Source organism: Roseateles agri (assembly GCF_034043675.1).
In the GTDB taxonomy this organism is placed as follows: domain Bacteria; phylum Pseudomonadota; class Gammaproteobacteria; order Burkholderiales; family Burkholderiaceae_C; genus KK5.
Map to the genome: position 1 here is coordinate 1 of NZ_JAXCLA010000011.1, position 111,080 is coordinate 111,080.

The window sequence follows — 111,080 nt, forward strand, 5'->3', positions numbered from 1 at the left end:
TCTTTCGAACACCTCAAAAAGCCGTTCGATCAAACTAGAAACGCCGGTTAGCCATACCACTGCCAACCAAATCCCTACTCCCTTCACCGCACCCGCCGAGGCGGTTTGTGTGTAGCGAAGCCCTCTATTGTAGCACAGGTTTTTTGGGACGAGCAAGTCCTCAGCAGAAATTACTGCAACTTGCTCTCGGTGCGGTACGCAGCAAAGGCGAATTCGGCGCTGCGTTGGGGATCATCGCTGTCGAGCACATCCGCCAGATAGCTGGACAGGCGGCCCGCATCGGCCCGCAGGATGCGCTGTTTGACGGAGGGGATCTGCGAGGGGTGCATCGAGAAGCTCCGCAGCCCCATCGCCAGCAACAGAAAAGTAAAGGCCGAATCGCCGGCCATTTCGCCGCAGACGCTGACCGACTTGCCCGCCGCCCGCGCGTGAGCGATCGAGCTTGCCAGCAGCTGCAGCACGGCCGGGTGCCACGGATCGTAGAGATGGGCGACAGACTCATCTGCGCGGTCGATCGCCAGCGTGTACTGGATCAGGTCGTTCGTGCCGATCGACACGAAGTCCACGTGACGCAGGAGTAGCGGCAGCATCACCGCGGCAGCCGGGATCTCGATCATGACGCCGAGGTCCACCTTCGTGAACGCATGGCCCGCGTCGGTCAGCTGCTGTTGCACCTTCTTGATCGTCTCGAGGATCTGCCGGATCTCGCTCAGGTGCGCCACCATCGGGATCAGCAGGCGCACTTTGCCGAAGGCGCTGGCGCGGTAGATGGCACGCAGCTGTTGCCGGAACATGCTGGGCTCGGCCAAGCTCCAGCGGATCGCGCGCAGCCCCATCGCCGGATTGAGCACGTGCTCGTGGCGCAGTTCGTGCGCGCTCATGCGGTCGAGCGGCTTGTCGGCACCGACGTCGACGGTACGGATCGTCACCGGCATGCCGCGCATCGCCTCGACCGCGGCCTTATAGGCGACGAACTGCTCCTCTTCGCTCGGCAGTTCGCCATCGCGATTCATGAACAGGAACTCGCTGCGGAACAGCCCGACACCGGTGGCGCCGGCTTCCACGGCCGCCGGCGCGTCGGCCGGCATCTCGATGTTGGCGTGCAGTTCGATGTGCTCGCCGTCCAGCGTCAGCGCCGGCTTGTGACGCAGCCGCGCCAGCTTGGCGCGCTCCAGCTCACTCTGACGCTGGCGGAAGCGGTACTCCTCGAGCACGATCGGTGAGGGATCGACGATCACGGCCCCCGCATCGCCATCGATGATCACCCAGTCATCCTGTCGGATCAGCCGCGAAGCTTCACGCGTGCCGACCACCGCAGGAATATCCATGCTGCGCGCGACGATCGCCGTATGCGAGGTCTTGCCGCCGATGTCCGTGATGAAGCCGTGGAAGATGCTGCGCTTGAACTGCATCATGTCCGCTGGCGCGATGTCGGCCGCCACCAGCAGCAAGGGATCCTCCCCGGCGAAATCACGCTGCACGACGCTGGCGGCATCGACCGGGTTGCGCCCCTGCTCGCGGGCCAAGGCGCCGAGGATGCGTTCAACCACCTGCTCCAGATCGGCCTTGCGCTCGCGCAGATAGTCGTCCTCCATCTCGTCGAACTGTCGGGCCAGCACTTCGAGTTGGGCAGACAAGGCCCATTCCGCGTTGTAGTGCCGCTCGATGATCCACTGCTTCGTCGCGCCCGTGAGCGCGTCGTCATGCAGCAGCATCAGATGGACGTCGAGCAGGGCCGCCAGTTCGTGCGGCGCATCGCTGGGCAGATCGGCCTTCAGCGTTTCCAGCTCCCGCACGACCTCGTCGCGAGCACTCACCGCGCGGGCGATCTCCGCCTCGATCCGGTCCTCGGCGATGAAGTAATGGGCGACGTCAACGCGGCTGGAATTGACGAGCACGGCACGGCCGATGGCCACGCCCCGTGATACCGGAATGCCGAAGACCTGGAAGCTCATGCGCCGACTTTAGCAGCGCGTTCCCGGGCCTTGCGCCCGGGCGGTTTCTTCTTTACTGGCCTTCGCCAAACTTGTCATTCACCAGCGCCGTGATCGCATCCTGCGCGGCTTGCTCATCGGCGCCATCGGTCTCCAGTTCCACCTGCGAGCCGATGCCCGCCGCCAGCATCATCACGCCCATGATGCTCTTCGCATTCACGCGCCGGTTGTTCCGGCTCATGAACACGTCGCACTTGAACGCGCCGGCCAATTTGGTCAGTTTCGCGGATGCACGGGCATGGAGGCCCAGCTTGTTGCTGATGGTGAGCGTGGACTTGATCATGAATGGATGAAGACGACTTACTCGGGTTTCGGGGAAGGAGCGGGAATATCAGCCACGACGACGCCAGCCCGCCCACCTTCGGCGGCCAGACCCACCAGCGCATCCAGCGGCTGGTCGCCGTAGCACAGCGAGCGCCACAGCATTGGCGCATTCAATCCGCTGACGAGGCGCCGCTGCCCTTGCGGATCCAGCAGCAGGCGCGCGCCGTTGTTCGGCGTGGCGCCGAACACGTCGGTCAGGATCAGCCACTCGGCGTGGGCGGACTGCGCCATCAGCGCACGGCCTTCGCGCTCGACATCCTCCGGCGACATCGCGGGCGTCACATCGAGCACGGCCAGTTGGGGCGAACAGTTCGGGAACGTGTGCTCAGCCACCGCCTTCATGGTGGAGGCAAGTGGTGCGTGGGCAATCAACAGCAATCCGGGCATGGCCGCATTATCACGGGCGCCCGGATTCGATGAATTTCAGCGAGCCGAAGAAGCTGTTCCAGGCTGCATCGTTGCCCGCGGCCCGCTGCCCCAGCATCACAGCCTGGTAAACACGCAGGCCATGGCTGAATACGGCCACTCGCGCCTGCTCCTTGGCGCCCGTCAACTGCTGGGTCAGAGCTTGCGAATTCGGCGTCATGCCCGGCACCTGCACCGCCTGTGTCGGCACTGCGATCGACGCGCCCAGCTTCTCAGCCAGCGATCGGCGCATCTGCCCCAGGGCGGGTTCCACCTGGGCCGGCTCCTGCAACTCTGCCCAGGACAGCGCAAAGCTCAGGTCCGCGGCCTTGCACTGGACCAGGCCCATCTGCGGCCGCTTCGCCTGTTCCGGCTTGCACGGAAACATGGCCTGGATTTCCGCGCCTTCGGGGCGCACCTCGCGCCAGTCGAGACTGGGCGAACAGGCGCCGAGGCCCAGAACGGAAACCAGCAGAACGCAGCATCGCTTCATCGTCATGGCGGCATTATCGAAGTCGAAGAGCCCGTCCGCGGGGGCTGCTCCACAATCGCCGCCATGCCGAACGACGATCAACTGCCGCCCTCCACCCCCCTGCCGCCGATGTCTCTCGCCGGCGTCCGCGTGCTCGATCTCTCCCGCGTGCTGGCCGGCCCCTGGTGCACCCAGACGCTGGCCGACCTGGGCGCCGACGTCGTCAAGGTCGAGCGCCCCGGCAACGGCGACGACACGCGCAGTTGGGGGCCGCCCTATCTGAAGGACGACCAGGGTGCCGACACGGCAGAAGCCGCCTACTACCTTGGCGCCAATCGCAACAAGCGCTCGATCGCAATCGACATCGCGAATCCCGCGGGCCAGGACCTGATCCGCCGCTTCGCTCGCGGCGCCGACGTGTTGGTCGAGAACTTCAAGGTCGGCGACCTGGCGCGCTACGGGCTCGACGCCGCGACCTTGATGGCCGAGAACCCCGGTCTCGTCGTCTGCTCCATCACCGGCTTCGGCCAGACCGGGCCCTACCGCGAACGCGCGGGCTACGACTACGCCGTGCAGGGCCTCGGCGGCCTGATGAGCGTCACCGGCGAGCGCGACGACCTGCCCGGCGGCGGCCCGCAGAAGGTCGGCGTCGCCGTGGCGGACCTGTTCACCGGCCTCTATTCGGCGGTCGCCATCCTCGCTGCCCTACGGCATCGCGACGCCACCGGCCAGGGCCAGCGCATCGACATGGCCCTGCTGGACACCCAGATCGCGATGCTCGCTAACTTAGGCGCCAACTACCTCTGCACCGGCCGCGCGCCCGGCCGCATGGGCAATGCGCACCAGAACATCGTGCCCTACCAGACCTTCGAGGCCAGCGACGGGTATCTGATCCTGGCGGTCGGCAACGACGGCCAGTTCGCGAAGTTCTGCGAAATCGCCGGCCGCCCCGATTGGGCGCAGGACCCGCGCTTCGCCCGCAACGCCGACCGCGTCCGCCACCGTGACTTGCTGGTGCCGCAGATCGCCGCCGTGCTGAAGACGCGCCCGCGCCAGGACTGGCTCGGCCAATTCGAGGCGGCGCACGTCCCCTGCGGTGCGATCAACGACCTGGCCGAGGCCTTCGCGGACCCGCAGGTTCAGTCGCGCGACATGACAGTGGCGATGCCTCATCCACTGACCGAGCAGTTGCGCCTAGTCGCCAGCCCGCTGAAGCTGTCCGTGACGCCCGTGGCCTACCGGCGAGCCCCGCCGCTGCTGGGCGAGCACACCCGAGAACTGCTGGCGGAGATCGGCTGCGACGCGCAGCAGATCGACACGCTGCTGCACGAGGGCGTCGTCGGCTGACACCGCCACGCCACGGGCATCGGCCCGGGTGGCGTGAAGAATCACACGCGCCGCCGCTCATCGAGCCGCGCGACGATGATTCCACCCGATCGCGGGATGGACGCTACACGGGCGAGCCGGAACCATGGCTTGCAACCGCGAAATCGCGCCGCAATCAATCCCCAATCCCGCACTTCTTGCAGCTCCTCCTCCCGCAATGTCCACCCCGTCCCCTGCTCCCAGCGCTGCCGCGGCGGCGAACGATGCCGCGCAGGGCTCCGGCCAACTGCAATGGGCGGACATCGTCCAGCAGCTCGGTGCGGAGATCGCCGGGCCGCTGAGCACCGCGCTGGAGCGCATCCACAGCCTGATCAACACCGGCCAGATCGACCGTCAGAGCCTTCGCGCGCTGCGTGAATCCGTCAGCCAGGCGCGCGAGGCCGGCATGGTCGGCCAGCAGCTGGCACGGCTCGCCTCCGGCCGGCTGCGGCTCTCACGTGAACGCTTGCACCTGACGCAACTGCTGCGCGGCGTGCTGGCGCACCGCAGCCGCGAGACGCAAGCCCGTGGCGTCCAGGTGCGCCAGATGCTGAAGCCCGTCGAAGTGATCGCCGACGGCGCGCTGATGTTCTCGCTGCTGAATGCGCTGATGGACTGGGCGCTGGCTGGCACCCATTCGTCGATCGACCTGCGGCTGGACCTGACGCCCTGGCCGGTCAAGGCGCGGCTGGTCTGCCGTTTCGCCAACCGGGCGCTGGACATGGCGGACGATCCGTACGCCGCCGATGCGTCGCAATCCGCCGGGCTGAACTCGCTGGCCTGGCGCCTGGTCGAGCAGACCGCGCTGACGATGGGCGTGCAGCCCGTCCGCGAAGACGAGCACGGCATCACCGTGCTGATCCTGGAGTTCGCCCACCCGGTCAGCGACGAGCCGGGCTTCTCCGATGCGCAACCCGATCTCGATGCGCTCGCGGGCGCGCCGAATACCCTTCCGCTCGAGACGCACCAGCACTCGGGCAATTCGAAGCCTTTGGCCGGCAGCCACCTGCTGATCGTGACCGGCAGCCGCGAGTTGCAGCAGCAGATCCTGGCTGCCGTGGCGCACATGGGGCTGATCATCGACCTCGTCACTTCGGCCGAGGAAGCCGCCACGTTCTGCCAGGATGGCCTGCCGCACGGCATCCTGTTCGACACCGCCCAGCGCGGCCCCGCGCTCGACACGCTGCGCGCCGGGGTGCTGCGCGAGGTGCCGAACTTCAGCTTCGTCGAGGTGCTGGACGGGGATCAGGCCATGCTGCCCTCCAGCGCCAGCGCCGACGGACTTGGGCGAATAGCGCGCAGAGATCTGGCGGAATTGTTGCCCTCGATGCTGCTGTTCGAGATGGCCCGAGGGATTTGAAGCCCGCGAGCAGGATGTGCGCTGCCGGACTAAACTTCCGGCTCATGAAACCGACGCGCCGCCTCCTCGTCCCCATCGCCATCGCCGCCCTGCTCGCCGGCGCGGCCGCCCTAGCCTACGACACGCTGGGCAAGCGCGAGATGGCGCCGCCGGTGAACTACGTGCTGCTGGACGGAGCGAAGGCCGCTTCTTCCCAATGGAAGGGCAAGGTGATGCTGGTGAACTTCTGGGCCACCAGCTGCGAGACCTGCATGCACGAGATGCCGCAGATCATCGCCACCCATGAGAAGTTCAAGGACCGCGGCTTCGACACGCTGGGCGTGGCGATGAGCTACGACCCGCCGGCCTTCGTTGCCAGCTACGCCCAGAGCCGCAAGCTACCCTTCGGCGTAGCGATCGACAACACCGGCGAGATCGCTCGCCAGTTCGGCCGCGTGCAGCTGACGCCGACGACGGTGCTGATCAACAAGCGCGGCGAGATCGTCAAGCGCTACGTCGGCGAGCCCGACTTCGCGGCCCTGCACGGCCTGGTCGAGAAGCTGCTCGCCGAAGGCTGATCGATCAAGCGACTGCTGGCACGCCCGCTGCGTGGGCCTGCTGGTCCGCGTGATAGCTGGAACGAACCATCGCACCGACGGCCGCGTGCGTGAAGCCCATCTTGTAGGCCTCGGCCTCGAACATCTTGAAGGTGTCCGGGTGCACGTAGCGACGCACCGGCAAATGGTGGCCTGACGGCGCCAGGTACTGGCCGATCGTCAGCATGTCGATGCCGTGCTCGCGCATGTCGCGCATCACCTGCAGGATTTCCTCGTCCGTCTCGCCGAGACCGACCATGATGCCGCTCTTCGTCGGCACGCCGGGCACGGCTTCCTTGAAGCGCTTCAGCAGGTTCAGGCTGAACTGGTAGTCGGAGCCCGGGCGGGCTTCCTTGTACAGGCGCGGCGCGGTCTCGAGGTTGTGGTTCATCACATCGGGCGGCGCGGCCTTCAGGATGTCCAGCGCGCGGTCCATGCGGCCGCGGAAGTCCGGCACCAGCACCTCGATCTGCGTCTGCGGGCTCAGCTCGCGGACCTTGCTGATGCATTCGGCGAAGTGGCCGGCGCCGCCGTCGCGCAGGTCGTCGCGATCGACGCTGGTGATGACCACGTACTTCAGCTTCAGCGCGGCGATCGTCTTGGCCAGGTTCAGCGGCTCGTCCACGTCCAGCGGATCCGGTCGGCCGTGGCCGACGTCGCAGAACGGGCAGCGGCGCGTGCACTTGTCGCCCATGATCATGAAGGTCGCCGTGCCCTTGCCGAAGCATTCGCCGATGTTCGGACAGGACGCTTCCTCGCAGACCGTGTGCAGCTTGTGCTCGCGCAGGATCTGCTTGATCTCGTAGAAGCGGGTGGAGGGCGAACCCGCCTTCACGCGGATCCAGTCCGGCTTCTTCAGCGTCTCGGCCGGCACGATCTTGATCGGGATGCGCGCCGTCTTGGCCTGCGATTTCTGCTTGGCGGTCGCGTCGTAGTCGGCCGCGTTCTTTGCTTCGTGCGTGATGTTCTCGGTTGCCATGCAGGCCTCGTTATCAGGCGCTCGTCAGGTGCGCCGCAAGACGCTCCCCGAGGCGCTGGGCCGCTGTGGGCCAGTCCGTAGAAACCCCGAGTGTAGCGAGGTCGACCGTTTCAAGCCCGGCGTAGCCGCAAGGGTTGATGCCGTGAAAGGGCGCCAGGTCCATGGCCACGTTCAGCGCCAGGCCATGGTAGGTGCAATGCCGGCTGACCTTGATGCCCAGCGCCGCCACCTTCCCGAGCCCGCGGAACGGATCGAGCGGATCGGCGGGGCCGGTCAGCGCCGCATGCGAGCCGGGCTCCTGCGGCCGCACGTAGATGCCCGGCGCGCCGGCAACGCGGTGGCCGGTGACGCCATAGCCGTCCAGCGTCTGGATCACGGCCGTTTCCAGGCGGTAGACGTATTCGCGCACGAAGCAGCCCAGGCGCTGCAGGTTCACCAGCGGATAGGCGACGACCTGGCCCGGCCCGTGATAGGTCACCTGGCCGCCGCGGTTCGTCTGTACGACGGGAATGCCGCCAGCGTCCAGCACGTGATCCGCCTTGCCGGCGATGCCTTGCGTGTAGGTGGGCGGATGCTCGCAGAGCCAGAGCTCGTCCGGCGCGTCGGCGCTGCGTTCGGCTGTGAAGGCCTGCATCGCCTGAACGGTGGCCGCGTAGTCCACACGACCCAGAGTTTTCACGATCATGCGCGAAATGTTAGCGTCCGCCTCATGCGATTGCCTTCACTGCTCCTGATCGCCCTGCTCGCCGCAGGCCCGGCCTATTCATCGCCCGACGCGCTCGCCGCCGCCCTGGCGAGCTACGAGGACGGCAACTACGCCGCCGCGGCCAAGGGCTTCCGCGCGCTGGCTGGCAAGCACGTGCCCGTCGGCGAATACAACCTCGCGATGATGCACATCCGCGGCGAGCTGCCGAAGCCGGACTTGCGCGAGGCCCAGCGCCTGCTGAAGCGTGCCGCGGCAAAGGGTTTCGTCAGCGCGGAGTGGGCGCTGGGGCAGTTCTATGAACAGGGCCTGGACGGCAAGCGCGACCTGGCGACCTCGTTCAGCTGGTACCTGCGCGCCGCCGAGCATGGCGACGTGACGGCGCAGGAGGCCGTCGCCACCAACTACTTCATGGGACGCGGTGTCGAGCACGACATGGCGAAGGCCGCGCACTGGTACCGGGAGGCCGCCAAGGGTGGTGACGTCGGTTCGCAGTACATCCTCGCATCGATGTACGAGACCGGCGAAGGCGTCACGCAGGACCTGCGCCTGGCCCGCTACTGGTACGACATCGCGGCGAAGAACGGCGACGATGCCGCGCCCTACAAGGTTCGGGAGCTGGACCAGCTCATCGGAACAAGCTCTTAGCTTAGAGAACGACCTTCACCATCGGGTGGGTCGTCAGCGTGCGGTACAGCTCGTCGAGCTGCTCGCGGCTGGTGGCGGTGACGGTGATCGTCAGGCCCAGGTACTTGCCGCCCTTGCTGGGGCGCTGCTCGATGGTCGAGGCGTCGAAGCCCGGATCGAACATCTGCGCCACGATCGTGATCGCTTCAACGAAGCCATCCGCCTGCTCGCCCATCACCTTGATCGGGAACTTGGATGGGTACTCGATCAGCGATTCTTCGGGCGGGATGTTTTTGTTGATATTCATGTCAGTTGGATCTTCTTGGCGCGCTGATAGGCCTCGTGCAGCCGCGCGTAGACCGGGCCGGGCTTGCCGTGCAGCGCGCCGTGACCCACGGGCTGCTTGTCCAGCGTCGTCACCGGCAGGAGCTCGCGGCCGGCGGAGCTGAGCATGATCTCGTCAGCAGCGAACAGCTCGGCTTCCGAGATCGGCCGCAAGTTGTAGCCGATGCCCACTTCCTCGCACAGCTCGCGCAGCAGCTCGACGCGGATGCCTTCCAGCACCTGCTCGCTCTTCGGCGGCCCGAGTAGCGCGCCTTCCTTGGCGATCCAGACGTTCGAGGACGAAGCCTCGGTGACGAAGCCGTCGCGCAGCATGATCGTCTCGGCGGCGCCCTGGTCGGCGGAGATCTGGCGCGCCAGCACATTGCCCAGCAGCGAGATGCTCTTGATGTCGCCGCGCTCCCAGCGGAAATCGCGCGCGGTGATGCAGGCGACGCCGTGGTGCCGCATCTCGGCCGGTACGCCGGCGAAAGGCGCCGCGTAGGCGAACAAGGTCGGCTCGATGTCCTGCGGCATCACGTGCGCACGCATCGCCACGCCGCGGGTCACCTGCAGGTAGACCAGTTGGTCCTCGGCCTGCACCTGCGCGATCAGGCGCCGTGCGATCTCCAGCCACTGCGCGCGCAGCAGCGGGCACGGGATGCGCAGCTTGGCGAGGCTGCGCTCCAGCCGGTCCATGTGCTCGTCGAAGCGGAACAGCCGGCCGCCGTAGACCGGCAGCACCTCGTAGCAGCCATCGCCGAAGATGAAGCCGCGGTCCATCGCCGACACCTTGGCCTCGGCCAGCGGCTGGTACGCGCCGTTCAGGTACGAGGGCAGATCGGGCAGGACGGCTGCGTTCATCGTCGTCATCGTGCGCGGCTCCTGTGAAGCGTTGTCGATTAGATCACTTGATCCAGAGGCGCAGGGCATCCCACGCGCGGCCGAACAGGCCGGCAAGTTCCACCGGTTCCTGCACCACCAGGGGCACCTCGGCAACCGGCGCGCCCGATGCGGTCGTGACCTTCAGCGTACCGACGCGTTGGCCCTTGGTCAGCGGAGCGACCAGCGGATCGGTGTGCTCCATCTGGGTTTGCAACTTGCCGCCCTCGCCGCGCGGCACCGCCACGTAGACCGGGCCGGCGGGGCCGAGCTTGGCCGTCTTCTCCGCGCCCTTCCAGACGGGCACCGTGCTGACCGCCTTGTCGCCCTCGAACAGGCGTACAGCGTCGAAGGCGGTGTAGCCCCAGTTCAGCAGCTTCTGGCTCTCGCTGGCGCGCGCTTCCTTCGAGGCCGTGCCCATCACCACGCTCAGCAGGCGACGCTTGCCGTTCGGGAAATCGCGCTGGGCGCTGGCGACGAGGCAATAGCCGGCGGCCTCGGTGTAGCCGGTCTTCATGCCGTCGACGCTGGGATCGCGGGTCAGCAGGACGTTGCGGTTGCCTTGCTTGATCTTGTTGAAGGTGAAGTCCTTCTGCGAGTAGTACGGGTAGTACTGCGGGAAGTCCTGGATGATGTGGGTGGCGATGACCGCGACGTCGCGTGCACTGCTCTTGTGGCTGGCGTCGGTGATGCCGGTCACATTGGTGAAATGCGTGTTCTTCAGGCCCCAGGCCTGAGACTGGCGGTTCATCATCTCGACAAACTGCTCGACCGATCCGCCCACCCCCTCGGCCAGCGCCACCGCCGCGTCGCCGCCAGACTGCACGATCAGTCCGCGCAGCAACTGGTCAACCGTCGGGGTCATCGTCATGTCGATGAACATCACCGACTCACCCGACCTGCCGCCCCTCGATTCCTCCCATGCGCGCCGGGAAACGGGCAGCGTCTGCTCCAGGGTCAGGCGCTTCTGCTTCAGCGCGTCGAAGACCACGTAGGCCGTCATCAGCTTGGTCAGCGAGGCGGGATCCTGCGGCGCATCGGCGTCGCGCTCGGCCAGCACCTTGTTGGCGGTGACGTCGAGCAGGATGTAGTTGCGGGCGGCCAGCTCGGGCGGCTGCGGAGCTTGCGCGGAAACGTTCAGGGCGGCCGTGGCAACCACGACCAGGGCGATCAATTGCTTCTTCATTCGGGAGGGGACTGCGGGAAAAAGGGTTAAGCGGGAGTCCAGTTGCGGACGACCAGGTTCTTGAGCAGCGGCAGCTGCCCGTGGAAGAAATGTCCGACGCCAGGCACGACGACGACCGGCAACGACTGCGGCCGCGCCCAGTCCAGCACCGCCTGCAGCGGCACGACGTCGTCGACCTCGCCGTGGATCACCAGCGTGTCCGGCGGCACCGGCGCGGTATCGAAGCGGCTCGCCGCGGGGCCGACCAGCACCATGCGCTCGGCTTTGGCATCGCCGGGAATGCGCAGCGCCGCCTGCGACGCGATGTAGCCGCCGAAAGAGAAGCCGGCCAGCACCAGCGCTTCACCCGGCTCGCGCACCGCCTGCAGCACGGCCAGCGCATCGTCGATCTCGCCGCGGCCTTCGTCCCAGCCGCCCTCGGACTTGCCGATGCCGCGGAAGTTGAAGCGCGCGGTCCGGTAGCCGAGTTGCAGGAAGGCGCGGGCCAGGGTCTGGACGACCTTGTTGTCCATCGTGCCGCCCTGGGTCGGGTTCGGGTGACAGATCAGCGCCAGGCCGCGCGGCGGCGTGCCCTCGGCTGGCTTGTCGAGGGCGCACTCGATCATCCCGGCAGGACCGGCGATCAAGCGCTTTTCGGTTTGTGCGTTCATTTATTTGCCGATGTTCGCGGGCAGGACGAGGCGCTCGACGACCTCGCCGTTCTTCAGGTGGCTCTCGACGATCTCGTCGATGTCGCTGTTGTCGACGAAGCTGTACCAGACCGCATCGGGGTACACCACCGCCACCGGCCCGCCGGCGCAGCGGTCCAGGCAGCCAGCCTTGTTGACGCGCACGCCGCCCGGCCCGGCCAGGCCCAGCTTCTTCACGCGGCTCTTGCAATGGTCGAAGCCAGCCTGCGCGCCATGCTGGGCACAGCTGTTCTCTCCGTTGTCGCGCTGGTTCAGGCAGAAGAAGATGTGGCGCTGGAAATAACTCATGGCTTCATTGTAGGCATGTGGGTAAACCCGAATTTCAGCTTCACAGCTCGCGCCGGCCGACGTAGCCGAGCAGCCAGGCCAGCGCCGCGAAGGGCCAGACCCAGCCGATCCATTGCGCCAGGCCGTACATGCTGACGAAGCGCCCCTGCTCCCAGGCCTGCAGGCTCTGAGTCATATAAGGGTCGGCCGGTGCCTCGCTGACCAGGGCAATCAGAGCGCTCAGGGAAACAAGTCCCAGCGCCGCGCACAGGCGGCGCGGCAACGCACAGAACAGCGCAGCGAGCGTGCCACCGACCGCGAGACCCGGCCAGGTCGCATCGGTCAGCCAGGCCCAGCCGTGCAGCGGACCGAAGTTCAGCACCGTCGACAGCCCCGAGGTCAGCACGCCCAGCAGACCCGCGCCGAGCACCAGCCAGAGCCGCCGCCAGCCCGGCCGCGCCACCGAGAGCGCCAGCAGCGACGGTGCCAGCAGGCCCAGCGCGGTGGCGATGGCCTCCAGGCCCGGTGGCAGCGCGCGGGCCAGGTCCTGCACGGCGTCGTCGTCCCACTGCAGCGCCCAGGGCGTGTCCTGCAGCGCATCGATCGCGAGGCTGCGCAGGTGCGGCAGCCACTGCCCCAGGCCCAAGGGCACCGGCGGCGGGAACAGCAGGCCCAACGGCCACAGCGCCAGCAACGCCAGCGCGCCGGCGCAGTGCGGCTGGAACCAGTACTCGCGCAGGTCCTGCCAGCGCTGCAGGCCGCCGAAGGCGTTCAGCAGCAGCCCCAGCAGCACGCCCAGCACCGCGCCAGCGCTGTTCAGCACAAAGTCTCCCAGCGAGGGGACGCGCCCCGGCAGGAAGTACTGCAGCGTTTCCATCGCGAAGGACAGCAGCGGCCACGGCACCAGTCCCCAGAACAGCGCGCGCCGCATGCCCAGGCCGCTGCGCAGCGCCGCCGCGAAGGCCAGCAGCCCCAGCGGCATGTAGCCGGCCAGGTTGGCCTGCACATCGAAGACCTGGAAGCGCTTGGGCCAGGGCACGCCGACCAGGCCCCAGACGTCCATGCCGGGCGGCCAGGTCCAGGGCCAGAACGGATAGAGGCTGGCGTAGACCGCCAGCGCCAGATAGGCCAGCAACAACCAGGTCGCCGAGCTCCTGCGTCTGGCGGTGTTGCTCATCCGGGCATCAGAAGGGCTTGACGACAACCAGCACCACGACCGCCGCGAATATCAGCACCGCCGCCTCGTTGTAGAAGCGGAACCAGCGCTCGCTGCGCTTGTTGGCCGCCTGCTCGAACTTGCGCAGCAGCGCGCGGCAGCCGTGGTGATAGCCGATGGCGACGATCACCAGCGCCAGCTTGGCATGCATCCAGCCATTGCCGGGCCCGCGCCCGATGCCGAAGTAGAGCCACAGCACCAGGCCGAGCAGCACGGCAACGACCATCAGCAGCGTGCTGAAACGGTACAGCCGGTGAGCCATCAGCAGCAGGCGCTCCCGCTCGGCATGGCTGTCCGCCGGCACCGAGGCCAGGTTGACGAAGATGCGGGGCAGGTAGAACAGGCCGGCGAACCAGCTCGCCACGAAGATGATGTGAAAGGCTTTGATCCAGAGCATTGCCCGATTATGGGCTGCACCGGAAGAAGGGCTGTTTCCGCTTGAACGAAGCGTTAGCACCATAAAAAAGCCCCGGCCATCGGCCGGGGCGGGAAAGCCTTATCGCTGTCATCACGCTAAGGCTCCTGCTCAGGGAGGAAAAGCAGGGAACAACGGCCTTGCGGCTATCATTCGAGAACCAGTTTAGCAGCGCTGTGCCTGGCCCGTAACTACGGGAAGATGCGTAATGACTTGTGGGATGCGCACCCGGATTTTCGGTCCCCCATGACAGAGCGTTATGGCCTGCGCCGAGTCCGGAGATCCCGTCTTGCCCCATCAGCCCGCCCCGTTTCCCGCCAGCCGTCCGCGCCGCCTGCGCCGCGACGCCTTCACCCGCAACCTCGTACGCGAGCACGCACTCAGCGCCCATGACCTGATCCTGCCGGTGTTCGTCCACGAGGGCCGCGACAAGATCGAGGCCGTGCCTTCGATGCCCGGCGTGTCGCGCCTGAGCCTGGACCGTCTGATCCCGGTCGCCGAGGAGTGCGTGGAGCTGGGCATCCCGGTGCTGGCGCTGTTCCCCGTCATCGATCCTTCGCTGAAGACACCGGACGGCCGCGAGGCGATGAACCCCGACGGCCTCGTGCCGCGAGTAGTCGCCGCGCTGAAGGAGAAAGTGCCGAGTCTGGGCATCCTGACCGACGTCGCGCTGGACCCCTACACCAGCCACGGCCAGGACGGCGTGCTCGACGAGCGCGGCTACATCATCAACGACCGCACGGTCGAGATCCTCGGCCAGCAGGCACTGGCACAGGCGCGGGCCGGCGTGGACATCGTGGCACCCAGCGACATGATGGACGGCCGCATCGGCGCGATCCGCGCGCAACTGGAGGCGTACGACCACATCCACACGCGCATCATGGCCTACAGCGCCAAGTACGCGAGCGCCTTCTACGGCCCGTTCCGCGATGCCGTCGGCTCCGCCGCCAACCTCGGCAAGGCCGACAAGAAGACCTATCAGATGGACCCCGGCAACAGCGACGAAGCGCTGCGCGAGGTGGGCCTGGACCTGGCCGAAGGCGCCGACATGGTGATGGTCAAGCCCGGCATGCCTTACCTGGACATCGTTCGCCGCGTGAAGGAAGAGTTCCGCGTGCCCACCTTCGCCTACCAGGTCAGCGGCGAGTACGCGATGCTGAAGGCGGCCGCCGCCAATGGCTGGCTGGACCATGATGCGGTGATGATGGAATCGCTGCTGGCCTTCAAGCGCGCCGGTGCTGACGGCGTCCTGACCTACTTCGCGCTGGAAGCCGCGCGCCTGCTGCGCCGCTGATGCGCGTCTTCCACGTCGCCGGCGACCGCTTCACCGAGCTGCAGGCGCTGCCGCATCCGCTGCCGGCCGAAGGCTTCCTCTGGGTCGGCTTCACGCGCAGCGAGTTCGAGGCCCAGGTCAGCACGCTGGTGCAGCCGGCGCTCCAGCGCTGGGAGCTGGGACCCCTCGTCGACCTGCACGTGTCCGACCTGATCAACAGCCAGTTGCCTTCGGACTTCGACTACACCTCCTGGTACGACCTGCTGGTGTTCCGCCGCCTGGTGGCCCTGCCCGGCGCGGCGGACGAGGAGCCCGTCTCGCTCGCCTCGGCCGAGAAGGTGCTCAAGGCGATCGACACCAGCCCGGTCGGCTTCGTCGTCTTCGACCGCCTGCTGCTGACCGTGCATCCAGAGGACTGCCTGGTGCGCGACTTCTTCGCCGAGCGCCTGGGCAAGATGACGGAGAAGAAGGACTTCCGCGGCGCGGCCCGCCTGCCGACCAGCCCTGCCGAACTGATGCTGCGCATGGTCAACCACATGGTGGACAGTTACCTGGACCTGCGCCGGCTGCTGACGCGCCAGCTCGGTGGCTTGCAGAAGCAGTTGCTGGAGCCCGAGGGCCGCTTCGACAACTGGCCGATGCTGCTCGACTCCCGCGACGCGCTGAGCCGGCTGGAGGACACCTGCGAAGACCAGCGCAGCGCCGTGCAGGAATGGATCGACGCGCTGGACGAATGGCCCGACAGCCCCGACCCTCACACGCAGCGCGAACGCGAGCTGCTGCGCGTTCGCGCCCGTGACCTGCTGGAACACATCGAGCGCGTGCTGACGCACGTGCGCCGGCTCGAATCCTCGGCCGAATCAGCGGTGCAGATGCACTTCTCGGCGCTGGGCCACCGCACCAACGCGATCATGCGCACCTTGACCGTGCTGACCGCCGTGTTCCTGCCGCTGAACCTGATCACCGGCATCTTCGGCATGAACTTCGACCGCCTGCCGCTGATCCACCGCGAGACCGGCTTCTGGGTGGCGCTGGCGCTGATGGCCGGCATCGGCATCGCGCTAACCGCGGTGTTCTGGCGCAAGCGCTACCTCAGCACGAGCAACTGATTCTTCAGTCGGCCCGCTGGTACGGATCGGCGAAACCGAGCGCCAGCATGATCTCGCTCTCGCGCGCTTCCATGAACTCGGCCTCGTCGTCTTCCTCGTGGTCGTAGCCCTGCGCGTGCAAGGTGCCGTGGACCAGCATGTGGGCGTAATGGTCGGCGATGCCGATCTTCTGCTCCTGCGCCTCGCGCTCGACCACCTCGGCGCAGATCACCAGATCGGCGACGACGACCGGCTCGTGGCTGTAGTCGAAGGTCAGCACGTTCGTCGCGTAGTCCTTGGCACGGAACTCGGCATTCAGGCGCCGACCCTCCTCGGCATCGACGATGCGCACGGTGATCTCGCCCGCCAGCTCCAGGGCCGAACGGATCCAGCGGATCACCTTGTGGCGCGGCAGCAGCGCCTTGTGGCGCGGGTCGGCGAATTGCAGCGACAGGCTCAGTTCGGGCTGGCTCATCACACGCGGCCTTCCTGCTTGTCGCGTTTCTCGTAGGCATCGACGATGCGGGCCACCAACGGATGGCGCACGACGTCCGCGCTGGTGAAGCGCGTCATCGCGATGCCCTTGACCTTGGCGAGCACGCGCTCGGCGTCCACGAGGCCGCTCATCTGGCCCTTGGGCAGGTCGATCTGGCTGGTGTCGCCGGTGACCACGCAGCGGCTGCCGAAGCCGATGCGGGTCAGGAACATCTTCATCTGCTCGGGCGTCGTGTTCTGCGCCTCGTCGAGGATCACGAAGGCGTGGTTCAAGGTGCGGCCGCGCATGAAGGCGAGTGGCGCGACCTCCAGCTGGCCCTTCTCGAAGGCCTTGGTCACGCGGTCGAATCCCATCAGGTCGTAGAGCGCGTCGTACAGCGGGCGCAGATAGGGGTCGACCTTCTGCGTCAGATCGCCGGGCAGAAAGCCCAGACGCTCGCCGGCCTCCACCGCCGGGCGGGTCAGGATGATGCGCTGCACGCCGGCCCGCTCCAGCGCGTCGACCGCGCAGGCCACTGCCAGGAAGGTCTTGCCGGTGCCGGCCGGGCCGAGGCCGAAGGTGATGTCGTGCGAGAGGATGTTCTTCAGGTAGTCGTGCTGACGCGGCGTTCGGCCCGCCAGGTCGGCGCGGCGGGTGCGCAGCACCACGGCGTCCGAGCCGGGGGCAGGAACGGGCGTGGCGTCGGCCTTGCGCTTGATGCTGGCGACGCTGAGTTCACCGGCGGCCTCGGTCAGCGCGAGCTGAAAGGTCTCGGGCGGGATCGCGCGGCGCGCGCGCTCGTACAGCGCATCGAGCAGCTGACGCGTGCGTTCGGCATTGGGCTTCGGACCCTCGATGCGGAACTGGTCGTCGCGCCGCGTCACCTTCACGCCCAGCGCCAGTTCGATCTGGCGCAGGTGCTCGTCGAGGCTGCCGCACAGATGCGCCAGGCGGGTGTTGTCGGCAGGGGCGAGAACGTGTCGAAGGATCACGAAGGGCTGCTTTCTCAAATATCGGGGAGCCGCGGAATGCTGCATTGTCGCCGGTGCATCCCCTAGCGTCAGTGAGCGGGCGCCTCCTGCACAATCGCGCCCCATGCAAAGACCGACGCTGCGCACCGCCCTGCTGCTTTCACTCCCGCTGCTGTTGCTGCCGCTGGCGTGCGCCGCGCAGGTCAGCGTCGTGCAGTCCTTCCCGGCCAAGCTCGCCTCGCTGTGGCTGGCGGGCGCGCCGGGCTGGCTGTCGGCGATGCTGATGATGATGGCCATCACGACCGGTGTGCTGGCGCTGCTGCACCGGCGTGAACGGCGCGTGTTCTTCCTCGGCGGCATGATGATCTGCTGGGTGCTGCTGCAAGCGGAGAACGGCTTCGAGCGGCCAGCGCTGCAACTGCTGACCCTGGGCGTGCTGGTGCTGTGCGGCGTGCAGTTCCTGCTGCGCACGGTGCTGTGGTCGCGCCTGTGGCTGGACATCGCGCTGATGGCGCAGTGCGTGCTCGCGCCGCTGAGCCTGCAGCTCGTGGCGCCCGAGTCGATGCAGCGACTCGTGACGACCTGGTACGCGCTGCTGACGGTGGAGTTGCTGGCGGCGTTCGCGCTGCACCTGAGCGAGCGCCGACGCTCGCTGCGAGCGGTGATGCCGATGGACCCGGTCGAGCTGATCGACTTCCGCCTGATGACCGCGCTGATGGGCTGCGTGGGACCGCTGCTGCTGCTGCGCCTGATCCTGTCGCTGGTGGCACCGCCCGACGTCATCATCGCCTGGCTGCCCTGGCTGGACCTGGTGCTGCCGCTCCTGATGCTGGGCCTGGGCCTGCATGTGGTCATCGTGTTCGCGCGTGCCGCGGCCGATGCCGACGCGCGCCACGCGATGCTGGAGCTGCGGATGCACGAGAAGGTAGCCGACGCCGAACGCAACTTCCACGCGATGGCCGAGTTGCGGCTGGAGCAGGTGACCGAGCGCGAGCGCAAGCGGATCGCCGCCGACCTGCACGACGACCTCGGCGCCAAGCTGCTGACGATCGTGCACACCAGCGAGTCGGACCGCATCTCCTCGCTGGCGCGCGAGGCGCTGGAGGAGATGCGGCTGTCGGTGCGCGGCCTCACCGGCAAGCCGGTGCAGCTGCTCGATGCGCTGGGCGACTGGCGGGCCGAGCTGGTCTCGCGGCTGGCGCAGGCGAACATCCAGGCCGAGTGGAAGTCGCCGCCGGAGGACATCGTCCACACCTTGCCCGCGCGCGCCTACGTGCAGACGACGCGGATCTTCCGCGAGGCCGTCAGCAACATCATCAAGCACAGCGGCGCCACGCATTGCACGATCGGCTGCCAGGTGCAGGACGGCGATTTCCTCGTCGTGATCCAGGACGACGGCCAGGGCATCCCCAGCGAGCTCGACGGCCGGCTCGACCGCGGTCACGGCATGGCCAGCATGAAGTCGCGCGCCAAGCAACTGCACGGGCAGTGCCTTGTCGAGTCCGGGCCGGGCTGGGGAACCGTGATTCGCCTCACGATTCCACTCTGAATAATGCGATGTCGCGCCACATGCATTGGCAATGACATCAATAAGCGCTAACTTCGAGTTACGACTCACAGGGACAGAAGTAAGGAACACCATGGACCACATCCTCTTGCTCGAAGACATCCCCGAGATCCGCGCCTGGCTGAAGGTGCTGGTCAAGCAGGTCTTCGCCAACGCCGAGATCACCGAGTGCTCGCGCGTGCAGGATGCGCTGGTGCAGGTGAACACGAAGCGCTTCACCTTGGCGCTGCTGGACCTCGGCCTGCCCGACGGCTCCGGCGTCGACGTGATCGCCGCGCTGCGCGAGAAGCAGCCGGAGGTGCAGTCCGTGATCGTCACGATCCATGACGACGACGAGCACCTGTTCCCGGCGCTGCAGGCCGGCGCCTTCGGCTATCTGCTGAAGGAGCAGTCGCGCGAACTGCTGGTCGAGCAGCTGCAACGGATGAGCCAGGGCGAGCCGCCGCTGTCGCCCTCGATCGCACGCAAGGTGATCGCCTATTTCACCTCCAAGGCCCGCCCGCCCGCCGTGCTGCTGCACGAGGTCTCGCTGACCGACCGGGAGACCGAGGTACTGCTGCGCGTCGCCAAGGGCTTCACGCTGCCGGAGATCGGCGTGCAACTGGGCCTGTCGCGCCACACGATCGCCGACTACGTGAAGCAGATCTATCGCAAGCTGAACGTGAGTTCGCGGGCCGAAGCGGCGCTCGAAGCGCAGCGCCTGGGTTTGTTCGGCCGGAACTGAGCACGCCGGGCCGGATAATCCGGCTCCATGATCGGAAGACTGACCGGCGTCATCGCGGAGAAATCGCCCCCGCTCGTGCTCATCGATGTGCAAGGCGTCGGCTACGAAGTCGACGTGCCGATGAGCACCTTCTACAACCTCCCGGCCCTGGGCGAGCGCGTCGCGCTGCTGACGCACCAGGTCTTCCGTGAAGACGCGCAGATCCTCTTCGGCTTCCTCTCGGGCGAAGAGCGCGCGACCTTCCGCCAGCTGATCAAGATCAGCGGGGTCGGTCCGAAGATGGCGCTGGGCCTGCTCTCGGGCCTCTCGGTGGCCGAGCTCACGCAAGCGGTCAGCAAGCAGGACACGGCACGGCTGACCAAGGTGCCCGGTATCGGCAAGAAGACGGCCGAGCGCCTGCTGCTGGAGCTCAAGGGCAAGCTCGGGCCGGATCTGTCGCTGCCCGTCGCCGTGGCCAACGACAGCCAGGCCGACATCCTGCAGGCGCTGATCGCGCTGGGCTACTCGGACAAGGATGCCGGCGCGGCGCTGAAGAAGCTGCCGACGGACATCGGCGTTAGCGAAGGCATCAAGCTGGCTCTGAAAGCGATGTCCTGATGAGCATCCAGACCGACGATTTTGACATTCCGGCGCCGCGCCGCGTGCTCGACGCGGCGCCGACGTCGCCCAACGAGGAGGCGATCGAGCGTGCCTTGCGGCCCAAGCTGCTGGACGAGTACGTCGGCCAGATGAAGGCCCGCGAGCAGCTTGAGATCTTCATCGGCGCCGCCCGCAAGCGCGAGGAGGCGATGGACCACGTGCTGCTGTTCGGCCCGCCGGGCCTGGGCAAGACGACGCTGTCGCACATCATCGCGGCGGAGTTGGGTGTCAACCTGCGCCAGACCTCCGGCCCGGTGCTGGAAAAGCCCAAGGACCTGGCCGCGATTCTGACCAATCTCGAGAAGAACGACGTGCTGTTCATCGACGAGATCCACCGCCTGTCGCCGGTCGTCGAGGAAATCCTCTACCCGGCGCTGGAGGACTACCAGATCGACATCATGATCGGTGAAGGCCCCGCCGCCCGCTCGATCAAGCTGGACCTGCAGCCGTTCACCTTGGTCGGCGCGACCACGCGCGCCGGCATGCTGACCAACCCGCTACGCGACCGCTTCGGCATCGTCGCGCGCCTGGAGTTCTACACGGCCGAGGAGTTGCAGCGCATCGTCACCCGCTCGGCCGCCCTGCTGAAGGCGCCGATCGACCCGGACGGCGCGCTGGAGGTGGCCCGCCGCTCGCGTGGCACGCCCCGCATCGCCAACCGACTGCTGCGCCGGGTGCGCGACTATGCCGACGTCAAGGGCGACGGCCGCATCACCAAGACGATCGCCGACAAGGCGCTGGCGATGCTGGACGTCGATCCACAAGGCTTCGACCTGATGGACCGCAAGCTGCTCGATGCCATCGTCCACCGCTTCGATGGCGGACCGGTCGGGTTGGACAACGTAGCCGCGGCGATCGGCGAGGAGCCGGGCACGATCGAGGACGTGATCGAGCCCTATCTGATCCAGCAGGGCTACCTGCAGCGCACGCCGCGCGGCCGGGTAGCAACGCTGGCGGCGTTCCGCCACCTGGGCGTGGCGCCGCCGAAGGTGCACGGGCAACTGTTCGATGAGTAGCGTCTGACAAATAAAAAAGCGACCCGAGGGTCGCTTTTAGGCCGGAGCCGATCAGAAGTTGTGGCGCACGCCGGCAGCCAGCGAGTTGAAGTCGCCAGCGTGGTTCGGCAGCTTCTGGTCGATGTCGGTGTAGAACACGTAGACCTTGGTGCGCTTGCTCAGGTTGTAGTTGTAAGCCAGGGTCCACTGCGAAGCACCGGCGTTGCGGAAGGTGCCGTCGCCGCCGGACTTGGTGCCGCCGACGTTCAAGTGGAACTCCGAAGCGCCCATCGTGTACATGCCCGACACGCGAGCGATGTTGCGGGTGCGGAAGCCGTCGACCTTTTCGGTCTGCAGGTAGCCGGTCACCAGGAAGGGGCCGAAACCGTAGTCGGCTTCGATGATGGCGTTGTCACGCTTCGGGCTGCCGAAGCCGGCGTCGGCCTGGGTGTAGCCAGCGCCGATGTGCAGCGTGCCGACCGTGTAGTTCGCGGCCAGGTCATAGGCGCGGGGACGGGTGCCTTCACCGGCCATGGCCGAGATGTAGGCCTGGAAGCCGCCCATGTCCGGCGTGATGTACGTGGCCTTGTTGGTCGTGTAGCCGAAGCCGATGGCCGAGAACAGCGCGTCCGACGAGGTGCCGGTGTCGTGGTTGTGGTTGCTGGTGCGGTCGACGGTGGCGAAGTACGAATCGGGGAAGCTGCTGCCCAGGCGGATCGTGCCGAGTTCGGCGCTGCTGATCCAGACCGTGGACTCACGGCTCCAGAAGGTCGTGCCGCCCGACGCTGCGCCGGTGTCGGAGTTCAGGCCGTGCTCCAGGTTGAAACCAGCCTTCAGGCCGCCACCCAGGTCTTCGACACCGCGGAAACCGAGGCGCGAGGCGTTGTTTTGCACGACGGCGATGCGGTCGCCGTTACCAGTCTTCTGGCTTTCGATCGAAGTGTTCAGGCGGCCCCACAGCGTGACAGAGCCTTGGGCGAAGGCAGCAGGAGCGGCGGAGGCAGCGGCCAATGCGGCCACGAGAGCGATCTTCTTCATCGTTTTCCTTAACAACTGAGGGGTTTGGTGCCGGCTGTCATCAACCGGTCTTGTGCGCAATGTGGGCCGGAGTATAGGAGTCCAAGGGTTGCCACCGATACCGAAGCGATGCGTCGGAGCAACAGTTTGGCAATACGGCCATGTCACCGTATTCAGGCCGTCTTCAGGCCCTCTCTCCTCTTCAGGCAGTAGCGAGCGCCTCCCGGCGCCCGGGCGTGCACAGCCACGCCACACCCACCAGCCCCAGCGCCGTCGCCGCCACCGACGCGAACTTCTGCCCGGGGGTCATCAGGTGCGCGTTCCACAGCAGCAGCGTGACCACACCCAGAAGCAGCACAAAGGCCATGAGAGCGGCAATCCGCCGACCCCGCGGCAGCGCCGGGTCATAGAGTTCGCGCGCCTGCGGATCGTAGGGCTCGACCTTCAGCCCCAGTCCCGGCTGCCAGTGCGCCGGCTCCCACCAGAGCCGGAGCTTGTCGCGCCAGCGCGGCGTGGCGCGCATCTTCGCGATCAGCCGCGCGTAGACCTGCCAGTTCGCGGCCAATGGGTTCCAGTTCTGCAGAGCGTCGCGGGTGCCGTAGACACAGGGCTCCTCGTCGAGTTCGTCCTGGAAACTGCCGAAGATACGGTCCCAGATGATCAGGATGCCGCCGTAGTTGCGGTCCAGGTAGGGATCGTTCACGGCATGGTGGACGCGGTGGTTGGACGGCGAGCAGAACCAGCGGTCGAACCAGCCGAGCCGCCCGATCTGCTGCGTGTGCACCCAGTACTGGTAGAGCAGATCGATCAGCGCGACCGTGCCGAACACCAGCGGCGGGAAGCCGATCAAGGCCATCGGCAGGTAGAAGATCCAGCCGACCAGCCAGCCGCTGCTGGTCTGGCGCAATGCGGTGGAGAGGTTGTAGTCCTCGCTCTGATGATGCACCGCGTGTGCGGCCCACAGCAGCGCGGTCGTGTGGCCGAGTCGGTGGTACCAGTAATACAGCAGGTCGTACAGCAGCAGGCCGCTGATCCAGACCCACACAGAAGACGCCGACAGGTTCGTCAGCGCGGCATGCTCGTAGACCCAGACGTAGATGCCGAAGGTGAAGACCTTGGTCAGCAGGCCCACCAACTGGCTCAGCATGCCCAGGCTGATGCTGCTGACGGCGTCATTGAAGCGATAGGTGTTGCGCCCGCGGCGCTTGCCGATCCACAACTCCAGTCCGATCAGCAGGAAGAACACCGGCGTGACCAGGACAATGATTTGGGCCTCTTGCACCGCTGCCTCCGAGAAACCTATCGATGACTATTCAGGTTAGCTCATCCAGGCTCAGGTTCGCTAAGTGAAAGTCATCATTCCAGCCGACCAGGGTCAGGCCCTCGGCCGAGTACAGCAACCGGTTGATCGTGGCATTGCCGAGCATCCAGCTGCGCGGCGCCTCCAACGGCAGCCGGGCGCCGGCGCGGTAGAGGCAGTCCATCACGCCGCCATGGGCTACGACGGCGATGGTCTGCCCCGGATGCGCGCCCGCCAGCCGTTCGACCACCGGCACGCAGCGCGCATAGAAATCCGGGATGCTCTCGCCGCCCTCGGGTGCGAAATCAAGATCGCGGCGGCGCCAGCGCTCGCTCTGCTCGGGCCAGCGCGCGGCGATCTCGTCGAACGAGAGCCCTTCGAAGGCACCGAACGCACGCTCGCGCAGCAACGGCTCCAGCGTCAGCGGCGCGCCGGTGGCGTCCGCCAGCGCCTGCGCGGTCTCGCGGGCGCGGCCCAGGTCGCTGGTGTAGATCATGTCGATCGACTCGCCGCTCAGCGCTTCACCCATGCGCCGCGCCTGCAAGCGGCCGGTTTCGTTGAGCGGAATGTCCAGGTGGCCCTGGATGCGGGAATCGCGATTCCAGGCGGTTTCACCATGGCGGATCGCCAGGATGCGGGTGCTCGAATCCAACATCCGTCAGGTGCCCCAGCTCACGTCTTCGCCGTCCTTTAGCGCATAGCGCATCAGTTCGACCAGCGGCCAGGCGCGCTGCTTCAAGGTCACACCCTCGCGGCGCGGTGCCGGCTCGCCGGCAGCCTTGGCTTCGGCCTGTTTCCGAGCAAACGCGGATTCATCGTCTGCCACCGCCTGCTCCAGCGCGGCGACCGCCTGCGGCAGCTGATCGGCAAGGAAGATGCCAGGCGCGGCAGGATCACGGCCGAGCAGGCGCAGCACCTGCTCGCCCGGCGGGCCCGTCATGATGACGTCGGCGCCGGCCTTGGACTTGAATTTGTAGATCATCGGAACAACCCCCGTCGAATGACAGGCTCTATTGTGCGACCTCGCTCCAGACGCGCTCCTCGAACGCCGCCGCATCCATCGGCCGCGCGAACAGATAACCCTGAAACTCATCGCATCCCGCCGCCCGCAGGAACTCGCGTTGCGCCTCGGTCTCCACGCCCTCGGCGATCACATTCAGGTTCAGCGCGCTGCCCATCTGCACGATCGCATTGACGATGCCGGCATCGCTGCCATCGTCCGGCAAGCCGCGCACGAAGCTGCGGTCGATCTTCAGCCGCTGGATCGGGAAGCGCTTCAGATAGGCCAGGCTCGAATAGCCGGTGCCGAAATCGTCGATCGACATGCCCACGCCCAGAGCGGCAAGCTGCTCCAGCCGGCGCAGCGCTTCATCCGCATCGCGCAGCAGGATCGATTCCGTCAGTTCCAGCTCCAGCAGCTCTGCGGGCAGCCGCGCCGCGCGCAGCGTCTGGTCGACCAGTTCGACGAAGCGCGCCTGTTGGAACTGCAGCGCCGACACATTGACCGCCACCGGCATGCGTCGCCCCGCGCGCCACCACTGCGCCGCCTGCTCGACGGCACGCTGCAGCACCCAGTCGCCCATCGCGACGATGAAGCCGCTCTCCTCCGCCACCGGGATGAATTGCACCGGCGGGATGTCACCGCGCAGCGGGTCGCGCCAGCGGATCAGCGCCTCAGCGCCGACCACTTGGCCGCTGCCCAGCGACACTTGCGGCTGGTAGCGCAGCGCGAACTGGCCGGCCGTCAGCGCCTGGCGCATGTCGTGGTCCAGCCGCATGCGCGCGAGCAGGTCCACATCACGCCGCGGCCGGTGGAAGCGGTAGGCACTGCGCCCGCTTTCCTTGACCCAGTGCATCGCCTGTCCGGCACTGGACAGCAGTTCGTCCGCCGTCTCGCCATCGCGCGAGAACAGCGCAATGCCGATGCTGCAGGTCACGGTGAAGTTCAGCGCCTCGAAACCGAACGGCCGCGACAGCTCGGCCTGGACGCGCAGCGCGGCGGCCTCCGCATCGCGGGCATCTGCGCCGTCGAGCAGCAGCGCATATTCGTCGCCGCCCAGGCGCGCCAGCACATCGTTCTCGCCGATGCAGCGCCGCAGCCGCTCGGCCACCTCGCGCAGCACCTGGTCGCCATGACCGCGGCCCAAGGTGTCGTTGATCTGCTTGAAGCGGTCCAGATCCAGGTTCAGCAAGGCGAGCGAGCGGCCGTCGTGCCGGGCAGCGGACACCGCGACGTCGATGCGCCCGCTCAGCGCCACGCGGTTCGGCAGCAGGGTCAGCAGATCGCTCTGGGACAGCTCGTCCAGCCGCTGGTTCAGCGCCGCCTCCAGCTCGACGCGCAGATCGTCGCGCGCCCGCTCGGTCTCGCGCTGGCGCGTCTGGTCGCGCATCGTCACCAGCCAATGGCCGGCCGCCGAGCCGCTGTTGACGAAGGCGATGCGGCGCATCACCCACAGCAAGCGCCCGTCGGCATGGCCGACCAGTGCCTCGGATTCCAGTCCGGCCTCGCGCCGGCTGGCCGGCTCGGCCCAGAACAGCACATCCTCGGGCGTGCGGACCAAGGCGGTCACGCTGGTACCGAGCAGCTCGGATTCGGCATGGCCCAGCAGGCGCTGCGCAGCGGGGTTGACCGCCGCGATGCGCAGGCTCGCGCCATCGACCAGCCAGACGGCCTCCATCAGGCCATCCAGCAAAGCGGATAGCGGATGGCAGGCCGCGGTGTCTTCGTTGGCGGCGGTGGTCGTGAAGCTGGCGATCCGGCTGCCGGTGATCACACCACCAGCTCCCCGGGCTGCGTCACCGGCGGTACCGACTCGAAGAAGTAGGCCACGCGCGCCCGCGGGCTCAGGTAGTCCAGCGCGGCGCGCGGCAGTTGCTGCGGCTTCAGGCTGCGCCGGATACCAAGATCCGGCTGGGCTTCGAGGTTCAGGATCAGCGCCTCTTCGCGTGGCACCTTGGCGTCGTGGATCATCACGCGCGGCTTCAGTGGCCGCGATGAATTGACGGCCACGACCAGCGCATAGCGGTCGTCGGTCAGCTGCACGGCCGAACCCGGCGGATAGACGCCCATCATCCGGATGAAAGCGTTCAGCATCGTCGAGTCGAAACGGTTGCGGCCCTGCGCAAACATCAGCGACAGCGCCTCGTGCGGCGTCATCGCCTTGGAGGCCACCAGCGGATTGCACAGGCCGTCGAAGCGGTTCACCAGCGCGACGATGCGCGCCGCCGTGCTCATCCGGTCCATATTGATCCGCTGCGGGAAGCCGCTGCCGTCCGCGTTCTCGTGATGCTGCGCGATCACCAGCAGCGCCCCGGACGAGACGCCCATGGCCTGCGCCAGCGCCACGCCCTTGGCCACGTGCTGCTGGTAGGCCTGCACCTCGACGGCGGTGAAGCTGTCGTCGCGGTGTCGCAGCCGCGCCAGCACCTGGGTCTTGCCCACGTCGTGCATCAGGGCGCCGACGCCGAGGTCCATCATCTCATCGCGCCCCAGCCCGAACGCGCGGCCCAGCAGCAGCGAGATGATCGACACGTTCAGCGCATGCGCCGTGCTGCGGTCGCCCGCGCCCTCGTTGAGCAGGCGGATGTTCAGGTCGCCCTCGACCAGCATCTTGTCGAGCATCGCGCTGGCGAGCGCCACCGCCTGGTCGCGCGTGCCGTGCGCGTCGCGCGGCAGCAGGTCCATCAGGTCACGGAAGGCGTTGGCCGCCTCGCCGTACTGCCGTTCGCACAGCAGCAGGGCCTCGCGCTGGGCGGCCAGCGCCAGGCGATGGGCCTCGCGGGCCAGGTCCTCGGCGCTGGGGGCCGTCGCGCCCTCGGCCGTCGCGCCCTCTGCAGCAACGGGCAAATCGCCCGGCTGCGTCCCGAGATCGAGCGGCAGGTCGCTTTTTTCCGGACTCCAGCGCACCTGGGTCAGGCCCAGACGGCGCAGTGTCAGCAGTTGATCCTCGCTGCTCAGCTTGAAGCTGCTGAGCGGAAAAGGGTGCGACATCCAGCCCAGGTCGAGGTGGATGAACATTCCCACCCTGAGTTGGGAAACGTCGATCAAGGGATCAGTCGATCGGTCCTTCATATTCTTGTGCTGGTTCCCGCGCATCCGCCGCGGACGCGTCCCTCGATATTCATGCTCTTGGTCGTCCGCCCCATATCTTGAAGGGACCGGGCACGGTTTGCCGCGCTCCGTCATGACGCCACGCATCGATATGCGCAATGCTGCGCAATATTGCCCATCTGATTTTGGCAGCAAAGCCTGGGGCCGCTGATCGAAACCCACGCCAAAACCCGCGATTCCGCAGGACAAATCCACAGGTATGAGCATCGGCCGCGGCCATAACCCAGGCTCACTGCCCACTGAGTAAAAGTAGACGTAAAGCTTTGGTAAACGACTGACCGCACACTGACTCATTTCGAGCTGCGTGGGATACTGGATCCAGCATTTCGCTGGTGATCGCACAGCCCCGGATCGCCGTCGACATGACCCCTATCTGACCGGATAGGCACAACAAAGGCAGGCCACCAGCCGCCGGCAGCGATCCGATGTCCTCTCACCTGTTGCGCTGGCCGCACGGGCGTCGGCTTGCAGGAATCACAGGACGGACCCATGTCAGCTGACCGCGATTTTGTTGAAGACCAGGAAGAAGACGTCTCGGCGTCATTGCCGCTCTCCGGCGATGCGCCCGACGACACCGACGGTGCCGGTGGCCCGCTCAAGCGCGACCTGGTCGCCGGGCTCGAGAAAGGCCTGTCGGTCATCGCCGCCTTCGATCAGGAGCGCCCGCGCCTGACGATCAGCGAAGTCGCGGCCCGCACCGGCCTGACCCGCGCCGCCGCGCGCCGCTACCTGCTGACGCTGACCCACCTCGGCTTCGTCTCGCAGGACCGCAAGATGTTCTCGCTGACGGCCAAGGTGCTGCGCCTGGGCCAGAGCTACCTGCATTCGGCACGGTTGCCGCGCATCGTCGAGCCGGAACTGCAGAAGCTTGCCTACACGGTCAAGGAAGTCAGCGTCGCGGGTGTGCTCGACGGCGACGACGTCATCTGCATCGCCGCCACCACCGCCGGCCGCGTCGTCAGCACCGTGCCGCAGCCGGGCATGCGCGTGCCGGCCTACTGCTCGGCCGTCGGCCGCGTGCTGATGGCCGCCATGCCGGAAGACGAGCTTGACGCGTTCATCGCGCGCCAGGAACTGGCACCGCTGACCTCGCACTCGATCACCGAACCCGGCCGGTTGCGCCAGGAGATCGCCCGCACCCGTGCCCAGGGCTACGCCTGCATCGATCAGGAACTGGAAGTCGGGCTGCGCGTGGTGGCCGTGCCGCTGAAGAACTACCGCGGCGAGGTCGTCTCGGCAATCAATGTGTCGGTGCATGCCTCGCGGATGAGCCTGGACCAGATGGTCGAGCAGTGCCTGCCCTCGCTGCTGCACACGCAGGCGCACCTGCGCATGCTCCTCTGAGTTGCCCACACCCGGCGCCCCGCTGACCCTGAAACGGCGCTGGCTCGCGCTGGGCACGGCGGCGCTGGCCGCTGTGGCGGTGCTGGGCTGCGGCAGCCTCGACGAGAAGCAGCGCGAATGGATCTTCCAGCCCGGTGAGCGCACCTGGGCCGGCGGTCAGGCCGCCGCGCAGGGCATGGAAGACGTCTGGATCGACTTCAAGGCCCCCTCGACCGGAGACGCCGTGCGCCTGCACGGCCTGTGGCTGGCCGCCGCGCAGCCCGAGGGCGCGCCGGTGCTGCTCTACCTGCATGGCGCGCGCTTCGACGTGCGCGGTAGCGCGCCGCGGATCCGCCGGATGCAGGAGCTGGGTTTCTCGGTGCTGGCGGTCGACTACCGCGGCTTCGGCCGCAGCAGCAAGGCGCTGCCCTCCGAGGCCAGCGCTTATGAAGACGCCCGCGCGGCCTGGGACTGGCTGGCGGCGCAGTACCCGCAGTCGCGCCGCTACGTGTTCGGCCACTCGCTCGGCGGCGCGATCGCCGTGCATCTCGCCGGCGAGGTCCAGCACGACGCGGCGGGCCTGATCGTCGAGGGCAGCTTCCCCTCGATCCCGGACGTCGTCAGCAGCTTCAAATGGGGCTGGCTGCCGGTCGGCCCGCTGATCACCCAGCGTTTCGAGGCCGGCCAGGAGATCGGCAAGTTGACGATGCCAGTGCTGGTCGTCCACGGCAGCGAGGACACGCTGATTCCGCCGGCGCTGGGCCGCGCGCTCTATGAACGCGCGCCCGAGCCCAAGCGCTTCGTGCTGGTGGAGGGTGGCTCGCACCACAGCACCAACACGCTCGGCCAGCCGCAGTACCGCGCAGCGCTGGCCGAGCTGTTCGGCATCAAGCCTCAGTAGCGAGATAGCTGCGCTGCCGCAGCAGCGGGCTGACGCGGTAACGCTCGCTGCGGTAGGCGTGGAACAGGCCGTCGAGCAGTTCGACCACCGGCCCTGCGCCGAGCTGCGTCAGCCATTCGAAGGGCCCAGCCGGGTAGTTGACGCCCAGCTTCATCGCCAGGTCGGCCCCCTGCTCGTCGCAGACGCCCTGCCAGACGGCATCGGCGCCCTCGTTGACCAGCATCGCCACCGTGCGCGCCACGGCCAGGCCCGGCACGTCACGCAGCGGCAGCGGCGCCCAGCCGAGCGCCTGCCACAGCGATTCGACCTGCGCGCGCGCGGCATCCGGCAGCCGCGGCGCGAAGGCCAGCGCCAGGCCGTCCGCCCGGTCCGGCGCGATCGGCCAGTCCATCACGGCGAGTTTCGCGTGACCACGTTCGAAGGCCAGTTGCGCGGCGGTCAGGCCCCGGCTCAGGTGGATCTCGGTAGCGCCGGCGCGCAGGCCGTTCCAGTCGGAGCCAGCATCGCGCACGAAGGGCACGCCCTTGTGCTCCAACCAGCGCGCCAGGCCTTCGACCAGCGCACCGCGGCCTACGACGCTGACGTCGAGATCCAGCGTCGCGTCGCTCGCGGCAGGCTTCTCGGCCGCCGCCGGCACGCCGGTGTAGAAGCCCCGGCCCGACTTGCGCCCGAGTCGCCCGCCGTCCACCAGCGCCTTCTGCACCAGCGAGGGCACGTAGCGCTTGTCGCCGTAGTTCGCGTCGTAGACCGATTGCGTGACCAGGTAGTTCGTGTCGTGGCCGATCAGGTCCATCAGTTCGCACGGGCCCATCCGGAAGCCCGCGCCACGGAGCGCGCGGTCCAGCAGCGCGGGCTCGCCGGCCTGCTCCTGCAGCAGCGCCAGCGTCTCGGCGTAGTAGGGCCGGGCGATGCGGTTGACGATGAAGCCCGGCGTGGACTTGGCATGCACCGGTGTCTTGCCCCAGCGCTTCGACAGATCAAAGATCGCCTGAGCGACGGACGTCTCGGTCTCTCCACCCCAGACCACCTCGACCAGCTTCATCAGCGGCACCGGGTTGAAGAAGTGCATGCCGACCAGGCGGGACGGCGTCTTCATGCCGTTGGCCAGCGCCGTGACGCTGATCGACGAAGTATTGCTGGCGATGATGGCGTCCGGCGCCAGCAGCGCGTCCAGCTCGCGCAGCAGCGCCTGCTTGGGTTCCAGCTTCTCGACGATCACCTCGATCACCAGCGCCGCCTCGGCCAGCTCGGCCGTGGCCGAGGCCGGCTGGATCCGCGCCAGCACCGCATCGCGCTCGGCTTGCTCCATCCGGCCCTTGGCGACCAGGCCATCCAGGCCCTTGGCCGTCTGAGCGATCGCCGCCGCCGCCGCGCCCTCGCGCACATCGAGCAGGCGCACCGCGTGGCCGGCCTGCGCCGCCACCTGCGCAATGCCGGCGCCCATCACGCCGGCACCGACGACGCCCACCAGGGCGCCGGGCTCGCGCATCACGCGCCACTTCACTTCAGAGTCAGACATCTTCGTCCTCGATACCATCGTTACCAAAAATCCAAGTCGGTGGCCGCTTGGCCAGGAAGGCGGTGAAGCCTTCGCGCGCCTCGTCGCTGAGGCGCACGCGGGCGATCGTCTGCGCGGTCAGCTCGCGCACCGCCGGCGTGATCTCGCCCACCTGCAGCTGGCCAAACAGTGTCTTGATCTCGGCCTGCGCGCGCGGTCCGCCGGCCAGCAACTCGGCGAGCCAGCGCTCCACCGCCGCATCCAGCTCGACCAGCGGCACAACCTCGTGCACCAGGCCCAGGCGCTGCGCCTCGGACGCCGGGATGCGGTTGGCCGTCAGGGCCAGCCGCCGCGCCTCGCGCAGGCCGATCGCATTGATCAAGTAGGGCGCGATCACCGAGGGGAGCACGCCCAGGCGCGCCTCGCTGACGGCGAAGCGCGCGTCGTCCGGCGCAATGGCGATATCGCAGGCGCAGATCAGGCCGAGGCCGCCGCCCAGCGCCACGCCGTGCACCCGCGCCAGCGTGGGCTTGGGGCAGGCCGCGATCAGGGCGAGCATGTCGGCGAAGCGCCGGGCCTCCTGCGCGTTCCATTCCAGCGACTCCTGCGCCGCCCGCTTCATCCACTGGATGTCGGCACCGGCGCTGAAAGCCTTGCCCGAACCGGCCAGCACGATTGCGCGCACGGCGGGATCGGCCACGCAGCCCTGCATGCAGGCCGTCAGCTCGCCGATCATCTGTTCGTTGAAGGCGTTGAACACCTCCGGGCGGTTCATCACGATGCGCGCGACGCCACGGGCGTCGACGCCGAGTTCCAGTGTCTCCATGTCCGGTCCTCCTCGGTCGTCGAGTATCGCAGCGCTCCTCTAAATACAAGGAACGCATAAGCAGCCTCGTTTTGCTTCGTTCCGTGGCGGGCACCCATTTCCTAGCATGAGGGCGAACCTAGACTGACTCCTCCTCAAAACATGACCCGCTTCCTCTCCGCTGCCCTCCTCGCCCTCGTCGCAAGCACCGCCGTTCACGCCAAGGACATCAGCCTGCTCAACGTCTCGTACGACCCGACGCGCGAGCTCTACGTGGACTACAACAAGGCCTTCGGCGCGTACTGGAAGGGCAAGACCGGCGACACCGTCACGGTCCGCCAGTCGCACGGCGGCTCGGGCAAGCAGGCCCGCTCGGTGATCGACGGCCTGGAAGCGGACGTCGTCACGCTGGCGCTGGCCTACGACATCGACGAACTCGGCGAGAAGGCCAAGCTGCTGCCCGCCAACTGGCAGGCGCGGCTGCCGCACAACAGCTCGCCCTACACCTCGACGATCGTCTTCCTGGTGCGCAAGGGCAACCCGAAGGGCATCAAGGACTGGGATGACCTGATCAAGCCCGGCGTCTCGGTGATCACGCCGAACCCCAAGACCTCCGGCGGCGCGCGCTGGAACTACCTGGCCGCCTGGGGCTACGCGCTGAAGAAGAACGGCGGCGACCAGAAGAAGGCGCAGGACTTCACCGCCGCGCTGTTCAAGAACGTGCCGGTGCTGGACTCCGGCGCCCGTGGCGCCACGGTGACCTTCACCGAGCGCGGCGTCGGCGACGTGCTGCTGGCCTGGGAGAACGAGGCCTATCTGGCGCTGAAGGAACTGGGCGCGGACAAGGTGCAGATCGTCACTCCCTCGCTGAGCATCCTGGCCGAGCCGCCCGTTTCCGTCGTCGACAAGAACGTGGACCGCCGCGGCACCCGCGACGTGGCCAACGCCTACCTGCAGTACCTGTACTCGCCGGAAGGCCAGGAGATCGCCGCGCGCAACTTCTACCGCCCGATCGACCCGGCCGTCGCCGCCAAGCACTCGAAGGACTTCGCCCCGGTCAGCCTGTTCACCATCAACGACGTGTTCGGCGGCTGGACCAAGGCCCAGGCCGAGCATTTCAATGACGGCGGCAAGTTCGACCAGATCATCGGTGTGAGGAAATGAGTGGTGCCTCGCGCCTGCTGCTGAAGCGGCACAGCGTGTTGCCGGGCTTCAACCTGGCGCTCGGCTTCGCGCTGCTGTACCTGAGCCTGATCGTCCTGATCCCGCTGTCGGCGGCTTTCTTCAAGACCTTTACGCTCACCTGGGGCGCCTTCGCCGAAGCGGTGACGGCGCCCCGCGTGCTGGCCTCGTACCGGCTGACCTTCTTTGCCTCCCTGGCGGCGGCAGCGCTGAACGCGGTGTTCGGCCTGATCACCGCCTGGGTGCTGGTGCGCTACGAGTTCCCGTTCAAGCGCCTGATCGATGCGCTGGTGGACCTGCCCTTCGCACTGCCCACCGCCGTAGCCGGCATCGCGCTGACCGCGCTGTGGGCGCAGACCGGCTGGCTGGGCCAGTGGCTGCCGTTCAAGGTGGCGTTCACGCCGCTGGGCGTGTGGGTGGCGCTGGTGTTCATCGGCCTGCCCTTCGTCGTGCGCACCTTGCAGCCGGTGCTGGAGCAGTTGCCGCATGACCTGGAGGAAGCCGCTGCCACCTTGGGCGCCACGCGCGCGCAGGCGCTGGCGCGCGTCGTCTTCCCGCAGCTACTGCCGGCCCTGATGACCGGCTTCGCGCTCGCCTTTGCGCGGGCGCTGGGCGAGTACGGCTCGGTGATCTTCATCGCCGGCAACATGCCGATGGTCAGCGAGATCACGCCGCTGCTGATCATCACCAAGCTCGAGCAATACGACTACGCTGGCGCCACCGCGCTGGCCGTGGTGATGCTGGTCGCCTCGTTCGCGCTGCTGCTGCTGATCAATCTGCTGCAGGCCTGGGCACGCCGCCGGCAAGGAGCCACGACATGACCATCGCCCTCCCCGCCGTGACGCCGGCCAAGCGCCCGTCGTCCCCGCTGCCGCGGCCGACCGAGGATTCGCGCTGGCTGCGCGGCCTCCTGATCACGCTGGCGCTCGCGTTCATGGGCCTGTTCCTGTTCGTGCCGCTCGCCTGCGTGTTCTACGAGGCGCTGAAGAAAGGCTGGGACGTCTACTTCGCCGCCATCGTCGACCCCGACGCGATCTCGGCGCTGAAGCTGACCCTGCTGGCCGCCGGCATCAGCCTGCCACTGAATCTGGCCTTCGGCCTGGCCGCCGCCTGGGTGGTCGCGAAGTACGACTTCCGCGGCAAGCAGATCCTGCTGACCCTGATCGACCTGCCGTTCTCGGTCAGCCCGGTGATCGCCGGCCTGATCTACGTGCTGATCTTCGGCGCGCAGGGCTGGTTCGGCGAATGGCTGCGTGACCACGACATCCGCATCGTCTTCGCCGTGCCGGGCATCGTGCTGGCCACCGTGTTCGTCACCGTGCCCTTCATCGCCCGGGAGCTGATCCCGCTGATGCAGGCGCAGGGCAGCGAGCAGGAAGAGGCTGCGCTGCTGCTGGGCGCCAGCGGCTGGCAGACCTTCTGTCGCATCACCCTGCCGCGCATCCGCTGGGCGCTGCTGTACGGCCTGATCCTCAGCAACGCGCGCGCGATGGGCGAGTTCGGCGCGGTCAGCGTCGTCTCCGGCCACGTGCGCGGGCAGACGAACACGCTGCCCCTGCACATCGAGATCGCCTACAACGAATACCAGTTCGCCGCGGCCTTCGCCGTCGCCACCTTGCTGGCCGCGCTTGCGCTGGTCACGCTGGGGCTGAAGGTCCTGGTCGAACGCCAAGTGAAGAAGACATCCACATGACTCTCTCCGTCCGCCATCTGCACAAGTCCTTCGGCAGCACCATCGCCTGCGATGGCCTGAACCTCGACGTCGCCAGCGGCGAGCTGGTCGCGCTGCTGGGCCCTTCGGGCTGCGGCAAGACGACCTTGCTGCGCATCATCGCGGGGCTGGAGCTTGCCGACGCCGGCAGCGTCCAGTTCAAGGGCGAGGACCTGGGCGTGCTGCCGGTGCGCGAGCGCGGCATCGGCTTCGTGTTCCAGCACTACGCGCTGTTCAACCACCTGTCGGTGTTCGAGAACGTGGCCTTCGGCCTGCGCGTGCGCCCGAAGGAAACGCGGCCCGACGAAGCCGAGCTGCGCCGCCGGGTGTCGGAGCTGCTGGAGCGCGTGCAGCTCGGCGGCCTGGGCGAGCGGATGCCGCAGCAGCTCTCCGGCGGCCAGCGGCAGCGCGTGGCGCTGGCCCGGGCGCTGGCCATCGAGCCACGCCTGCTGCTGCTGGACGAGCCCTTCGGCGCGCTCGACGCCCAAGTGCGCAAGGACCTGCGCCGCTGGCTGCGCCAGCTGCACCAGGAACTGCACATCACGACCCTGTTCGTCACGCATGACCAGGACGAGGCGCTGGAGCTGGCCGATCGCGTGATCGTGCTGAACCGCGGCCGCATCGAGGCGGCCGATTCGGACTTCGCCCGCCGCTTCCTGGGCGGCCAGGGTTCAGATGTCGAACTCGCCGCCGTCGCCTGACGCGGAGGACGGCACGCCGTTCGCGATCGCCTGCTCGACGACCTTGCGCGTCAGCGGCGATGCGAAGGCCCGGATGAAGTCGTAGACGTAGGCGCGCTGGAAGGCGCCACGGCGCAGCGCCAGCCGCGTCACGTTCGGGGCGAACAGCTGACGGGCGTCGATCGCGCGCAGGTGCGAGTCGCGCTCCTCGTCATAGGCCATCGCCGCGACGATGCCCACGCCCATGCCCAGCTCCACATAGGTCTTGATCACGTCGGCGTCCATCGCCTCCAGCACCACGCTGGCGGGGCGGCCACGGCGCGCGAAGGCGGCATCGATGTGGCCGCGGCCGGTGTAGCCGCTCTCGTAGGTGATGATCGGGAACTCGCCCAGGCGCTCCAGCGTCAGTGGCCGGCCGGCGTCGGCATCGCTCGCCAGCGCATGGCCGGGCGTGACGATGACCGCGTGCGTCCACTGGTAGCAGGGCAGCGCCACCAGTTCGGGATAGTCCGCCAGCGCCTCGGTCGCGATGCCGATGTCGGCCTCGCCATCCATCAGCATCTGCACGATCTGCTTGGGCGTGCCCTGGCGCATGCGCAAGGCGACGGACGGGTGCTGCTCGCTGAAATCGCGCACCGCCTGCGGCAGCGCGTAGCGGGCCTGCGAGTGGGTGGCGGCGATCGTCAGGGTGCCCTGGCCGTCGTTGGCGAAGTCCTCGCCGGCGCGGCGCAGGTTGTCGGCCTCCTGCAACAGTCGCTCGACGATGGGCAGCACCGTCTCGCCCGGCGGCGTGAGGCCGGTGAGTCGCTTGCCGGCACGCACGAACAGCTCGATGCCGAGCTCCTCCTCCAGCTCGCGGATCTGCCGGCTGACGCCCGGCTGCGAGGTATGCAGCGCGTCGGCCACGACGGTCAGATTGAAGCCCTGGCGGGCGGTCTCGCGCACCGAGCGCAGCTGCTGGAAATTCATAACCTTATATGTCGACGGAGTCCAACTTGGGATTCTGTCGACAGTGGCTATGCAACAAACGACTTAATTCGAATTTGCTTAGTCGCCTGGCAAATAAAGAGTCAGGACAGCAGCTTCACCAGCCCATCCGGATGGATGCTCCAGCCCAGCAAGCCGGACAGGCCCATCAGCACGCCGAAGAAGGTCGGCACCAGCGCCAGGAAGAACAGCCACCACAACTCGGTCAGCGCGGTGATCGCCATCAGTGCGACGGCGATGGCCAGCAACGCGTCGGAGAGGTCGAATTGGTCGTCGACGAAGTTCAGGTCGTTGTAGGCCTTCTCGGCGTCCTCGGCCTGTTGCTTCAGCGCGGCCTTCTTCTCTTCCTGCGACTTCGCCTGCTGTTGCTGCTGGGCGATCATCGCGTCGATCGTCTGGGTGTCGGCCGAGGCGACCATGCCGCTCTTCACCGCCTGCAACTGGATAACGTTGGACTCGGCGATCTCCTGGCGGATGTTGCGCGCCTGATAGAAGCCCCAGTTGTCGATCATGTGGGCCTGGGCCTGCTGCATGGCCTGGACGATGTTGTCGTCCTTGACCTTGCAGATCGCCATGAAGGTGGCCAGCAGGGCCACGCTGATGGCCACCGCGCCGTTCAGCCGTCGAATGGCGGCCGCTTCCAACGCGTTCTTCTCCTTCACCGACTCCACGGTCTCCAGCGCATCGATGTCCATCGCCGCACCCTCCTCGTTTTTCGATGGCGCGAATCGTACGGCAGGGCGCGCCATTTGTTCATTCACCGCACAGCAAAGCGTTGGACGCACAATGCGCCGGCCATGAACGTGCCGAATCGACACCTCCCTTCCGCGACGCTCGTCTTCATCAGCGCCCTGCTGCTGGCCGCCTGCAGCGGCCCCGGTCCGCATCGCGCGCCACCTGACCGCGAAGCGCAGGCGCGCGTGGCGCAATTGACCGCCAGCGGCTACCGCGCGCCCGAGCAAGCGCTGACCGTGACGATGCAGCGCTGGATCATTGCCGGCGAGGCGCTGCCGGTGGACCTGGCCCTGCCGGCGGGCAGCGCAGGGCGGCTGCCGCTGATCGTCTACCTGCCGGGCATGGGCGAATCGGCCCGCGCCGGTGTGCGCTGGCGTCAGCTCTGGGCGCACGCGGGCTATGCGGTGCTCAGCGTCCAGCCGCTGCCAGATGACGAGCTGGCCTGGTCGTCCGAGCTGGCCCGCGCCGCCGACTTCAAGGGTCTGGCCCGCGAACGCCGCCAGCCGGCCCAGACCGAGGCGCGGCTGCGCATCATCCTGGCCGTGCTGGAGCAGGCGCGCGCTCGCGCCGCGGCCGGCGATGCGCTGATGCGGCGCGTCGACTTCGGCAATGTCGGGATCGCGGCCTACGAGCTCGGCGCGCAGGCCGCGCTCGCCGCGCCGCTGCAGGCGCAGGCCAAGGCCTTGCTGTTGCTGGGGCCGGTGTTGCCCGAACGCACAGAGAGCATCGCCACGCCGCTGCTGCTCGTCAGCTCGCGCCGCGACCAGGATCCGACCGGCCTGGACCCCGATCCGCCGAAGCGCAGCCGCGCCGCCTTCGAGGCGCAGGACTCAGCCACCCTGCTGATGCTGGGCCGCGCCTCGCACACCGCGCTGGCCGGCGCGCCGGAGCTAGGACCGGACGAATTGGATGAGCCCTCCTCCGGGCGCGGCCGCCGCGGCGGGGGCCGGCGCGAACCGACCTTCTCCGACGCCGCGCCGGTGCGCGCCAACGAGGACGACAGCGCCGTCGTCATCGAAGCGGCGTCCCTGGCCTTCTGGGACGCCAACCTGCGCGGCAGCAGCGAGGCCCGCGGCTGGCTGCGGGAGCGCGCGCCGGCCTGGTCGCAGGGGCTGGCAGAGTGGTCTTCGCACCAGCGCTAGGATCGGCGACTCCTTTTTGACCTCCACTGGAATTGAGCGATAGGACCATGATTCTCGAAATTGCCGACATCCGCATCCACCCGGGCCAGAACGCCGCGTTCGAAGAGGCGATCCAACGCGGGCTGAATACCGTCATCTCGAAGTCGCCGGGCTATCTGCGCTCCAGCGTGCGCAGCGGCATCGAAACGCCGGAACGCTATGTGCTGATGATCGAATGGGCCACGCTCGAAGACCACACCGTGCACTTCCGCGGCGGCCCGCTGTTCCCGCAGTGGCGCGAGATCGTCGGGCCCTTCTTCGCCCAGCCGCCGCACGTGGAGCACTTCAACACGCTGGGCTGAACCCGCAAGACCGCGCCGGCGCCAGCAGATAAAATCGAGCGTTTCCCCTCCCAGCCCGGCTGCGGTTTCCCGACGATGCTCGCAACATGCTTGCCAAACTAGCCGTTGCCTGCCTGTGGCTCGTGAGCTGGCTGCCCTTCCGCGCAGTCGGCGCACTGGGTTCCATGCTGGGCACCCTGCTTTATGCCCTGCCGACCAGCCGCCGCGCGATCGGCCGCACGAACCTGCGCCTGTGCTTCCCGACACGCAGCGAGGCCGAGCGCGAGGCCATCCTGCGCGGGCACTTCATCGCGATCGTGCGGATGGTGCTCGAGTACGGTTACTGCTGGTTCGCCTCGCCGGCCCGGCTCAGGCGCCTCGTCGCCATCGAGGGGCTGGAACACCTCACCTCGCTGTCGCCGGACACGTCGGTGATCCTGTCGATGCCGCACTTCACCGGCCTGGACCTGGTGGGCCTGCGGCTGTCGCTGGAGACGCCCACGGTGACGATCTACGCACGCCAGAAGAACCCCTGGCTGGACGCCTTCATCCGCGCCAAGCGCTTGCGGCTGAACACCGGCATCGTGTTCTCGCGCCAGGAGGGCGTGCGCAGTAGCGTGCGCGCGCTGCGCGAGGGCTACCGGCTCTACTACCTGCCCGACCAGGACCACGGGCTACGCGACAGCGTGTTCGCCGACTTCTTCGGCGTGCCCGCCGCCACGATCACCGGCCTGCCGCGCCTGGCGGCGCTGACCCGCGCGCGCGTGATTCCCTGCTATCCGCGCCGCGAGGCCGGCCGCTACACGCTGGTGCTGCAGCCGCCGCTGGCGGACTTCCCCAGCGGCGACCTGAGTGCCGATGCACGGCGGATGAACGCCGTCATCGAGCAGCAGGTGCTCGCCGTGCCCAAGCAGTATTTCTGGCTGCACCGCCGCTTCAAGACCCGGCCGCCCGGCAGGCCGCCGCTCTATGAAGGCAAGGCGCGCGCAAGCGACGATTCGGCGGGCGGCGAGCCCTCGATCCTGCCGCCGACGATTGACTGAACCTCACCGCTCATCACACAGCATCACCGATGACGAACCTGCCCTACATCAAGCTCACGATCGTCGCGATCTTCGTGCTCAGCACCATCTACGTCCACCTGCGCGGGCGCGAGCGCCTGGGCTTCTGGCGCCAGCTGACGGATCATTCGACCTTCATGGCGCCGATCAACTGCTTCATGTACCTGTTCTCCAAGGTCAGCAGCCGCAAGCCCTACCTGCCGGTTACCGAGCTCGCGGGCCTGGACAAGCTGCAGGCGAACTGGGAAGCGATCCGCGCGGAGGCCGTGGCGATGTCGCAGCAGGGCGCGATCCGCGCGTCCGACAAGTACGACGACGCCGGTTTCAACTCCTTCTTCAAGACCGGCTGGAAGCGCTTCTACCTGAAGTGGTACGACCAGGCCCACCCCTCCGCCGCCGAGCTGTGCCCGGTAACGACCGCGCTGCTACGCGAGATCCCGAACGTCAAGGCCGCGATGTTCGCCGAGCTGCCACCGGGCAGCCGCCTGGTGCGCCACCGCGACCCCTTCGCCGGCTCGCTGCGCTACCACCTGGGCCTGGTGACGCCCAACGACGACGGCTGCTACATCGACGTCGACGGCCAGCGCTACAGCTGGCGCGACGGCCAGGGCGTCGTCTTCGACGAGACCTTCCTGCACTGGGCCGAGAACACCACGAACGTCAACCGCATCATCCTGTTCTGCGACATCGAGCGCCCGATGACCTGGGGCCCCGCCGCCGCGGTGAACCGCTTCATCAGCCGCCACCTGATCGCCGCGGCCAGCGCACCGAACCGCGAGGGCGACAAGACCGGCGGGCTCAACAAGGCCTTCGCCTACGTCCAGCAGTTCCGCCTCTGGGCCAAGGGCGTGAAGCAGCGCAGCCGCCTGCTGTACTACGTGCTGAAGTGGCTGCTGTTCGGCGGCCTGCTCGCCTGGTGGCTGCTGGCCTGAGGACGACAACGAAAAAGGGCGCCGAGGCGCCCTTTTTCTTGCGTATCCGCTGAAGCAGCAGATTACTTCTTGGCGGCCTTCTTGGCCGGCTTGGCGGCAGCCTTCGGAGCCGGCGCAGCCTTGGCAGCCTTGCGAGCGGCAGCCTTCGGATCGACGGCGGCCTTGAAGCCGGTGCCCGGGGTGAACTTCGGCAGCTTGGCGGCGGCGATCTTGATCTTGTCGCCGGTGCTGGGGTTCACGCCGGTACGGGCGGCGCGCGAGTGCTGCTTGAAGGAGCCAAAGCCGGGGATGGAGACGGCGCCGCCCTTCTTCACGGTGGTGACGACGGCATCCAGCAGCGTTTCCAGGATGCGGCCCGCTTCGGCCTTGGTCAGTTCGTGCTTGGAGGCCAGGTGCTCAATCAGTTCGGTCTTGTTCATTCAGGATGGTCTCATCTCAATTTGGACGCCCGACGATCCGGGCGGTCGTATTGTCAATGAAATCGAGCCGATGCCGATGACGACTGGGGGAAACGTGAAGACCCACTCGGTAACGTGATGCAAGACCTGACCCCATAACGGCAATACTGCACGGATTGCCAAGGTCGAGCGGCACGACGAGCCGCAAACGAAAAGGGCCGTTGCTTTCGCAACGGCCCTTCGTATTTGGTGCCCAGGAGAGGACTCGAACCTCCACGGAGTTACCCGCTAGTACCTGAAACTAGTGCGTCTACCAATTCCGCCACCTGGGCTTTCAGGATTTTTTTTCGCTACTGGCTTGGCGTCAGCAGCGAAGAGATCGGACTATAGCACGGATTTTTCAGCCCAGGCAAGAGGTCATGCTGCGGCCGTCATCTTGAAGATGCCGGTCGCGTTGCCCGCGTCGAAGCCGAGGTCCAGCGCGCCTTCGATCAGCGAAGCGCGCTGGATGAACTCGTAGAACGAACCCGGCACCGTCAAGGTCACGACCTGACCCTCGTGCAGGAACACGCGCCGCACCTGCGCCGCGCGGAACGCGGTCTGGCGCACGCGGCCGGATGCCGAGGTCTCGATCGAGTCCTTGATCGGCCGCCCGAGCGCCCGCTGCGACAGCGCCACCGCATCGATGTCGGCGACACGGTCGGTCGCGTGGTTGAAGGCATTGCCCTCGGTCGCGATCCAGGCCATCTCGGCCGACTCGGCCAGCAGCGCCTGGTAATCGTCCTGCGTGAACAGCGGATGCTGGCGCGCGAAGCAGCGCTGCAGCGCGGGCAGCAGCTTCAGCGCCGCATGCCAGGGCAGCGTCTTGTCGCGCGACAGCGTCTCCAGCAGCGCCAGATCGGCCGGCACCAGCGGATCGATCGAGCCTTCCAGCACACGCCCCACGGTGGCCTGGAAGCCGGCCGAGAAGCGCTCCGGATGCAGCTCGGAGACGAAGAACTGCGCGATGTCCTCGGGCATGTCGGCATGGCGCCAGGACCGGCCGGTCATCTTCAGCTTGGGCAGCGGATAGGTCTCGGCATGGCGGTAGCCGAGCGGCCGCAGCACGCGCGTGATCGCCGCCTCGCCGGGCGGCAGCGCGCCGCTCGCCCAGGCCACCGTGCGCAGCGCGCCGTGGTCGAACACGATGCGTCCGCCGTCCTTGACGCACTCGCCGACGTAGTCGACCGCATCGGGCACGCGCAGCAGCAGGTCGCGGAACAGCAGCATGTTCAGCGCCTGCGCCAGCTCGGCGCGGCTGACGGTGTCACTGATCGGCTGCAGCAGCGAGGGCGCGACGTGCAGCTGGGCGAAGGTTTCGAGGGTGGCCGATTCGCCGAGCGAGGCCACCAGCAGGCGATGAAGGCCTGTCGTTGCAATATCCATCAGGAACTCAGATGTCGAATTTGACGCCCTGCGCCAGCGGCAGCTCGCGCGAGTAGTTGACCGTGTTGGTCGTGCGGCGCATGTAGGCCTTCCAGGCATCGGAGCCGGATTCGCGGCCACCGCCGGTTTCCTTCTCGCCGCCGAAGGCGCCGCCGATCTCGGCGCCGGAAGTGCCGATGTTGACGTTAGCGATGCCGCAGTCCGAACCGCTCGCGCTCATGAAGGCCTCGGCCTCGCGCACGTCGTTCGTGAAGATGGCCGAGGACAGGCCCTGCGGCACATCGTTCTGCAGCGCGATGGCCTGCTCCAGCGTCTCGTACTTCAGCGTGTAGAGGACGGGCGCAAAAGTCTCGCGCTTGACCACCTCGGTCTGCGCCGGCATGCGCACTAGCGCCGGCACGGCGTACCAGGCGTCCGGGTACTGCTCGGCCAGTGCGCGGCCGCCGCCGCTGACCTCGCCGCCCTGCACGCGCGCATCGGCCAGCGCCTGCTGCATCGCGTCAAAGGCGGCTGCGTCGATCAACGGGCCGATCAGGTGGCCGGCCACCGTCGGATCGCCGATCTTCAGCTGTGCGCGGGCGCGGTCCAGGCGGGCGACCAGCTCGTCGTGGATCGACGCATGAGCGATCACGCGGCGCGTGGTCGTGCAGCGCTGGCCGGCCGTGCCGTAGGCGCCGAACAGGATGCCGCGCACGGCCAGGTCCAGATCAGCGCTGGGCGTGACGATGATGGCGTTGTTGCCACCCAGCTCCAGCAGGCAGCGGCCGAAACGCGCGGCAACGCGCGGACCCACGGCGCGGCCCATGCGGGTCGAACCGGTGGCCGAGACGAGCGCGACGCGGTGGTCGTCCACCATCGCCTCGCCGACGGCGGCGCGGCCGTTCAGCACCTGCGACAGATGGGCCGGCGCCTTGCCGCCTTGGGCCACAAACGCCGCCACGGCCTTCTCGAACAGCGCCTGCGTGGCGAGTGCCGTCAGCGGCGTCTTCTCGCTGGGCTTCCAGATGCAGCTGTCGCCGGCGACCAGCGCCAGCGCCGCATTCCAGGCCCACACCGCCACCGGGAAGTTGAAGGCCGAGATGATGCCGACCACGCCCAGCGGCAGGTACTGCTCCATCATCCGGTGGCCGGGACGCTCGCTCGCGATCGTCAGGCCGTGCAGCTGGCGCGACTGGCCGACGGCAAAGTCGCAGATGTCGATCATCTCCTGCACCTCGCCCTCGCCTTCGCTGCTCACCTTGCCGGCTTCCAGCGAGACCAGGCGGGCCAGCGCGGCCTTGTTGGCGCGCAGTTCCTCGCCGAACAGGCGCACCAGCTCGCCGCGCTTGGGCGCGGGCACCGTGCGCCATTGCAGGAAGGCGTCATGAGCGCGGGCGACGGCTTCGCTCATTTGCGCCGGCGTGGCCTCGTGGACCGCGCCGAGCGGTGCGCCGTCGATCGGCGAGCGGACTTTCAGACTGCCGCCAGTGACGGCAGCCGCGGGAACGCCGAGGGCGTTCAGGACTTCTTGTGCATTCATCTTCGTATTGTCCCTTCAGCTTCAGCCGATGCTCTCGACCTGGCGCGACTGCTGGTAAGCCTTGCCGAAACGGTTGGCGAGGAACTCGGGCAGCTGGACTTCCTCCTGGCGCACGAAGCCCTTCTGCGGCAGCTTGCCCTCGCGGAACAGGTCCACAGCGGCGCAGATGCCGGCGGCCGTGGTGATCTGGATGGCCGACAGCGGGTTCGCACCGTCGCGCTCGGCGAAGATCTTGCGCGCGAACACTTCCTGCAGCAGCGAGCCGTTCTTCATGCCCGACACGGTGACGAAGACGAGGACCACGTCCTGCATCGTCGCCGGCATGCTCTTGCGCATGATGTCCTTGAGCTTCTCCTGGTCGCTCTTGAGCTGCAGGTCTTCCAGCAGGAACTGCATCAGCTCGCGGTGGCCGGGGTAGCGCACCGTCTTGTAGTCGAGGTTGCGCACCTTGCCGTCCCAGGTCTCGCACAGCGTGCCCAGGCCACCGGAGGTGTTGAAGGCCTCGTACTCGGTGCCGTCCAGCGAGAAATGCTCCAGGCCTTCCAGCGGCAGCGCCTCGATCGCGCGGCCGTCGTGGATCGCCTCGCAGGGGTGGCAGTACTCGTTGATCAGGCCGTCGACGCTCCAGGTCAGGTTGTACTTCAGCGCATTGGTCGGGAAGGCGGGCAGCGCGCCGACGCGCATCTTCACGTCGTGCAGGGTGTCGAAGCTCTTGGCCAGATGGTGAGCGACGATGCCGATGAAGCCCGGCGCCAGGCCGCACTGCGGCATGAAGGCGGTCTTGGCGCCTTCGGCGATGCGCTTGATCTCCTTGGTCGCGGCCACGTCTTCGGTGAGGTCGAAGTAGTGGCAGCCGGCTTCCAGGGCCAGGTGAGCGGCGGTGATGGCCAGGTGGTAGGGCAGCGCGTTGACCACGGTGTCCTTGCCGCGCAGCGCGGCGGCAAGAGCCTTCGTGTCCTCGGTGTCGACATGCGCGGCACCGATGCCCTCGGCCGTCAGCTTGGCCAGCGCGCCGGCGTTCTTGTCGATCACGGTGACTTCGTAGTCGCCGGTGGCGTGCAGCAGGCGGGCGATGGTCTGGCCGATGTGGCCGGCGCCGAGCAGAGCGACTTTCATTTCTTAGATCCTTCAGAGAGAACAACGACTTGGATGCCGTCGAGTCTAGAAATTAGGACTGACGAAAGAAAGCGAGAGTTCGACGAAAAATAAGACGATTCGGACGATATGACCGATCAATAATCCAAACCGTCCATTTCAAGGGTTTCACCCGATGAGCGCTGCCAGCGACCCGACCGACCGCCAATTGATCGCCCTGCTGCAGGCCAACGCCCGCGCCAGCACGGCAGATCTCGCCCGCAAACTGGGCATCGCCCGCACCACCGTGGTGGCGCGGCTGGCGCGGCTGGAGGCCTCGGGCACGATCGTGGGCTACACGGCCCGCCTGGGCAGCGACGCGGCCGATCGCGGCGTCCAGGCATTCGTCGGCATCACCGTGCAGCCGAAGGCAGGCCGCGAGGTCGTGCGTCGGCTGGGCGGCTTCCCCGAGCTGCGGCAGCTCGCCTCGGTGAGCGGCGAGTTCGACTACATGGCGGTGCTGCGCGCTGAATCGACGATGCGGCTCGATGCGCTGCTCGACGAGATCGGCGACATCGAGGGTGTGATCAAAACCACAAGTTCGGTCGTTCTCGCGCTGCGCGTCGACAGAAACGCCTGATTGCGGGGGATCCGGCCCTTCCCTGGCACGGGGCTTGCGCGTTACATCTACGTCACCCGGGGGGTTCGGGTCACGAGGAGCACAAGATGAGCAACGGCAAAGTCATGATCACGCGCCGCACGCATCGCGGCATGGTGACGGCGATGAAGGTCCTCGCGCTGGTAGCGCTCAGCTGGGGCGTGGCGTTCCCGGCGCTGTTCTGGAGCCTGAATCGCCTGATCAACTAAGCCCGCGGGTGCGCGCCATCAGGCGCGCCATGCCCAGCAGCGCATCGAGGAAGGGCGTGTCCATGCGCAGGTGTTGAGCCACCTCGCGCACCGCGCCGAGCAACGCATCGATTTCCAGCGGCCGGCCCGCCTCGGCGTCCTGCAGCATCGAGGTCTTGAACTCGCCGAGCCCGCGCGTGATCGCGTGGCGGTCTTCCGGCTGCTGATCGACCTTGCAGCCGATGCGCTCGCCGATCACCGCCGCCTCGCGCATGATCGAGGTGGTGAAGCGCACGAGCAGCTCGTCGGCCATGATGCGATCCGTCGTCGCGCCGGTCAGCGCGGAGATCGGATTCGTCGTCATGTTCCCCCACAGCTTGAACCAGATGTCGCGCTGGATCCGCTCGGTGAGCGTCGCATTGAACCCGGCCCGGCCCAGCAGCGCCACCAGTTCTTCGACATGAGCGGGCCGGCCGCCCGCCGGGGCGCCGACGATCAGGCCGTTGCCCATCACGTGCCGCACCAAGCCCGGCTCCGGCGTCGCGCAGCTCGCATGCACGACGCAGCCGATCACCCGCTCGGTCGGGATCAGTTCGCCGATCGCGCCGCCCGGGTCCACGGACTCCAGCTTCAGGCCCCGGGCCTCGCCGTCCAGCCCGTCGAAGAACCACCAGGGCACGCCGTTCATCGCCACCAGCACGTGCGTCTGCGGCCCCAGCATCGCCTTGACGGCGGGCGCCACCGAGCGCAGTGCGGCCCCTTGACCGCGACGACGATCAGGTCCTGCGGACCCAGGTCATGCGGATCGCTGCTGGCATGCACCGGCACCACGAGCCGCTGGTCGGCGATGTCCATGCGCAGGCCGTGCTCGCGCACCGCCTCCAGCGTGAGGCCGCGTGCCAGCGCGCTGAGCCTCACTTCGCCGCCGAGCCGGTGACCGAGTTGCGCGCCCAGCCAGCCGCCGATGGCGCCGGCCCCCACGATGCAGATCTTCATGACCATCAGTCTCGCACAGGCCTCAGCGACGGCCGTGGATCGTCAGCTGCAGCCAGGCCGATTCGAGCAGCGGCACGTCGATGCCGGACTGCCGTGCCCGCGCGACCAGGTCGCCCAGGATGGTGTCCGATTCCAGCGGCGCGCCGGCCTGCAGGTCGCGGTACATGCTGGAGGCCGATGACGATCCCGGCTGCGTGAGGAAGGCGGCCGCGTTGTCCAGCACCTCGGCGCGCGGCGCGAAGCCGGCCGCCGTGGCCACCGCCGCGCTTTCGTGCAACAGGCGCAGGGCCAGCGCCGCGCCGTGCGGCACCGCCTCGATCTCGCCGATAGTGGCGCGCAGCAGGCAGCAGATGCCGCCCAGCGAGGCGAGGAAAACCCACTTCTCCCACAGCTCCTGGTCGATGTCCTCGGCCCGCCGGGCTTCGAAGCCGGCGCCCTGCAGCGCGGCATCCAGCGCGGCGAGGTCGAAGTCACCGGCCGCCGTGCCGCGCCGCAGGCCGTAGGCCAGCTTGTGCAGCGGACTCATCTGCACGATGCGCCCCGCCTCGTCGAGCGTGGCGGCGATGAGGCTGACGCCGCCCAGCACGGCGTCCGCGCCGAAGCGGGCGCTGAGCGTGTCGATGTGTCGCATGCCGTTGAGCACCGGCAGGATCCGCGTTTGCGGGCCGACGGCCGGCGCGAAATCCTCGATCGCCGCGTCGAGCGCATAGGACTTCACGCTCAGCAGGACCAGGTCGAAGGTGCGACCGGCCAGTTCGCCGGCCGTCAGCAGCGGCGGGTGCAGGGTCGCATCGCCGTGCGGGCTGCGGATCTGAAGGCCCTCCGCGCGGAGCTTCGCGGCGCGTGCGGGGCGGACGAGAAAGCTCACGTCACGATCCTGTTGGAACATGCGGCCACCGTAGTAGCCGCCCGTGGCGCCAGCGCCGACGACGAGGATACGCATCATCCGTTCAGCGTATCAGCCCGCCGGTCACCACGTCAGCGCTGCTGCAAATGCAACTCCGCGGCGACGGGGGATTCGATTTCGCCGGCCTCTGCGCTGGCTTCTTCGCTGACCTTCGGCGCCCACTCCCACCGCATCAGGAAGGCGGCACTGGCCGCCCCCAGCAGCAGGAACAGGAAGATCGCCAGCATCGGCAGCGTGTAGCTGCCATGACCCAGGTGCAGCAGCCAGCCCGAGAGGCTCGCGGACACGCCGCCGGCCAGGCTGGTCGCCACCTGCTGCAGGCCCGTGTTCAGGCCCACGGCCGGTTTCGGGATCAAGGTCAGCTTGACCAGCGCGAGGTTGTTGGCCGTCACCAGGCCCAGCAGCGAGAGCGAGACGATGTTCCAGAACAGCGCCGTCTGCACCGTGTCCGCATGGACGCCCAGCAGCACCGTGGTGCCGCCGAGGAAGCCGGCCACGATGAAGGACTTGCGCACCTTCACGGCGTCGCGGCCGCGGGCGATCAGGCGGTCCGCCATCCAGCCGGCCCAGGCCGCCACGGCGGCGATGCCCACGAAGCTGAAGAAGGTGTAGAGGCCCGAGTCCTGCAGCGAGAGCCCGCGCTGCTCGACCAGGTAGGCCGGCATCCAGGTCATGCAGAAGAAGGTGAAGTAGCTGTAGCAGAAGTTGTTGACCATGCCGCCCCAGACGACCGGGCTGATCAGCAGGTTGCGCAGCGGCACGGTGGCCGCGCGCTTGCGGCGCTGGGCCAGTTCCTGCCGGTCCGGGAAGTCGTTCCTCAGCATCCGCAGCCAGGGCGCCAGCCACAGCAGGCCCGCCAGGCCGGTGACGATGAACATCATGCTCCAGGAGCTGACCGAGATCAGCCAGGCCGCCACCGGCGCGCCCAGCGCCGGGCCCATCTTGCCGCCGATGGAGTAGATGCCCAGCGCCGTGCCCTTGCGGGTCTCGTCGAAGTTGTTGGCGAGATAGCGGTAGGTGGCCGGCACCACCACGGCCTCGGCCACGCCGATCAGCAGCCGCATCAGGATCAGGCCGTAGAAGGTCGTCATCAGGCCGGTGGCTGCGGCCGCCAGGCACCACAGCAGGAAGCAGACCGCGTAGGGCCACTTGACGCCGTAGCGGTCCACCAGCCAGCCCATCGGCAGCTGCAGCAGGCCGTAGGACCAGAACATCGCCGAGCCGAGCCAGCCCCGCTCGATATTGCTCAGCGAGAACTCGGTGACGAAGTGGTGGTCCGCCAATGCCGACGAGAGGCTGGTGCGGTCGACGAAGGAAATCATCAGGCCCAGCGCGAGCAACACGAGGATGCCCCATCGGTTTTCGGGCCGTCCCGTCTTTTCCTGCTGCGTGTTCATCTATTTGTCTCCTGCTTGTATTTATTGTTCTGTTCGCGAGACCCGGTCAGCCGAGGTTACCCGTTATGTCGTCGAACAGCTCATCGACGCTGAGGCGCCGCGGGATGATCTTCTGGTCCAGCGCCCAGTCGATGGCAAGCTGGATGCCCTTGCGGTTCGCTTCCAGCCCCAGCGGCGGGAAGACCTTGGGCGCGCCGCCCTCGGCCTGCTCGCGGCTCTCCTTGATCATGCGGTAGATCTCGCGCACGGCCTCCGGATGATTCTTCGACACGTCCTGGTGGACGACGAACATGTGGTTGATCGGCACGACGTTCTCGCGCGCGAACCAGTCCTTGGCCGCGTTCATCGCGTCCGGCACCAGGGTGCGCACGCGCGGGTCCTTGGGCATGTCCTCGCCCAGCAGCGCGGCGGCGAGCTCGCCCTTGAGCATCATCTCGGGGATGTTCGATCCGGCCGGCAGGCGCTGGCAGTTCGCCGGATCCTTGTACTCGGCCAGGTGACCGTCGCCCAGGGTCATCCAGGTGACCTTGTCCAGGTCCACGCCGTACTCGTGACGCAGGATGCCGCGGATCCACAGCGCCGTGGTCTGCGTGTAGGTGCGCACGCCGACCTTCCTGCCTTCGATGTCCTTGGGCGCCAGCTCGCCGAAGTCGACGTTGAAGCCCGCGCAGTGGTGCTGGAAGCGGCCGGAGATCGGCGCGGGCAGCAGCACGTAGGGCTTGCCGTAGGCCTTGGCCTGCAGAAAGGTGACGATGGCCAGTTCGCCGGCGTCGAACTGGTTCTCGCGCACCATGGCCTTGAAGCCGTTGTGCGCGGGCGTGGGGCCGCAGTAGTCGAGCGTGACGAGGTCGGAGCGGACGCGGCCGTCCTTCATCGCCTTGGTGACGGCGTAGTCGGCCAGGTTCGTGCGCAGGGTGGGCGCCATGTGATTTGTCTCCAATGGAATCAGAGCCTGACTTCGATCAGGCGGGGGCCCGGCTCGCGGTTCGCGTCGGTGAGGGCCTTGTGGAAGCTCTGCGCGTCTTCGACGGCGATGGCCGGCACGCCCATACTGCGGGCCATGGCCAGCCAGTCGATGCGCGGCTTGTCGATGTCGATCATCGACAGCGCCCGCTCGCTGGGCGTGCCCGCACCCATATTGGCGTACTCGGCCTTCAGGATCGCGTAGCTGTTGTTGGCGAAGATGATCGTCGTGATGTTCAGGTTCTCACGCGCCTGGGTCCACAGCGACTGGATCGTGTACATCGCCGAGCCGTCGCCCACCATGCAGACGACGCGGCGGTCCGGGCAGGCCAGCGCCGCGCCGGTGGCCACGGGCGTGGCGTAGCCGATGCTGCCGCCCATGTTGTTGATCAGGTCGTGCGGCAACGCGCCCATCGTCAGGCCCATCGATTCGCGGCCCGTGGTCAGCGACTCGTCGACGACGATGGCGTTCTCGGGGATGCCGGCGGCCAGCGCGTGGGCGATGGACAGCGGGTTCAGCGCGCCGCTGGGCACCGGGGTCTCGATGCGGGGCTGCAGTCTGGGCGCGACGTTCCGTGCGCCGAGCGCCTCCAGCAGCATCTCGAAGGCGAGTTCGCTGTCCTCGTCGGCCTCGACCAGCGGATGCACCGCCGTGCCCTCGGCCTTCAGCAGGCTGGGCTTGTCCGGGTAGGCGAAGAAGGCGACCGGCTCGCGGGTCTCGACGGTGACGATGTGCTTGAAGCCTTTCAGGAAGGCCTGCGCCTGCGGCACCGCGTAGGGGATGCGCTCGATCGGCACCCGCCCTGCCCCGCGCTCGATGCGGGCGGTGAAGAACTGCGAGCCCAGCCGCGCGCCGGTGGCCGCGGCGACGCGGCCGGCGTGTTCGAGCGCCTTGCCGCGGGTGGCCTTGTTGGCCAGGATGATCAGCGCGGGTTCGCCGGACTTGAGGATGCGGGCGACATGCTCGATGCGCTCGGCGCTGGGGACCTTACGACGCGGCTGCGGGTTCGCCGGCAGCACGCGCGTGCCCGTGACCTGCTGCCAGGAGGTGTCGCCGGGCAGGATCAGGGTGGCGATCTGGCCGGGGTGTTCGCTGGCCTTGGCGACGGCCTGCGCCGTGTCCCAGGCGATGGCATCGGCCGAGTCGGCGCGGCGCACCCAGTGGCTCAGCGGACGGGCGAGGCCTTCGATGTCGGAGGTCAGCGGCGGGTCGTACTTGAGGTGGGAGACGGAGTGCTCGCCAACGACGTTGACCATGCCGGAGCTGGCGCGCTTGGCGTTGTGGATGTTGGCCAGGCCGTTGGCCAGGCCCGGGCCCAGGTGCAGCAAGGTGGACGCAGGCTGGTCCTTCATCCGCCACCAGCCGTCGGCCGCGCCGGTGGCGATGCCTTCGAACAGGCACAGCACCGGGCGCATCTTCGGGTTGGAGCCCAGCGCCGCGAGGAAGTGCATCTCGGAAGTGCCGGGGTTGGCGAAGCAGATGTCCACGCCCTGGTCGACCAGGGTCGCGACCAGCGACTCAGCGCCGTTCATGGTGCCGCTCATCATCAGTACGGCGTTGCGGGCGCGGCCGGCGTGCCGATGTCGCGCGCCAGGCTGACGACGCCATAGGTCTTCTGCGGGGCGGACATCAGCAGGCCGTAGCCCTGCTCGACCAGCGAGCGGAAGTTCTTGGCCGTGGTGTGCGGGTTGCCGACGCAGACCTTGTGCTTCTTGCAGGTCTCGACGATGCGGCGCATCGCATCCTGCACCTCGGGATGTTCGTACTGGCGCGGGAAGCCCAGTTCCTGGCTCAGGTCGCCCTCGCCGATCAGGATGAAGCCGACGCCGGGCACGTTGGCCAGGATGTCGTCCAGGTTCTCGATCGCCTGGGTGCTTTCGCACATCAGGCCCACCAGGATCTCGCCTTCCGGCACCAGCGGCCACACGTCGGCCTTGCGGTAGTAGTCGGCCATGCTGAGGCCCCAGTAGCGCGAGGCATTGGCCGGGCCGTCGCCGCGCACGCCCTTGGGCTCGTACAGCGGGGCGTTCTTGGGCCGCGCGTAGCGGCAGGAGGCGACGGCGTTGTAGGCCTGCTCGACGGTGGCCACATGCGGCCAGATCACGCCGTAGCAGCCGCGGTCCAGCACCTGCTTGGCGAAGCTCTGGTTCATCTCCACGCCGTTGGCGGGAATTCGGGCGATCGGCGTCACCTTGGGCGCGACGGAGCCGCTCTCCGCGATCTGCTTGCGGTTGAGCATGTACTGCAGCGCATCGCCCAGCGCGGACACGTCGTAGGGGTTGTGCTCCATCTCGTAGACGATGCCGTCATACGGCGCGTCGCTCATCTCGATGGCGGTCTGCTTGTCCAGCTTGGCGAAGGCCATGTGGGCCGGCTTGCCGGACTCGAAGGCCTTGATGATGCTGTTGAGGCGGGTGTTGCTCATGGTGCTTGTCTCGTTGTTTCGTTGTTCAGGCCAGGGCCGGATAGAGGCTCAGCGCCGTCTTGCCGAAGATCCACTCACGGTCCTGGACGCTGAGCGAGCTGAGCCCCGCCTGCGCGGTAGCCAGGATCTCGGCCAGGGTCCCGGGCGAGGTCGGGAAGTTCGAGCCCCAGGCCAGGCGGTTCGCGCCGAAGGCCTCGACGACCTTCGGGAAGAAGGTCTGGGCGCTGGCCTTCTCCTTCTTGACGTCGCCGAAGATCCGCGGCGTCAGCTTCATGAACAGGTTGGGCAGGTCGGCCATGTCGAACAGGCTCTGCGCGTTGGCGTACGGCGGGCCGTCGAGCACGTCCGGGCGGCCCAGGTGATCCAGGATGATGTTCACGTTGGGGAACTTCTCGGCCAGCATGCGCACCTGCGGCAGGCCGATCGGGCCGGTCTGGATGCACATCGGCAGGCCCAGCTCGGCGCACATCTCCCAGGCCCGGAAGCTCTTGGGGTTGTCCAGTTCGCTGGGGTCGAAGTCCTTGGTGGAGCCGCCGGTGAAGATGCGCAGCCCGGCCAGGCCTGCATCGGCCCAGCGCTTGATGACCTGGGGCACGTCGTCGGCCAGCATGTCCACCGAGCCGACGGCGACGAGCCGGTCTTTGTAGGCATTGCAGCCGTCGACGACATAGCTGTTGTCGAAGCCGTAGGTGGTGGACGAGTGGACGACGGCGGCCTTGGCCACGCCGGCAGCGTCCATCGCCGCGATTAGCGATTCCACGGTGCTGGGCCGCTCCTGCGACCAGTCCGAGCGCTTGCCGAACAGCGGCGCCGGCGGGTACTTCTTCTCGTCGTCCGAGATGATGTGCGGGTGGATGTCGATGTACTGCATGGCTTACAGGCCCTTGCTCTTCAGATGCTGGTCCAGGCGCGGATACACGCGCCGCGCATTGCCTTCGAAGATCGCGTGCTTGTCTTCGGCGGAGAGCGCCTCGCACTGGTCGACGTAGCGCTTGGTGTCGTCGAAGTAGTGGTTGGTGACCGGGTCCTTGCCGCGCACCGCGCCGATCATTTCGGAGCCGAACAGCACGTTCTTCACCGGGATCACCTTGGTCAGCAGCTCCACGCCGGGGTGGTGGTAGACGCAGGTGTCGAAGAAGACGTTGTCCAGCAGTCCTTCCAGCGGCCGCTTCATCATCTCCAGCGACATGCCGCGGTAGCGGCCCCAGTGGTAGGGCACGGCGCCGCCGCCGTGCGGGATCACCAGGCGCAACTGCGGGAAGTCCTTGAACACATCGCCCTGCAGCAGCTGCATGAAGACGGAGGTGTCGGCGTTCAGGTAGTGGGCGCCGGTGCCGTGGTGGCAGGCGTTGCAGGAGGCGGCGACGTGGATCATGGCCGGCACGTCCAGCTCGCACAGCGCCTCGTAGATCGGGTACCAGCTCTTGTCCGTCATCGGCAGGCCGCTCCAGTGGCCGCCGCTGGGATCGGGGTTCAGGTTGACACCGACGAAGCCCATCTCGTTGACGATGCGCTTGAGTTCCGGCACCGAGTTCTTCGGCGGCGCCAGCGGGCTCTGCGGCAGCATGCCCACGGGGACGAAGTTGTCCGGGTACATGTCGCAGACGCGGCGCACGAGGTCGTTGCTGATCTCGGCCCATTCGAGGCTGGTGCGCTCGTTGCCGAGGTGGTGGCTCATCAGGCCGGCGATGGGCGAGAACAGCGTGAGGTCGCCGCCGCGCTCCTGCTGCAGGCGCAGCTGGCCGTTGCCGACGCCTTCACGGATCTCGTCGTCGGAGACCCAGGCACCCTTGCGGTCGGGAGCGTTGGCCGGATCGTTGGCGGCGGCCACCTGGGCGGCGCGCCAGTCGCGGAAGGAGGCGGGGACGGTCGTGAAGTGACCGTGGCAGTCGATGATCATGATGCGGGGTCCGGAATCAAACGCGGGGGTCGACGAAGAGCTCGTTCATCGACATGCGGCGGGGGGTGAGGCCTTGCTTGAAGGCGGTCTGCTCCAGCGCCTCGATGGTCTTGCGGTTCTCCTCGATGCCGTAGGGCAGCGGGTCGGGGCCGACGATCTTCGTGAGGGCCTGGTACTTTTTGTCGCCGGCGTTTGTGGACGTGGGCAGCTTCTCCAGCCAGCGGCGCTTGGCTTCGGCGAAGGCGTCGTAGAGGGTCCTGGCGACTTCGGGGTGCTGGGCCAGCACGCTGTCCTTGACGACGATGGTGCCGTGCATCGGGTAGATGCCGGTACGGGCGTAGTAGGCCGCTTCGATCTCGGTCGCGTTGGGGAAGAGGTCGGGATAGTTGGCCTCGACTTCCTTCCAGCCGCCGGTGGGGTTGCCGGTGCGGCCGATGCCGGCGGCGGCGTCGAAGCCGGCCACCAGTTCGCCGTCGGCCATCATGTCGGCCAGCGGCCGGGTGGCCTGGATGACGTTGGCGGGGAGCTTCAGCTGGGTGACGTGTTCTTCGTCGTCGACGACCCAGGTGACCTTGTCGTTGTCCAGGCCGTATTCGTCGATCAGCACCTGGCGGGTCCACACGCCGGTGGTCACCGAGTAGGCGCGCACGCCCACCTTCTTGCCTTCGAGATCCTTGGGGACGCGGATGTTGGCATCCGGGCGCACCAGCAGGCCGCCGTGGTGGAAGCGACGCACGACGAAGATCGGCAGCGCGACGAAGGGGGCGCCGTAGGCGCGGGCGATGATGTAGGTGGTGGGAGCGAGTTCGCAGACGTCGAACTCGTGGTCCCGCACCATGCGGCGGAAGGCGCCGATCTGGGGCTTCACCGTGATGAACTCGGCATCGATGCCGGGCAGCGGGATCTCGCCGGATTTGATGCCCTCGGTCTGCGGGTGATCGGCGATGGCGATCTTCAGGTGGACGTTGGCCACTGCGTGTCTCCTGTGCTTCTTGGTTTGTCGATTCGAGATGCAGGCATCTTGCCGAGCCGGGGTCGCCGGGTCGATTGAGTAAAATTGCGCTGCACTTGAAGAAACGGTTAACTGGGGCAGTTGGGAAGCGACGTGTCGGGCCTGGATTGGTATCTGCAGATCAACCTGAAGGCGCGCCACCTGCGCCTGCTGGTGACGATCGACGCGTATCGCAACCTGTCGCAGGTGGCCGAGGTGACCCACGTCACCGTGCCGGCCGTGTCCAAGTCGCTCGCCGAGCTGGAACGCGGCATCGGCCTCTCGCTCTTCTCCCGCACCTCGCAGGGCCTGCTGCCGACGCCCTACGGCGAATGCCTGATCCGCCATGCGCGCACGATGCTGAGCGTGCTGCACCAGGCCCGCGACGAACTGAAGGCGCTGAGCTCGGGCACCGAGGGCAAGGTGCACGTGGGCATGCTGCCGGCCACCGCCTCGGTACTGCTGCCGCAGGCGCTGGCGCTGCTGAAGAGCCAATCGCCGGGTACCAACGTGACCGTGGTCGAAGGCACCACTGCCTCGCTGCTGCCCGAGCTGTGGCAGGGCCACCTGGATCTCGTCGTCGGCCGGATGCCGCCGCCCGACGCGCTCGGCAGCTTCGAGGAACGCGAGCTGCTGGACGAGCCGGTGACCTTGATGACCGGCGTCCACCACCCGCTGGCGCACCGCAGGACCGTCAAGTGGGCCGACCTGCGCGACTACCCGTGGATCCTGCCGCCGCCGGGCTCGCTGCTGCGCGACCCGCTGGAGCGCGTGCTGGAGGCGCACGACGTGCCGCTCAGCAACAACTACATCGAGACCCTGTCGGTGCACGTGGCACGCACGCAGCTGCAGGTGTCGGACTTCATCGCCGTGATGGCCGGCACGCTGGCCAACGACCCGGCCCAGCCGCTGCATGTGCTGCCGCTGGCCCTGCCCCGCCTGGCACGCCCGACCGGCGTGCTGTGGAACCGCAACCGCGGGCTGACGCCGAGCGCGCAGCGGCTGCTGGATTGCCTGGTCGAGACGGCCTCGCAGCTGAAGAACAGCCTGCCATCGGAGCCCTCGCCGCGGCGCCCTCGCGGCAAGGCCCAGGCCTCGACTTAACCGTTTCCTCAAGCCGGCGCCGTCTTTTCTCAATGGACGCTGCGCAGCCTGCTCGGCACCATCGGCCCGCCCTCAAATCAAACAACAAGCGGAGACATGGGCCGACGATGCCTTGATGCATGAGGTCTCCGCTGCGCGCTGCACGGCGCAATCACGGAGACAAATCGATGAAGCTGGTCGTTTCACTGGCAGCCCTGGCGGCTGCCGCATTTTCCGCACAGGTCCATGCCGGCGATGAGGGCGACGGCGCCTCGTCCAACACCGGCGGCAGCAGTTCCGTGACCATCTACGGCTTCATCGATCAGGGCGTCGAGTACATCCACGACACCGCGACGAGCAAGACCACCACCGGCAACGCCACGCGCATCGGCTCGGGCACGGCCACCTCCTACCTCGGCTTCCGCGGCCGCGAGGACCTGGGCGGTGGCCTGCGGGCGATCTTCAACCTGGAGCAGGGCTACTCGCCCGACCTCGGCACGCAGAGCCAGGGCCCGCGCGCCTGGGGCCGCCAGGCCTATGTCGGCCTGGAAGGCAGCTTCGGCCTGCTGAACCTGGGCCGGCAGTACACGATGAAGGCCTTCGCGATGTCGCCGATCAATATGTTCGGCACCGGCGCGCAGGGCCTGCCGACCTTGGACGAAGGCGTCTCCAACCCGCGCGCCGACAACGCGATCAGCTACCGCGTGAAGTTCGGCGGCGGCTTCGAGACCGGCGCGAACTACAGCTTCGGCCGCGACGGCCTGGCCGGCAACAGCAAGGTCGCCACCAACTGCCCTGGCGAGGCCACCGAGGCGAGCCAGTGCCGCGAATGGTCGCTGCTGCTGAAGTACGACGGCGACAAGTGGGGCGTCAGCAGCGCCTACGAGCGCCAGAACGGCGGCACCTCCGCCACCTACGGCGGCCTGACCTCGCCGGACCTGCACGACACCCGCACGATCCTCGGCGGCTACCTATTCTTCGGCGGCACCAAGGTGTCGGTCGGCTGGATCCGCCGCCAGAACGACGGCCTCGCCACGCCAAAGAGCGACCTCGCCTGGATCATGAGCACGATCCCGGTCACGACCGCCTTCTCCATCGACCTGATGCTGGCCGAGCTGAACTACAAGGACTCGGCCGACAAGGCCGACGTGCTGGGCCTGCGCGGGCAGTACGCGCTGTCCAAGCGCACGGCGCTCTACATCACGGCCGACTACATCAACAACGGCGGCGCGCTGGCCGTCGGCGCCACCACCAACGCGCCGGCCGTCGCGCCGCTGCCGGGCGGCTCGCAGCTCTCGCTGATCACCGGCTTCCGGCACGCGTTCTGACGCGCAGGCGAAGCGAAATCGTGGTCTAGTGTCGGCCTCGACAACTCCTGCGCCGACAACAATATGCTGACCTACCTGCACACGATGATCCGCATCACCGACATCGACGCCTCGCTGAAGTTCTTCTGCGACGCGCTCGGCATGAAGGTGGTGCGGCGCACCGACCACGAGGCCGGCCGCTTCAGCCTGATCTTCCTGGCCGCCCCCGGCAACGAGGACGGCCCCTTCCAGCCCCAGGTGGAGCTGACCTACAACTGGCCCGATGCCGACGGCAAGACCGAGGCCTACACGGGTGGCCGCAACTTCGGCCACCTGGCCTTCGCCGTGCCCGACATCTACGCCGCCTGCCAACGCCTGATAGACCATGGCGTGACGATCCAGCGCCCGCCGCGCGACGGCCGCATGGCCTTCGTGCGCTCGCCGGACCTGATCTCGGTGGAGCTGCTGCAGGACGGCCCGGCGCTCGCCCCGGCCGAGCCCTGGACCTCGATGCCCAATATCGGCAGTTGGTGACAAAAGAGGCTTGAACGTGCATTGCGCCGCGCCCGCGGGCCGGCGCACCCCGCCCATTTCGGGGCTTCTCCGCTATCGTCCCGCGCTGCGGCATAACTCTCCATTCAAGCGCAGGGTCACCAGATGAGCAGCACGTTTTCGCCCTCCTCTTCTTCCCCCTCCATTCCGAGCACCCGCCTGGGCGTGGCCGGCCGGCTGTGGCTGGCGCTGGGCATCGTCATCGTCACGCTGGTGGGCCTGCTGGCCTTCTCGGCCGTGCGCACGCGCAGTGTGCAGGCCGATGCCGATGCCGCCACCGAGACCCTCACGCGGAAGCAGTCGTTGGCGCAGCGCTGGGCCGCCCTCAGCGCCGCGACGGTGGTCAAGGTGCAGGCCTCGTCGATCAGCACCGACCCCATCGTCGAGAGCACCTTCAAGGACCAGATCACCAGCACCATCGAGCAGATCAACGGCCTGCAGAAGCAGCTGAAGGACACGGGCCTCAGCGACAAGGACAAGGCGCTGTTCGAGACCATCGGCGAGCGGCGCAAGCTCGTGCTGGCCTCGACGGCCAAGCTGAAGGAGTTGAAGGCTGCCGGCGATGCGGCCGGCGTGCGCGACGAGATGAACCAGCGCTTCAACCCGGCGGTATCCGCCTACGTGGCCGCGATGGATGATTTCGTGCAGGCCCAGGCCGATGCCAAGAAGGACAGCGATGCCCAGGTCGCGGAGCGCCGCAAGGGCACGATCCAGATCGCCCTGTTCTTCATCGCGTTCGTGATCGTGGCGCTGGTGATCGGCGCCGTCTGGCTGATCCGGTCGATCCAGCAGCCGCTGAGCCGCGCGATCGAGGTCGCCGGCCGCATCGCCGATGGCGACCTGACGGCCAACGTCGCCGTCGACCGCGGCGACGAGTTCGGCCAGTTGCTGGCCGCGCTGGACCGCATGACGCGCCAGCTGCGCAGCGTCGTCGGCGAGGTGCGCCACGGCGTCGAGTCGGTCTCCACCGCCTCGGCCGAGATCGCCACCGGCAACCAGGACCTGAGCGCCCGTACCGAGCAGACCGCGTCCAGCCTGCAGCAGACCGCCAGCTCGATGGAAGAGCTGACCGGCACCGTCAGCAATTCCGCCGACGTGGCCCGCCAGGCCAACCAGCTCGCCGCCTCGGCCGCCGAGGCCGCCACGCGCGGCGGCGCGGTGGTGGCGCAGGTGGTGACGAACATGGATGAGATCACCGCCAGCTCGCGCAAGATCGGCGACATCATCGGCACCATCGACGGCATCGCATTCCAGACCAACATCCTCGCGCTGAACGCGGCCGTGGAAGCGGCACGCGCCGGCGAGCAGGGCCGCGGCTTCGCGGTCGTGGCCTCCGAGGTGCGCTCGCTGGCCCAGCGCTCGGCCGAAGCGGCCAAGGAGATCAAGAGCCTGATCGGCGCCTCGGTGGAGCGCGTCGAATCCGGCGCCGGCTTGGTCGCTCAGACCGGCACGGTGATGGAGGAGATCGTCACCAGCGTGCGCCGCGTCACCGACATGATCGGCGAGATCGCCTCCGCCGCCACCGAGCAGCGCGACGGCATCGGCCAGGTCAACATCGCCGTGACTCAGCTGGACCAGATGACCCAGCAGAACGCCGCGCTGGTGGAGGAATCCGCCGCGGCCGCTTCCTCGCTGCGCGAGCAGTCGGCGCGGCTGGCGCAGGTGGTGTCGGTGTTCAAGGTCGATGGGTCTGCAGCCGCAGCGCCACGGGCAGCAGTCACCGCAGCGCCGCTGCCCTTGAAGCCTGTCCGGAAGCCTCTCGCTACGGCGAGCAAGCCCGTCGTGAAGGCGGCGAGCCCGGCACCGCGCAAGCCTGCAGCGGTCGCCGCGCCGCGCAAGCCCGAGCCGGTCACCCCGGCACCGGCGGCCGAGGGCGACTGGGAAACCTTCTGATCACTGGCCCGGGTAGTGCCCCGCGGTAATGTCCGCTAGCAAGGTCTCGTGCACGGGCTCCCAGCCCAGCAGCGCACGCGTGTGCGCGCTGGAGGCCGGCGCATCGGCTCCGAAGAACATGCCCAGCCAGTCGAAGTGGGCCTGGGCGCGCTCGGCCGGAATCGACTCCACCGGCAGTGACATGAATTCGCCCAGCGCCTGGGCGATGTCCTGCGTGGCGATGCCTTCCTCGGCGACCGCGTGCAGCACGCTGGCTGGCGGCGCGCGATCGATGGCCAGCTGCACCAGCCGGCCGGCATCGAGCCGGTTCACCGCCGGCCAGCGGTTACGCCCCTCGCCGATGTAGCCGGACACGCCCTTCTCGCGCGCGACGCGCGCGAGCACCGCGACGAAGCCGTGATCGCCGCCCGCCCCGTGCACCGTCGGCGCGAAGCGCACGACCATCGACCGGATGCCGCGCTCGGCCAGACCCAGCGTGTACGCCGCGTTGGCGATGCGCGGGTGCACACCGGCGCTCGGCATGTCCGCTTCCGTGCCCACGCGTCCCGGTGCCAGCCCCAGGGTGCCAGAAGCGATCAGCAGCGGGCCGCCGGTGCCCTGCAGCACGTCGGCGAAAGCCTCGATCGCCGCGCGGTCGGTCTGGGCGGCTGCGGCCATCTGCGAGAAGTCGTGGTTGTAGCCCAGGTGAACCACGCCGTCGGCCTGGGCTGCGGCGGCGCGCAGGCTGGCGGGGTCGTCCAGGCTGCCGCGGACGACCTGGGCGCCCAGTGCGCGGATGCGGGCGGCCGAGTCGTCGCTGCGAGCGAGGCCGAGCACCTCGTGTCCGGCGGAGATGAGTTCCTTGACGCTGGCCGAGCCGATCCAGCCGGAAGCGCCTGTGACGAGAATTCGCATGGAGTGCTCCATTGATGTCATTAAGTGACATCAGTATAGACCTATGATGTCACTCTGTGTCAACACCCTGGAGCAGCATGGGCCGCTGGGAAGCTGATGCCGCCGGTCGCTTCCGCGCCGCGGCCATGGAACTGTTCGGCGAGATCGGCTACGAGCAGACGACCGTTGCCGCCATCGCGGCGCGCGCGGGCCTGACGGCGCGAACCTTCTTCCGCCACTTCGCCGACAAGCGCGAGGTGCTCTTCGACGGCTCCGCGCGGCTGCAGCAGCTGATGGTGGCCAGCGTCTCTGGGACGCCGGCGGAGGCCTCGCCGCTCGATGCAGTCGCTGCCGCCTTGCTGAAGTCGGGGGAATTCTTCGACGACGAACGTCGCCCGTTCGCGCGCCTGCGCAATCACATCATCGCCGCGCACCCGGATCTGCACGAGCGCGAATTGATCAAGCTGGCAACGCTGTCCGCGGCGCTCACGGCGGCGCTGCGCGAACGCGGTGTCGATGAGCCGGATGCGAGCCTGGTGGCCGAGACGGGCATCGCCGTCTTCCGCATCGCGTTCGCGCAATGGGTCGCGGAATCCGAGACGCGCGGCTATGCAGAGATCGTCAATCAATCGCTCGCGCGATTGAAGGCGCTCGCGGCTCACTAAAGCCGTGAGCGTCCTAAGTCACTTCACAGTGACTTGAGAATTTCGCGGCGCTTCTCTTCGAATTCCTGATCGGTGATCAGGCCCTTGCTGTGCAGGCGCTTGAGGGTCTCGAGGCGGCGCTCGGGATCGCTCATCGGCGCAGCGGCGGCCGGTGCGGCTGCAGGCACGGCCACGACCGGCGCGACGGCAGGCACCGCGGCCACGGGCGCCGGCTGCGGCGATGCAGCCGGTGCCACGACGGCCGGAGCGATCGGAACCGGCAGGTTGCCGCCCGGCGCGGCGGCACCGATCGGCGCGGGCACCACCACCTGATCGACCGCGCCGCGCGCGCTGGCCACGTTCATCGGCAGGGTCAGCCAGTCGGCGCGGCGCGACTTGGCGCCGGCGCTGGACAGCACGGCCGAGCCCGGCGTGGCGCGCATGCCGTAGACGAAGCGCGGCTGCACGTAGCTGCCGCGGTAGGCGTCATAGAAGTCCTGGCGTGCGTCGTGGACGATGATCTCCAGACCGGCCGCATCGACGAACAGGCGCGCCGTCAGCGCCAGCGGCGAACCGATGAAGCCGCCTTCGCGACGATCGGCCGACAGCAACTGCACGTCGTCGGCCGGTGTGGCCGCGAGCAGCGCCTTGGAGAGGATGGGCACCAGCTCATCGAGTTCGCCTTTGTCGAACAGCGGGCCGCGGTTGCCGCTCTTGTCGACGACGGCCTGGATGGCCGCCAGTTGGCCGCGCAAGGCCTCGGGGTCGACACGCACCGGATGCAGGTTCGGCTCGCTGCCGGCCTCGCGCGGCACCAGCTTGATGCTGGTGAATTCATGCAACTGCCACTCGCGGTTCTTCGAGTCGGGTTGCTGCGGCTGCTGGACCGGGGTGTCCGGCTTGCTGGCGCTCTTGCCGAAGATGGCATCGAACCAGCCGGCATGGGCCGGCGTCGCGGCGCCAGCGAACAGGGCGCCGATGAGCGCCAGATGCAGTGCAGTGCTGCGCACGGCAAGGGAACCACGGGTAGGCATGTCTTCTCGTCTCCGGATCGCGCCCATCCCGCGGGCGCATAAAGAAAAAGGGCTGCCTGAGCAGCCCCTCCATTTCAGCACAGCCGGGTGCGCGTTGCGCGAGCCGGCCATGAAGAAATCAGATCACCGGCTTACCACCAGATCTCAGCCTGGAAGCCGTAGCTCGTGCCGTTCGTCTTGGAGTCGCCGATGCCGGTCAGGCCGCCGCTCGTGTTGACGCTGCCGTCGCCGTTGTAGACGTTGGCGGGCGAGTTCCACTTGGCGGTCGTCACGTAGAAGCGCAGCTCAGGACGATTCCAGTAGCCCGGGCCGGTCGACAGCGTCGGAGCGATCGTGAACTTGGCCAGCTTCTGCGTGCCGATGCCGTCGATCTTGTTCTGCATGTAACCGGCTTCTGCGACCATCTTGAAGTTCTTGGTCACAGCGTAGGAAACACGGCCACCGACCGTACCGCCCGTCAGCTTCGGAATGTTGTTGACGGTGTCCTTGTCCTGTTGCGTGAACAGGGCCAGGGCCTGGCCGCCGAACGGACCGACTTGCCAGTTCAGCGTTTCAATCAGGCGCCATTGCTTGAAGCCGGAATCGGCAGTCATGCGGCCCGAGTTGGCGTTCAGGCCAGCGGAGCCTTGGGCGTACTGCAGCCACACGCGGTTGCTGCCCAGACCCTGGATGTCCTGGTCGTGTTGCAGGCTCAGGCCGAAGCCGCTCTTGCCGCCGGTGAAGTTGCCGTTGGTGAACGTGCCGGTGACGCGCAGCGTGCCGCCCGGGTTGACCGGCAGGCCGGTCAGGTCGAAGTTCACGCGTTGGGCCGGGGTCTTGGAAGCACCCGTGCCGCCGCCGCCGAGGTCGCCGGTACCGTTGTCTGAACCGAAGTAGGCGAAGCCCAGACGGCCGCCGCCGACGGCGATGTTGTCGGCACCGGCACCCACGCCGTCCATCTTCACGAAGAAGGTGTCGAGGATGTGGATGTCAGCACGACCGTAGAAGCGCTTGCCGATCCAGAAGTTGGTGTCGGGCGAGATGTCGAAGCCCTTGGCTTCCACGTACATCTGCTCGAAGGCGCTCGACGAGGAACCGGCGTCTGTACCGCCGTTGTACTCGTTGACCATGATCTTGCCCTTGTACGTGACACCGTCAACGGTGCCCGTCTGAGCCAGGCCGAATTCGCCGTAGAAATCGCATTCGTTACCAAGACGGTAGTGGCCGCCGCCGTTACCCAGGGCACCGCCCAGGTTGTAGCAGGCGCGTGCTGCGTCCTTCTTGGTGGCGCCGGGGCCGGCGCGGAAGTAGCCGTCGTAATCCACGGCTTGTGCCGACGTGGCGGCCATGCCTGCAGCCAGGGCGATGGCCGAGACAGCCAGCGCGCGTTGGGTGACCGATTTCTTCAAGATTGTCTCCTCTGTCTATGGTTAAAAGCGGGGGCACATCCCCCAGGGGTGAAAGCTTTATTGCGGTGCAATCTTTCTGCGTCCGCTGCCGGTCTAAGCCAGCCTCATCTCAGTCCCAGCATCGAACAGGTGCGCCTTCTGAGCGTCCCATTGCAGGTGCACCGTATCGCCAACATTGCGGCGGAGGGCGCCGGGAATTCTTATCGTCAGCTTCCCGACGCCAGTGTCCACTGTTGCGTAGGTCTCCGGGCCAGTTGGCTCGATGATTGTCAAAACTCCGGGCAATCCGTTGTCTGCCAGCGACACGTCTTCGGGACGCAGACCATAGGTCAGCTCCACATGTCCCTTGGGCAGGGAGTTACGCTGAGTTTCAGTGAGCGGCAGATCGATACCCGAAGCATTCGCGGCATGCACCGATTGGCCATCGGCCGTGCACTGCGCCTCGATCATGTTCATCGCGGGAGAGCCGATGAACTCGGCAACAAAACGTGTCGCGGGCCGCGCGTAGATGTCCTCCGGCGTGCCCAGCTGCTGCACCTGGCCTTCCTTCATCACGGCGATGCGATCGCCCAAGGTCATCGCCTCGACCTGGTCGTGCGTGACGTAGACGGTGGTCGTCTTCGTGCGCTGATGAAGCAGTTTTATTTCGGCGCGCATTTCGACGCGAAGTTTCGCGTCGAGGTTGGACAGCGGCTCGTCGAACAGGAACAGCTTGGGGTCGCGCGCCAGGGCTCGGCCCATCGCCACGCGCTGCCGCTGGCCGCCGGAAAGCTGGCCCGGCTTGCGGTCCAGCAGGTGCTCCAGCTGCAGCATCTTGGCGACGCGCGCCACGATCTCTTCGCGCTCGCCCTTGGGCACCTTGCGCATCTCCAGACCGAAGGCGATGTTCTGCTTCACGTTCATGTTCGGGTAGAGCGCGTAGCTCTGGAACACCATCGCGATGTCGCGGTCCTTGCTCGGCGCGTAGGTCACGTCGCGGTCGGCGATGTGGATCTGGCCCGAGGTCGGTGTATCCAGGCCGGCGATCATCGACAGCAGGGTCGACTTGCCGCAGCCCGAAGGGCCGACCAGGATCAGGAACTCGCCGGCCTCGACCTCGATGTCGATGCCCTTGAGGATGTTGACGTTGCCTTGATAGGTCTTCTTGACCTGGCGGATGCTCAGTGCGCCCATGATGCTTCTCTTAACCCTTGACGGCGCCGGCCGTCAGGCCGCGCACGAAATACTTGCCCGCCACGACGTAGACGAAGAGTGTCGGCAGCGCGGCGATCAGTGCCGCGGCCATGTCCACGTTGTATTCCTTGACGGTGCTGGAGGTGTTGGCCAGGTTGTTCAGGCCCACGGTGATCGGCTTGCTGTCTGCACCCGAGAAGACGACGCCGAACAGGAAGTCGTTCCAGACGTTGGTGAACTGCCAGATCAGCGTGACCACGAGGATCGGCGTGGACAGCGGCAGCACGATGCGGAAGAAGATCTGCCAGAACGAGGCCCCGTCCAGCATCGCCGCCTTCACCAGTTCCTGCGGCAGGCCGACGTAGTAGTTGCGGAAGAACAGCGTCGTCGACGGGATGCCGCACACGATGTGCACCAGCATCAGGCCCCAGATCGAACTGGCCAGGCCCATCCAGCCGAGCACCTGGCTCATCGGCAGCAGCACCACCTGCAGCGGCATGAACACGCCGAACAGCAGGAAGGCAAACATCGTCTCGCTGCCGCGGAAGGTCCACTTGGCGAGCACGTAGCCGTTGATGGCGCCGATGGCGGTGGAGACGGCCACGGCCGGCAGCACCATCATCATCGAGTTCAGGAAGAAGGGCTTCAGGCCGTTGCACTCGACGCCGGTGCAGGCCGTGCCCCAGGCCTTGGCCCAGGCGTCGAAGTTCAGGCCCGAGGGCAGCGCGAGCAGGTTGCCGCCGCGCACCTGGTCCATGTCCTTCAGCGAGGTGCTGAGCATCACGTACAGCGGCGTCAGGAAGTAGACGGCGAACAGCCCGAGCGCGGCCCACAGCAGCAGGCGCTGGAAAGTGAACGAGCGCGGCTGGGAGGGAGAAGAAACGGTACCGGCGCTCATTTCTTCGCTCGCAGTTCAGAGTACAGATAGGGCACGACGATGGCGGCGACCGTCGCCAGCATCACCGTCGCGCTGGCCGCGCCGACGCCGATCTGGCCGCGGCTGAAAGCCATCGCGTACATGAAGGTGGCCGGCAGGTCGGTGGCGTAGCCGGGGCCGCCGGCGGTCAGCGCCATCACGAGGTCGAAGCTCTTGATCGCGAGGTGACTCACCACCATCAGCGTGCTGAAGAAGACCGGGCGCAGGGTCGGGATGATGATCCGCCAGTAGATGCGCGGCAGGCTCGCGCCGTCGACCTGGGCGGCCTTGATGATCGAGTCGTCGATGCCGCGCAGGCCGGCCAGGAACAGCGCCATCACGAAGCCGGCGCTCTGCCAGACACCCGCGATCGCGATGCAGTAGATCGCCTTGTCGGGGTTCACCAGCCAGTCGAAGGTGAAATCGGTGAAGCCCAGTTGCTGCACCAGATGCTCCAGGCCCAGGCCTGGATTCAGGATCCACTTCCAGGCGGTGCCGGTGACGATGAAGGAGATCGCCATCGGATACAGATAGATCGTGCGCAACACGCCTTCGGCACGCACCTTCTGATCCAGCAGGATCGCCAGCAGCAGGCCCAGCGCCATCGAGCCGGCGATGAACAGGCCGCCGAAGATGCCCATGTTGACCATCGCCACACGGAAGCGGTCGTTGTCCAGCAGCGAGGCGTAGTGATCGAAGCCGGCGAACTCGTAGTTCGGCAGCAGGCGCGATGCGGACACGGACAGATAGCCGTTCCAGGCGATCAATCCGTAGATGAACAGGAACGCCAGGATGAAGCTCGGTGCGATCACGAGCTTGGGCAGCCAGGGCGTTCTAAGGGTGGAAGGTGCAGACATCTTGTATCGGTATTCGGGCCGAGCGCCGGGCCGCTCCCAAGCCGGCCCACATGACATTGCCTGCGGCTCGACGCCGCAGGCAATGTCGTCCCCTCGGGGGACCGACCAGACTCGCGCGCGTTAAGCGCCGCGAGCCTGGGCGAGGGGCTTCTTCTCTTACTTCGTCTTTGCTGCGGAGGCCAGCTTGGCCATCGCGTCCTTGGCGGTCATCGCGTCGGTGTTCCAGAACTGGCTCACGACGTCCTGCATCGCGCCCTGGATGGCCGAGGGAACAGCCATGCCGTGGGCGATCGAGGGCAGCAGCGAGCCGCTCTTGGCGTCAGCCTGGAAGTCCTTGGCCGACTGCTTGGCGCAGTCGTCGAACTTGCTCAGGTCCATGCCCAGGCGAACCGGGATCGAGCCCTTGTTCAGGTTGAACAGTTCCTGGAAGTCCACGGACATGATGGCCGAAGCCAGGTCCTTCTGGGCCTGGGCCTTGTCGGCGCCCTTGACCTTGAACATCGCGAACGAGTCGATGTTGAAGGTGTAGGCGGCGGCGGTGCCCGGTGCGGCGAAGCACTGGAAGTCCTTGCCCGGGGTCTTGCCGGCGGCCAGGAACTCGCCCTTGGCCCAGTCGCCCATGAACTGGAAGCCGGCTTCGCCACGGATCACCATCGAGGTCGCCAGGTTCCAGTCACGGCCGGCGGCGTTCTTGTCGGTGTAGCCCTTGATCTTCTTGAAGGTGTTCAGCACCTCTTCCATCTTGGCGCTGGTCAGCGTGGGCTGGTCCAGCTTGATCAGGGCCTTCTTGTAGAACTCGACGCCACCGACACCCAGGGCCACGGCCTCGAAGGTGGTGAAGTCTTGCCACGATTGGCCGCCGTGGGCGACCGGGATCACGCCGGCCTTCTTCAGCGCATCGGCAGCGGCGAAGAACTCGGGCCAGGTCGTCGGCACCTTGGAGACGCCGGCCTTCTTCAGCACTTCGCTGTTGGCCCACACCCAGTTCACGCGGTGCACGTTGACCGGAGCGGCCACGTAGTTGCCCTTGTACTTCATGCCGTCGGCGACGATCTTGGGCAGCAGGCTGTCCCAGTTCTCGGCCTTGGCCACGTCGTCGATGTTGGCGAGCACGCCTTCCTGCGCCCATTCCTGGATCGACGGGCCCTTGATCTGGGCGGCCGCCGGAGCGTTGCCGCTGACCACGCGCGACTTCAGCACGGTCATGGCGGAATCGCCACCGCCGCCGGCCACGGCGAAGTCCTTCCAGGTGTCACCCTTGGCCTGCAGCTTTTCCTTCAGGGCCGCAGCGGCCTTGGCTTCGCCGCCGCTGGTCCACCAGTGCAGCACTTCGACCTCACCGCCAGCGTGGGCGGCGGACATCGCGAGGGCAGCCGCGGCTGCAATGAGGGTCGTTGCGCCGGCGCGCACAAAACGTGAGGACATCATGTCTCCAAAGATTTGGCACCGTTCTGGGGCGGTGCCTGCGTTGTCGTAGGAAGATCCGAGGTGGCGCCGGGTTGGCTCCAAGACCTTGGATGAACGAACTATTAATTAACCTTAAAAGCCTAAACACTGGGTTAAACCCTAGCTGACTTTTCAGCAGGAATAGCGCTTAACGCCCGCCGAAAATTCAATCAGTTGTTAAGCTTTGGATCCATGAACATCCTCCTCGCAGAAGACGATGCCATCCTCGCCGACGGCCTCTGCGCGCAATTGCGCGGCGCCGGCTTCGAGGTCGAGCACGCCCCCAACGGCCCTGTGGCGGAGTACCTGCTGATCAAGCAGGCCTTCGATCTGGCCATCCTCGACATCGGCCTGCCGATGATGGATGGGCTCACCGTGCTGCAGCGCGTGCGCTCGGTCCGACCGGGCCTGCCGGTGGTCGTCGTGACCGCGCGGGACAGCCTCGACAGCCGCGTCGCCGGCCTCAATGCGGGGGCTGACGACTACGTCACCAAGCCCTTCGATTTCCCCGAGCTGGAGGCCCGATTGAGGGCTTTATTAAGGCGGACGCAGCCCGCCAGCACCGCACCAGAAATGGACATCGGGCGCCTCAGGATGGAGCGCGGCGCGTTGCGCGCCAGCGTCGCCGGCGAGCCGATCGACCTGTCCCCGCGCGAATGGACCCTGCTGGAACTGCTGGTCACCCACCGCAACAAGGTCGTCACCAAAGACCAGATCGGCCAGGCCTGGAGCAGCGGCGACGGCACCGAGCCCGTCGGCAACTCCACCGAGGTCTACATCCACCGCCTGCGCCGCAAGCTGGAGAACTCCGGCGTGATGATCCGCACCGTGCGGGGCTTGGGCTATCTGCTCGAGGCAGATGGCTCCATGAGCTCATGAGGCGCGGCGCCCGGTCCCGATGAACAGCCTTTTCGGCTTTTTCGGCGGCATGCACCCGCGCGGCCTGTCGCTGCGCCGCTTGCTGCTGATCTACCTGCTGCTGCCGCAGGCCGTGCTGTGGATTGCCGGCGGCATCGCCACCTACAAGCTCGCGGCCGGCTACGCGAACCTGGCGATCGATGCGAGCCTGACGCAGGCCACGCGGGCGCTGGCGCGCCAGCTCAAACCCATCGGCAACGGCCTGCTGATCGACTTCCCGCGCGCCGCGCAGGATGTGCTGGAGGCCGATCCCAGCGACCGCCTGCTCTACACCGTCAGCTCGCCGCCGGGCCAGTTCATCCTCGGCAACGAGAACCTGTCGGCCACCAAGCCGATCAGCAATCCGCGGCTCAACGACCCGTACTACTACGACGTCAAGCTGCCGCCGAACAACAACCGCTCGGGCAGCGAGCACATGCGCGTCTCGGCGCTGTACCTGGCCTACGGCGAGAGCAAGGCCGGCAAGCAGACGATGCTCGTGCAGGTGGCGCGCAACAGCGCCAACCGCGAGGCGATGACCCGCCGCATCCTGTTCGACACGCTGCTGCCGCTGTCGGTGCTGATCCTGTTGATGTCGATGATCGTCTCGGCCGCCATCCGCGCGGGCCTGGCGCCGCTGAACCGCCTGCGCAACGAGGTGGAAGCCCGTGCCCCGGGCGACCTGACGCCGCTGAAGCTGGAGTCCGCGCCGAAGGAGCTGCAATCGCTGGCACGCGCGCTGAACGAGCTGCTGGCCTCGGTGGAGCGCAGCGTCGTCGCGCAGAAGCGCTTCATCGGCGACGCCGCCCACCAGCTGCGCACGCCGCTGGCCGGGCTAAAGAGCCAGACCGAGCTGGCGCTGCAGGCGCCCTGCGATGCCGAGCAGCGCGCGCGCCTGGAGCGCGTGCACCTGAGCGCGACGCGCAGCGCCCACCTGGTCACGCAACTGCTGACCCTGGCCCGTGCCGATCCCGAATCGGCGATGGTGAAGGACCGCACGAACTTCGACCTGCAGCGCTTCGCCACCGACGTGGTGGCGGAATGGGTGCCGCGCGCGCTGAAGGCCGGCGTGGACCTGGGCATGAGCGAGCGCCACCAGGCCGCCGTGCCGGTGCGCGCCAACGCGCTGCTGCTGCGTGAGGCGCTGGCCAATCTGCTGGACAACGCGATCCATTACGCCGGCCGCCACGCCGAGGTCACCGTGCTCGTCCGCACGGAAGCCGGCGAGGCCCGGCTCGAGGTCGAGGACACCGGCCCCGGCATCGCCGAGGAAGACCGCGAGCGTGCGATGGAGCGCTTCGTCCGCGTCACCGACACGGGCAACGGCTGCGGCCTGGGCCTGCCGATCGTCAAGGAGATCGTCGAGCGCCACGCCGGTCAGGTGCGGCTGGAATCGGTGGTCCCGCACGGCCTGCGGGTGATCGTGCGCCTGCCTCTGGCGCCATCGACGCCGTCTACCGAATAAGCCTCAGGCGGCGCAGCGCCTCGACGGCGGGCCGAAGCGGCCGGCCGTCAGGTCGGCAAAGGCATTGAACAGCCAGGGGCTGCCAGGCGCGGTGGCGTAGAGCTGGCGATGGCCGGTGGAGCGGCGGCGCACGGTGAGCAGCCGGTCGGGCAGGCCCAGGTCGCGCAATTCGGCGCGCAGGCCGGCGGGGGCACCTTCGGTGATCTCGAAATCGCTGGGCTCGAAACCGGCGAGCTTCAGCGTCTGGGCCAATGTCGCACTCAGGCTCGTGGCCGGGGTCGTTGGCTGTGACATGTCAAGGTCCTCCCTGGACGATATGCCGCCATTCTGGGCAACAGGGGTGACGCGGCTATGACACCATCTTGGCGGCCGCCGCCTGGCGGGCGATGCGACGCGCCAGCAGCACGCTGCGTAGCTCGGCCAGCAGTGCCTCGGGCGCCGTCGGCTTGGGCAGCACGCGGAAGCCCCCTTCGGCCGCCTCGCTGAGCTGGTCCGCGTAGCCGGTCGTCAGCACCACGGGCAGCTCCGGCAGTTGCTGCCGCAGCGCGAAGGCCAGGCCGATGCCGTTGATCGAGCCCGGCATCGCGATGTCGCTGAGCACGACATCCGGCAAGGGGCCGCCACCGTTCAGCACGGCCAGCGCGGCATCGGCATTGGCCGCGCGCAGCACCTCCAGCCCGGCGCCGCGCAGCATCATCTCGGAGGTCGTGGCGAGGTCCTCGTTGTCCTCCACCAGCAGCACCGTGCCGCTCACCCGCTGCTGCTCCTGCGGCGGCGCCTCGGCCCCGTCCGGCGCGCGCGCCGGCTCGACCACCGAGGCCGGCAGCAGCATGCGCACGCAGGTGCCCTCGCCCACCGCGCTCTCGATCTGCAGCGAACCGCCGGCCTGCGCGCAGAAGCCCTGCACCTGGCTCAGGCCCAGGCCGGAGCCGGTGCCGCGGTCGCGCGTGGTGAAGAAGGGTTCGGTCACGCGCGCCAGCAGCTCCGGCGCGATGCCCACGCCCTCGTCGCGCACCGACAGCGCCACCATGCCGTCCTGGTTGCCCGCATGCACGTGCAGCGCGCCGCCCTGCGGCATCGCATGGCAGGCGTTGACGACCAGGTTGATCAGCGCCAGCTCCAGCTCGCCCAGGTCCACGCGCACGGCCGCCGTGTCGGCATCGGCGTGCAGCTGCCAGCTCACGTTGGCCGGCAAGGTCGTGCGGATCAGGCTTTCCGTCGTGCCCAGCCACTGCTGCAGCCGCACCGTCTCCGGCCGCAGCGCCTGCTTGCGCGAGAAGGACAGCAGTTGCCGTGTCAGCCGCACGCCGGTCTGGATCGCCCGCGTCATCGCCTTGACCTGCTTCTCCTCGCCCAGCTCCGGGTGGCGGCGCTTGAGCACGTGCAGGCTCGCGTTGACGATGGCCAGCAGGTTGTTGAAGTCGTGCGCCACGCCGCCGGTCACCAGCGCCAGCGTCTCCAGCTTCTGCGTTTCCATCATCGCGCTCTCGACCTTGGCGCGCAGCTGCATCTGCTCCTGCAGCTGGCGCTGCGTGGCCTGCTCGCGGCGCGTCTTGCGCAGCGCCAGCCAGCTCACGTAGACCAGCACCGCCGTCGTCGGCCCGATGATCGCGGCCAGCAGCGACACATAGCGCACCCAGCCGGCCAGCATTGCCGAGCGGCTGAAGCCCGCCGTCACGTAGAGCGGATAGCCCTCCAGCCGCCGGTAGGCGATCAGGCGCGTCTCGCGGCCCTGCGAGGGCGCCACGACGACGCTGCCGCTGGCCGCGCCGCGCGCGATCTGCGCCAGGATCGGGCTGCCCGGCGGCACGCGCATGATGCCGGCCACCGGCCAGCGCGCGAGCACCTCGCCATCGGTGCGCACCAGCGCGAAGGTGGCGAGCTTGGGCTCCTCGCTCGCCAGCGACTGGTAGTAGTCGCGGAAGTAGCCCGGGTTCATCGACACCGCGACGATGCCGCGGAAGCGCCCGTCCGGCGCGCTGCGGCGGATCGTGGCGTTGACGATCTCGCGTCCGGTCTGGCGCCCGTTCAGCACCATGCTGATGCCCAGCGGCATCGCGGCCTCGCGCTGGGCCTGGAAGTAGGGCCGGTCGCCCACCGAGGCCTGCGGGTCGACCGGGTAGACGTCGCTGCGCACGATCGGCGTGCCGTCCGCGTCCCAGACGTTCAGGTTGACGACGAAGGGCAGGCCCGCCGTCATGTCCGCCAGCCGCTGGTGGAGCTGCGCCTGCTGCGCGCGCGCGTCCGCATCGGCCATGTTGGAGACACCGTCGGTGCGCTGCGCGATCTCGGCCGCGATCCGAAAGGTGCGCAGCGCCTGCGCCCAGGCCAGCTCGCAGGCGTGCTCGGCCGCCGCCACCGCCTCGCGTTCCGCCTCGCGGTAGCCCCACCAGGCCGCGCCGACGAAGGCCACCGCCGGCACCAGCAGCGCGCCCCACAGCACCGCCCGCAGCCAGCGCGTCAGCGGCGTATCGGGCTCGCCGCGGCCGCGCGGCCATCCGGCGGGCGTCTTCACCATCATCCCGGTGGAGTCGTCGCGGGCGCCTGGTTCAGGATCCCGATCATCTCGTCCAGGTCCACGGGCTTCACCAGATGCCGCTCCAGCCCCGCCGCGGCGGCGCGCTGGAAGTCGGCCGGGCTGCCGTGGCCCGACAGCGTGATCAGCCGCAGCGCAGGCCCGACCGCTGCGCGCAGCGCCTTCGCCAGCTCGTAGCCATCCATACCCGGCAGGCTCACGTCCAGCAGCGCCACGTGGGGCCGGAAGTTCGGCGCCAGCGCCAGCGCTGCCTTGGGCGTCGCCGCCGTGGCCACCTCGAAGTCGCTGTAGCGCAGCACCTCCGCCAAGGTCTCCAGGGCGTCGAGGTTGTCGTCCACCAGCATCACGCGCTGCACCATTGAAATGTCCCCCAACGTGTCGTCGTTCGACGGGTCAAGGTGCCGTCGAGGCTGCCGATTATGTCGGCGCCCATGGGCTCTGTGGGCCATGTAGGAAGTGTCCTACAACGCTTGTTTCCGCATGCCTACAGTGCCCGCGGCGAGCCCGCTTCAGCATGGCGGGCATGGACAAGAACAGCGAGCGCAACGGGCTGGACGGGCAGGAAGACGACAGCGTGCTGGAGACAGGCGTGCCCGGCCTGGACGACATCCTGGGCGGCGGGCTGACGGCCAACCGCCTGTACCTGCTCGAAGGTGCGCCCGGCACCGGCAAGACGACGATCGCGATGCAGTTCCTGCGCATCGGCGCCGATCGGGGCGAGGCGGTGCTGTACGTGACCCTGTCCGAGACGGCCCGGGAGTTGCGCGGCGTCGCCCGCTCGCACGGCTGGAACCTGGACGGCATCGAGCTGCGCGAGATGCTGCCCTCCACCGATGCGCTGGAGCCCGACGAGCAGTACACGATGTTCCACCCGTCCGAGGTCGAACTCGGCGAGACGACGCTGAAGATCCTGGCCGATGTGGAGCAGATCAAGCCGACGCGCCTGGTCTTCGATTCGCTGTCCGAGCTGCGCCTGCTGGCCGGCGGTTCGCTGCGCTACCGGCGGCAGATCCTGGCGCTGAAGCAGTTCTTCGCCGGCCGCCAGTGCACCGTGCTGCTGCTGGACGACATGACCGCGATGGAGCACGACCTGCAGGTGCAGAGCATCGCCCACGCGGTGATCCGGCTCGAGCAGCTGAACTCCGACTACGGTGCCGCCCGGCGCCGACTGATCGTCGCCAAGTACCGCGGCCGCGAATACCGCGGCGGCTTCCACGACTACAAGATCATCCGCGGCGGCCTGCAGGTATTCCCGCGCCTGGTCGCCGCCGAGCACGTGGCGCCGATCGAACAGCTGCGCATGCCCAGCGGCCTGCCGGCCCTGGACACGCTGCTGGGCGGCGGCATCGAGAAGGGCACCAGCACCCTCTTCGTCGGTGCGCCGGGCACCGGCAAATCGACGCTGGCCGTGCAGTTCGTGCTGGCCGCCGCGCAGCGCGGCGAACACGCCGCGATGTTCATCTTCGACGAGAGCCTCAACACCTTGCGCACCCGCTGCCAGGGCCTGGGCATGGATCTCGCGCCGCATCTGGCTTCCGGCCTCATCACCGTGCGTCAGGTCGATCCGGCCGAACTGTCGCCGGGCGAGCTGGTGCAGGCGATCCGCGACGTCGTCACCGTCGGCCAGGCCCGCGTGATCGTCATCGACAGCCTGAATGGCTACCTGAACGCGATGCCCGACGGCCGCTTCCTGATCGTGCAGCTGCACGAGCTGCTGACCTACCTCGGCCAGGCCGGCGTGGCGACCCTGCTGGTCGGCGCCCAGCACGGCCTGATCGGCACCCAGATGCAGACGCCGGTGGACGCCAGCTACCTGGCCGACGCGGTCGTGATGCTGCGCTACTTCGAGGACTCGGGCTCCGTGCGCCAGGCCATCTCGGTGGTGAAGAAACGCGGCGGCGCGCACGAGCGCAGCATCCGTGAGTTCGAGCTGCGCCTGGGCGGTCCGCACGTCGGCGAGCCGCTGCGCAACCTGCGCGGCATCCTGACCGGTGTGCCGGTGCCGGTCGACGACCCCGCCAGCAAGCCGATGGAAACGGCGCCCACGTGAGCACCGGCACGCCCTCTCCCGTTTCCGCCCCACCCGCTCCGGAAACCCGTGTGCTGCTGCGCACCGCCACCGCGCGCGACGCGCAGATGGCCTCCGCCGTGCTGGACCGCGCGGGCCTGCAGACGCTGGTCTGCCGGGACACCCCCTCGCTGCTTCACGAACTCTCCCAGGGCGCCGGCGCGCTGATGCTGACCGAGGAGACGCTCGAAGGCCGCAACGCCGAGGCGCTGACGCAGGCGCTGTCGCAGCAGCCGCCGTGGTCGGACCTGCCAATCCTGGTGCTGGCCCGCCAGGGTGCCGATTCGCGGGCGATCGCGCAGGCGATGGCCGCCTTCGTCAACATCACGGTGATCGAGCGCCCGATGCGGGTGGCCGCCCTCGTCAGCGCCGCGCGCAGCGCGCTGCGCGCGCGGGGCCGCCAGTACGAGATGCGCACGCTGCTGCAAGGCCTGCGCGAGGCCGACCAGCGCAAGACCGAGTTCCTCGCCACCCTGGCGCATGAGCTGCGAAACCCGCTGGCACCGCTGACCACCGCGCTGGCGCTGCTCGAACGCAAGCCGATGGGCCCCTCCGAGACCAAGCGCTACTACGGGCTGATGGGGCGCCAGGTCGAGCACATGACCCGACTCGTCAGCGACCTGATGGAGATGTCGCGCATCACCCAGGGCAGGGTCGACCTGCAGATGGCCGTCGTCCCCCTGGCCACCGCGATCCGCGACGCGATCGAGCAGAGTCGACCACTGCTGCGCAATGGCGGCCATGCGCTGACGCTGCGCATCAGCGACGAGACGCTCGCCGTGCGTGGCGACCTGGTGCGGCTGACGCAGGTGTTCTCCAACCTGCTGAACAATGCCGCCAAGTACACCGCGCCGGGCGGCCAGATCGGCCTGTTCGCCCGGGAGGTCGACGGCGAGGCGGTGATCGACATCACCGACACCGGCGTCGGCATCGAGCCGGAGATGCTGGAGCCGATCTTCGAGATGTTCGTGCAGGCCAGCGGCGCCTCCAAGGCCGCGCAAGGCGGGCTGGGCATCGGGCTGACCCTGGTGAAGACGCTGGTGGAGCTGCACGGCGGGCGGGTCAGCGCGGCCAGCGAGGGCCTGGGGCACGGCGCGACGATCACCGTGCGGCTGCCGCTGCAGGCCGCGCTGGAACACGAGGCCGCACCCGACCACCGGGCCGACGGCCGCCCGCTGGTCGGCCGCGCGGTGCTGGTCGTCGACGACAACCGCGACGCCGCCGACGCGCTCGCCGCCCTGCTCGGCGACATGGGCGCGCTGACCAGCGTCGCCTACAACGGCGAAGGCGCACTGCGCCTGGCGCTGGACCGCCCGCCGACGCTGGCGATCCTGGACCTCGGCATGCCCGGCATGGACGGCTACGAACTCGCGCGCCGCTTGCGCGAGAGCCCGCAGTGCGCGGCCACGACCTTGATCGCGCTGACCGGCTGGGGCCAGACGGCCGACCGCGAGCGCGTACGCGCCGCCGGCTTCAACCACCACCTGCTGAAGCCGATGGACGTCGATCAGCTCGTGACCTTGCTCTGACGTTTCTCCACCAGCTTCTGGATCATCTGGATCAGGCGCATGTGGCGCACGGGCTTGGCGCAATGCAGGTCGAAGCCCGCGGCCAGCGCCTGCTCCTGATCCTGCGGACGCGTGAACGCGGTCAGCGCGATGGCCGGCAGGCGCGGCAGGTGCTTGGCGGTTTCGCGCAGTCGCAGCGCGCGGACCAGGTCGTAGCCGTCCTGGTCGGGCAGGCCGATGTCGCTGACCAGCACGTCGAACCGCGGAGACCCGACCAGCAGCGCCATCGCGCCGTCGAAGTCGTGGGCCAGCGCCACCTCGGCACCGCGTTCGCGCAGGATCAGCTGCAGCATCGTGCCGGCCTCGCGGTCGTCCTCGACGATCAGCAGCTTCACCCCGGTGAGCATCGGGTCGGCGGCCAGCTCGGTATCGAGTTCGCCGGGCGAGGTGACCTCGTCGCTCGGCGCCTCGTCGGCCATCGCGCCGGCCGGCAGCAGCACGCTGAAGGTCGCGCCGTGGCCCGGCCCCGGGCTGTCCACGGCGATCGTGCCGCCATGCGCCTCGACGAGCTGCTTGACGATGGACAGGCCCAGACCCAGCCCGCCGACGCGGCGCGCGGACGGGCTCTGCGAGAAACGGTCGAAGGCCAGCGGCAGGAACTCGGCCGTCATGCCCTGGCCCTCGTCGCGCACGGTCAGGGCGAGGCCGGCTTCGTTCTGCGCCAGCGTGACCCAGATGCGGCCGCCGCGCGAGGAGAACTTCAGCGCATTGGTCAGCAGGTTCCAGATCACCTGCTGCAGGCGCGAGGCGTCGGCGCGGATGGGGCGGAAGCCACCGTTCCCCCCGTCGTCCAGCTCCAGGGTCAGCATGTTCTCGTTGTCGGCGAACGATTGCTGCATCGCCTGCACCGCCTCGCTCACCAGTTCCGCCGGATCCAGCAGCTCCAGCTGCATCGGCAGCTTGCCGGTGTTGAGCCGCGAGATGTCCAGCAGGTCGGTGATCATGCGGCCCTGCAGCTTGACGTTACGGTCGATGGCGGCGAGGCCGCGCATCTGCTCGGGCGTGCCGCCGCGCTTCATCAGCAGGTGCGCCCACTGGATGATGGCGTTCAGCGGCGTGCGCAGCTCGTGCGAGAGCACGGCGATGAAATCGTCCTTGCTGCGGTTGATGCGCTCGGCCTCGCTGCGCGCCACGCGCTCGCGCTCCAGCAGCTGCTTGCGCTGCGCCTCCAGCGCCACGCGCGCCGAGACGTCGGTGACGACGACCATGTCGAGCCCGGGCTCGATGTCGCGCGACATGTTCCATTCCAGGTGCACCAGGTGCCCGGCCGGATCGCGCACCGGGAACTCCCAGCTCAGCAGGTGGCCGTCGTCGCGCAGCGCCATGTCGCGCGCCGCCTGCACTGCCTCGGGCGGCGCGAACTCGGCCACCGCGTGCCCCACCAGCGCCGTCTCCTCGCGGCCCATCAGCCGCTGCAGCGCCGGATTGACTTCGACGAAGCAGCCCTGCGCGTCGAGCAGGCCGATGCCGCTGGGCGCCTGCGCATAGATCGCGCGGAACTTGGCCTCCGAGTGGCGCATCGCGTCCTCGGCCATGCGGGTGCGCACCAGCGCCTGCACGGTCGCCACCAGCACGGCCGGCTCGACCGGGCGGGTCAGGTAGGCATCGGCGCCGGAATCCAGACCGCGCACCTTGTCGGCATCGGTGACGTAGGCAGCCGTCAGGTGCAGCACCGGCATGCGCGCGGTGTCCGGGCGGGAGCGCAGCTCGCGGCACAGCGCGAAGCCGTCCATGTCGGGCAGGTGCACGTCGACGACCATCGCCGAGACCTCGTCGGTGGCGGCCGCCAGGCCCTCGGCGCCGGTGGCGGCCTCGCGCGTGCGAAAGCCCGCCTGGCGCAGCAGGCGCACGGTGGCGTAGAGGCTCGCGGGCTCGTCGTCGACGACCAGCAGCAGGTGCTGCGAACGGTCGATCGGCCGGAAGCTGCCGCAGGCCTCGTCGTCGCTCATGATGTCGATCTCCTCGCGGTGCTGCCCGTCGTGCTCCCCGATGCTGCCGCGCTCGTTGATGATGAAGAAAATGGCGCGTCCTTCGACGGCGGTGTTTCGGGCAGCCTGATCGGGATCGTCACGCTGAAGGTCGAGCCCTTGTCGGGCTCGCTCTGCAGCGCGACGCTGCCGCCCAGCAGGACCGCCAGTTGCTTGCTGAGCGAAAGGCCGAGGCCGGTCCCACGCAGGCGCTTGTGCAGCGGCGAACTGAGCTGCGAGAAGTCCTGGAAGATCAGCGGCTGCAGCTCGGAGGCAATTCCGATGCCCGTGTCGGTGACCGCGAAGGTGACGAAGTCATCGCCCTGCGGCACGGCGCTGACGCGCACCTCGCCCCTGACGGTGAACTTCAGCGCATTGGAGATGAAGTTGCGCAGGATCTGCGAGAGCTTCTGATCGTCGGTGAACAGCCGGCCCTCGAAGCCCAGTTCCTCGAAGATCAGCGACACCTCGGGGTTGTTCAGCAGCGGCTTGAACATGCCGCGCAGCGCGGACAGCAGGTCCACCATCTCGAACCAGGCCGGCGAGATGTCGACGCGGCCGGCCTCGACCTTGGCCAGGTCCAGCAGGTCGTTGACCATCTGCGAGAACTCACCCGCGGTCGACGCGATGAAGCCGACCTGGCGGCGCTGCTCCTGGCTCAAGGGGCCGTCCACCTCGTCCAGCAGCAGCCGCGTGAGGCTCTGCACCGCGGTGATCGGCGTGCGGAACTCGTGGCTCATGTAGGAGAGGAAACGGCTCTTCAGCTCGGTCGCGCGGCGCAGTTGCTCGGCCTGCTGGTCCAGCTCCGCGTAGAGCGCCACCACGCCGCGGTTGGTCTCGTCCAGTTCCTCCTGCAGCGCCGCGAGCTGCGCCTGCAATACGGCTTCGGCATCCGTCGTCATCGCACCCGCCTCAGCACCACGACGGTGGCATCGTCCCGGCCGCGCACATGCATCAGCAGCAGCCAGCCGGCCAGCACGGCCGGCTCGCACTGCAGCAGGCCGGGCGCGTCGTCGAGGTTCCAGCGCGTGACGATGCCGTCGGAATGCATCACCAGCAGCCCGTGCTCGGGCCAGGCGTACTCCATGTCCTGGGGCTTCCTGATCTGCAGGCCCAGGGTGCCATGCTGGCTCAGCAGGGTGCGGTCTTCCAGCGCATTCATCAGCCGTCCGGTGATGTTGCCGGCGCCGGCGTAGCGCAGCGCACCGGCGTTGGCATCCAGCACCGCCAGCGCGCCCGCAGCGCCGCGGGTGGCACGCATCGCGGCGTGGGCGCGCTCCAGCGTCTGGCTGGGCGAGGCATCCACCGGCGCCGCGGCGAAGACCTGCAGCGCCGCGTCCGAGGCCTCGGCTGCCTGCGGGCCATGGCCCAGGCCGTCCACCACGAAGACGGCCACCCGCGCTTCGTCCACACGAACCCGCCAGCCATCGCCGCTGACCTGCTCGCCCGGCGCGGCCAAGCCGATGCCGGCGTAGCGGAAGCACGTCGGCATCACGCCGCCCGTGCCGCCCAGGCGCGCGTAGATCACCGTGCCCTTGCCAACGACCGAGTAGGCCGAGAACACGTCGGCCAGCCGCCGCGCGGCGCCCAGCCCGGTGCCGGGCGTGCCGGCGGTGGAGTAGCCGTCGCGCAGGCAGGTGTCGAGGCTGGCCATGCCGGGGCCGTCGTCCAGCGACAGCAGCTCCAGCGCGCCATCCGCCGCCTCGCCGATCAGCATGCGGCCACCGCGCGCATGCCGCGCCAGGTTGGACGCGAGCTCGGTGACGACAAGCGCGACTCTCCCGGTCAAGGTCTCATCGAAGCCCAGGCGCAGTGCGACACGCCCTGCCGCCCGCCGCGCCTCGCCGACCTGGCTCTGCTCGTGCACCGCGATCTGCAGGAAAGGGGTCATCGCGGGGCCATCTCATTTCCATCGGGTGATCGTGACGCAGGTGCCTTGGCCGACTGCGGTGCGAATGTCGAATTCATTGACCAGGCGCTTGCTGCCGGAGAGCCCGACGCCGAGGCCGCTGCCCGAGGTCCATCCATCGGTCAGCGCCAGGTCCATGTCGGGGATGCCCGGGCCGCGGTCCTCGAAGGCCAGGGTCAGGCCGTTGCGGATGCCCTTGGCCGCAAAGCGCCAGCGCATCTCACCGCCGCCGCCGTAGACGACCGCATTGCGCGCGAGTTCGCTGGCCGCGGTGATCATCTTGGTCTGGTCGACCAGGGAGAAGCCGAGCTGCTGCGTCAGCTTACGCACGGTCTGCCGGCCCATCACGATGTCCTGCTCGTTGCGCAGGGGCATCGCGCCTTCAGGCGGCAGCGTCGTCGTCGCCGGAGTCGTCGTCGTTGCCATCGTGGCCATCGCCTGGGGTTTGGGTTGCGGCCTGGAGCATGGCCATGCCGCGTTCGACGTTCAGCGCGGTCTTCACGCCGTCGAGCGAGAGCCCCAGCTCGACCAAGGTGATCGCCACCGCCGGCTGCATGCCGACGACGACGGTCACCGCGTCCAGCACGCGGGCGATCGCCGAGATGTGGCTCAGCATGCGGCCGATGAAGGAGTCGACGATCTCCAGCGCCGAGATGTCAATCAGCACGCCCTGCGCCTCGTGGCGCTCGATCGCGGACGACAGGTCGTCCTGCAGCCGCAGCGCCGTCTGGTCCTGCAGGTCCACCTGGATCGTCACCAGCAGGCAACGACCCATCCGAAGAATGGGGATGCGGTCCATGCGCGTCAGGCCGCGGTGGCGGAAGCGGCGGACGTGGCAGCGGCGGGCTTGCTGCGCGAGACCGTGAAGCCGCTCTTCTTCAGCGCCAGCGCCAGTGCGGCGTGCAGGGTCGCCTTGGTCGTGATGGTCTTCAGGTCGATGCCCAGGTGGACCACGGTCTGCGCGATCTGCGGGCGGATGCCGCTGATGATGCAGTCGGCGCCCATCAGCCGGATCGCCGTCACCGTCTTCAGCAGATGCTGGGCGACCAAGGTGTCCACCGTCGGCACGCCGGTGATGTCGATGATCGCCAGCTCGGAGCCGGTGTCGACGATGCGCTGCAGCAGCGACTCCATCACCAGCTGCGTGCGGCCGCTGTCCAGGGTGCCGATCATCGGCACGGCCAGCACGCCGTCCCACAGCTTGACGACCGGGGTAGACAGCTCCAGCAGTTCCTGCTGCTGGCGCGCGATGACCTCCTCGCGGCTGCGCTGGTAGGCGGTGACGGTCCATTGCGCCAGCTTGTCCACCATCGTGGACAGGGCCCAGACGGCCGCCATCAGCGACTGCACATCACTCGAGAAATGCGTCTGCAGCGCGTTGAACAGCGGGCGCTTCAGCGCGAGGATGAAGTGGCTGGTCTCGCCGGCGCTGGAGCCCTGCGCGGCGCGCGCCTGCGACAGGTTTCCCAGCGTCTGCAGCACCTGGCTCCAGGCGGCGCTGTCCAGTTGATCGGGGTCGGCACCGGCGCGGATCGCGCCGTGCAGCGATTCGAGCAGTTCGGAGGCCTCGTGTTCGTCGGCATTGCGGCCGACCTCGCTCATCCATTCGCGCAGCACCTGGGCTTTGTCGCGCGTCAGGATCTCGTCTACAGCCTTGATGTCTGTCTTCATGTCTGTCGTCCTGTCGTGCCCGAGTTGGGGCTAACGTCGAATGTCGACGGAATGCCACGACGGGCGTGTAGGACAACAGGACGTTCGCGCGTGCGGGCATGCCCCTTGCCCACAACGCGCTTCGGCGGGCTTTCCGCTTAGCCGAGCGGCTTGTACTGCGGCGGATCGGGCTGCGGGAAGAACTGCAGCTCGCGCTCCATCCATTGCCTCTGCAGCACCTCGCGGATGCGGCGTTTGCGGCTCAGCGGCTTCGGGGTGTCATCGGGTCGGGGTCGGGTCTTGCTCATCATCGAACCTGTGGTGCTTCGATGAGTCCATGATGGGCCGCGGCCGGGTCGCTCGTTGTAGGCGGAATTCCCGATGGAGGATCGGCGCCCGCCCGGCGATCATTCATGTCCCGTCTGGCAGGTAGTCCAAGACACGCATCGCGGTCGTCAAGGTCTGCTTGCGGGCCGCCTCGTAGCCGTCCCAGGCCTTGTCGGGCTCGGCCAGGCGAGCGTCGATCGAGCGGATCGTCCAGTGCGCGCCACCCGTCAGCGTCGGCAATTCATCCCACGTCACCGGCACCGAAACGCCCATGCCCGGCCGCGCGCGGGCCGACCAGGCGGCCACGGTCGTCGCGCCGCGTCCATTGCGCAGGTAATCGACGAAGATCTTGCCGACCCGGTTCTTCGGCCCGCTCTTCGCGACGAATTGCTTCGGCAGTGTCTCCGCCAGGTGCTGGACGATCGCTTGCGACAGGCCCTTGACGGCCTCCCAGCCGGGCCCGCGGCGGAAGGGCACGACGATGTGCAGGCCCTTGCCGCCGCTGGTCTTCAGGAAGCCCTGCAGCGCCAGCTCATCCAGCATCGTGCGCACCAGGGTGACGGCCTCCTGCACGCGCGGCCACGCCACGCCCTCGCCAGGATCGAGGTCGAAGCAGATGCGATCGGGCTTCTCGATCATGTTGCTGGTGGCGTTCCAGGTATGAAGTTCGAGCACGTTCATCTGCACCGCGCCGAGCAGCGCCGTGCGCGTCGGGATCTCCAGCAGCGGCGGATGGCCGGGGTCGAGCGCCGGGTCCAGCTGCTTCAGGCCGGGGATGCGCAAGGTGTCGCCGTGCTTCTGGAAGAACAAGGCCCCATCGACCCCGTCAGGGCCGCGCACCAGCGATACCGGGCGGTGCTTCAGGTGCGGCAGCAGCCGCGGCGCCACGGCGGCGTAGAACTCGGCGACCTCGAGCTTGGTGATGCCGGTGGAGGGATCGATGACCCGCTCGGGATGGGTGAGACGGCCCACGGTCGGTTTGCTCCTGTTCTTCGTCGCTGTCTTCGGCGCGGCGGCGGGCTTCTCGCGCGTGATCGCAGCGGGCGGCTTGTCGCCGCGCAGGCCATGGAACACGGCCTGGCGCACGCGGCCTTCCTTCGTCCATTCCGCGAACGAGACCTCGGCCACCAGCTTCGGCTTGACGAAGTGGGCGCCCTTGGGCGCAGTGCCCTCGAAGGCCGCCGTCTTCACGGCCAGACCGTCCAGCTCGGACTTCAGCTTGCGCAGCGAGGCCTCGCTGAAACCGGCGCCGACGTTGCCGGTATAACGCAAGGTTCCCGCGTCATCGTGAACGGCCAGCAGCAGCGAACCCAGGCCCGCGCGGCTGCCCTTCGGATCGGTATGGCCAACGATGACGAACTCCTGCCGCTGCGTGCACTTCAGCTTGATCCAGTCCGGCGAGCGCGACGACTGGTACGGCGAATCGGCCCGCTTGCCGATCAGGCCCTCCATGCGCAGCCGGCAGGCGCTGGCCAGCAGGTGCGCGGCCTCGGCATGGAAGTCCTCACTGAAGCGCAAGCGCGGCGAGACCTTGGATTCATCGTCATCCAGCAGGGTGCGCAACCGCTCGCGGCGCTCGACCAGCGGGTGGCCGCGCAGGTCTTCGCCAGCGTGGAAGGGCAGGTCGAACAGGTAGTAGACGATCTGGGCCGTGCGCGCCACCTCGAAGGCGTTCTGCAGCGCCTGGAAATCCGGCGCTCCGTGCTCGCCCTGGATCACGATCTCGCCATCCAGCCAGCTGGACTTCAGCTTCAGCGCCTCGATCGCCTGGGCCAGGGCCTTCAGCTTGGAGGTCCAGTCATGGCCATTGCGGGTGAACAGGCGGACATCGCCGTCGGCATCCGCACGGGCGAGGAGCCGGTAGCCGTCGAACTTCATTTCCCAGCACCAGTTGCCTGAGGCCGGCGGCGTGCGCACCAGCGTGGCGAGCTGCGGCGCGAGCATCAGCGGGAATGCGGTCTTCTGCGCCTTCCTCCTTGTTTTCACCACGCTGTCCGGCTCGGCATCGACGACGCTGTACTCCGCCGCCGGCCGCGCGAAGGTGTCGCGCTCCTTGATCAGCAGCCAGGGCTGCTGACGCTCGCTGCCTTTGCCACGCATGCGCACCAATGTCCACAGGCCTTGGAGCTTCTCGCCCTTTAGCTCGAACTTCAGTTTGCCGTCGCGGTAGCCGGCGCGGGCATCGCCGATCGGCGTCCAGGTACCGCGGTCCCAGACGATGACCGTGCCGGCACCGTACTGGCCCGGCGGGATCGTGCCTTCGAAGCTGCCGTAGGCGATGGGGTGGTCTTCGACCTGGACGGCCATGCGCTTGTCGTGCGGATCGAGGCTGGGGCCTTTGGGGACGGCCCAGCTTTTGAGGGTGCCGTCGAGTTCGAGGCGGAAGTCGTAGTGGAGGGCGCGAGCGGCGTGCTTCTGCACGACGAAGGACAGTGCCTTGCCTTTGCGTGGCGCTGCGGTCTGATCGGAGGGCTCGGTCGTTTGGGCGAAGTCGCGTTTGCGGCGGTATTCGTCGAGGGAGCTGTTGCGATCGCTCATGATGGCAGTCCGCTGTTTGCTACTGCCACGGTGCCGGGACTCGCCCCGGCGGGCGACTCACTTTCTTTGCTTCGCCAAAGAAAGTAAGCAAAGAAAGGCGACCCTGCTTCCGCCGCCCTCCCTGCGGTCGGGTGCCCTGCGATGCTCGCGACTTGGGCCCCGCGCCAAACTCGCTGCGCTACGCTCCGCTCAGACAGACGGCGCGAAGCTAGTTCACGAGGTTCGCTGCGCTCACGGTCCCAAGCCGCTGCGCTTCTCGGCGGCTGCACAAGGGGCCCGAAGACTAGTCGGCTCGCTACGCATCGCCTCGGTGAGCGCCTGCGCAGCGGCGCCCCTGAAGGCGATGCGCAGCGAGCCGTATCGAGTTCCCCTTCTGCGCCGCCGAGAAGCACAGAAGTCCGGGGCGCGCGCGAAGCGCGCTTCGTAGACATGCTTCGCGCCGTCTGTCTGAGCGAAGCGTAGCGCCGCGAGTTCGGCGCGGCCCCGGGCTTCGAGCATCGCAGGGGATCCGTAGCGAAGCGGAGGACGGCGCAGCAGGGGCGGTTTCTTTGCTTACTTTCTTGGGCGCCCAAGAAAGTGAGTCGCCCGCCGGGGCGAGTCCCGGCATCGTGGCGATCGACAAGACCAGCAGCCCTCATGCTCTCTTCTTCCGCTTGCCACCAGCAAGACTCCGCTTCAGCAAATCACTCAGGTCCACAACATTGCTCGCAGCGCCGTCCTCACTGGCAGGCTCAAGAGGCGCCACGCGCTTCGTCTCGCCTGCATGAGCCTTCTGCTCAATCAAGGCCCGAATCGCCGTCTTGAACTCATCCGCATACTCATCCGCCCGCCACTCCGCCTTCATGTCGCCAATCAGTTGGCGAGCCATCTTCAGCTCCGCATCCTTGACCTCCGCCCTCCCCTCCTTCGGAAAGCTCAACTCATTCCACGGCCGGATCTCATCCGCCCACCGCAAGGTGTTCAGCATCAGCGCCGGCCCGGTCGGGATCAAGGCCGCAAGGTGCTGCTTGTTGTGCATCACCAGTCGCGCGATGCCGATGCTGCCGTCAGCCACCATCGCCTCGCGCAGCAGCGCGTAGACCTTGCCGGCCTTGCCCAGTGGTTCCAGGTAGAAGGGCTTTTCGAGGAAGAGGAAAGGGATCTCGCTGGCCTGGACGAAGGCCTCGATGGCGATCGTCTGCGTCGTCTCGGGGTAGGCGGCCTTGATCTCCTCGTCGGTGATCAGCACGTAGTCGCCATCCTCCTGCTTCACGCCCTTGACGATGTGCTCCTTCGCGATCGTCTTGCCGGTTCGCTTGTTGATGCGCTGGTAGCCGACCGGGTCCATCGAGCGCTTGTCCAGCCAGTCGAAGTCGATGTCGTCCTCGCGGCTGGCGGGATACAGGGCGACCGGCACGTGCACGAGCCCGAAGCTGATCGCGCCCTTCCAGATGATGCGCGGGGCGGCCATCTCATTCGGCTCCGAAACCACCCGTCACCGGCAGCACGATGCCGGTGATGTAGCGGGAGCAGACCGGCGAGGCGAGAAACACATAGGCCGGCGACAGCTCATCGGGTTGCGCGGGGAACTCCTCCGCCGGCGCGATGGCGTTGACGCGGATGCCGCGGTGCAGGACGTTCTGCGCCAGCGCCTTGGTGAAGGCGTGGATGGCGCCCTTGGTGGTCGAGTAGTCGAGCAGCCGGGGGCTGCCTTCCAGGCCCGTCACCGAGCCGGTGTTGATGATGCAGGAGCCTTTCCCCAGGTGCGGCAGCACGGCCTTGGCCATGTGAAAGTAGCCGTAGACGTTGGTGCGCAAGGTCTCGTCGAAGCGCTCCTCGCTGATGTCGGTGAGTTCGTCCGCATGCTCCTGGAAGGTGGCGTTGTTGACCAGGATGTCGAGCTTGCCGAAGGTGTCCACCGCCGCGCGCACCGCGCGCTCGCAAAAGGCCGGGTCCTTGACATCGCCAGGCAGCAGCAGGCACTGGCGGCCCTCGGCCTCGACGACGCGCTGCGTCTCCCGCGCGTCCGCGTCTTCGTCGAGATAGACGATGGCCACGTCGGCGCCCTCGCGCGCGAACAGCACCGCCACCGCGCGACCGATGCCGGAATCGCCACCGGTGATCAGCGCGGCCATGTGCTGGAGCTTGTTGCTGCCCAGGTAGTCGGGTGCCAGGTATTGCGGCTGCGCTTGCAGCTCGGCCTTCAGCTCTGTATCCCGCTCGGCATCCCGCCCGGGCTCGTCGGCGATGGCACTGGCGTTGGGTGAACTCATCGGAAGATCCTTTCCGCGCTAGGCGGTGATCGGACCTTCCTGCGGCAATCGGAATGCCGAATGCCGTCAATCGATCAGTGGAGGACTTCGCGCGGCGGCGTCCAGTCGAGCAGCAGGCGCAGCTTGCGCACCTGCTCGGCATCGCCGTCCGGCAGGCCGGCGAACGGATCGACGAAATCCTCGTCGTCCGCCAATGGGGGATTCAGTCGCGCTTCCTGCGACTCCAGCCAGCGAGCATCGTTGTTCTGCGTTCGGGACGGCATGGCACTACTCCTGAAGACTTCTCAGTCCCGGCAATTTGGCAATACGCATGCCAAGCGTGTGTATCAGTTTGTTCTCGTGGCTTCACACTCCACCGCCCACCAGGTCGGCAGCAACCGGTGGATTTCGCGGCGCGCGTAGCGGTCGTCTATCAGGTGTACGACACCCTGATCGCTGGGCGTGCGGATCACCCGGCCGGCGGCCTGAACCACCTTTTGCAGGCCCGGGTAAAGATACGTGTAGTCGTAGCCGGCGCCGAACAACTGCTGCATGCGCGCCTTGATCTGCTCGTTGACCGGATTGACCTGCGGCAGGCCCAAGGTCGACAGGAAGGCGCCGATCAGCCGCCGGCCGGGCAGATCGATGCCCTCGGAGAAGGCGCCGCCCAGCACCGCGAAGCCGATGCCCTCCCCGCCCTCGGTGAAACGCCCGAGGAACTGCTTCTGCTCGGCCTCGCCCATGCGGCGCGACTGGCGCCATGTCGGCAGGGTCGGGAACAGTTCTGCAAACCTGTCGGCAACCTGTTGCAGATAGTCGTGGCTGCTGAAGAAGGCGAGGTAGTTGCCCGGCTGGGCCTGGAACTGCCCGGCCATCAGCCGCGCGATGGGCGCCAGCGATGCCGAGCGGTGCGCGTAACGAGTGGAGATGTGGGAGGCAATATTCACGCGCAACTGGGCCGCGCTGAACGGCGAATCCACGTCCACGCAAACGTGTCGCTCCGGCAGGCCCAGCAGGTCGGTGTAGTAGGCGGTGGGCTGCAAGGTGGCGGAGAACAGCGTGCTGGTGTGCGCCGCTTCCAGCCGCGGTCGCAGGAAAGGCGCCGGCACCAGATTGCGGATGCACAGCAGCGACTGCCCGGCCTTCTCTCCTTTCGTGAGGTCGACCAGCGAATGCTCGTCCAGCGACTCGGCCATGCGCATCAGGTGCTGCGCCTCGAACAAGAAGGCCTGCAGCGCCGGGTCGGGCGCGGTGGCGTGCTCGGCCAGGTGCTCGCCCAGCGTCGACGCGCACTGCTGCAGCGCGCCCATCAGCGCCTCGGGCAGCGCGGCGTGGACGGCGTAGGCCTCGTCCTGCGCCTTGTCGACGGCGGTCCAGGCCTTGCGCACCTTGTCCAGCGCGGTCTTGACCGAGGGCAGCTTGCGCGCGGCCTGGCGGGCGGCGACCAGGGTCTCGGGCTGCAGCTCGGCGCTGTACATGCCGCGGGCCCGCTCGACCAGGTTGTGCGCCTCGTCCACCAGCAGGCCGACGCGCCAGGCGTTCGCCTGCGCCAGGCCGTGCAGCAGGCCGCCGAGGTCGAAGTAGTAGTTGTAGTCGCCGACGACCACGTCCACCCAGCGCGCCAGTTCCTGGCTCAGGTAGTAGGGGCAGACCTCGTGCTGCCGCGCGGCCTCGCGCACGGCCTGCTGGGTCAGCGCCGCCGTGCCTTCCAGCGCGGCAGCGCGCGCGGCGGGCAGGCGGTCGTAGAAGCCGGCGGCCAGCGGGCAGGATTCGCCGTGGCAGGCCTTGTCCGGGTGCTCGCAGGCCTTGTCGCGCGCCACCAGTTCCAGCACGCGCAGCGGCAGTGCCGGCAGCCGGGCCAGCGTCTCCATCGCCATCTGCCGGCCCGAGGTCTTGGCGGCGAGAAAGAAGATCTTGTCCAGGCGCTGCGTCGGCGCCGCCTTCAGCAGCGGGAACAGCGTGCCCATGGTCTTGCCGATGCCGGTGGGCGCCTGCGCCAGCAGGCAGCGTCCGCTGGCCGCGGCCTTGTAGACGAACTCGGCCAGGTTGCGCTGGCCGGCGCGGAACTCGCCGAGCGGAAAGGCCAGCGCCGCCAGCGCCTCGTCGCGCGCGGCTCGGTGCGCGAGCTGAAGCTCGGCCCAGGCGAGAAAGCGTTCGCAGTGCCGCTCGAAATGCTCGAGCAGCTCGGCGGCGCTGCGCCGCTCGGTGAACACCGTCTCCTGCTGGTTGCCGACGTTGTAGTAGACGAGCGCGACCTCGATCTCGGCCAGGCCCTCCTGCTCGCACAGCAGCCAGCCGTAGATGCGCGCCTGCGCCCAGTGCAGCTCGCGCTGCGTGTCGGACTGGCGCTCCAGCCGGCCCTTGTAGGTCTTCACTTCCTCGACACGGCGGCGCTCGGCGTCGTAGCCATCGGCGCGGCCGCGCACCTTCAGCCGGCCGCGGTACTCGCCGGCCAGGGTCAGCTCGCTCTGGTAGTTGGGGTCGTCGCGCCGCGCGGCCACCACGGCATGGCCGGCCATGCCTTCCAGCGCGCTCGGCGCCGGCGTGAAGCGCAGATCCAGGTCGCCCTGCTTGGCCGTGAACTCGCACAGCTCGCGCACGGCGACCGTGTACATCGCCGAGGTCCTCAGGCGGCTTCGCTCAGCGCGGCCTGGCCGCAGTCGGCCTCGGCCTCCACGCGCAGCGGCGCCGCCTTGGACAGCGCCATCCAGACAGCGAAGGGCAGCTTCACCGGCCGGTGCTGGGCCGGCCGCAGCAGCTCGAACTCGCCGTCGTCGATGCCTCCGTGCAGCACCCAGACGCCGAACTGCTCCGGGATCTCGTTCGGCCGGGCCACCGCCACCGGGAACACATAACTGCACTCGCTGCACAGCCACTGGTAGGCCTGGCGCTTGGCGGCATGGCGCAGGTCGGACAGCAGATCGGCGCGGCTGACCTTGATCTCGTGGACCTGCGGCTGCAGGTAGGCCTCCACCGAGGTGTTGCGGATCGAGAAGAGGTCGGGCCGCGCCATGCGCCAGACCTTGGGCATGAGCTGCGCGGGTTCTTCGTCGGCGGCATTCCACAGCACCGCGGCCGGGGTCGGGTCTTGCACCGGCGGCGATTCGTCCTCGACCTGCGCCCGCAGCGACAGCTCGCGCCAGACCACGCGCCCCTGCGCCAGCAGATGCTCGGCGAAGCGCTGGCCCAGCCGGTCGTGCGCGCTGAGCGCCCGCTGGCCGCGCTGGCGGCTCTCGGCCAGCAGCCGGATGCCGGCCTCGGTCAGGCGCAGCGTCTCGCGGCCATCCATCATCTGCAGCGAGATCAGGCCGGCGGCCAGCAGGTCGATCTCGAGGCCGTCCTTGCAGGGCCAGCCGGCCGAGCGCCAGACCTGCATCAGGCGAGTCTTGTGGAAACGGGTGATCGTGGGCAGCTGGTCGTCGCTCATGACTACTGAGTATAAATACAGTAGTGACATCCTATGCTCGGGGAATTGACGGAGGAATGACGACCATGGACCGCTTTGCCCACATCACCGACCTGCCCGCGCTGCTGCGCACCATGCCCAAGGCCGAGCTGCACGTCCACATCGAAGGCACCCTGGAGCCGGAGCTGATCTTCGCGCTCGCCGAGCGCAACGGCATAACGCTGAAGTACGACGGCGTCGAGGCGCTGCGGGCCGCCTACGCCTTCACCGACCTTCAGAGTTTCCTGGACATCTACTACGCCGGCGCCAGCGTGCTGCTGAAGGAAGAGGACTTCTTCGACATGGCGATGGCCTACTTCCGCCGTGCGGCGGACGACCACATCGTCCACGCCGAGCTGTTCTTCGATCCGCAGACGCACACGGCTCGGGGCGTGGACATCGGCGTCGTGATCCGCGGCCTGTCCCGGGCGCTCGATACGGCGCGGCAGGACTTCGGCATCAGCGGCGCGCTGATCCTGTGCTTCCTGCGCCACCTGAGCGAAGAGGACGCCTTCGCCACGCTGGAACAGGCCCTGCCCTACCGCCAGCATTTCATCGGCGTTGGCCTGGACAGCTCGGAGCAGGGCAACCCGCCGGAGAAATTCGCCCGGGTGTTCGCACGCTGCCGGGAACTGGGCCTGCACCTCGTCGCCCACGCCGGCGAGGAAGGCCCGGCCAGCTATGTGCGCGACGCGCTGGACCTGCTGCACGTCGAGCGCATCGACCACGGCGTGCGCAGCATCGACGACGCTGACCTGATGCACCGGCTGGCGACGAAGCGCGTGCCGCTGACGGTCTGCCCGCTATCCAACCAGAAGCTCCAGGTCTACCCCGACCTGCGTGACCACAGCCTCGCGAAGCTGTTGGCGGCGGGCCTGTGCGTCACCATCAATTCGGACGACCCCGCCTATTTCGGCGGCTACCTGAACACCAACTTCCTCGCCACCTTCGAGGCGCTGCCCGAACTGCGGGCCAACCACGCCTGGCAACTGGCGGCCAACAGCTTCGAGGCCAGCTTCGTGGACGCAGCAACGCGCACGCGCTGGCTGGCTCAGTTGGGCGAGGCCTTCGACAGGGCTGCCTAGTTTCTCTTCCGGCTCAGCCGCCGCAGGTTCGCGGTGGCGGTCGCGTGGATCGGCGCCATGCCGCGGTCCAGCACGCTCAGCAGGGACCAGGGGGACCACCCCCAGGAGCCCCGCAACATCGCGCCGCCCAGCGACATCTGCAGCGCGAAGGCCTGTTGCGCCATCGCCAGGCCGGCGCGCCAGAAGGCGCTCTGCTTCTCGGTGAACATGCGCTGGAACTCGACCGTGTCCGGCAGGCCCGGCTGCATCATCCGGCCCAGGCGAATCGCGACCACCTGCGGCGCAGCGAAGCCCAGTTCCGCGGAGCGGGTGCCGAGCGAGCGGGCATGGCGCCCGGCGCTGCTGCCGGGAAAGCTGTTCTTGCGGGCCATCGTCGGTACTCCTTGCTTCGGGGTGAAGCCGCATCGTCCGGCCGCGCGCCATCGGCCCCTGTCGGACGCGCCGCCTTCAGGCGGTAGGAGGAACTGCTGCATTTCGCAGCACCGCAAGAAAGGTCCCGGCGGATCAAGCACTTGTTCAGCTTGTGGGCAGCTTGCCCACGAACTTGTCCACAGATGGCGGGGATAGAGTGGGTCCGGAGCCCCTGCCTATTTTCGAGGCAAACCAGGAAAACACATTGCAAATCAAAAACTTGTCAGTGTTTTCTAAAGCTTTCCCACGCGTTTGTCCACAGCGGCCGTGGATAGACGCCACTGTTGCGGCGTCACGCCGTGCTGCTGGCGGAACACACGGATGAAGTAGTTGTGCGCCGAGAAGCCGCAGGCCCAGGCGACCTCCTTGCCGGCCAGCGAGGTTTCGCGCAGCAGGCGCGCGGCGCGTTCGATGCGCAGCCGGTTGATGCAGGCGAGCAGGTTCTCGCCGCTGCTCTGGCGGAACTGCTGGGACAGGTGGTCGACGCTGCAGCCGGACTGCTCGGCCAGCCGCGCGACGCTCAGTGCCGGGTCGCCCAGCTGGTTCTGCACCAGCACGCGCACCCGCGTGACCAGCGCGGGCTCGGCCTCAGCGGTTGGCGGCTGCTGCGCGGCCAGCACGTCGAGCACGCCGGCCACTGCGGCGGCGGCCAGCGCGCGGCCCTGCGCGGCGGCCCAGGGCGTGGACGTGGCGCCGCAGGCCTCGAACAGGTGATCGTGGATGCGGCCGGCCTTCGGATGGTCGCAGGCTTCCAGGTGGGCGACGCCGGGCAGGCCGGGCGCGATCTCGCGCGCCAGGTGGCAGCTGACGCGCGGCCCCTCGGCGAAGACGACGATGTTGGCGAAGCGGTCGCCGCGCGCCGCGCCCACCCGCTCGTCGTGGCGCAGCTGCGGCGGCACGACCAGCGCCTCGCCCGCCTTCAGGCGCAGCGCCGGCTGGCCGGGAAAGCGGAATTCGGTCCAGCCCGAGAGCTGCAGGAACAGCTCCGGCGACAGGTGGAAGTGCCCGTCGCCGCGCGCCACCGGCGCACTGGCCAGCTGCGGCAGGTGCAGCGGCAGCGAGCCGTCCGCGGCGGCCGCGAGGAAGCGGCGCAGCGCCTCGCGCAGGCGCTCGCCGTCACCGCTCTCGGCGGCGTCGGGCTGCACCGAGCAGCTGCGCGAATCGGCCAGCTCGGTGTGCTCGCGAAGATCCCGGATTTTTGCCATCGTTACCGTCTTTCTGCTATCGGACGCGCTTCAGCGCGAGCCGCCCGCGCCCTATGCTGCGCGGGTCGCTGGACACACTTTTTCATACCGTCATGAAGACAAAGATTTCTGTCATCGTCTGGAACGAATTCCAACACGAACGCCAAAGCTCCGCCATCGCCGAGATCTATCCCGACGGCATGCACCAGGTCATCGCCCAGGCGCTGCGCGTCGGCGACGCGGACCTCGATGTGGGCACCGCCACCTTGGACCAGCCCGAGCACGGCCTCTCCGAGGAGCGCCTGGCCGGCTGCGACGTGCTGGTCTGGTGGGGCCACAAGGCGCACGACCAGGTGGACGACGCGATCGTCGACCGCGTGCAGAAGCGCGTGCTGGAAGGCATGGGCCTGATCGTGCTGCACTCGGGCCACTTCTCGAAGATCTTCCGCCGCATGATGGGCACGAACTGCTCGCTGAAGTGGCGCGAGGCGGACGAGAAGGAGCGCGTCTGGGTCGTCGAGCCCTCGCACCCGATCGCCGCCGGCCTGGGCGAGTATTTCGAGCTGCCGTATGAAGAGATGTACGGTGAGCGCTTCGACATCCCGCAGCCCGACAGCACCGTCTTTATCTCCTGGTTCGAAGGCGGCGAGGTGTTCCGCTCGGGCTGCACCTGGGAGCGCGGCCATGGCCGCATCTTCTACTTCCGCCCCGGCCACGAGGCCTACCCGACCTACTACGACGCCAATGTGCAGAAGGTGCTGAACAACGCCGTGCGCTGGGCCGCGCCGCGGGTCAACATCGTCGACGTCTGCCCCAATGCGCAGCCGCTGGAGCCGATCGCGAAGAAGGCACTGAATTTCGCCAAGGTCGGCATCCTGCAGAGCGCGAAGGACATCCAATGAAGCGGCTTCGAGTAGGCGTCGTCGGCCTGGGCATGGGCAAGGCCCACATCGAGGGCTGGAAAGAACACCCACAGGTGGACGTGGTGGCCATCGCCGATCCGGACGCGAAGCGCCTGGCCGAGATCGGCGACAAGTACGCGATCGAAGGCCGCCACGCGAGCCTGGAAGCGATGCTCGCTGCCGAACGGCTGGACGCGGTCAGCATCGTCACACCGAACAAGCTGCACAAGGAGCAGACGCTGGCCGCGCTGGCCGCCGGCTGCCACGTGCTGTGCGAGAAGCCGATGGCGATGTCAGCCGCCGAGGGCCGCGAGATGCTGGAGGCAGCAAAAGCGGCCGAACGAAGGCTGATGATCAACTTCTCCTACCGCTTCTCGGCCCAGTCGCGCGCGCTGAAGGCGCAGGTCGATGCCGGCGTGTTCGGCGACTTCTACTTCGGCCGCAGCGTCTGGCACCGCCGGCGCGGCATGCCGGGCCTGACCTGGACGCAGATGGGCGGCTGGTTCAGCACCAAGGCGCTGTCCGGCGGTGGACCGCTGATCGACCTGGGCGTGCACCGCCTGGATCTCGCGCTGTGGCTGATGGGCTATCCGAAGCCCACCTGGGTGATGGGCGCCAGCTATGACCCGATCGCCCGCGCCGCAGCCGACAAGGCCGGCCGGACCTACGACGTCGAGGACCTCGCCGCCGCCTTCATCCGCTTCGACAACGGCGCGACCCTGGCGCTGGAAGCCTCCTGGGCCGCCAACATCCAGGAGGCGGAGCTGATGGAAACCCGTCTGCTGGGCACCAAGGCCGGCCTGCTGCAGAAGAACCTCAACGAGGGCTATGTCTTCGACGCCCACATCTTCAGCGAGCAGGACGGTGCCCAGTTCGACACGCACCTCAAGGCCCCGGCCACCAAGGCGCCGTCGGCGATGCACGACTACGCCGACGCGATCCTGAACGATCGGCCGCACCCGGCGCCGGGCGAGCAGGGCCTGCGGGTGATGGAGATCCTCGACGCCATCTACGAGAGCGCGCGCACCGGTGCGCCGGTGAAGCTGTGAGCGCAACGATGAGCGCCGGGCCGGCGCCGCAAACGCTGTCCCGCGCCCGCCACGCCAGCCGCACGCTGTTCGCGGCGCTGGGCGTGTTCGGCGGCGTCTGGGGCGTGCACATCCCTTCGGTGAAGCAGCAGTTCGAGCTGACGGAGAGCGGCCTGTCGATGGTGCTGCTGTCGATCGCGATCGGCGCCGTGCTGTCGCTGTTCTTCGCCGGCCGGGTGATCGGCACGCTGGGCGCGCGCCGGGCGACGATGATCGCTTCGGCCGTGATGGGCATGCTGCTGGCGGCGGTGCTGAACTGGCCCGGCCTGGCCTGGCTGCTGCCGGCCGGCGTGGTCTTCGGCGCGGCGATGAGCCTGTTCGACGTGGCGATCAACGCCGACGGCACCGCGCTGGAAGCCGCCAGCGGCCGTGCGGTGATGGGCAGCCTGCACGGCTCCTTCAGCCTCGGCGGCATGGCCGGCGCGGCCCTGGCCGCGGCGATGCTGAGCGCCGACATCGCGCCGGAATGGCAGCTGGCCGGCGTGGCGCTGGCCGTCGTCGTCGTGGTCTGGACGGCGGCGCGCAGCATGCTCGACGCGCACCCGGCGGAAGACAGCGCTGGCGATGAACCCCAGGCGCACTTCGCCTGGCCCCGCGGCACGCTGCTGGTGATCGGCCTGCTGATCTTCAGCGGCATGACGGCCGAGGGCGTGATGTACGACTGGAGCGTTCTGTATCTGAAGCAGGAACTGGCGATGCCGCAGGACGCCGCCGGCGTGGGCTTCGCGGTGTTCTCGGCGGCCATGGCCGCGGCGCGCTTCGGTGGCGACGCGCTGCGCTCGCGCTACTCCGAGCACCTGCTGCTGCGCAACGGCGCCCTGCTGGCCACCTTCGCCATGGCGGTGCTGCTGCTGGTGGGCAACCCGTGGCTGGCGCTGGTGGGCTATGCCTGCGTCGGCATCGGGCTGGCGCTGTGCGTGCCGATCCTGTTCAACGCGGCGACGCGCGTGCCGGGTGTCAGCCGGGCGGCGGCGATCGCCTCGGTGTCGTCGATCGGCTACTCGGGCTTCCTGATCGGCCCGCCGCTGATCGGCTTCGTGGCCCACCATGCCTCGCTGACGGCAGCGCTGGGCCTGGTGGTTGTGGCGGCGGCGGCACTGGCGATCGGCGCGAGGCGTGTTTCTTGCTGAGTTCCAAGCGGGGACAGCGCATACCGCGCTGCCCACGCTAGAGTCAGCCATGCTCGTTTCCTTCCCTCTTCATGCCGACGTCGGCCGGCTCGCCCGCTACGGCGAGCAGGTCCGCGACATCATCCTGTCCCGCCAGGATCCCCACACCGGCCTCCTGCCGGCCAGCACCGCGATCACCGTCCACGGCGACTACACCCACGCCTGGGTGCGCGACAACGTCTACAGCATCCAGGCCGTCTGGGCGCTGGCCCTGGCCTGGCGGCGCGCCGGCTCGGACGGCGGGCGCGAGAAGGCGGAGCCGCTGGAGAACGCCGTCGTGCGGCTGATGCGCGGCCTGCTCGCGGCGATGATGCGGCAGGCCCACAAGGTCGAGCGCTTCAAGCAGACGCAGAACCCGCTGGACGCGCTGCACGCGAAGTACGACACGCACACCGGCGAGGTCGTCGTCGGCGATTCCGAGTGGGGCCACCTGCAGCTGGATGCCACCGCCGTGTTCCTGCTGATGCTGGCGCAGATGAGCGCCTCGGGCCTGGCCATCGTCGAGACGCCGGACGAACTCGCCTTCGTGCAGAACCTCGTCTACTACCTCGCCAAGGCCTGGCGCACGCCCGACTACGGCATCTGGGAGCGCGGCGACAAGCGCAACGGCGGTGTCGCCGAGCTGAACGCCAGCTCGCTGGGCATGGTCAAGGCGGCGCTGGAGGCGATCGACGGCTTCGACCCCTTTGACGACCACTCCGGCGGCGTGCCGCCGGTGCTGGTCGTCGGCGACGACGTGGCCCGCGCGCGCGACGCGCTGGCCGCGCTGCTGCCGCGCGAGTCCGAGTCCAAGGAGACCGACGCGGCGCTGCTGTCCGTCATCGGCTTCCCTGCGTATGCCGTGGACGACGCTGCCTTGGCCGACCGCACCCGCGCCGAGATCCTCGGCAAGCTGGGCGGCCACTACGGCTGCAAGCGCTTCCTGCGCGACGGCCACCAGACCATGGTCGAGGACCACGGCCGCCTGCACTACGAGCCCGGCGAGCTGACCCGCTTCGCCAACATCGAATCGGAGTGGCCGCTGTTCTTCAGCTATCTGCTGGTGGACGCCGCGATGCGCGGCGACGAGGCCGAAGCCCGCAGCTGGCGCGACAAGCTCGAAACCCTGATGGTGGAGAAGGACGGCCAGTGCCTGCTGCCCGAGCTCTACTACGTGCCGCGCGAGGCGGTGGACGCCGAGCGCGCCGATCCCGGCAGCCAGCAGCGCCTGCCCAACGACAACGTGCCGCTGGTGTGGGCGCAGAGCCTCTACATCGTCGGCGCGCTGCTGCAGGACGGGCTGCTGACCCCGGCCGACCTGGACCCGCTGGGCCGGCGCTTCAGCTTCCCGCGCCAGACCCGCGTGCAGCTGGTGCTTCTGGCCGAAGACGAACTGGCCCGCTCGCGCATGGCCGCCCACGGCCTGACCGCGCAGACCCCCGTCGAACTGGGCGCCGTGCGCGTGCGCGAAGCCCAGCAGCTGGCCGGCCTGCTGCACGGCCTGGGCCGCTGCGAGGCGCTGGGCCTCACCGGCCGGCCGCTGCACCGCCTGGGCAGCATCGCCACCGGGCGGCTGTACTGGCGCGCCGGCGATGCCGGGCCCTCGCTGGTGCTGCCGCCGCTGTTCTGGCGCCGCAACGCCTATTTCGCGCTGGACAACCGCCTGCTGGCCGACGAGGTGGCCAACGAGATCGCCACCTTGCGCCGCCAGTGGCAGGGCGTGGGCCAGCCGGTGTTCGCGCTGCGCGTCACCGGCCGCATGCTGGACGCGCCGGGTGCCGACGCGCTGATGGCGCGGCTCGTCAAGCTGGTGGCCGACCCCGGCGTCCAGGCCGGGCCGCTGCAGCAGCTGCTGCCGCAGATCAGCGCCAGCCGCCTCGACGGCCGCGACGACTGGCCTCCCGCGCTGCACGCCACCCACGAGCCCTCCCCCGAGGCCGGTGACACGCCGCCCGACTGGGAAGAGGCCGCCACCCGCCCGCTGTGGGCCGAGCGCGCCGCCGCGCTGGCCAGCACCTTGCACGCGAACCCGGACACGGCCGCGATCCGCCGCCAGGCCGAGCGCTGCCGCAACCCCTACGAGCAGATCGAGATCGTGGCCGTGCTGATGCGCCGCGCCGAGCTGACGCATGACGAGGAACTCGCCGGCGCGATGCAGCGCCTGGCCCGCGCCATCCACGCCCGCGCCAGCCGCGAGGGCCGCTGGGGCGTGATCCGCCGCGCCGCCGGCCTGCTGGACCTGCACGACAACGGCCTCGAAGACGCCGTGGCCGAGCTGGTGGCGCACGGCAAGCGTGTGACCTTGGGCCGCGCCTACAGCGCCGACGCCGTCGTCGTGCGGCCGCTGGCCAATGCCGAGCTGCTGGAGCGCATCCGCCACTTCGGCGGTGACGACCCGCGCGGCCGCGTGCTGATCGAGGAGACGGTGCTGCTGATGGGCATGCTGATCAAGGCCGAGCCCGCGCTGTTCGAGGGCACGCTGACCTTGCGGCCCTGGCAGTCGCTGCGCCTGATCTCGGGCTGGTTGTCGCGCGAGCACGAGCTGAGCCCCTCGCGCGCCTTCGACCTGCTGCACGACCTGAGCCCGCACGCCATCCTCGGCCGCCTGCAGGAGGTGATGCGGCGCGAGCAGGAGATGAACTCCGACATGATGCGGCTGCAGCTGCTGCACACGGTGGACAGCACCGGCGCCATCGCGCGGGTGGACTTCCCCGCGCACCTGGACCCGCAGCTCGATGCCGACCAGGGCGGCTGGCTCGGCTGGCGCGAGATGAGTGGCGTGCTGGGCCGCGTGCCGGAAGACTTCCACCAGCGCATCAGCGACCTGCTGACCCACTGCACGGGCCTGGTGATCGGCGACCAGCTCGACGGCGCCAACCGCGTGGACAGCGCGCTGGCCCTGGCCGACAGCACCCGCGGCGAGCGCGGCTTTGCGCTGCAGGTGGACGAGCGCCTCTCCAAGATCCATGCGCCCGAATACCGCCAGCTGAACATCGAGGCGCTGACCGCGCTACAGGCCTTCATGTCCGCCAATCCGACGCTGAAGCTCGACAGCCCGCTGGTGCTGGACGTGCTGATCGGCCACGCGGTGCGCATCGGCTGGGAGCAGACCTCCGACCGCAGCCAGCCCTATGCCGAGCAGGTGCCGCAGGCCTGGGCCGCGTTCTACGCCAGCCCGCCGCACCGGGTGGCGAACCTGACGGTGGCGGCCGTGCTCTACCTGCTGGAGGAGCGCGCCTAGTGCCATGAGCGATGCGTTGCTGGCCCACCGCCCCCGGCTGAACCCGATCGCCGGGCCCATCCTCGGCGAGTTCCTGCTGACCCTGACGGTCGCTTTCGCGGGCCTCTGGCTGGCCTCGCACGAGTCGGACGCGGCCGGCGGCGCCTTCGGCATGGTGGCGCAGATGCAGGAGACGATGTACGTCGTTTTCCGCGTGCTGGCGATCGGCCTGGGCGTGGTCATCACCCAGGCGCTCGGCGGCGGCCAGGTGGACGCAGCGCGGCGCACGGCGCTCGGCGCCCTGGGCGCCAGCACCTGGGCCGGGCTGCTGGTCGTCGCCAGCCTGCTGATCGGCGACGACTGGGCGCTGGAAGCCCTGAACGCGCCCGACGAGGTGAAGACATTGGCCGGCCCCTTCCTGATGCTGCTGGCACCCGCGATGCTGCTGGACGCCTACAACCTCAGCATGGCGGCGATCCTGCGCGCGCACCTGCACGTCAAGGAATCGCTGCGGGTGATGGTGGTCATGCACGTGACGCACCTGGTGCTCGCCTTCGTGCTGATGCGCGGCATCGGTGGCTGGGACGGCTGGGGACTGAACGGCTATGCGGTGGCAATGATCGTCAGCCGCGCGATCGGGCTGGTGCTGCACCTGGCCCTGTGGAAGCGGCTGATGCGGCTGGAGCCGACGCCGCGCGACTGGGTCGTGGTCCATTGGCGGCTGGTGCGGCCGGTGCTGTGGATCGGCGGGCCGGGTGCAGTCGTCGAGGTCGTCTACCGGGCGATGTTCATGGTGTCGCTGGCCAGCACCGCGCGGCTGGGCGTGGAGGCACTGGCCACGCATGCCTACACCTTGCAGATCCTGAAGTACGTGCTGCTGGTCAGCAACTCGATCGGCTGGGCCACCGAGATCATGGTGGGCCGCATGGTCGGCGCCGGCGAGCTGAAAAAGGCCGACGCGCTGGTGCGCAAGGGCGTGCGCAACGGCTTGCTCGCCTCGGGCGGCTTGGCCCTGATGTGCGCGCTGGCCGCGCCCTGGCTGATGCATGCCTTCACCAAGGACCCGGCCATCGTCCACTCGGCCCAGGTGCTGCTGTGGCTGTCCGTGCTGCTGGAGACCGGCCGCGTCTTCAACCTGGTGCTCAACGGCGCGCTCCGCGCCACCGGCGACGCGATCTTCCCGGCCGTCTCCTGCATCGCCAGCCTGCTGCTGGTGCTGGGCCTGGGCTCGTTCTGGATGGGCCGCTGGTTCGGCCTGCCCGGCATCTGGCTCGTCTACGCCAGCGACGAATGGATCCGCGGCATGCTGATCCTGTGGCGCTGGCTCAAGCGCGGCTGGCTGGCGCAGGCGAGGAGCACGCAGCGAAGGGTGCGGGGCAGCGCGAGCTGATACCGGGCGGTTAGTTGGGGCCGAGCGCCGGGCCGCTCCCAAGCCGGCCCACCTGCAAACCAATGCCGGTCAATCCGGTATTGGTTTGCGTCCCCTCGGGGGACCGACCGGGCCCGCTCGCGTCCAGCGCGGCGGGACTGGGCGAGGGGCTCAACCCTCCTCGAGGAAGCGCTCCCGTACCTCGACGACTTTCGGCAACTCGCCGAGGAAGATCTCCACCAGCCGCGGGTCGAAGTGCTTGCCCGCCTGCTCCCGCACGTATTCGGCGGCGCGCTCGACGGTCCAGGCTTCCTTGTACGGGCGTACGCTGGTCAATGCGTCAAACACGTCGGCGATGGCGACGATGCGGGCTTCGATCGGGATGGTCTCGCCGGCCAGGCCCTCGGGGTAGCCGCTGCCGTCCCACTTCTCGTGGTGGGCCAGCGCGATGCGGCGGGCCATCGAGAGCAGGCCGCTCTGGTGCTGGCCGAGGATCTCGGCGCCGATCAGCGGGTGGCGGCGCATGATGTCCCATTCGCGCTCGTCGAGCGGGCCGGCCTTCTGCAGCACGGCGTCGGGGATGCCGATCTTGCCCACGTCGTGCATCGGCGCGGCGTGCATCAGGTCTTCGGCCTCGGCCTCGTCGAAGCCGGCGGCCAGGGCCAGGATGCGCGAGTAGTGGCTCATGCGCAGCACGTGCCAGCCGGTCTCGTTGTCCTTGTACTCGGAGGCGCGGCCGAGCGTCAGCACGATCTGCTGGCGTGTCTCGCGCAGCACCTCGGCGCGCACCAGCCGCAGGTGCGTGCGCACCCGTGCCCGCACGATGGCCGGGCTGATCGGCTTGCCGATGTAGTCGACGGCGCCGGCCTCGAAGCCCTGCGTTTCGTCCTGCACGTCGGCCAGCGCGGTGACGAAGATCACCGGGATGCCGGCCGTCGCCTCCTGCGCCTTCAAGGTGCGGCAGACGTCCAGGCCGGACAGGCCCGGCATCATCACGTCCAGCAGGATCAGGTGCGGCGCCTCGGCGCGGGCCAGCTCCAGCGCCTTGTAGCCGTCGCGCGCGAACAGCAGCCGGTAGTCCTCGTGCAGCACCTGGCGCAGCACCTGCAGATTGGCCGGCTCGTCATCGACCAGCAGCAGCTTGGGGCGGGTATCGGGTCTCTCGGAGTTGTCGGGATTCATCGTCGCGTCGTCGTCAGGCGGCGGCCAGCGAGTTCAGGGATTTCAGCGCCTTCAGCGCCGCTTCGAAATCGAACTGGTCCAGCGCCTCGATCAGCGGCGCGCAGCGTGCGCTGCCCACGCGCTGCGCCAGCTCGGCCAGCGCGGCATCGTCCAGCTCGCCGCGCTTCAGCGCGCGTTCGACGCGGGCCAGCAGCTCGGGCGGCACGCGGTCGCCGGCAGCGGACGCGGTCTCGAGCAGCGGCGCCGGCGCCGTGTTGGCCGCCCGCGAGAGTTCGGTGATCTCGTCGAGCGTGGCCGCCAGCGCGGCCGCCACGGCCTCGCCGGCGCGCATGGCCTCCTCGTGATGGCCCTGGCGCAACAGTTCCTCGACCGGCTTGGTCGCCGCCAGCAGCCGCGGCATCGCCAGGCTGCCGGAGACGCCGCGCCAGCGGTGCACCAGCGCGCGCGCTTCCAGCCACTCGCCGCTGCGCAGCAGTGCCATCAGCCGCGGGCCGCCCTCGCGCTGCTCCTCGCCGAAGCGGCGCAGCGCGCGGCGCCAGGCGCTCGCGTTGCCCCACAGGCGGATGCCGTGCGCGAAGTCCAGCGCCGCGCTCTCGTCCTCTCCGGCGGCCGGCGACGTCGTTGCACTCGCCGCGGCCGGCAGCGGCATCGCCGCCAGGCCCAGCACCCGCGCGATCTCGGCGCGCAGCAGCGCCGATTCGATCGGCTTGGTCGCGAAGCCGTCCATGCCGGCGGCCAGCGCCGCCTGGCGGTCTTCCTCCAGCACGCTGGCGGTCAGCGCGATCACCGGCGTGCGGGAGCGGCTGTGGCTCAGCTCGAACTGGCGGATACGTCGCGTGGCGCCCAGGCCGTCCAGCTCGGGCATGTGGACGTCCATCAGCACGGCGTCGAAGTCCTGTTCGCTGAAGGCTTGCAGCGCCTCCAGCCCGTTGGTCACGACGCGCACCTGGTGACCGTCGCGGCCCAGCATCAGCTGCATCAGCTCGCCGTTCTGCGCCACGTCGTCGGCCACCAGCAGGCGCAGCGGCGGCAGCACCATGCCGATGCCCTCGATCGCCTCGGCCACGGCCTCGCCGGCCGGCAGCGGCAGCCAGATGTTGAAGGTGCTGCCCAGGCCCAGCGCGCTCTCCACGGTGATGCGCCCGCCCATGCGCTCGACCAGTTGGCGCGAGATCGTGGTGCCGAGACCAGTGCCGCCGAAGCGGCGCGTCGTCGAGGCGTCGGCCTGCGCGAAGGCGTCGAAGATGCGCTCGATGCGGTCGGCGGCGATGCCGATGCCGGTGTCCGTCACCGCGAGGTGCACGCAGCCCTGCGCCATGCGCATCGACAGCGTCACCGCGCCCTTCTCGGTGAACTTGATCGCGTTGCCGACGATGTTGACCAGCACCTGCTGGATGCGCAGCGGGTCGCCCTTGAAGAAGTGCGGCTCGCTGTCCGGATAGTCCATCTGCAGCGCCAGGCCCTTGCGCTGGGCGCCCAGGCGCAGCGAATTGAAGGTCTGCTCGCAAACGGCGTGCAGCGAGAAGTCCAGCTGCTCCAGCTCGATCGCGCCCTTCTCCAGCTTGGCCGTGTCCAGGATGTCGTTCAGCAGGCCCAGCAGCGAACGCGCCGAGCCGCGCACCGTCGTCAGGTGCTTGCGCTGCAACTCGGTCAGCGTCGTGTCCAGCAGCAGCTCGGTGAAGCCGAGCACGGCATTCATCGGGGTGCGGATCTCGTGGCTCATATTGGCCAGGAAGGCGCCCTTGGCCGCCACCGCCGCCTCGGCGCTGTCCTTGGCATCGCGCAGCTGCTGCACCATGCGCTTGGCTTCGCTGATGTCGACCATCACGCCGTCGATGAAACGCGGCGTGCCGTCGGCGTCGCGCGAGGCGCGGCCGCTGGCGGAGACCCAGCGTTCACTGCCGTCGCGGTGGCGCAGCCGGTACTCGACCGAATAAGACTCGTTGGCGGCGATCGCCGCACGGGTCACCGCTTCGGCGTTCGGGAGATCGTCCGGATGGATGAGCTGCCCGTGATTGACTTTGCCGGCCAGGAAATCAGCGGCCGGCCAGCCGGACAGGGTCTCCATGGCATCGCTGACCAGCACACTGCTCCAGCTGTCGTCGATACGGCAGCGAAAGGTCACGCCGGGGCTGTTGGCGATCAGGCTGCGGTACTGCTCCTCGCTGTCACTCAGCGCGACCATCAGCTTCTGGATGCGCTCCTTCTCCAGCCCGAGTTCGCGATTCAGCGAGCGGTAACGCAGCAGGCCGTTGGCGCCGGCGGTCAGCAGGCTGATGCCAAGCGTGACGACGGTGATGGCCAGGGCCAGGTAGCCGTTGCGGTCGACGGTGTTGACGCAGGGATCGTCCGGCATGCCGACGAAGCGCGCCGCGCCCATGGCCGTGTAGTGCATGCCGGCGATCGCGCAGCCCATCACCAGCCCACCCAGCAGCACCGCGGCCAGCGGCGACACCCGGTGCTCCAGCCCGAAGCGCACCCACAGCGCCAGCATCGCCAGCAGCACGGCTACGACGATGGACGCACCGAACCACAGCGGGTCGTAGCGCAGCAGCGGCGACATCTCCATCGCGGCCATGCCGGTGTAGTGCATCGCGCCGATGCCGGCGCCCACCACCACGCCGCCCAGCACCCACAGCGCGCGGCCCAGCGTGCCGCGGGAGATCAGGTTCAGCGCCACCCAGGAAGCCAGCACCGCCGGCAACATCGAGGCCAGCGTGATGCCGGCATGGAAGTCGACGTGCGTGCACAGGTTGAAGGCCAGCATGCCGATGAAGTGCATGGACCAGACGCCGCCGCCCATCGCCAGCGAGCCGCTGAACAGCATCAGCTGGCGCATGCCGCTGACCTGCTGCGCGCGCGCCATGCCGGCCAGCTGCAGCGCCAGCGCGGAGGTCAGCGAGGCGACGGCCAGCGACAGCAGCACCATCCAGGGCTGGTAATTGCCCAGCAGCAGGGCCGTCGGGCTTCCGTCGCGAAACAGGAAGTATTGGGAAAGCAGGGACACGGCAAAAGGCGCGCACGCGAAGGCCGCAACCGGAATTTGGAAGTAACCGTATCTTGCCGCGTCCGCGGCCCCTTACTTCAAGTTCAGTTACATGTCAGGCGGCGATCTTGCGGCTTTTTAACGAAGGCGCGGCCGGGCAGGCGCGTTCCAAAACGCATTGGAAGCCTGCCACAATGCCCGATCCGACCCGAGAACAAGAAGATGCCGACCGATCTGAAACAACTGGCAGCGCTGCTGAAGCTCTCTCCGACCACGGTGAGCCGGGCGTTGAACGGCTATTCGGACGTCAGCGAAGCGACGCGCCAGCGCGTCGCCGAGGCCGCCAAGGCGGCGGGCTACGAGCCCAGCCCGGCGGCACGCCGGCTGGCGATCGGGCGGGCCGACGCGGTGGGCATCGTCTATCCGGTCGAGGCCGACTTCATGGGCAACCCGCTGTTCCTGGAAATGATCGGCGGGGTCTCGGACCGGCTCGACGGCGCCGGCTACGACGTGCTGCTGGCGGTCGCCCGCAAGAAGACCGAGCTGCGCACCTACGAACGGCTGGTGCGCGGGCGCCGCGTCGACGGGCTGATCGTCGCCCACACCCGGGTGAAGGACGAGCGCATCGACTTCCTGCGCGGCACGCAGATGCCCTTCATCGGCTACGGCCGCACCAGCGAGTGCGACGACTTCCCCTGGCTGGACTTCGACAACGAGGCCTGCACGCGCCTGGCGATGAACGAGCTGACCGCGCGCGGCCACCGCCGCATCGCCTACATCCATTCGCCGCTGAACCTGAACTTCGCCCAGCAGCGCTACGACGGCTACCTGAAGGCGATGGCCGCCGCCGGCCTGGTGGTGAACCCCGAGCACGTGCTGACCGGCGGCCACGACCGCCGCGGCGGCTACGAGGCGACCAAGCGCCTGCTCGCGCTGGCCGACACCCGCCCGACGGCGATCCTGGTGGACAGCAACCTCTGCGGCGTCGGTACCGTGCGGGCGCTGCTGCAGGCCGGCATCGCGATCGGCACCGAGATGTCGGTGATCGTCATCGACGGCCTGCCCGTCGACACCCCGCTGTACGACCAGGACATCGCGGCCATCGCCCAGCCCACCGCTCACGCCTCCGGCTGGACCATGGCGGACATGCTGCTGAAGCTGATCGAGGGCAAGCCGCTGGACGAGCCGCGCGTGCTGAAGCAGCCGCAGTTCGTCAACGGACGCTCGCTGGGGCTGGCGCCCACCTGAGGCGCGCGCGCCGTGGTTACGACACGGTGACAAGAAGCACCCGACAAGGGTAAACACTGATACTTCACATGCCCCTTGTCCGTAAAGTCCAAAGCGCTTTTGTGAGCACCCAAAACGCTGTGGATTCTTGACCAGACCGATCCGGACCGATCAAAAAAGGCTGGCAGCCACGGCACCCCGAACCCAACGGAGACAAGCACCGATGAAACCCACCTTCACCCGTCTGTTCGCCAGCCTGGCCCTGGCCGGCGGCTTCGGCGTCCTGAGCCTGGGCGCCCATGCGGCCGACCTGACGATCGACTGCGGCGCCACCGCCAACGATGTCCAGAACTGCCTGCCCTACGCCGAGGAATGGGCCAAGAAGACCGGCAACACGGTGAAGGCCTACACGGCGCCGACCAGCTCCACCGACAAGCTGGCCCTGCTGCGCCAGCAGTTCGCCGCCAAGGCCAGCGAGATCGACGTGCTGAGCATCGACGTCGTCTGGCCCGGCGTGATCAAGGACCACCTGGTCGACCTGAAGAAGTACAGCAAGGGCGCCGAGTCCAAGTTCTTCCCGGCGATGGTCGCCAACAACGTGGTCGGCGGCAAGCTGCTGGCCATGCCCTGGTTCACCGACGCCGGCCTGCTGTTCTATCGCAAGGACCTGCTGGACAAGTACAAGATCGCCACGCCGCAGACCTGGGACGAACTGGCCGCCGCCGCCAAGAAGGTGATGGACGGCGAGAAGAGCGCCGAGTTGCAGGGCTATGTCTTCCAGGCCAAGGCCTATGAAGGCCTGACCTGCGACGCGCTGGAGTGGGTGTACAGCTTCGGCGGCGGCACCATCATCGACAAGCAGGGCAACATCACGATCAACAACGCCAAGGCCGCCAAGGCCCTGGATACGGCGGCGAGCTGGATCGGCACCATCGCCCCGGGCGGCGTGCTGAACTACGCCGAGGAAGACGCCCGCGGCGTGTTCCAGAACGGCCATGCCGTGTTCATGCGCAACTGGCCCTACGCCTGGAACCTGGCGCAGGACAAGGACAGCGTGATCAAGGGCAAAGTCGGCGTGGCCGCACTGCCCTCGGGCGGCAGCAGCAAGGCCGCCGCGCTGGGCGGCTGGCAGCTGGCCGTCAACAAGTACTCGAAGAACGTCGACGCCGCGGCCGACCTGGTGATGTACCTGGCCAGCGCCGAAGTGCAGAAGAAGCGCGCGCTCAACGGTTCCTACAACCCGACGATCCCCGACCTGTACAAGGATGCCGACGTCGTCAAGGCCAACCCCTTCATGGGCCAGCTGCTGGAGGTGTTCACCAGCGCCGTCGCCCGCCCGGCCACCGAGACCGGCCTGAAGTACCCGCAGGTCAGCAACGCCTTCTGGGACGCCGCGCACGACGTGCTCGAGAAGAAGAGCAACGGCACCGACGCCGTCAAGAAGCTCGAAGCCAAGCTGAAGACCATCAAGCGCGACAAGTGGTGATCTGAAACGGGCGCGCTCCTCTCGAGGAGCCGCGCCCGTCGTGTCCCACGACGTAGGTTGGAGTGAGCCGCAACGGCGAACTCCAACGCCCTCCCACCCCCGTTCAGGAGCAGTGATGAACGAGCGGACAAGAGTCGCCTGGACCTTCCTGATCCCGATGCTGGTGCTGATGGCCGCCGTGGCCGGCTGGCCGCTGGCGCGCTCGATCTGGTTCAGCCTGACCGACACCAACATCAACGACATCTCGGCCGGCAACTTCGTCGGCCTGTCGAACTACTTCGGCGAATACGGGTTGTTCTTCAACTCGAACTACACCGAGGGCTTCTGGGCCAGCGACTGGGGCGTTGCGATCGGCAACACCTTCAAGTTCGCGATCGTCTCGGTGCTGCTGGAGACCCTGTTCGGCCTCGGCGTGGCGATGCTGCTGAACCAGGACTTCAAGGGCCGCATGCTGGTGCGCACCGCCGTGCTGGTGCCCTGGGCGATCCCGACGATCGTGTCGGCCAAGATGTGGGGCTGGATGCTGCACGACCAGTTCGGCCTGATCAACCAGCTGATGCTCGACTGGCACCTGATCGCGCAGAAGATCGCCTGGACGGCCGATCCCGCCTACGCGCTGTGGACCGTCGTCGCCGTCGACGTCTGGAAGACCACGCCCTTCATGGCCCTGCTGATCCTGGCCGCGCTGCAGACCCTGCCCAAGGACTGCTACGAGGCCGCCAAGGTCGACGGCGTCCACCCGCTGCGCGTGTTCTTCAAGGTCACCTTGCCGCTGATCAAGGGGCCGCTGTTCGTCGCCGTCGTGTTCCGACTGCTGGACGCACTGCGCATCTTCGACCTGATCTTCGTCCTGACCTCCAACAGCGGCAGCACGATCTCGATGTCCGGCTTCGTGCGGCGCGAGATGGTGGACAACGGCAACCTGGGCTTCGGCTCGGCCGCCTCCACCTCGCTGACCATCATCATCTTCGTCACCGCGGTGCTGTTCCTGCGCGCCGCACGGGTGAAGCTGTCGGAGGAATCGTCATGATCGCCCAGGGAGAAACCCAACGCCCGCTGTGGGGCTCGATCGCGCTGTACGGGCTGGCGGCGCTGGTCGTCGTCATCTCGGTCTATCCGTTCCTGTACACGATCGCGACCTCGTTCAAGACCGGCTCCGCGCTGTTCGACGCCACGCTGTGGCCGTCCAACCCGACCTGGAAGAATTACATCCAGCTGTTCCAGGGCCGGCAGCCCTTCGGCCGCCATCTGCTGAACTCGATCATGGTGTCGACCGTCACCGTGGCGATCTCGCTGCTGATGGCGATCACCGCGTCCTACGCGCTGGGCCGCATCCAGTTCCGCGGCAAGGCGACGCTGCTGCTCTTGATCCTGGCCGTGTCGATGTTCCCGCAGGTGGCCGTGCTCTCGGGCATGTTCGAGCTGATGCAGGCGCTGGGCCTGTACAACCTGTCGATCGGCCTGGTCGTGCCCTACACGGTGTTCACCCTGCCCTTCACCGTCTGGGTGTTGACCACCTTCATGCGCGGCCTGCCCAAGGAACTGGAAGAAGCCGCGATCATGGACGGCTGCGGGCCGACGCGGGTGATCTTCCAGGTCTTCATGCCGCTGCTGTGGCCGGCGCTGGTCTCGACCGGGCTGCTGGCCTTCATCGGCGCCTGGAACGAGTTCCTCTTCGCGCTGACCTTCGTCAACGACGACCTGCAGCGCACCGTGCCCGTCAGCATCTCGCTGATCACCGGCGCCACCGCCTACGAAGTCCCCTGGGGCAGCATCATGGCCGCCTCGGTGATCGTGACGGTGCCGCTGGTGGTGCTGGTGCTGGCCTTCCAGCGCAAGATCGTTTCGGGCCTGACGGCAGGCGCGGTCAAGGGTTGAGATGCGGGGGAGCAATCCCCCGCAAGTTCCAGCTTCGGTTTTGATTCAAGGCAGTCCATGGCAAACAACGACTGGTGGCGCGGCGGCG

The 111,080-nt window shown here is 68.1% G+C and carries 105 protein-coding genes, 1 tRNA gene and 2 pseudogenes (1 of these 108 running past the window's edge); 42 read left to right on the plus strand and 66 right to left on the minus strand.

The genetic code is table 11. The annotated features are described in order from the left end of the window. Positions 1-170: 170 nt before the first annotated feature. Genes ptsP through SNE35_RS28800 form a run of 4 tightly spaced genes read right to left on the minus strand, consistent with a single transcriptional unit; the run spans position 171 to position 3,222 of the window. Positions 171-1,955 (minus strand): phosphoenolpyruvate--protein phosphotransferase, encoded by a 1,785-nt coding sequence (gene ptsP / locus SNE35_RS28785; protein ID WP_320426504.1) that lies wholly within the window; start codon positions 1,953-1,955, stop codon positions 171-173. Between the two features lie 52 nt (positions 1,956-2,007). Then, the gene (locus tag SNE35_RS28790; RefSeq protein ID WP_320426505.1) at positions 2,008-2,277 is read right to left on the minus strand and encodes an HPr family phosphocarrier protein; all 270 of its coding nucleotides are present in this window, start codon (positions 2,275-2,277) and stop codon (positions 2,008-2,010) included. 17 nt (positions 2,278-2,294) lie between these two features. Continuing rightward, complete coding sequence (locus SNE35_RS28795; protein WP_320426506.1) at positions 2,295-2,660, minus strand: PTS sugar transporter subunit IIA; 366 nt, start codon at positions 2,658-2,660, stop codon at positions 2,295-2,297. A gap of 55 nt (positions 2,661-2,715) precedes the next feature. After that, positions 2,716-3,222 (minus strand): hypothetical protein, encoded by a 507-nt coding sequence (locus tag SNE35_RS28800; protein ID WP_320426507.1) that lies wholly within the window; start codon positions 3,220-3,222, stop codon positions 2,716-2,718. Positions 3,223-3,279: 57 nt separating this feature from the next. Between SNE35_RS28800 and SNE35_RS28805 the strand changes: the two genes are divergently transcribed. The 3 genes from SNE35_RS28805 (at position 3,280) to SNE35_RS28815 (ending at position 6,477) form a co-directional block, all read left to right on the plus strand. Further along, the gene (locus tag SNE35_RS28805; protein ID WP_320426508.1) at positions 3,280-4,542 is read left to right on the plus strand and encodes a CaiB/BaiF CoA transferase family protein; all 1,263 of its coding nucleotides are present in this window, start codon (positions 3,280-3,282) and stop codon (positions 4,540-4,542) included. A 196-nt stretch (positions 4,543-4,738) separates the two neighbouring features. Beyond that, positions 4,739-5,920, plus strand: coding sequence for a sensor histidine kinase family protein (locus SNE35_RS28810; protein ID WP_320426509.1), 1,182 nt, complete (start codon positions 4,739-4,741; stop codon positions 5,918-5,920). A gap of 44 nt (positions 5,921-5,964) precedes the next feature. Further along, on the plus strand, positions 5,965-6,477 hold the full coding sequence (locus tag SNE35_RS28815) for a TlpA disulfide reductase family protein (protein WP_431312803.1): 513 nt from the start codon (positions 5,965-5,967) through the stop codon (positions 6,475-6,477). A 4-nt stretch (positions 6,478-6,481) separates the two neighbouring features. Here the strand turns inward: SNE35_RS28815 and lipA are convergent, their stop codons facing one another. Both lipA and lipB read right to left on the minus strand, forming a co-directional pair. Next, on the minus strand, positions 6,482-7,474 hold the full coding sequence (gene lipA, locus SNE35_RS28820) for a lipoyl synthase (protein ID WP_320426510.1): 993 nt from the start codon (positions 7,472-7,474) through the stop codon (positions 6,482-6,484). A gap of 13 nt (positions 7,475-7,487) precedes the next feature. Further along, positions 7,488-8,159 (minus strand): lipoyl(octanoyl) transferase LipB, encoded by a 672-nt coding sequence (gene lipB / locus SNE35_RS28825; RefSeq protein WP_320426511.1) that lies wholly within the window; start codon positions 8,157-8,159, stop codon positions 7,488-7,490. Between the two features lie 24 nt (positions 8,160-8,183). Here lipB and SNE35_RS28830 point away from each other — a divergent pair, with 24 nt between their 5' ends. Beyond that, on the plus strand, positions 8,184-8,825 hold the full coding sequence (locus SNE35_RS28830; protein ID WP_320426512.1) for a tetratricopeptide repeat protein: 642 nt from the start codon (positions 8,184-8,186) through the stop codon (positions 8,823-8,825). A gap of 1 nt (position 8,826) precedes the next feature. Here SNE35_RS28830 and SNE35_RS28835 read toward each other — a convergent pair whose 3' ends face one another. The 7 genes from SNE35_RS28835 to SNE35_RS28865 are packed head-to-tail and all read right to left on the minus strand — an operon-like array spanning position 8,827 to position 13,762. After that, the gene (locus SNE35_RS28835; RefSeq protein WP_320426513.1) at positions 8,827-9,111 is read right to left on the minus strand and encodes a DUF493 family protein; all 285 of its coding nucleotides are present in this window, start codon (positions 9,109-9,111) and stop codon (positions 8,827-8,829) included. Continuing rightward, positions 9,108-9,998 (minus strand): D-amino acid aminotransferase, encoded by an 891-nt coding sequence (locus SNE35_RS28840; RefSeq protein ID WP_320426514.1) that lies wholly within the window; start codon positions 9,996-9,998, stop codon positions 9,108-9,110. The genes SNE35_RS28835 and SNE35_RS28840 overlap by 4 nt, the downstream gene beginning before the upstream one ends. A gap of 34 nt (positions 9,999-10,032) precedes the next feature. After that, entirely contained in the window at positions 10,033-11,193 is a 1,161-nt protein-coding gene (locus tag SNE35_RS28845) for a D-alanyl-D-alanine carboxypeptidase family protein (protein WP_320426515.1), read from the minus strand. 26 nt (positions 11,194-11,219) lie between these two features. Then, positions 11,220-11,843, minus strand: coding sequence for an alpha/beta hydrolase (locus SNE35_RS28850; RefSeq protein WP_320426516.1), 624 nt, complete (start codon positions 11,841-11,843; stop codon positions 11,220-11,222). Next, positions 11,844-12,170 carry a (2Fe-2S) ferredoxin domain-containing protein gene (locus SNE35_RS28855; protein ID WP_320426517.1) on the minus strand — a complete coding sequence of 109 codons (327 nt, stop codon included), beginning with the start codon at positions 12,168-12,170 and terminating at the stop codon, positions 11,844-11,846. Positions 12,171-12,210: 40 nt separating this feature from the next. After that, on the minus strand, positions 12,211-13,326 hold the full coding sequence (locus tag SNE35_RS28860) for a VanZ family protein (RefSeq protein WP_320426518.1): 1,116 nt from the start codon (positions 13,324-13,326) through the stop codon (positions 12,211-12,213). Between the two features lie 7 nt (positions 13,327-13,333). Then, positions 13,334-13,762 (minus strand): CopD family protein, encoded by a 429-nt coding sequence (locus SNE35_RS28865; RefSeq protein ID WP_320426519.1) that lies wholly within the window; start codon positions 13,760-13,762, stop codon positions 13,334-13,336. Positions 13,763-14,069: 307 nt separating this feature from the next. Here SNE35_RS28865 and hemB point away from each other — a divergent pair, with 307 nt between their 5' ends. Further along, positions 14,070-15,074: a porphobilinogen synthase gene (gene hemB / locus SNE35_RS28870; protein WP_320426520.1), complete on the plus strand. Its 1,005-nt coding sequence runs from the start codon at positions 14,070-14,072 to the stop codon at positions 15,072-15,074. Then, complete coding sequence (locus SNE35_RS28875; RefSeq protein WP_320426521.1) at positions 15,074-16,162, plus strand: magnesium transporter CorA family protein; 1,089 nt, start codon at positions 15,074-15,076, stop codon at positions 16,160-16,162. The genes hemB and SNE35_RS28875 overlap by 1 nt, the downstream gene beginning before the upstream one ends. A gap of 4 nt (positions 16,163-16,166) precedes the next feature. On the opposite strand, the gene ybeY is transcribed toward SNE35_RS28875, so the two are convergent. Both ybeY and SNE35_RS28885 read right to left on the minus strand, forming a co-directional pair. Further along, positions 16,167-16,616: an rRNA maturation RNase YbeY gene (gene ybeY, locus SNE35_RS28880; protein ID WP_320426522.1), complete on the minus strand. Its 450-nt coding sequence runs from the start codon at positions 16,614-16,616 to the stop codon at positions 16,167-16,169. Continuing rightward, a complete protein-coding gene (locus SNE35_RS28885; RefSeq protein WP_320426523.1) occupies positions 16,616-17,608 on the minus strand; it encodes a PhoH family protein in 993 nt (330 codons plus the stop codon). The genes ybeY and SNE35_RS28885 overlap by 1 nt, the downstream gene beginning before the upstream one ends. Positions 17,609-17,711: 103 nt before the next feature. Between SNE35_RS28885 and SNE35_RS28890 the strand changes: the two genes are divergently transcribed. The 4 genes from SNE35_RS28890 (at position 17,712) to ruvB (ending at position 21,533) form a co-directional block, all read left to right on the plus strand. Continuing rightward, on the plus strand, positions 17,712-19,136 hold the full coding sequence (locus tag SNE35_RS28890; protein WP_320426524.1) for a sensor histidine kinase: 1,425 nt from the start codon (positions 17,712-17,714) through the stop codon (positions 19,134-19,136). A 91-nt stretch (positions 19,137-19,227) separates the two neighbouring features. After that, entirely contained in the window at positions 19,228-19,878 is a 651-nt protein-coding gene (locus SNE35_RS28895) for a response regulator transcription factor (protein ID WP_320426525.1), read from the plus strand. 27 nt (positions 19,879-19,905) lie between these two features. Then, complete coding sequence (ruvA, locus tag SNE35_RS28900) at positions 19,906-20,475, plus strand: Holliday junction branch migration protein RuvA (protein WP_320426526.1); 570 nt, start codon at positions 19,906-19,908, stop codon at positions 20,473-20,475. Then, positions 20,475-21,533 (plus strand): Holliday junction branch migration DNA helicase RuvB, encoded by a 1,059-nt coding sequence (gene ruvB, locus SNE35_RS28905; protein ID WP_320426527.1) that lies wholly within the window; start codon positions 20,475-20,477, stop codon positions 21,531-21,533. The genes ruvA and ruvB overlap by 1 nt, the downstream gene beginning before the upstream one ends. Before the next feature lie 51 nt (positions 21,534-21,584). Here ruvB and SNE35_RS28910 read toward each other — a convergent pair whose 3' ends face one another. The 6 genes from SNE35_RS28910 to SNE35_RS28935 form a co-directional block, all read right to left on the minus strand. Further along, a complete protein-coding gene (locus SNE35_RS28910) occupies positions 21,585-22,550 on the minus strand; it encodes a porin (protein WP_320426528.1) in 966 nt (321 codons plus the stop codon). Between the two features lie 181 nt (positions 22,551-22,731). Beyond that, positions 22,732-23,811: a sterol desaturase family protein gene (locus SNE35_RS28915; RefSeq protein WP_431312804.1), complete on the minus strand. Its 1,080-nt coding sequence runs from the start codon at positions 23,809-23,811 to the stop codon at positions 22,732-22,734. A gap of 31 nt (positions 23,812-23,842) precedes the next feature. Then, on the minus strand, positions 23,843-24,481 hold the full coding sequence (locus SNE35_RS28920) for a histidine phosphatase family protein (RefSeq protein ID WP_320426727.1): 639 nt from the start codon (positions 24,479-24,481) through the stop codon (positions 23,843-23,845). 6 nt (positions 24,482-24,487) lie between these two features. After that, positions 24,488-24,811 (minus strand): DUF1840 domain-containing protein, encoded by a 324-nt coding sequence (locus SNE35_RS28925; protein ID WP_320426529.1) that lies wholly within the window; start codon positions 24,809-24,811, stop codon positions 24,488-24,490. A 28-nt stretch (positions 24,812-24,839) separates the two neighbouring features. Continuing rightward, complete coding sequence (locus SNE35_RS28930; RefSeq protein ID WP_320426530.1) at positions 24,840-26,603, minus strand: putative bifunctional diguanylate cyclase/phosphodiesterase; 1,764 nt, start codon at positions 26,601-26,603, stop codon at positions 24,840-24,842. Then, the gene (locus SNE35_RS28935) at positions 26,600-27,925 is read right to left on the minus strand and encodes a cyclic di-GMP phosphodiesterase (RefSeq protein WP_320426531.1); all 1,326 of its coding nucleotides are present in this window, start codon (positions 27,923-27,925) and stop codon (positions 26,600-26,602) included. The genes SNE35_RS28930 and SNE35_RS28935 overlap by 4 nt, the downstream gene beginning before the upstream one ends. Positions 27,926-28,429: 504 nt before the next feature. Here SNE35_RS28935 and SNE35_RS28940 point away from each other — a divergent pair. Then, complete coding sequence (locus tag SNE35_RS28940) at positions 28,430-29,284, plus strand: IclR family transcriptional regulator domain-containing protein (protein WP_320426532.1); 855 nt, start codon at positions 28,430-28,432, stop codon at positions 29,282-29,284. Between the two features lies 1 nt (position 29,285). Then, positions 29,286-30,164, plus strand: coding sequence for an alpha/beta hydrolase (locus tag SNE35_RS28945; RefSeq protein ID WP_431312805.1), 879 nt, complete (start codon positions 29,286-29,288; stop codon positions 30,162-30,164). On the opposite strand, the gene SNE35_RS28950 is transcribed toward SNE35_RS28945, so the two are convergent. Continuing rightward, positions 30,151-31,683: a 3-hydroxyacyl-CoA dehydrogenase gene (locus SNE35_RS28950; RefSeq protein WP_320426533.1), complete on the minus strand. Its 1,533-nt coding sequence runs from the start codon at positions 31,681-31,683 to the stop codon at positions 30,151-30,153. The genes SNE35_RS28945 and SNE35_RS28950 overlap by 14 nt on opposite strands. Then, positions 31,676-32,488 (minus strand): enoyl-CoA hydratase-related protein, encoded by an 813-nt coding sequence (locus SNE35_RS28955; RefSeq protein WP_320426534.1) that lies wholly within the window; start codon positions 32,486-32,488, stop codon positions 31,676-31,678. Before SNE35_RS28955 ends, SNE35_RS28950 begins: the two co-directional genes overlap by 8 nt. Before the next feature lie 141 nt (positions 32,489-32,629). On the opposite strand from SNE35_RS28955, the gene SNE35_RS28960 reads away from it, so the two are divergent. The 4 genes and pseudogenes from SNE35_RS28960 to SNE35_RS28975 form a co-directional block, all read left to right on the plus strand. After that, positions 32,630-33,631 carry a sulfate ABC transporter substrate-binding protein gene (locus SNE35_RS28960; protein WP_320426535.1) on the plus strand — a complete coding sequence of 334 codons (1,002 nt, stop codon included), beginning with the start codon at positions 32,630-32,632 and terminating at the stop codon, positions 33,629-33,631. Next, a complete protein-coding gene (gene cysT / locus SNE35_RS28965; RefSeq protein WP_320426536.1) occupies positions 33,628-34,470 on the plus strand; it encodes a sulfate ABC transporter permease subunit CysT in 843 nt (280 codons plus the stop codon). The genes SNE35_RS28960 and cysT overlap by 4 nt, the downstream gene beginning before the upstream one ends. Further along, entirely contained in the window at positions 34,467-35,342 is an 876-nt protein-coding gene (cysW, locus tag SNE35_RS28970) for a sulfate ABC transporter permease subunit CysW (protein ID WP_320426537.1), read from the plus strand. Before cysT ends, cysW begins: the two co-directional genes overlap by 4 nt. Next, positions 35,339-35,986, plus strand: a pseudogene (locus SNE35_RS28975) (sulfate/molybdate ABC transporter ATP-binding protein); the annotation flags it as partial. The gene cysW and the pseudogene SNE35_RS28975, both read left to right, overlap by 4 nt. 45 nt (positions 35,987-36,031) lie before the next feature. Here SNE35_RS28975 and SNE35_RS28980 read toward each other — a convergent pair. Further along, positions 36,032-37,009, minus strand: a complete 978-nt coding sequence (locus SNE35_RS28980) for a CysB family HTH-type transcriptional regulator (RefSeq protein ID WP_320426538.1) — start codon at positions 37,007-37,009, stop codon at positions 36,032-36,034. Between the two features lie 101 nt (positions 37,010-37,110). After that, entirely contained in the window at positions 37,111-37,722 is a 612-nt protein-coding gene (locus tag SNE35_RS28985) for a DUF4337 domain-containing protein (protein ID WP_320426539.1), read from the minus strand. Between the two features lie 102 nt (positions 37,723-37,824). On the opposite strand from SNE35_RS28985, the gene SNE35_RS28990 reads away from it, so the two are divergent. The 4 genes from SNE35_RS28990 (at position 37,825) to SNE35_RS29005 (ending at position 41,217) form a co-directional block, all read left to right on the plus strand. Further along, complete coding sequence (locus SNE35_RS28990; RefSeq protein ID WP_320426540.1) at positions 37,825-38,904, plus strand: alpha/beta hydrolase; 1,080 nt, start codon at positions 37,825-37,827, stop codon at positions 38,902-38,904. Positions 38,905-38,951: 47 nt separating this feature from the next. After that, on the plus strand, positions 38,952-39,245 hold the full coding sequence (locus SNE35_RS28995; protein WP_320426541.1) for an antibiotic biosynthesis monooxygenase family protein: 294 nt from the start codon (positions 38,952-38,954) through the stop codon (positions 39,243-39,245). 86 nt (positions 39,246-39,331) lie between these two features. Then, positions 39,332-40,267: an LpxL/LpxP family acyltransferase gene (locus SNE35_RS29000; RefSeq protein WP_320426542.1), complete on the plus strand. Its 936-nt coding sequence runs from the start codon at positions 39,332-39,334 to the stop codon at positions 40,265-40,267. Between the two features lie 29 nt (positions 40,268-40,296). Continuing rightward, entirely contained in the window at positions 40,297-41,217 is a 921-nt protein-coding gene (locus SNE35_RS29005; protein WP_320426543.1) for an aspartyl/asparaginyl beta-hydroxylase domain-containing protein, read from the plus strand. A 62-nt stretch (positions 41,218-41,279) separates the two neighbouring features. Here SNE35_RS29005 and SNE35_RS29010 read toward each other — a convergent pair whose 3' ends face one another. From SNE35_RS29010 to SNE35_RS29030, 5 genes are all read right to left on the minus strand, one after another. Next, positions 41,280-41,636 (minus strand): HU family DNA-binding protein, encoded by a 357-nt coding sequence (locus tag SNE35_RS29010; protein ID WP_320426544.1) that lies wholly within the window; start codon positions 41,634-41,636, stop codon positions 41,280-41,282. A gap of 226 nt (positions 41,637-41,862) precedes the next feature. Beyond that, positions 41,863-41,947, minus strand: a tRNA-Leu gene (locus tag SNE35_RS29015). Between the two features lie 85 nt (positions 41,948-42,032). Beyond that, entirely contained in the window at positions 42,033-43,040 is a 1,008-nt protein-coding gene (locus tag SNE35_RS29020) for a DUF1338 domain-containing protein (protein WP_320426545.1), read from the minus strand. Between the two features lie 7 nt (positions 43,041-43,047). Then, a complete protein-coding gene (amaB, locus tag SNE35_RS29025) occupies positions 43,048-44,559 on the minus strand; it encodes an L-piperidine-6-carboxylate dehydrogenase (RefSeq protein ID WP_320426546.1) in 1,512 nt (503 codons plus the stop codon). A gap of 21 nt (positions 44,560-44,580) precedes the next feature. Beyond that, positions 44,581-45,675: a saccharopine dehydrogenase family protein gene (locus SNE35_RS29030; RefSeq protein WP_320426547.1), complete on the minus strand. Its 1,095-nt coding sequence runs from the start codon at positions 45,673-45,675 to the stop codon at positions 44,581-44,583. 154 nt (positions 45,676-45,829) lie between these two features. Between SNE35_RS29030 and SNE35_RS29035 the strand changes: the two genes are divergently transcribed. Together SNE35_RS29035 and SNE35_RS29040 are read left to right on the plus strand one after the other, a co-directional pair. Beyond that, positions 45,830-46,273: an Lrp/AsnC family transcriptional regulator gene (locus SNE35_RS29035; protein WP_320426548.1), complete on the plus strand. Its 444-nt coding sequence runs from the start codon at positions 45,830-45,832 to the stop codon at positions 46,271-46,273. 86 nt (positions 46,274-46,359) lie between these two features. Continuing rightward, positions 46,360-46,500, plus strand: a complete 141-nt coding sequence (locus SNE35_RS29040) for a hypothetical protein (protein ID WP_320426549.1) — start codon at positions 46,360-46,362, stop codon at positions 46,498-46,500. Here the strand turns inward: SNE35_RS29040 and SNE35_RS29045 are convergent. The 9 genes and pseudogenes from SNE35_RS29045 to SNE35_RS29085 form a co-directional block, all read right to left on the minus strand. After that, positions 46,493-47,475: pseudogene (locus tag SNE35_RS29045) on the minus strand (2-dehydropantoate 2-reductase). The gene SNE35_RS29040 and the pseudogene SNE35_RS29045 sit on opposite strands and share 8 nt — an antisense overlap. 22 nt (positions 47,476-47,497) lie before the next feature. Beyond that, positions 47,498-48,421 carry a ketopantoate reductase family protein gene (locus SNE35_RS29050; protein WP_320426550.1) on the minus strand — a complete coding sequence of 308 codons (924 nt, stop codon included), beginning with the start codon at positions 48,419-48,421 and terminating at the stop codon, positions 47,498-47,500. Between the two features lie 32 nt (positions 48,422-48,453). Continuing rightward, positions 48,454-49,779: an MFS transporter gene (locus tag SNE35_RS29055; RefSeq protein WP_320426551.1), complete on the minus strand. Its 1,326-nt coding sequence runs from the start codon at positions 49,777-49,779 to the stop codon at positions 48,454-48,456. Between the two features lie 46 nt (positions 49,780-49,825). Beyond that, positions 49,826-50,704 carry a substrate-binding domain-containing protein gene (locus SNE35_RS29060; RefSeq protein ID WP_320426552.1) on the minus strand — a complete coding sequence of 293 codons (879 nt, stop codon included), beginning with the start codon at positions 50,702-50,704 and terminating at the stop codon, positions 49,826-49,828. Between the two features lie 20 nt (positions 50,705-50,724). After that, positions 50,725-52,275, minus strand: a complete 1,551-nt coding sequence (locus tag SNE35_RS29065; protein WP_320426553.1) for an acetolactate synthase large subunit — start codon at positions 52,273-52,275, stop codon at positions 50,725-50,727. A gap of 14 nt (positions 52,276-52,289) precedes the next feature. Further along, positions 52,290-53,168, minus strand: coding sequence for an HpcH/HpaI aldolase family protein (locus SNE35_RS29070; protein WP_320426554.1), 879 nt, complete (start codon positions 53,166-53,168; stop codon positions 52,290-52,292). A 25-nt stretch (positions 53,169-53,193) separates the two neighbouring features. After that, the gene (locus SNE35_RS29075; protein ID WP_320426555.1) at positions 53,194-54,039 is read right to left on the minus strand and encodes an amidohydrolase family protein; all 846 of its coding nucleotides are present in this window, start codon (positions 54,037-54,039) and stop codon (positions 53,194-53,196) included. A gap of 3 nt (positions 54,040-54,042) precedes the next feature. Further along, a complete protein-coding gene (locus SNE35_RS29080) occupies positions 54,043-55,068 on the minus strand; it encodes an amidohydrolase family protein (RefSeq protein WP_320426556.1) in 1,026 nt (341 codons plus the stop codon). Between the two features lie 16 nt (positions 55,069-55,084). Beyond that, positions 55,085-56,041, minus strand: coding sequence for an ABC transporter substrate-binding protein (locus SNE35_RS29085; protein ID WP_320426557.1), 957 nt, complete (start codon positions 56,039-56,041; stop codon positions 55,085-55,087). Positions 56,042-56,161: 120 nt separating this feature from the next. On the opposite strand from SNE35_RS29085, the gene SNE35_RS29090 reads away from it, so the two are divergent. The 4 genes from SNE35_RS29090 (at position 56,162) to SNE35_RS29105 (ending at position 60,894) form a co-directional block, all read left to right on the plus strand. Further along, positions 56,162-57,163: a LysR substrate-binding domain-containing protein gene (locus SNE35_RS29090; RefSeq protein WP_320426558.1), complete on the plus strand. Its 1,002-nt coding sequence runs from the start codon at positions 56,162-56,164 to the stop codon at positions 57,161-57,163. A gap of 167 nt (positions 57,164-57,330) precedes the next feature. Then, entirely contained in the window at positions 57,331-58,470 is a 1,140-nt protein-coding gene (locus SNE35_RS29095; RefSeq protein WP_320426559.1) for a porin, read from the plus strand. A 63-nt stretch (positions 58,471-58,533) separates the two neighbouring features. Continuing rightward, positions 58,534-58,983, plus strand: a complete 450-nt coding sequence (locus tag SNE35_RS29100; protein WP_320426560.1) for a lactoylglutathione lyase — start codon at positions 58,534-58,536, stop codon at positions 58,981-58,983. 123 nt (positions 58,984-59,106) lie between these two features. After that, positions 59,107-60,894 carry a methyl-accepting chemotaxis protein gene (locus tag SNE35_RS29105; protein WP_320426561.1) on the plus strand — a complete coding sequence of 596 codons (1,788 nt, stop codon included), beginning with the start codon at positions 59,107-59,109 and terminating at the stop codon, positions 60,892-60,894. Here the strand turns inward: SNE35_RS29105 and SNE35_RS29110 are convergent, their stop codons facing one another. Beyond that, positions 60,895-61,788 carry an SDR family oxidoreductase gene (locus tag SNE35_RS29110; protein ID WP_320426562.1) on the minus strand — a complete coding sequence of 298 codons (894 nt, stop codon included), beginning with the start codon at positions 61,786-61,788 and terminating at the stop codon, positions 60,895-60,897. It abuts the gene before it with no gap. A 77-nt stretch (positions 61,789-61,865) separates the two neighbouring features. Here SNE35_RS29110 and SNE35_RS29115 point away from each other — a divergent pair, with 77 nt between their 5' ends. Next, positions 61,866-62,432, plus strand: coding sequence for a TetR/AcrR family transcriptional regulator (locus tag SNE35_RS29115; protein ID WP_320426563.1), 567 nt, complete (start codon positions 61,866-61,868; stop codon positions 62,430-62,432). A gap of 23 nt (positions 62,433-62,455) precedes the next feature. Here SNE35_RS29115 and SNE35_RS29120 read toward each other — a convergent pair whose 3' ends face one another. The 6 genes from SNE35_RS29120 to SNE35_RS29145 all read right to left on the minus strand — a co-directional run bounded on the left by SNE35_RS29120 (position 62,456) and on the right by SNE35_RS29145 (position 69,204). After that, a complete protein-coding gene (locus SNE35_RS29120) occupies positions 62,456-63,421 on the minus strand; it encodes an SHOCT domain-containing protein (RefSeq protein WP_320426564.1) in 966 nt (321 codons plus the stop codon). 155 nt (positions 63,422-63,576) lie between these two features. Further along, positions 63,577-64,833: a maltoporin gene (locus tag SNE35_RS29125; protein WP_320426565.1), complete on the minus strand. Its 1,257-nt coding sequence runs from the start codon at positions 64,831-64,833 to the stop codon at positions 63,577-63,579. Positions 64,834-64,926: 93 nt separating this feature from the next. After that, positions 64,927-66,006, minus strand: a complete 1,080-nt coding sequence (locus SNE35_RS29130; protein ID WP_320426566.1) for an ABC transporter ATP-binding protein — start codon at positions 66,004-66,006, stop codon at positions 64,927-64,929. 10 nt (positions 66,007-66,016) lie between these two features. Further along, entirely contained in the window at positions 66,017-66,904 is an 888-nt protein-coding gene (locus SNE35_RS29135; RefSeq protein WP_320426567.1) for a carbohydrate ABC transporter permease, read from the minus strand. Next, a complete protein-coding gene (locus tag SNE35_RS29140; RefSeq protein ID WP_320426568.1) occupies positions 66,901-67,779 on the minus strand; it encodes a carbohydrate ABC transporter permease in 879 nt (292 codons plus the stop codon). The genes SNE35_RS29135 and SNE35_RS29140 overlap by 4 nt, the downstream gene beginning before the upstream one ends. Positions 67,780-67,935: 156 nt before the next feature. Continuing rightward, the gene (locus SNE35_RS29145; RefSeq protein WP_431312806.1) at positions 67,936-69,204 is read right to left on the minus strand and encodes an ABC transporter substrate-binding protein; all 1,269 of its coding nucleotides are present in this window, start codon (positions 69,202-69,204) and stop codon (positions 67,936-67,938) included. 213 nt (positions 69,205-69,417) lie between these two features. Here SNE35_RS29145 and SNE35_RS29150 point away from each other — a divergent pair, with 213 nt between their 5' ends. Together SNE35_RS29150 and SNE35_RS29155 are read left to right on the plus strand one after the other, a co-directional pair. Beyond that, the gene (locus SNE35_RS29150) at positions 69,418-70,104 is read left to right on the plus strand and encodes a response regulator transcription factor (RefSeq protein WP_320426569.1); all 687 of its coding nucleotides are present in this window, start codon (positions 69,418-69,420) and stop codon (positions 70,102-70,104) included. 19 nt (positions 70,105-70,123) lie between these two features. Next, positions 70,124-71,587, plus strand: a complete 1,464-nt coding sequence (locus tag SNE35_RS29155) for a sensor histidine kinase (protein ID WP_320426570.1) — start codon at positions 70,124-70,126, stop codon at positions 71,585-71,587. Between the two features lie 3 nt (positions 71,588-71,590). Here SNE35_RS29155 and SNE35_RS29160 read toward each other — a convergent pair whose 3' ends face one another. The 3 genes from SNE35_RS29160 to SNE35_RS29170 are packed head-to-tail and all read right to left on the minus strand — an operon-like array spanning position 71,591 to position 74,497. Beyond that, positions 71,591-71,881 carry a hypothetical protein gene (locus SNE35_RS29160; protein ID WP_320426571.1) on the minus strand — a complete coding sequence of 97 codons (291 nt, stop codon included), beginning with the start codon at positions 71,879-71,881 and terminating at the stop codon, positions 71,591-71,593. Positions 71,882-71,936: 55 nt separating this feature from the next. Beyond that, complete coding sequence (locus SNE35_RS29165) at positions 71,937-74,108, minus strand: ATP-binding protein (RefSeq protein ID WP_320426572.1); 2,172 nt, start codon at positions 74,106-74,108, stop codon at positions 71,937-71,939. Further along, complete coding sequence (locus tag SNE35_RS29170) at positions 74,105-74,497, minus strand: response regulator (RefSeq protein ID WP_320426573.1); 393 nt, start codon at positions 74,495-74,497, stop codon at positions 74,105-74,107. Before SNE35_RS29170 ends, SNE35_RS29165 begins: the two co-directional genes overlap by 4 nt. Before the next feature lie 149 nt (positions 74,498-74,646). Between SNE35_RS29170 and SNE35_RS29175 the strand changes: the two genes are divergently transcribed. Next, positions 74,647-76,173: an ATPase domain-containing protein gene (locus tag SNE35_RS29175; protein WP_320426574.1), complete on the plus strand. Its 1,527-nt coding sequence runs from the start codon at positions 74,647-74,649 to the stop codon at positions 76,171-76,173. Further along, the gene (locus tag SNE35_RS29180; protein WP_320426575.1) at positions 76,170-77,720 is read left to right on the plus strand and encodes a hybrid sensor histidine kinase/response regulator; all 1,551 of its coding nucleotides are present in this window, start codon (positions 76,170-76,172) and stop codon (positions 77,718-77,720) included. Before SNE35_RS29175 ends, SNE35_RS29180 begins: the two co-directional genes overlap by 4 nt. Here the strand turns inward: SNE35_RS29180 and SNE35_RS29185 are convergent. The 13 genes from SNE35_RS29185 to SNE35_RS29245 all read right to left on the minus strand — a co-directional run bounded on the left by SNE35_RS29185 (position 77,699) and on the right by SNE35_RS29245 (position 91,808). Next, positions 77,699-79,708, minus strand: coding sequence for a hybrid sensor histidine kinase/response regulator (locus SNE35_RS29185; RefSeq protein WP_320426576.1), 2,010 nt, complete (start codon positions 79,706-79,708; stop codon positions 77,699-77,701). The two genes, SNE35_RS29180 and SNE35_RS29185, sit on opposite strands and share 22 nt — an antisense overlap. Continuing rightward, a complete protein-coding gene (locus SNE35_RS29190; protein WP_320426577.1) occupies positions 79,705-80,628 on the minus strand; it encodes a sensor histidine kinase in 924 nt (307 codons plus the stop codon). Before SNE35_RS29190 ends, SNE35_RS29185 begins: the two co-directional genes overlap by 4 nt. Then, positions 80,625-81,617 carry an ATP-binding SpoIIE family protein phosphatase gene (locus SNE35_RS29195; protein ID WP_320426578.1) on the minus strand — a complete coding sequence of 331 codons (993 nt, stop codon included), beginning with the start codon at positions 81,615-81,617 and terminating at the stop codon, positions 80,625-80,627. Before SNE35_RS29195 ends, SNE35_RS29190 begins: the two co-directional genes overlap by 4 nt. A 12-nt stretch (positions 81,618-81,629) precedes the next feature. Then, complete coding sequence (locus SNE35_RS29200) at positions 81,630-82,061, minus strand: anti-sigma regulatory factor (RefSeq protein WP_320426579.1); 432 nt, start codon at positions 82,059-82,061, stop codon at positions 81,630-81,632. After that, positions 82,018-82,434, minus strand: a complete 417-nt coding sequence (locus tag SNE35_RS29205) for an STAS domain-containing protein (RefSeq protein WP_320426580.1) — start codon at positions 82,432-82,434, stop codon at positions 82,018-82,020. The genes SNE35_RS29200 and SNE35_RS29205 overlap by 44 nt, the downstream gene beginning before the upstream one ends. 5 nt (positions 82,435-82,439) lie before the next feature. Continuing rightward, positions 82,440-83,306: an STAS domain-containing protein gene (locus SNE35_RS29210; RefSeq protein WP_320426581.1), complete on the minus strand. Its 867-nt coding sequence runs from the start codon at positions 83,304-83,306 to the stop codon at positions 82,440-82,442. 137 nt (positions 83,307-83,443) lie between these two features. Next, on the minus strand, positions 83,444-83,593 hold the full coding sequence (locus tag SNE35_RS29215) for a hypothetical protein (RefSeq protein WP_320426582.1): 150 nt from the start codon (positions 83,591-83,593) through the stop codon (positions 83,444-83,446). Between the two features lie 103 nt (positions 83,594-83,696). Continuing rightward, entirely contained in the window at positions 83,697-86,150 is a 2,454-nt protein-coding gene (gene ligD / locus SNE35_RS29220) for a DNA ligase D (protein WP_320426583.1), read from the minus strand. Between the two features lie 634 nt (positions 86,151-86,784). Then, positions 86,785-87,600 (minus strand): non-homologous end joining protein Ku, encoded by an 816-nt coding sequence (gene ku, locus SNE35_RS29225; RefSeq protein WP_320426584.1) that lies wholly within the window; start codon positions 87,598-87,600, stop codon positions 86,785-86,787. A gap of 1 nt (position 87,601) precedes the next feature. After that, positions 87,602-88,402, minus strand: coding sequence for an SDR family oxidoreductase (locus SNE35_RS29230; protein ID WP_320426585.1), 801 nt, complete (start codon positions 88,400-88,402; stop codon positions 87,602-87,604). Between the two features lie 74 nt (positions 88,403-88,476). Beyond that, entirely contained in the window at positions 88,477-88,665 is a 189-nt protein-coding gene (locus SNE35_RS29235; protein ID WP_320426586.1) for a hypothetical protein, read from the minus strand. Between the two features lie 63 nt (positions 88,666-88,728). After that, positions 88,729-90,996 carry an ATP-dependent DNA helicase gene (locus SNE35_RS29240; protein WP_320426587.1) on the minus strand — a complete coding sequence of 756 codons (2,268 nt, stop codon included), beginning with the start codon at positions 90,994-90,996 and terminating at the stop codon, positions 88,729-88,731. 11 nt (positions 90,997-91,007) lie between these two features. After that, positions 91,008-91,808: a hypothetical protein gene (locus SNE35_RS29245; RefSeq protein WP_320426588.1), complete on the minus strand. Its 801-nt coding sequence runs from the start codon at positions 91,806-91,808 to the stop codon at positions 91,008-91,010. Positions 91,809-91,873: 65 nt separating this feature from the next. Between SNE35_RS29245 and SNE35_RS29250 the strand changes: the two genes are divergently transcribed. Then, positions 91,874-92,911: an adenosine deaminase gene (locus SNE35_RS29250; RefSeq protein ID WP_320426589.1), complete on the plus strand. Its 1,038-nt coding sequence runs from the start codon at positions 91,874-91,876 to the stop codon at positions 92,909-92,911. Here the strand turns inward: SNE35_RS29250 and SNE35_RS29255 are convergent. Further along, positions 92,908-93,282, minus strand: a complete 375-nt coding sequence (locus tag SNE35_RS29255) for a hypothetical protein (protein ID WP_320426590.1) — start codon at positions 93,280-93,282, stop codon at positions 92,908-92,910. The two genes, SNE35_RS29250 and SNE35_RS29255, sit on opposite strands and share 4 nt — an antisense overlap. Before the next feature lie 273 nt (positions 93,283-93,555). Continuing rightward, positions 93,556-94,527 carry a helix-turn-helix transcriptional regulator gene (locus SNE35_RS29260; protein ID WP_320426591.1) on the minus strand — a complete coding sequence of 324 codons (972 nt, stop codon included), beginning with the start codon at positions 94,525-94,527 and terminating at the stop codon, positions 93,556-93,558. Positions 94,528-94,619: 92 nt separating this feature from the next. Here SNE35_RS29260 and SNE35_RS29265 point away from each other — a divergent pair, with 92 nt between their 5' ends. From SNE35_RS29265 to SNE35_RS29285, 5 genes are read left to right on the plus strand one after another with little or no spacing between them, the layout of a single operon-like run. Beyond that, positions 94,620-95,408 carry a ThuA domain-containing protein gene (locus SNE35_RS29265; RefSeq protein WP_320426592.1) on the plus strand — a complete coding sequence of 263 codons (789 nt, stop codon included), beginning with the start codon at positions 94,620-94,622 and terminating at the stop codon, positions 95,406-95,408. After that, complete coding sequence (locus SNE35_RS29270; RefSeq protein WP_320426593.1) at positions 95,405-96,457, plus strand: Gfo/Idh/MocA family protein; 1,053 nt, start codon at positions 95,405-95,407, stop codon at positions 96,455-96,457. The genes SNE35_RS29265 and SNE35_RS29270 overlap by 4 nt, the downstream gene beginning before the upstream one ends. Positions 96,458-96,465: 8 nt before the next feature. After that, the gene (locus SNE35_RS29275; RefSeq protein ID WP_320426594.1) at positions 96,466-97,626 is read left to right on the plus strand and encodes an MFS transporter; all 1,161 of its coding nucleotides are present in this window, start codon (positions 96,466-96,468) and stop codon (positions 97,624-97,626) included. Between the two features lie 49 nt (positions 97,627-97,675). Continuing rightward, positions 97,676-100,885, plus strand: a complete 3,210-nt coding sequence (locus SNE35_RS29280; RefSeq protein WP_320426595.1) for a glycoside hydrolase family 15 protein — start codon at positions 97,676-97,678, stop codon at positions 100,883-100,885. Between the two features lie 4 nt (positions 100,886-100,889). Then, positions 100,890-102,254 carry an MATE family efflux transporter gene (locus SNE35_RS29285; protein ID WP_320426596.1) on the plus strand — a complete coding sequence of 455 codons (1,365 nt, stop codon included), beginning with the start codon at positions 100,890-100,892 and terminating at the stop codon, positions 102,252-102,254. A 150-nt stretch (positions 102,255-102,404) separates the two neighbouring features. Here SNE35_RS29285 and SNE35_RS29290 read toward each other — a convergent pair whose 3' ends face one another. Together SNE35_RS29290 and SNE35_RS29295 are read right to left on the minus strand one after the other, a co-directional pair. After that, on the minus strand, positions 102,405-103,415 hold the full coding sequence (locus SNE35_RS29290) for an HD-GYP domain-containing protein (protein ID WP_320426597.1): 1,011 nt from the start codon (positions 103,413-103,415) through the stop codon (positions 102,405-102,407). A gap of 13 nt (positions 103,416-103,428) precedes the next feature. After that, on the minus strand, positions 103,429-106,422 hold the full coding sequence (locus SNE35_RS29295) for an MHYT domain-containing protein (protein WP_320426598.1): 2,994 nt from the start codon (positions 106,420-106,422) through the stop codon (positions 103,429-103,431). 201 nt (positions 106,423-106,623) lie between these two features. Between SNE35_RS29295 and SNE35_RS29300 the strand changes: the two genes are divergently transcribed. The 5 genes from SNE35_RS29300 to SNE35_RS29320 all read left to right on the plus strand — a co-directional run. Continuing rightward, positions 106,624-107,649 (plus strand): LacI family DNA-binding transcriptional regulator, encoded by a 1,026-nt coding sequence (locus SNE35_RS29300; RefSeq protein ID WP_320426599.1) that lies wholly within the window; start codon positions 106,624-106,626, stop codon positions 107,647-107,649. A 202-nt stretch (positions 107,650-107,851) separates the two neighbouring features. Beyond that, positions 107,852-109,114: an ABC transporter substrate-binding protein gene (locus SNE35_RS29305; RefSeq protein WP_320426600.1), complete on the plus strand. Its 1,263-nt coding sequence runs from the start codon at positions 107,852-107,854 to the stop codon at positions 109,112-109,114. A gap of 115 nt (positions 109,115-109,229) precedes the next feature. Then, complete coding sequence (locus tag SNE35_RS29310) at positions 109,230-110,144, plus strand: carbohydrate ABC transporter permease (RefSeq protein WP_320426601.1); 915 nt, start codon at positions 109,230-109,232, stop codon at positions 110,142-110,144. After that, the gene (locus SNE35_RS29315) at positions 110,141-110,992 is read left to right on the plus strand and encodes a carbohydrate ABC transporter permease (protein WP_320426602.1); all 852 of its coding nucleotides are present in this window, start codon (positions 110,141-110,143) and stop codon (positions 110,990-110,992) included. Before SNE35_RS29310 ends, SNE35_RS29315 begins: the two co-directional genes overlap by 4 nt. A 57-nt stretch (positions 110,993-111,049) precedes the next feature. Next, a protein-coding gene (locus tag SNE35_RS29320) for an alpha-glucosidase family protein (RefSeq protein WP_320426603.1) crosses the window boundary here: on the plus strand, positions 111,050-111,080 show its start. 1,616 nt of this gene lie beyond the right edge of the window; only the first 31 of its 1,647 coding nucleotides appear in the window; the start codon lies at positions 111,050-111,052; the stop codon falls past the right edge of the window.

Excerpts from the sequence above, each read along its gene's own strand:
- SNE35_RS28950 (WP_320426533.1), bottom strand. The coding sequence starts at position 31,683 with ATGTCTGACTCTGAAGTGAAGTGGCGCGTGATGCGCGAGCCCGGCGCC.
- SNE35_RS28875 (WP_320426521.1), top strand. The coding sequence starts at position 15,074 with ATGCGCGTCTTCCACGTCGCCGGCGACCGCTTCACCGAGCTGCAGGCG.
- SNE35_RS29285 (WP_320426596.1), top strand. The coding sequence starts at position 100,890 with ATGAGCGATGCGTTGCTGGCCCACCGCCCCCGGCTGAACCCGATCGCC.
- SNE35_RS29210 (WP_320426581.1), bottom strand. The coding sequence starts at position 83,306 with ATGAAGACAGACATCAAGGCTGTAGACGAGATCCTGACGCGCGACAAA.
- SNE35_RS29245 (WP_320426588.1), bottom strand. The coding sequence starts at position 91,808 with ATGAGCGACGACCAGCTGCCCACGATCACCCGTTTCCACAAGACTCGC.
- SNE35_RS29035 (WP_320426548.1), top strand. The coding sequence starts at position 45,830 with ATGAGCGCTGCCAGCGACCCGACCGACCGCCAATTGATCGCCCTGCTG.
- SNE35_RS29030 (WP_320426547.1), bottom strand. The coding sequence starts at position 45,675 with ATGAAAGTCGCTCTGCTCGGCGCCGGCCACATCGGCCAGACCATCGCC.
- SNE35_RS29205 (WP_320426580.1), bottom strand. The coding sequence starts at position 82,434 with ATGGACCGCATCCCCATTCTTCGGATGGGTCGTTGCCTGCTGGTGACG.
- SNE35_RS29310 (WP_320426601.1), top strand. The coding sequence starts at position 109,230 with ATGAACGAGCGGACAAGAGTCGCCTGGACCTTCCTGATCCCGATGCTG.
- SNE35_RS29195 (WP_320426578.1), bottom strand. The coding sequence starts at position 81,617 with ATGACCCCTTTCCTGCAGATCGCGGTGCACGAGCAGAGCCAGGTCGGC.
- SNE35_RS28860 (WP_320426518.1), bottom strand. The coding sequence starts at position 13,326 with ATGAGCAACACCGCCAGACGCAGGAGCTCGGCGACCTGGTTGTTGCTG.
- SNE35_RS29080 (WP_320426556.1), bottom strand. The coding sequence starts at position 55,068 with ATGATCATCGACTGCCACGGTCACTTCACGACCGTCCCCGCCTCCTTC.
- SNE35_RS29010 (WP_320426544.1), bottom strand. The coding sequence starts at position 41,636 with ATGAACAAGACCGAACTGATTGAGCACCTGGCCTCCAAGCACGAACTG.
- ptsP (WP_320426504.1), bottom strand. The coding sequence starts at position 1,955 with ATGAGCTTCCAGGTCTTCGGCATTCCGGTATCACGGGGCGTGGCCATC.
- SNE35_RS28985 (WP_320426539.1), bottom strand. The coding sequence starts at position 37,722 with ATGGACATCGATGCGCTGGAGACCGTGGAGTCGGTGAAGGAGAAGAAC.
- ruvB (WP_320426527.1), top strand. The coding sequence starts at position 20,475 with ATGAGCATCCAGACCGACGATTTTGACATTCCGGCGCCGCGCCGCGTG.
- SNE35_RS29200 (WP_320426579.1), bottom strand. The coding sequence starts at position 82,061 with ATGGCAACGACGACGACTCCGGCGACGACGACGCTGCCGCCTGAAGGC.
- lipB (WP_320426511.1), bottom strand. The coding sequence starts at position 8,159 with ATGATCGTGAAAACTCTGGGTCGTGTGGACTACGCGGCCACCGTTCAG.
- SNE35_RS28850 (WP_320426516.1), bottom strand. The coding sequence starts at position 11,843 with ATGAACGCACAAACCGAAAAGCGCTTGATCGCCGGTCCTGCCGGGATG.
- SNE35_RS28890 (WP_320426524.1), top strand. The coding sequence starts at position 17,712 with ATGCAAAGACCGACGCTGCGCACCGCCCTGCTGCTTTCACTCCCGCTG.
- SNE35_RS28800 (WP_320426507.1), bottom strand. The coding sequence starts at position 3,222 with ATGACGATGAAGCGATGCTGCGTTCTGCTGGTTTCCGTTCTGGGCCTC.
- SNE35_RS28815 (WP_431312803.1), top strand. The coding sequence starts at position 5,965 with ATGAAACCGACGCGCCGCCTCCTCGTCCCCATCGCCATCGCCGCCCTG.
- SNE35_RS29135 (WP_320426567.1), bottom strand. The coding sequence starts at position 66,904 with ATGAGCGCCGGTACCGTTTCTTCTCCCTCCCAGCCGCGCTCGTTCACT.
- ku (WP_320426584.1), bottom strand. The coding sequence starts at position 87,600 with ATGGCCGCCCCGCGCATCATCTGGAAGGGCGCGATCAGCTTCGGGCTC.
- SNE35_RS29105 (WP_320426561.1), top strand. The coding sequence starts at position 59,107 with ATGAGCAGCACGTTTTCGCCCTCCTCTTCTTCCCCCTCCATTCCGAGC.
- SNE35_RS28895 (WP_320426525.1), top strand. The coding sequence starts at position 19,228 with ATGGACCACATCCTCTTGCTCGAAGACATCCCCGAGATCCGCGCCTGG.
- SNE35_RS28910 (WP_320426528.1), bottom strand. The coding sequence starts at position 22,550 with ATGAAGAAGATCGCTCTCGTGGCCGCATTGGCCGCTGCCTCCGCCGCT.
- SNE35_RS29095 (WP_320426559.1), top strand. The coding sequence starts at position 57,331 with ATGAAGCTGGTCGTTTCACTGGCAGCCCTGGCGGCTGCCGCATTTTCC.
- SNE35_RS29255 (WP_320426590.1), bottom strand. The coding sequence starts at position 93,282 with ATGGCCCGCAAGAACAGCTTTCCCGGCAGCAGCGCCGGGCGCCATGCC.
- cysT (WP_320426536.1), top strand. The coding sequence starts at position 33,628 with ATGAGTGGTGCCTCGCGCCTGCTGCTGAAGCGGCACAGCGTGTTGCCG.
- SNE35_RS28995 (WP_320426541.1), top strand. The coding sequence starts at position 38,952 with ATGATTCTCGAAATTGCCGACATCCGCATCCACCCGGGCCAGAACGCC.
- SNE35_RS28840 (WP_320426514.1), bottom strand. The coding sequence starts at position 9,998 with ATGACGACGATGAACGCAGCCGTCCTGCCCGATCTGCCCTCGTACCTG.
- SNE35_RS29305 (WP_320426600.1), top strand. The coding sequence starts at position 107,852 with ATGAAACCCACCTTCACCCGTCTGTTCGCCAGCCTGGCCCTGGCCGGC.
- amaB (WP_320426546.1), bottom strand. The coding sequence starts at position 44,559 with ATGAATGCACAAGAAGTCCTGAACGCCCTCGGCGTTCCCGCGGCTGCC.
- SNE35_RS29130 (WP_320426566.1), bottom strand. The coding sequence starts at position 66,006 with ATGGGCGCACTGAGCATCCGCCAGGTCAAGAAGACCTATCAAGGCAAC.
- SNE35_RS29235 (WP_320426586.1), bottom strand. The coding sequence starts at position 88,665 with ATGCCGTCCCGAACGCAGAACAACGATGCTCGCTGGCTGGAGTCGCAG.
- SNE35_RS29060 (WP_320426552.1), bottom strand. The coding sequence starts at position 50,704 with ATGGCGCCCACCCTGCGCACGAACCTGGCCGACTACGCCGTCACCAAG.
- SNE35_RS29040 (WP_320426549.1), top strand. The coding sequence starts at position 46,360 with ATGAGCAACGGCAAAGTCATGATCACGCGCCGCACGCATCGCGGCATG.
- SNE35_RS28810 (WP_320426509.1), top strand. The coding sequence starts at position 4,739 with ATGTCCACCCCGTCCCCTGCTCCCAGCGCTGCCGCGGCGGCGAACGAT.
- SNE35_RS28845 (WP_320426515.1), bottom strand. The coding sequence starts at position 11,193 with ATGAAGAAGCAATTGATCGCCCTGGTCGTGGTTGCCACGGCCGCCCTG.
- SNE35_RS29165 (WP_320426572.1), bottom strand. The coding sequence starts at position 74,108 with ATGATGGTGAAGACGCCCGCCGGATGGCCGCGCGGCCGCGGCGAGCCC.
- SNE35_RS29250 (WP_320426589.1), top strand. The coding sequence starts at position 91,874 with ATGGACCGCTTTGCCCACATCACCGACCTGCCCGCGCTGCTGCGCACC.
- SNE35_RS29265 (WP_320426592.1), top strand. The coding sequence starts at position 94,620 with ATGAAGACAAAGATTTCTGTCATCGTCTGGAACGAATTCCAACACGAA.
- SNE35_RS29280 (WP_320426595.1), top strand. The coding sequence starts at position 97,676 with ATGCTCGTTTCCTTCCCTCTTCATGCCGACGTCGGCCGGCTCGCCCGC.
- SNE35_RS29020 (WP_320426545.1), bottom strand. The coding sequence starts at position 43,040 with ATGGATATTGCAACGACAGGCCTTCATCGCCTGCTGGTGGCCTCGCTC.
- SNE35_RS28805 (WP_320426508.1), top strand. The coding sequence starts at position 3,280 with ATGCCGAACGACGATCAACTGCCGCCCTCCACCCCCCTGCCGCCGATG.
- SNE35_RS29290 (WP_320426597.1), bottom strand. The coding sequence starts at position 103,415 with ATGAATCCCGACAACTCCGAGAGACCCGATACCCGCCCCAAGCTGCTG.
- SNE35_RS29100 (WP_320426560.1), top strand. The coding sequence starts at position 58,534 with ATGCTGACCTACCTGCACACGATGATCCGCATCACCGACATCGACGCC.
- SNE35_RS28855 (WP_320426517.1), bottom strand. The coding sequence starts at position 12,170 with ATGAGTTATTTCCAGCGCCACATCTTCTTCTGCCTGAACCAGCGCGAC.
- ybeY (WP_320426522.1), bottom strand. The coding sequence starts at position 16,616 with ATGAGCCAGCCCGAACTGAGCCTGTCGCTGCAATTCGCCGACCCGCGC.
- SNE35_RS29300 (WP_320426599.1), top strand. The coding sequence starts at position 106,624 with ATGCCGACCGATCTGAAACAACTGGCAGCGCTGCTGAAGCTCTCTCCG.
- SNE35_RS28940 (WP_320426532.1), top strand. The coding sequence starts at position 28,430 with ATGTCAGCTGACCGCGATTTTGTTGAAGACCAGGAAGAAGACGTCTCG.
- SNE35_RS28835 (WP_320426513.1), bottom strand. The coding sequence starts at position 9,111 with ATGAATATCAACAAAAACATCCCGCCCGAAGAATCGCTGATCGAGTAC.
- SNE35_RS29175 (WP_320426574.1), top strand. The coding sequence starts at position 74,647 with ATGGACAAGAACAGCGAGCGCAACGGGCTGGACGGGCAGGAAGACGAC.
- SNE35_RS29110 (WP_320426562.1), bottom strand. The coding sequence starts at position 61,788 with ATGCGAATTCTCGTCACAGGCGCTTCCGGCTGGATCGGCTCGGCCAGC.
- SNE35_RS28925 (WP_320426529.1), bottom strand. The coding sequence starts at position 24,811 with ATGATCTACAAATTCAAGTCCAAGGCCGGCGCCGACGTCATCATGACG.
- ruvA (WP_320426526.1), top strand. The coding sequence starts at position 19,906 with ATGATCGGAAGACTGACCGGCGTCATCGCGGAGAAATCGCCCCCGCTC.
- SNE35_RS28795 (WP_320426506.1), bottom strand. The coding sequence starts at position 2,660 with ATGAAGGCGGTGGCTGAGCACACGTTCCCGAACTGTTCGCCCCAACTG.
- SNE35_RS29270 (WP_320426593.1), top strand. The coding sequence starts at position 95,405 with ATGAAGCGGCTTCGAGTAGGCGTCGTCGGCCTGGGCATGGGCAAGGCC.
- SNE35_RS29155 (WP_320426570.1), top strand. The coding sequence starts at position 70,124 with ATGAACAGCCTTTTCGGCTTTTTCGGCGGCATGCACCCGCGCGGCCTG.
- SNE35_RS29150 (WP_320426569.1), top strand. The coding sequence starts at position 69,418 with ATGAACATCCTCCTCGCAGAAGACGATGCCATCCTCGCCGACGGCCTC.
- SNE35_RS28960 (WP_320426535.1), top strand. The coding sequence starts at position 32,630 with ATGACCCGCTTCCTCTCCGCTGCCCTCCTCGCCCTCGTCGCAAGCACC.
- ligD (WP_320426583.1), bottom strand. The coding sequence starts at position 86,150 with ATGAGCGATCGCAACAGCTCCCTCGACGAATACCGCCGCAAACGCGAC.
- SNE35_RS29190 (WP_320426577.1), bottom strand. The coding sequence starts at position 80,628 with ATGACGACGGATGCCGAAGCCGTATTGCAGGCGCAGCTCGCGGCGCTG.
- SNE35_RS29000 (WP_320426542.1), top strand. The coding sequence starts at position 39,332 with ATGCTTGCCAAACTAGCCGTTGCCTGCCTGTGGCTCGTGAGCTGGCTG.
- SNE35_RS29065 (WP_320426553.1), bottom strand. The coding sequence starts at position 52,275 with ATGAACGGCGCTGAGTCGCTGGTCGCGACCCTGGTCGACCAGGGCGTG.
- SNE35_RS29215 (WP_320426582.1), bottom strand. The coding sequence starts at position 83,593 with ATGAGCAAGACCCGACCCCGACCCGATGACACCCCGAAGCCGCTGAGC.
- SNE35_RS28935 (WP_320426531.1), bottom strand. The coding sequence starts at position 27,925 with ATGCGCGGGAACCAGCACAAGAATATGAAGGACCGATCGACTGATCCC.
- SNE35_RS29005 (WP_320426543.1), top strand. The coding sequence starts at position 40,297 with ATGACGAACCTGCCCTACATCAAGCTCACGATCGTCGCGATCTTCGTG.
- SNE35_RS29315 (WP_320426602.1), top strand. The coding sequence starts at position 110,141 with ATGATCGCCCAGGGAGAAACCCAACGCCCGCTGTGGGGCTCGATCGCG.
- SNE35_RS28790 (WP_320426505.1), bottom strand. The coding sequence starts at position 2,277 with ATGATCAAGTCCACGCTCACCATCAGCAACAAGCTGGGCCTCCATGCC.
- SNE35_RS28980 (WP_320426538.1), bottom strand. The coding sequence starts at position 37,009 with ATGAATTTCCAGCAGCTGCGCTCGGTGCGCGAGACCGCCCGCCAGGGC.
- SNE35_RS29185 (WP_320426576.1), bottom strand. The coding sequence starts at position 79,708 with ATGAGCGACGACGAGGCCTGCGGCAGCTTCCGGCCGATCGACCGTTCG.
- cysW (WP_320426537.1), top strand. The coding sequence starts at position 34,467 with ATGACCATCGCCCTCCCCGCCGTGACGCCGGCCAAGCGCCCGTCGTCC.
- SNE35_RS29055 (WP_320426551.1), bottom strand. The coding sequence starts at position 49,779 with ATGAACACGCAGCAGGAAAAGACGGGACGGCCCGAAAACCGATGGGGC.
- SNE35_RS29230 (WP_320426585.1), bottom strand. The coding sequence starts at position 88,402 with ATGAGTTCACCCAACGCCAGTGCCATCGCCGACGAGCCCGGGCGGGAT.
- SNE35_RS28830 (WP_320426512.1), top strand. The coding sequence starts at position 8,184 with ATGCGATTGCCTTCACTGCTCCTGATCGCCCTGCTCGCCGCAGGCCCG.
- SNE35_RS29260 (WP_320426591.1), bottom strand. The coding sequence starts at position 94,527 with ATGGCAAAAATCCGGGATCTTCGCGAGCACACCGAGCTGGCCGATTCG.
- SNE35_RS28955 (WP_320426534.1), bottom strand. The coding sequence starts at position 32,488 with ATGGAGACACTGGAACTCGGCGTCGACGCCCGTGGCGTCGCGCGCATC.
- SNE35_RS28865 (WP_320426519.1), bottom strand. The coding sequence starts at position 13,762 with ATGCTCTGGATCAAAGCCTTTCACATCATCTTCGTGGCGAGCTGGTTC.
- SNE35_RS29160 (WP_320426571.1), bottom strand. The coding sequence starts at position 71,881 with ATGTCACAGCCAACGACCCCGGCCACGAGCCTGAGTGCGACATTGGCC.
- SNE35_RS29240 (WP_320426587.1), bottom strand. The coding sequence starts at position 90,996 with ATGTACACGGTCGCCGTGCGCGAGCTGTGCGAGTTCACGGCCAAGCAG.
- SNE35_RS29075 (WP_320426555.1), bottom strand. The coding sequence starts at position 54,039 with ATGCAGTACATCGACATCCACCCGCACATCATCTCGGACGACGAGAAG.
- SNE35_RS29070 (WP_320426554.1), bottom strand. The coding sequence starts at position 53,168 with ATGAGCAACACCCGCCTCAACAGCATCATCAAGGCCTTCGAGTCCGGC.
- SNE35_RS29050 (WP_320426550.1), bottom strand. The coding sequence starts at position 48,421 with ATGATGCGTATCCTCGTCGTCGGCGCTGGCGCCACGGGCGGCTACTAC.
- lipA (WP_320426510.1), bottom strand. The coding sequence starts at position 7,474 with ATGGCAACCGAGAACATCACGCACGAAGCAAAGAACGCGGCCGACTAC.
- SNE35_RS29115 (WP_320426563.1), top strand. The coding sequence starts at position 61,866 with ATGGGCCGCTGGGAAGCTGATGCCGCCGGTCGCTTCCGCGCCGCGGCC.
- SNE35_RS29275 (WP_320426594.1), top strand. The coding sequence starts at position 96,466 with ATGAGCGCCGGGCCGGCGCCGCAAACGCTGTCCCGCGCCCGCCACGCC.
- SNE35_RS29145 (WP_431312806.1), bottom strand. The coding sequence starts at position 69,204 with ATGTCCTCACGTTTTGTGCGCGCCGGCGCAACGACCCTCATTGCAGCC.
- SNE35_RS29140 (WP_320426568.1), bottom strand. The coding sequence starts at position 67,779 with ATGTCTGCACCTTCCACCCTTAGAACGCCCTGGCTGCCCAAGCTCGTG.
- SNE35_RS28990 (WP_320426540.1), top strand. The coding sequence starts at position 37,825 with ATGAACGTGCCGAATCGACACCTCCCTTCCGCGACGCTCGTCTTCATC.